The organism is Gilvirhabdus luticola (assembly GCF_040117515.1).
GTDB lineage: Bacteria > Bacteroidota > Bacteroidia > Flavobacteriales > Flavobacteriaceae > Gilvirhabdus > Gilvirhabdus luticola.
Genome location: NZ_JBEEEN010000004.1, coordinates 115,343 through 230,685, shown reverse-complemented (window position 1 = coordinate 230,685; position 115,343 = coordinate 115,343). Strand labels below are relative to the sequence as shown.

Annotated in this window: 99 protein-coding genes, 2 tRNA genes and 1 pseudogene (1 of these 102 cut by a window edge); 76 read left to right on the top strand and 26 right to left on the bottom strand. The window is 32.7% G+C overall.

What is annotated here, in order from left to right:
* Nucleotides 1-506 carry the 3' portion of a bacillithiol biosynthesis deacetylase BshB1 gene (bshB1, locus tag AAFP94_RS09270; protein ID WP_316662346.1) on the top strand. It extends 217 nt beyond the left edge of the window, so only the last 506 of its 723 coding nucleotides appear in the window; the start codon falls outside the window, past its left edge; it ends in the stop codon at nt 504-506.
* Nucleotides 507-577: 71 nt separating this feature from the next.
* Nucleotides 578-653: transfer RNA gene (locus AAFP94_RS09265), tRNA-His, on the top strand.
* A gap of 53 nt (nt 654-706) precedes the next feature.
* Here the strand turns inward: AAFP94_RS09265 and AAFP94_RS09260 are convergent.
* From AAFP94_RS09260 to AAFP94_RS09245, 4 genes are read right to left on the bottom strand one after another with little or no spacing between them, the layout of a single operon-like run.
* Entirely contained in the window at nt 707-1,735 is a 1,029-nt protein-coding gene (locus AAFP94_RS09260) for a M28 family metallopeptidase (RefSeq protein WP_316662345.1), read from the bottom strand.
* Nucleotides 1,736-1,762: 27 nt separating this feature from the next.
* Nucleotides 1,763-2,803 (bottom strand): M20/M25/M40 family metallo-hydrolase, encoded by a 1,041-nt coding sequence (locus tag AAFP94_RS09255; protein WP_316662344.1) that lies wholly within the window; start codon nt 2,801-2,803, stop codon nt 1,763-1,765.
* A gap of 51 nt (nt 2,804-2,854) precedes the next feature.
* Nucleotides 2,855-3,214 (bottom strand): FUSC family protein, encoded by a 360-nt coding sequence (locus tag AAFP94_RS09250; RefSeq protein WP_316662342.1) that lies wholly within the window; start codon nt 3,212-3,214, stop codon nt 2,855-2,857.
* A 7-nt stretch (nt 3,215-3,221) separates the two neighbouring features.
* Complete coding sequence (locus AAFP94_RS09245) at nt 3,222-4,001, bottom strand: DUF3108 domain-containing protein (protein ID WP_316662341.1); 780 nt, start codon at nt 3,999-4,001, stop codon at nt 3,222-3,224.
* 167 nt (nt 4,002-4,168) lie between these two features.
* Between AAFP94_RS09245 and AAFP94_RS09240 the strand changes: the two genes are divergently transcribed.
* From AAFP94_RS09240 to AAFP94_RS09205, 8 genes are all read left to right on the top strand, one after another.
* Entirely contained in the window at nt 4,169-5,020 is an 852-nt protein-coding gene (locus tag AAFP94_RS09240) for a universal stress protein (protein ID WP_316662340.1), read from the top strand.
* 209 nt (nt 5,021-5,229) lie between these two features.
* The gene (locus tag AAFP94_RS09235; protein WP_316662339.1) at nt 5,230-6,156 is read left to right on the top strand and encodes a nuclear transport factor 2 family protein; all 927 of its coding nucleotides are present in this window, start codon (nt 5,230-5,232) and stop codon (nt 6,154-6,156) included.
* Nucleotides 6,157-6,323: 167 nt separating this feature from the next.
* Nucleotides 6,324-7,406, top strand: coding sequence for an aldose epimerase family protein (locus AAFP94_RS09230; RefSeq protein ID WP_409628449.1), 1,083 nt, complete (start codon nt 6,324-6,326; stop codon nt 7,404-7,406).
* Nucleotides 7,407-7,712: 306 nt separating this feature from the next.
* The gene (locus AAFP94_RS09225; protein ID WP_316662337.1) at nt 7,713-8,981 is read left to right on the top strand and encodes a site-specific integrase; all 1,269 of its coding nucleotides are present in this window, start codon (nt 7,713-7,715) and stop codon (nt 8,979-8,981) included.
* Nucleotides 8,982-8,987: 6 nt separating this feature from the next.
* Nucleotides 8,988-9,809 (top strand): hypothetical protein, encoded by an 822-nt coding sequence (locus AAFP94_RS09220; RefSeq protein WP_316662336.1) that lies wholly within the window; start codon nt 8,988-8,990, stop codon nt 9,807-9,809.
* Between the two features lie 85 nt (nt 9,810-9,894).
* Nucleotides 9,895-10,155, top strand: a complete 261-nt coding sequence (locus tag AAFP94_RS09215) for a helix-turn-helix domain-containing protein (protein ID WP_409628447.1) — start codon at nt 9,895-9,897, stop codon at nt 10,153-10,155.
* Between the two features lie 103 nt (nt 10,156-10,258).
* Entirely contained in the window at nt 10,259-10,633 is a 375-nt protein-coding gene (locus AAFP94_RS09210) for a hypothetical protein (protein ID WP_316662335.1), read from the top strand.
* A 29-nt stretch (nt 10,634-10,662) separates the two neighbouring features.
* Nucleotides 10,663-11,064, top strand: a complete 402-nt coding sequence (locus AAFP94_RS09205; protein ID WP_316662333.1) for a hypothetical protein — start codon at nt 10,663-10,665, stop codon at nt 11,062-11,064.
* Nucleotides 11,065-11,356: 292 nt separating this feature from the next.
* On the opposite strand, the gene AAFP94_RS09200 is transcribed toward AAFP94_RS09205, so the two are convergent.
* Nucleotides 11,357-12,772, bottom strand: coding sequence for a T9SS type A sorting domain-containing protein (locus tag AAFP94_RS09200; RefSeq protein ID WP_316662332.1), 1,416 nt, complete (start codon nt 12,770-12,772; stop codon nt 11,357-11,359).
* A 287-nt stretch (nt 12,773-13,059) separates the two neighbouring features.
* Complete coding sequence (locus AAFP94_RS09195) at nt 13,060-13,749, bottom strand: hypothetical protein (RefSeq protein WP_316662330.1); 690 nt, start codon at nt 13,747-13,749, stop codon at nt 13,060-13,062.
* Between the two features lie 357 nt (nt 13,750-14,106).
* Between AAFP94_RS09195 and AAFP94_RS09190 the strand changes: the two genes are divergently transcribed.
* The 22 genes from AAFP94_RS09190 to AAFP94_RS09085 all read left to right on the top strand — a co-directional run bounded on the left by AAFP94_RS09190 (nt 14,107) and on the right by AAFP94_RS09085 (nt 42,796).
* Nucleotides 14,107-14,262 carry a hypothetical protein gene (locus AAFP94_RS09190; protein WP_316662329.1) on the top strand — a complete coding sequence of 52 codons (156 nt, stop codon included), beginning with the start codon at nt 14,107-14,109 and terminating at the stop codon, nt 14,260-14,262.
* A gap of 90 nt (nt 14,263-14,352) precedes the next feature.
* Nucleotides 14,353-15,951, top strand: a complete 1,599-nt coding sequence (locus AAFP94_RS09185) for a tetratricopeptide repeat-containing sensor histidine kinase (protein WP_316662328.1) — start codon at nt 14,353-14,355, stop codon at nt 15,949-15,951.
* Between the two features lie 2 nt (nt 15,952-15,953).
* Complete coding sequence (locus AAFP94_RS09180) at nt 15,954-16,619, top strand: response regulator (protein ID WP_316662327.1); 666 nt, start codon at nt 15,954-15,956, stop codon at nt 16,617-16,619.
* Nucleotides 16,620-16,819: 200 nt separating this feature from the next.
* Nucleotides 16,820-17,506 (top strand): hypothetical protein, encoded by a 687-nt coding sequence (locus AAFP94_RS09175; protein ID WP_316662325.1) that lies wholly within the window; start codon nt 16,820-16,822, stop codon nt 17,504-17,506.
* 795 nt (nt 17,507-18,301) lie between these two features.
* Nucleotides 18,302-19,579 carry a DUF4407 domain-containing protein gene (locus AAFP94_RS09170; protein ID WP_409628443.1) on the top strand — a complete coding sequence of 426 codons (1,278 nt, stop codon included), beginning with the start codon at nt 18,302-18,304 and terminating at the stop codon, nt 19,577-19,579.
* A gap of 1 nt (nt 19,580) precedes the next feature.
* Nucleotides 19,581-20,534 carry a DUF4407 domain-containing protein gene (locus tag AAFP94_RS09165; RefSeq protein WP_316662322.1) on the top strand — a complete coding sequence of 318 codons (954 nt, stop codon included), beginning with the start codon at nt 19,581-19,583 and terminating at the stop codon, nt 20,532-20,534.
* Nucleotides 20,521-22,284: an InlB B-repeat-containing protein gene (locus tag AAFP94_RS09160; protein WP_316662321.1), complete on the top strand. Its 1,764-nt coding sequence runs from the start codon at nt 20,521-20,523 to the stop codon at nt 22,282-22,284. Before AAFP94_RS09165 ends, AAFP94_RS09160 begins: the two co-directional genes overlap by 14 nt.
* A gap of 421 nt (nt 22,285-22,705) precedes the next feature.
* Nucleotides 22,706-23,653 (top strand): single stranded DNA-binding domain-containing protein, encoded by a 948-nt coding sequence (locus AAFP94_RS09155; RefSeq protein ID WP_316662320.1) that lies wholly within the window; start codon nt 22,706-22,708, stop codon nt 23,651-23,653.
* Between the two features lie 33 nt (nt 23,654-23,686).
* Nucleotides 23,687-24,163, top strand: coding sequence for a thermonuclease family protein (locus AAFP94_RS09150; protein ID WP_316662319.1), 477 nt, complete (start codon nt 23,687-23,689; stop codon nt 24,161-24,163).
* 376 nt (nt 24,164-24,539) lie between these two features.
* Entirely contained in the window at nt 24,540-25,349 is an 810-nt protein-coding gene (locus AAFP94_RS09145; protein ID WP_316662316.1) for a hypothetical protein, read from the top strand.
* Between the two features lie 96 nt (nt 25,350-25,445).
* Nucleotides 25,446-26,345 (top strand): phospholipase D family protein, encoded by a 900-nt coding sequence (locus AAFP94_RS09140; protein WP_316662314.1) that lies wholly within the window; start codon nt 25,446-25,448, stop codon nt 26,343-26,345.
* A 22-nt stretch (nt 26,346-26,367) separates the two neighbouring features.
* On the top strand, nt 26,368-27,930 hold the full coding sequence (locus AAFP94_RS09135; RefSeq protein WP_316662313.1) for a type I restriction-modification system subunit M: 1,563 nt from the start codon (nt 26,368-26,370) through the stop codon (nt 27,928-27,930).
* Nucleotides 27,931-28,048: 118 nt separating this feature from the next.
* Nucleotides 28,049-29,311: a restriction endonuclease subunit S gene (locus tag AAFP94_RS09130; RefSeq protein WP_316662312.1), complete on the top strand. Its 1,263-nt coding sequence runs from the start codon at nt 28,049-28,051 to the stop codon at nt 29,309-29,311.
* Nucleotide 29,312: 1 nt separating this feature from the next.
* Complete coding sequence (locus AAFP94_RS09125) at nt 29,313-30,587, top strand: restriction endonuclease subunit S (protein ID WP_316662311.1); 1,275 nt, start codon at nt 29,313-29,315, stop codon at nt 30,585-30,587.
* 10 nt (nt 30,588-30,597) lie between these two features.
* The gene (locus tag AAFP94_RS09120) at nt 30,598-31,785 is read left to right on the top strand and encodes an AAA family ATPase (RefSeq protein WP_316662310.1); all 1,188 of its coding nucleotides are present in this window, start codon (nt 30,598-30,600) and stop codon (nt 31,783-31,785) included.
* Nucleotides 31,778-32,521 (top strand): HNH endonuclease, encoded by a 744-nt coding sequence (locus AAFP94_RS09115; RefSeq protein ID WP_316662308.1) that lies wholly within the window; start codon nt 31,778-31,780, stop codon nt 32,519-32,521. Before AAFP94_RS09120 ends, AAFP94_RS09115 begins: the two co-directional genes overlap by 8 nt.
* 47 nt (nt 32,522-32,568) lie before the next feature.
* Nucleotides 32,569-33,474 (top strand): metallophosphoesterase, encoded by a 906-nt coding sequence (locus AAFP94_RS09110; RefSeq protein WP_316662307.1) that lies wholly within the window; start codon nt 32,569-32,571, stop codon nt 33,472-33,474.
* A 5-nt stretch (nt 33,475-33,479) separates the two neighbouring features.
* Complete coding sequence (locus AAFP94_RS09105; protein ID WP_316662305.1) at nt 33,480-36,353, top strand: type I restriction endonuclease subunit R; 2,874 nt, start codon at nt 33,480-33,482, stop codon at nt 36,351-36,353.
* Nucleotides 36,354-36,533: 180 nt separating this feature from the next.
* Nucleotides 36,534-37,301: a hypothetical protein gene (locus tag AAFP94_RS09100; RefSeq protein WP_316662304.1), complete on the top strand. Its 768-nt coding sequence runs from the start codon at nt 36,534-36,536 to the stop codon at nt 37,299-37,301.
* 38 nt (nt 37,302-37,339) lie between these two features.
* Nucleotides 37,340-40,843, top strand: coding sequence for an AAA family ATPase (locus AAFP94_RS09095; protein ID WP_316662302.1), 3,504 nt, complete (start codon nt 37,340-37,342; stop codon nt 40,841-40,843).
* Nucleotides 40,844-42,112: an McrC family protein gene (locus tag AAFP94_RS09090; protein WP_316662300.1), complete on the top strand. Its 1,269-nt coding sequence runs from the start codon at nt 40,844-40,846 to the stop codon at nt 42,110-42,112. It begins immediately after the preceding gene.
* A 48-nt stretch (nt 42,113-42,160) separates the two neighbouring features.
* On the top strand, nt 42,161-42,796 hold the full coding sequence (locus AAFP94_RS09085) for a hypothetical protein (protein WP_316662298.1): 636 nt from the start codon (nt 42,161-42,163) through the stop codon (nt 42,794-42,796).
* 34 nt (nt 42,797-42,830) lie between these two features.
* On the opposite strand, the gene AAFP94_RS09080 is transcribed toward AAFP94_RS09085, so the two are convergent.
* From AAFP94_RS09080 to AAFP94_RS09070, 3 genes are read right to left on the bottom strand one after another with little or no spacing between them, the layout of a single operon-like run.
* A complete protein-coding gene (locus tag AAFP94_RS09080; protein WP_316662297.1) occupies nt 42,831-44,315 on the bottom strand; it encodes a DUF2779 domain-containing protein in 1,485 nt (494 codons plus the stop codon).
* Between the two features lie 26 nt (nt 44,316-44,341).
* Nucleotides 44,342-45,226 carry a hypothetical protein gene (locus tag AAFP94_RS09075; protein ID WP_316662296.1) on the bottom strand — a complete coding sequence of 295 codons (885 nt, stop codon included), beginning with the start codon at nt 45,224-45,226 and terminating at the stop codon, nt 44,342-44,344.
* Between the two features lie 39 nt (nt 45,227-45,265).
* On the bottom strand, nt 45,266-45,751 hold the full coding sequence (locus tag AAFP94_RS09070) for a helix-turn-helix domain-containing protein (RefSeq protein WP_316662294.1): 486 nt from the start codon (nt 45,749-45,751) through the stop codon (nt 45,266-45,268).
* Between the two features lie 278 nt (nt 45,752-46,029).
* Here AAFP94_RS09070 and AAFP94_RS09065 point away from each other — a divergent pair, with 278 nt between their 5' ends.
* The 3 genes from AAFP94_RS09065 to AAFP94_RS09055 all read left to right on the top strand — a co-directional run bounded on the left by AAFP94_RS09065 (nt 46,030) and on the right by AAFP94_RS09055 (nt 47,681).
* Nucleotides 46,030-46,644: a hypothetical protein gene (locus AAFP94_RS09065; RefSeq protein ID WP_316662292.1), complete on the top strand. Its 615-nt coding sequence runs from the start codon at nt 46,030-46,032 to the stop codon at nt 46,642-46,644.
* Between the two features lie 2 nt (nt 46,645-46,646).
* Nucleotides 46,647-47,063 carry a hypothetical protein gene (locus tag AAFP94_RS09060; protein ID WP_316662290.1) on the top strand — a complete coding sequence of 139 codons (417 nt, stop codon included), beginning with the start codon at nt 46,647-46,649 and terminating at the stop codon, nt 47,061-47,063.
* Nucleotides 47,064-47,399: 336 nt separating this feature from the next.
* The gene (locus AAFP94_RS09055; RefSeq protein WP_316662289.1) at nt 47,400-47,681 is read left to right on the top strand and encodes a hypothetical protein; all 282 of its coding nucleotides are present in this window, start codon (nt 47,400-47,402) and stop codon (nt 47,679-47,681) included.
* Between the two features lie 185 nt (nt 47,682-47,866).
* On the opposite strand, the gene AAFP94_RS09050 is transcribed toward AAFP94_RS09055, so the two are convergent.
* Nucleotides 47,867-47,951: transfer RNA gene (locus AAFP94_RS09050), tRNA-Ser, on the bottom strand.
* 151 nt (nt 47,952-48,102) lie between these two features.
* Between AAFP94_RS09050 and AAFP94_RS09045 the strand changes: the two genes are divergently transcribed.
* The 3 genes from AAFP94_RS09045 to AAFP94_RS09035 all read left to right on the top strand — a co-directional run bounded on the left by AAFP94_RS09045 (nt 48,103) and on the right by AAFP94_RS09035 (nt 50,976).
* A complete protein-coding gene (locus AAFP94_RS09045; protein ID WP_316662288.1) occupies nt 48,103-48,732 on the top strand; it encodes an NAD(P)H-dependent oxidoreductase in 630 nt (209 codons plus the stop codon).
* Between the two features lie 24 nt (nt 48,733-48,756).
* The gene (locus AAFP94_RS09040) at nt 48,757-49,953 is read left to right on the top strand and encodes a DegT/DnrJ/EryC1/StrS family aminotransferase (protein WP_316662287.1); all 1,197 of its coding nucleotides are present in this window, start codon (nt 48,757-48,759) and stop codon (nt 49,951-49,953) included.
* A gap of 66 nt (nt 49,954-50,019) precedes the next feature.
* Nucleotides 50,020-50,976: a hypothetical protein gene (locus tag AAFP94_RS09035; protein ID WP_316662286.1), complete on the top strand. Its 957-nt coding sequence runs from the start codon at nt 50,020-50,022 to the stop codon at nt 50,974-50,976.
* Here the strand turns inward: AAFP94_RS09035 and ribB are convergent.
* The 6 genes from ribB to tpx all read right to left on the bottom strand — a co-directional run bounded on the left by ribB (nt 50,973) and on the right by tpx (nt 58,101).
* Nucleotides 50,973-52,133, bottom strand: coding sequence for a 3,4-dihydroxy-2-butanone-4-phosphate synthase (ribB, locus tag AAFP94_RS09030; protein ID WP_316662285.1), 1,161 nt, complete (start codon nt 52,131-52,133; stop codon nt 50,973-50,975). The genes AAFP94_RS09035 and ribB overlap by 4 nt on opposite strands.
* A gap of 17 nt (nt 52,134-52,150) precedes the next feature.
* Complete coding sequence (locus tag AAFP94_RS09025) at nt 52,151-54,082, bottom strand: LptF/LptG family permease (RefSeq protein WP_409628434.1); 1,932 nt, start codon at nt 54,080-54,082, stop codon at nt 52,151-52,153.
* 77 nt (nt 54,083-54,159) lie between these two features.
* Nucleotides 54,160-54,810, bottom strand: coding sequence for a LolA family protein (locus tag AAFP94_RS09020; protein ID WP_316662283.1), 651 nt, complete (start codon nt 54,808-54,810; stop codon nt 54,160-54,162).
* Between the two features lies 1 nt (nt 54,811).
* On the bottom strand, nt 54,812-57,169 hold the full coding sequence (locus AAFP94_RS09015) for an FtsK/SpoIIIE family DNA translocase (protein WP_316662282.1): 2,358 nt from the start codon (nt 57,167-57,169) through the stop codon (nt 54,812-54,814).
* A 64-nt stretch (nt 57,170-57,233) separates the two neighbouring features.
* Complete coding sequence (locus AAFP94_RS09010) at nt 57,234-57,602, bottom strand: diacylglycerol kinase (RefSeq protein ID WP_316662281.1); 369 nt, start codon at nt 57,600-57,602, stop codon at nt 57,234-57,236.
* Entirely contained in the window at nt 57,595-58,101 is a 507-nt protein-coding gene (gene tpx / locus AAFP94_RS09005; RefSeq protein ID WP_316662280.1) for a thiol peroxidase, read from the bottom strand. Before tpx ends, AAFP94_RS09010 begins: the two co-directional genes overlap by 8 nt.
* Nucleotides 58,102-58,273: 172 nt before the next feature.
* On the opposite strand from tpx, the gene katG reads away from it, so the two are divergent.
* Entirely contained in the window at nt 58,274-60,436 is a 2,163-nt protein-coding gene (katG, locus tag AAFP94_RS09000; RefSeq protein WP_316662279.1) for a catalase/peroxidase HPI, read from the top strand.
* Between the two features lie 70 nt (nt 60,437-60,506).
* Here the strand turns inward: katG and aqpZ are convergent.
* Together aqpZ and nhaC are read right to left on the bottom strand one after the other, a co-directional pair.
* Nucleotides 60,507-61,199 (bottom strand): annotated as a pseudogene (aqpZ, locus tag AAFP94_RS08995) (aquaporin Z); the annotation flags it as partial.
* 101 nt (nt 61,200-61,300) lie between these two features.
* On the bottom strand, nt 61,301-62,770 hold the full coding sequence (gene nhaC, locus AAFP94_RS08990; protein WP_316662278.1) for a Na+/H+ antiporter NhaC: 1,470 nt from the start codon (nt 62,768-62,770) through the stop codon (nt 61,301-61,303).
* An 82-nt stretch (nt 62,771-62,852) separates the two neighbouring features.
* Here nhaC and AAFP94_RS08985 point away from each other — a divergent pair, with 82 nt between their 5' ends.
* The gene (locus AAFP94_RS08985) at nt 62,853-63,878 is read left to right on the top strand and encodes a metal-dependent hydrolase (RefSeq protein ID WP_316662277.1); all 1,026 of its coding nucleotides are present in this window, start codon (nt 62,853-62,855) and stop codon (nt 63,876-63,878) included.
* Nucleotides 63,879-63,892: 14 nt separating this feature from the next.
* Here AAFP94_RS08985 and AAFP94_RS08980 read toward each other — a convergent pair whose 3' ends face one another.
* Nucleotides 63,893-65,113: an aminotransferase class I/II-fold pyridoxal phosphate-dependent enzyme gene (locus AAFP94_RS08980; RefSeq protein ID WP_316662276.1), complete on the bottom strand. Its 1,221-nt coding sequence runs from the start codon at nt 65,111-65,113 to the stop codon at nt 63,893-63,895.
* Between the two features lie 158 nt (nt 65,114-65,271).
* On the opposite strand from AAFP94_RS08980, the gene AAFP94_RS08975 reads away from it, so the two are divergent.
* The 6 genes from AAFP94_RS08975 (at nt 65,272) to AAFP94_RS08950 (ending at nt 70,663) form a co-directional block, all read left to right on the top strand.
* On the top strand, nt 65,272-65,733 hold the full coding sequence (locus AAFP94_RS08975; protein WP_316662274.1) for an Lrp/AsnC family transcriptional regulator: 462 nt from the start codon (nt 65,272-65,274) through the stop codon (nt 65,731-65,733).
* On the top strand, nt 65,730-66,359 hold the full coding sequence (locus AAFP94_RS08970; protein ID WP_316662272.1) for a CPBP family intramembrane glutamic endopeptidase: 630 nt from the start codon (nt 65,730-65,732) through the stop codon (nt 66,357-66,359). Before AAFP94_RS08975 ends, AAFP94_RS08970 begins: the two co-directional genes overlap by 4 nt.
* 76 nt (nt 66,360-66,435) lie before the next feature.
* Complete coding sequence (locus tag AAFP94_RS08965; protein WP_316662271.1) at nt 66,436-66,939, top strand: hypothetical protein; 504 nt, start codon at nt 66,436-66,438, stop codon at nt 66,937-66,939.
* Nucleotides 66,940-67,019: 80 nt separating this feature from the next.
* Complete coding sequence (gene lpdA, locus AAFP94_RS08960; protein ID WP_316662270.1) at nt 67,020-68,420, top strand: dihydrolipoyl dehydrogenase; 1,401 nt, start codon at nt 67,020-67,022, stop codon at nt 68,418-68,420.
* Nucleotides 68,421-68,633: 213 nt separating this feature from the next.
* Nucleotides 68,634-70,205 (top strand): T9SS type A sorting domain-containing protein, encoded by a 1,572-nt coding sequence (locus tag AAFP94_RS08955; protein WP_316662269.1) that lies wholly within the window; start codon nt 68,634-68,636, stop codon nt 70,203-70,205.
* Between the two features lie 80 nt (nt 70,206-70,285).
* Nucleotides 70,286-70,663, top strand: coding sequence for a hypothetical protein (locus AAFP94_RS08950; protein WP_316662267.1), 378 nt, complete (start codon nt 70,286-70,288; stop codon nt 70,661-70,663).
* Here the strand turns inward: AAFP94_RS08950 and AAFP94_RS08945 are convergent.
* Nucleotides 70,660-71,439, bottom strand: coding sequence for a S1/P1 nuclease (locus tag AAFP94_RS08945; RefSeq protein WP_316662265.1), 780 nt, complete (start codon nt 71,437-71,439; stop codon nt 70,660-70,662). The genes AAFP94_RS08950 and AAFP94_RS08945 overlap by 4 nt on opposite strands.
* 132 nt (nt 71,440-71,571) lie before the next feature.
* On the opposite strand from AAFP94_RS08945, the gene pabB reads away from it, so the two are divergent.
* From pabB to AAFP94_RS08845, 20 genes are all read left to right on the top strand, one after another.
* Nucleotides 71,572-72,876 carry an aminodeoxychorismate synthase component I gene (gene pabB, locus AAFP94_RS08940; RefSeq protein WP_316662389.1) on the top strand — a complete coding sequence of 435 codons (1,305 nt, stop codon included), beginning with the start codon at nt 71,572-71,574 and terminating at the stop codon, nt 72,874-72,876.
* 2 nt (nt 72,877-72,878) lie between these two features.
* Nucleotides 72,879-73,697, top strand: coding sequence for an alpha/beta hydrolase (locus AAFP94_RS08935; protein WP_316662263.1), 819 nt, complete (start codon nt 72,879-72,881; stop codon nt 73,695-73,697).
* A gap of 8 nt (nt 73,698-73,705) precedes the next feature.
* Complete coding sequence (tilS, locus tag AAFP94_RS08930) at nt 73,706-75,016, top strand: tRNA lysidine(34) synthetase TilS (protein WP_316662261.1); 1,311 nt, start codon at nt 73,706-73,708, stop codon at nt 75,014-75,016.
* Nucleotides 75,013-77,022, top strand: a complete 2,010-nt coding sequence (locus tag AAFP94_RS08925) for a protein-disulfide reductase DsbD family protein (protein WP_316662258.1) — start codon at nt 75,013-75,015, stop codon at nt 77,020-77,022. The genes tilS and AAFP94_RS08925 overlap by 4 nt, the downstream gene beginning before the upstream one ends.
* Before the next feature lie 69 nt (nt 77,023-77,091).
* Nucleotides 77,092-78,714, top strand: coding sequence for an adenine deaminase (ade, locus tag AAFP94_RS08920; RefSeq protein WP_316662257.1), 1,623 nt, complete (start codon nt 77,092-77,094; stop codon nt 78,712-78,714).
* Between the two features lie 94 nt (nt 78,715-78,808).
* The gene (locus AAFP94_RS08915; protein WP_316662256.1) at nt 78,809-80,275 is read left to right on the top strand and encodes a CoA-acylating methylmalonate-semialdehyde dehydrogenase; all 1,467 of its coding nucleotides are present in this window, start codon (nt 78,809-78,811) and stop codon (nt 80,273-80,275) included.
* Between the two features lie 16 nt (nt 80,276-80,291).
* Nucleotides 80,292-81,623, top strand: coding sequence for an aminotransferase class III-fold pyridoxal phosphate-dependent enzyme (locus tag AAFP94_RS08910; RefSeq protein WP_316662255.1), 1,332 nt, complete (start codon nt 80,292-80,294; stop codon nt 81,621-81,623).
* Nucleotides 81,624-81,626: 3 nt separating this feature from the next.
* Nucleotides 81,627-83,294, top strand: a complete 1,668-nt coding sequence (locus AAFP94_RS08905) for an NCS1 family nucleobase:cation symporter-1 (RefSeq protein WP_316662254.1) — start codon at nt 81,627-81,629, stop codon at nt 83,292-83,294.
* Nucleotides 83,295-83,303: 9 nt separating this feature from the next.
* The gene (locus AAFP94_RS08900) at nt 83,304-84,800 is read left to right on the top strand and encodes a sodium/proline symporter (protein WP_316662252.1); all 1,497 of its coding nucleotides are present in this window, start codon (nt 83,304-83,306) and stop codon (nt 84,798-84,800) included.
* A gap of 66 nt (nt 84,801-84,866) precedes the next feature.
* Nucleotides 84,867-86,252: a dihydropyrimidinase gene (gene hydA / locus AAFP94_RS08895; protein ID WP_316662251.1), complete on the top strand. Its 1,386-nt coding sequence runs from the start codon at nt 84,867-84,869 to the stop codon at nt 86,250-86,252.
* 5 nt (nt 86,253-86,257) lie between these two features.
* Complete coding sequence (locus AAFP94_RS08890) at nt 86,258-87,124, top strand: nitrilase-related carbon-nitrogen hydrolase (RefSeq protein WP_316662248.1); 867 nt, start codon at nt 86,258-86,260, stop codon at nt 87,122-87,124.
* Nucleotides 87,124-88,446 (top strand): FAD-dependent oxidoreductase, encoded by a 1,323-nt coding sequence (locus AAFP94_RS08885; protein WP_316662247.1) that lies wholly within the window; start codon nt 87,124-87,126, stop codon nt 88,444-88,446. The genes AAFP94_RS08890 and AAFP94_RS08885 overlap by 1 nt, the downstream gene beginning before the upstream one ends.
* Nucleotides 88,447-88,460: 14 nt before the next feature.
* Nucleotides 88,461-89,795 carry an NAD-dependent dihydropyrimidine dehydrogenase subunit PreA gene (gene preA, locus AAFP94_RS08880; RefSeq protein ID WP_316662246.1) on the top strand — a complete coding sequence of 445 codons (1,335 nt, stop codon included), beginning with the start codon at nt 88,461-88,463 and terminating at the stop codon, nt 89,793-89,795.
* Nucleotides 89,795-90,757: a YheT family hydrolase gene (locus tag AAFP94_RS08875; protein ID WP_316662244.1), complete on the top strand. Its 963-nt coding sequence runs from the start codon at nt 89,795-89,797 to the stop codon at nt 90,755-90,757. The genes preA and AAFP94_RS08875 overlap by 1 nt, the downstream gene beginning before the upstream one ends.
* A 94-nt stretch (nt 90,758-90,851) precedes the next feature.
* On the top strand, nt 90,852-92,411 hold the full coding sequence (locus tag AAFP94_RS08870) for an aryl-sulfate sulfotransferase (RefSeq protein WP_316662242.1): 1,560 nt from the start codon (nt 90,852-90,854) through the stop codon (nt 92,409-92,411).
* A gap of 134 nt (nt 92,412-92,545) precedes the next feature.
* Complete coding sequence (locus AAFP94_RS08865; RefSeq protein WP_316662241.1) at nt 92,546-94,207, top strand: aryl-sulfate sulfotransferase; 1,662 nt, start codon at nt 92,546-92,548, stop codon at nt 94,205-94,207.
* A 27-nt stretch (nt 94,208-94,234) separates the two neighbouring features.
* Nucleotides 94,235-94,918 carry a sulfotransferase family protein gene (locus AAFP94_RS08860; protein WP_316662239.1) on the top strand — a complete coding sequence of 228 codons (684 nt, stop codon included), beginning with the start codon at nt 94,235-94,237 and terminating at the stop codon, nt 94,916-94,918.
* 16 nt (nt 94,919-94,934) lie between these two features.
* Nucleotides 94,935-96,110, top strand: a complete 1,176-nt coding sequence (locus AAFP94_RS08855) for an MFS transporter (protein WP_316662237.1) — start codon at nt 94,935-94,937, stop codon at nt 96,108-96,110.
* Complete coding sequence (locus AAFP94_RS08850) at nt 96,100-96,618, top strand: hypothetical protein (protein WP_316662235.1); 519 nt, start codon at nt 96,100-96,102, stop codon at nt 96,616-96,618. The genes AAFP94_RS08855 and AAFP94_RS08850 overlap by 11 nt, the downstream gene beginning before the upstream one ends.
* A 7-nt stretch (nt 96,619-96,625) precedes the next feature.
* The gene (locus tag AAFP94_RS08845; protein ID WP_316662233.1) at nt 96,626-98,146 is read left to right on the top strand and encodes a flavin-containing monooxygenase; all 1,521 of its coding nucleotides are present in this window, start codon (nt 96,626-96,628) and stop codon (nt 98,144-98,146) included.
* Here AAFP94_RS08845 and AAFP94_RS08840 read toward each other — a convergent pair.
* Nucleotides 98,143-99,612 (bottom strand): SLC13 family permease, encoded by a 1,470-nt coding sequence (locus AAFP94_RS08840; RefSeq protein WP_316662232.1) that lies wholly within the window; start codon nt 99,610-99,612, stop codon nt 98,143-98,145. The two genes, AAFP94_RS08845 and AAFP94_RS08840, sit on opposite strands and share 4 nt — an antisense overlap.
* A gap of 88 nt (nt 99,613-99,700) precedes the next feature.
* On the opposite strand from AAFP94_RS08840, the gene AAFP94_RS08835 reads away from it, so the two are divergent.
* The 5 genes from AAFP94_RS08835 to AAFP94_RS08815 are packed head-to-tail and all read left to right on the top strand — an operon-like array spanning nt 99,701 to nt 104,726.
* Nucleotides 99,701-101,239 (top strand): YifB family Mg chelatase-like AAA ATPase, encoded by a 1,539-nt coding sequence (locus tag AAFP94_RS08835; protein WP_316662231.1) that lies wholly within the window; start codon nt 99,701-99,703, stop codon nt 101,237-101,239.
* Nucleotides 101,227-102,447 (top strand): Nramp family divalent metal transporter, encoded by a 1,221-nt coding sequence (locus tag AAFP94_RS08830; RefSeq protein WP_316662230.1) that lies wholly within the window; start codon nt 101,227-101,229, stop codon nt 102,445-102,447. The genes AAFP94_RS08835 and AAFP94_RS08830 overlap by 13 nt, the downstream gene beginning before the upstream one ends.
* Nucleotides 102,448-103,161 carry a 5-oxoprolinase subunit PxpA gene (pxpA, locus tag AAFP94_RS08825; RefSeq protein WP_316662228.1) on the top strand — a complete coding sequence of 238 codons (714 nt, stop codon included), beginning with the start codon at nt 102,448-102,450 and terminating at the stop codon, nt 103,159-103,161.
* Nucleotides 103,154-103,888, top strand: coding sequence for a 5-oxoprolinase subunit PxpB (gene pxpB / locus AAFP94_RS08820; RefSeq protein ID WP_316662227.1), 735 nt, complete (start codon nt 103,154-103,156; stop codon nt 103,886-103,888). The genes pxpA and pxpB overlap by 8 nt, the downstream gene beginning before the upstream one ends.
* Nucleotides 103,881-104,726, top strand: coding sequence for a 5-oxoprolinase subunit C family protein (locus tag AAFP94_RS08815; RefSeq protein ID WP_316662226.1), 846 nt, complete (start codon nt 103,881-103,883; stop codon nt 104,724-104,726). Before pxpB ends, AAFP94_RS08815 begins: the two co-directional genes overlap by 8 nt.
* Nucleotides 104,727-104,732: 6 nt before the next feature.
* On the opposite strand, the gene AAFP94_RS08810 is transcribed toward AAFP94_RS08815, so the two are convergent.
* The 3 genes from AAFP94_RS08810 to panB form a co-directional block, all read right to left on the bottom strand.
* Complete coding sequence (locus AAFP94_RS08810) at nt 104,733-105,428, bottom strand: RluA family pseudouridine synthase (protein WP_316662225.1); 696 nt, start codon at nt 105,426-105,428, stop codon at nt 104,733-104,735.
* A 15-nt stretch (nt 105,429-105,443) separates the two neighbouring features.
* Nucleotides 105,444-105,794 (bottom strand): four helix bundle protein, encoded by a 351-nt coding sequence (locus AAFP94_RS08805; protein ID WP_316662224.1) that lies wholly within the window; start codon nt 105,792-105,794, stop codon nt 105,444-105,446.
* A 61-nt stretch (nt 105,795-105,855) separates the two neighbouring features.
* The gene (gene panB / locus AAFP94_RS08800) at nt 105,856-106,674 is read right to left on the bottom strand and encodes a 3-methyl-2-oxobutanoate hydroxymethyltransferase (RefSeq protein ID WP_316662223.1); all 819 of its coding nucleotides are present in this window, start codon (nt 106,672-106,674) and stop codon (nt 105,856-105,858) included.
* A 119-nt stretch (nt 106,675-106,793) separates the two neighbouring features.
* Here panB and AAFP94_RS08795 point away from each other — a divergent pair, with 119 nt between their 5' ends.
* Complete coding sequence (locus AAFP94_RS08795; protein WP_316662222.1) at nt 106,794-107,249, top strand: nuclear transport factor 2 family protein; 456 nt, start codon at nt 106,794-106,796, stop codon at nt 107,247-107,249.
* An 8-nt stretch (nt 107,250-107,257) separates the two neighbouring features.
* Here the strand turns inward: AAFP94_RS08795 and AAFP94_RS08790 are convergent, their stop codons facing one another.
* Nucleotides 107,258-108,682, bottom strand: a complete 1,425-nt coding sequence (locus AAFP94_RS08790; RefSeq protein ID WP_316662220.1) for an L-serine ammonia-lyase — start codon at nt 108,680-108,682, stop codon at nt 107,258-107,260.
* Between the two features lie 231 nt (nt 108,683-108,913).
* Here AAFP94_RS08790 and dnaK point away from each other — a divergent pair, with 231 nt between their 5' ends.
* The 4 genes from dnaK to AAFP94_RS08770 all read left to right on the top strand — a co-directional run bounded on the left by dnaK (nt 108,914) and on the right by AAFP94_RS08770 (nt 114,230).
* Complete coding sequence (dnaK, locus tag AAFP94_RS08785; RefSeq protein WP_316662218.1) at nt 108,914-110,827, top strand: molecular chaperone DnaK; 1,914 nt, start codon at nt 108,914-108,916, stop codon at nt 110,825-110,827.
* Nucleotides 110,828-110,944: 117 nt separating this feature from the next.
* Complete coding sequence (locus AAFP94_RS08780) at nt 110,945-111,892, top strand: NAD(P)H-dependent flavin oxidoreductase (protein WP_316662217.1); 948 nt, start codon at nt 110,945-110,947, stop codon at nt 111,890-111,892.
* A gap of 217 nt (nt 111,893-112,109) precedes the next feature.
* Entirely contained in the window at nt 112,110-113,528 is a 1,419-nt protein-coding gene (locus AAFP94_RS08775; RefSeq protein WP_316662215.1) for a fasciclin domain-containing protein, read from the top strand.
* Nucleotides 113,529-113,699: 171 nt separating this feature from the next.
* The gene (locus tag AAFP94_RS08770; RefSeq protein WP_316662212.1) at nt 113,700-114,230 is read left to right on the top strand and encodes a CIA30 family protein; all 531 of its coding nucleotides are present in this window, start codon (nt 113,700-113,702) and stop codon (nt 114,228-114,230) included.
* Between the two features lie 10 nt (nt 114,231-114,240).
* Here AAFP94_RS08770 and AAFP94_RS08765 read toward each other — a convergent pair whose 3' ends face one another.
* Nucleotides 114,241-115,209, bottom strand: a complete 969-nt coding sequence (locus AAFP94_RS08765; RefSeq protein ID WP_316662211.1) for a kelch repeat-containing protein — start codon at nt 115,207-115,209, stop codon at nt 114,241-114,243.
* Nucleotides 115,210-115,343: the final 134 nt, after the last annotated feature.

Sequence of the window (115,343 nt, the reverse complement as noted above, 5' to 3'; positions counted from 1 at the left end):
TTGCCGATGGATTCTTTGTAAATGATAAGTATCACCAAATTGAACTTATCAAAATGATTCGTAAGTATCGACCGGAAATTGTGTTGTGCAATGCTGTAACCGATAGACACATTGATCATGGTAAGGGAAGTTCTTTGGTTAGTGATGCCTGCTTTTTAAGTGGTTTATTGAAGATTGACACAAAAACTGAAGATGAAGACGGTTGGCAGGAACCTTGGAGACCAAAACATGTTTATCACTACATTCAGTGGAAAAATTTGGAACCGGATGTTGTTGTAGATATTTCCGAATTTATTCAATCAAAAATCCAAGCTGTTCTGGCATACAAAACGCAATTTTATAATCCAGACAGCAATGGACCAGAAACTCCAATATCAAGCAAAAATTTTGAAGAAAGTATTGCGTACAGAGCAAGAGATCTCGGACGATTAATAGGTTCGGAGTACGGTGAAGGTTTTACTGCGGAAAGATACATTGCAGTTGACAGCCTTTTTAATTTAAAATAATAACAAAAAAAGTTTTTGTTGTAAATACTAAATAATTTACATTTGCAGTCGCATTGTAAAATGTGTAAAATGGTGGTTGTAGCTCAGTTGGTTAGAGCGCCTGATTGTGGTTCAGGAGGTCGTCGGTTCGAGACCGATCTTCCACCCAAAAATATAAGCTTCTCTTATCGGGAAGCTTTTTTTGTTTTTAAATGATGAGACTAAAGACCTATTGTAATTCTATTCTCTCTAGTGGCTAACTCCCAAGCCGTGTAAAAAATTAGCTTTGTTCTTTTTTCTAAAAGGTCATATTCAATTTTTTCAGGTGTATCTGTTGGTTTATGATAATCGGCATGATTACCACTAAAATAAAATATGACCGGTATGTTGTGCTTTGCAAAATTATAATGATCAGATCTGTAGAAGTAGCGATTAGGATCGCTAACACTATTATAAGTATAGTCTAATTCAAGACCAACATATTTAGTATTTATGTCTTCCGATAATTGATGCAATTCGGCACTCAATTTATTTGATCCAATCAAATAGATATAGTTCCCATCTTCATTGTGTTTAATGTCTCTTCTACCAATCATGTCTATATTCAGATTTGCAACTATGTTTTTTAAGGGAACCACTGGGTCAACATCTGTAAAATATTGAGAACCTAAAAGTCCTTCTTCTTCTGCTGTAACGTGTAAAAACAATATTGAACGTTTAGGTCTGTAACCATCGTTAACTGCTTTTTTAAAGGCCTCTGCAATTTCAAGAATTGAAACAGTCCCAGAACCATCATCATCAGCACCATTATAGATGTCTCCATTTTTTATACCTTCATGATCTAGATGCGCAGAAATCACAATAAACTCGTTAGGTTTTTCACTGCCTTCAATATACGCCAGAACATTTTCTGAATCTTCTAATCCTTTCCCGAGATAGGTTTTCGGCACTTCTTGAAAATAGTCGTTATCATCTAATAATGCTGAAATACCTTGAGAAACGTAAAAATTTTTAAGATACTCAACAGCCTTTTTTTGCCCAGGTTGTCCAGTTCTCCTGCCTTCAAATTCATCAGAAGCATAAGCGTATAAAGCTTCTTTTAGTTCAAAAGCTGTAATTGTGTTTGCAAATTTTATAACTAATGAATCATTAATTGAATTTAAGTCTGATGCTGATGTGCTTTTAGGCGATACGCCACAATTATATAGAGTTAAAGCCAATAATTGAATTAAAATCAGTACTCTTTTCATTTGTCTTTTTGAGTTAAAAACTAACACTTAACTAGCTTTGTCAGCTCGTATCCGATTGTCTTGATTGGCCAATTGCCATGCGGTTACAAAAATAAATCGTGTTCGTTTTTCTAATAGTTTATAATTAATCTTATTGGGAGTATCTGTAACCTGATGGTAATCTTCATGTTCACCATTAAAATAAAATATAACAGGAATATTATGTTTTGCAAAATTGTAATGGTCTGATCTAAAGTATATTTTTGCTCTATCGGTTTCTTTATTATATCTATAATCAATATCTAAATCAAAGTAAGTATTATTTATTTTTTCTGAAATGTAGTGTAATTCGGTGCTTAACCTATCCGCACCAATTAAATAGATATAATCTGGATTATCTCTGTGCGAAGAGTCTACACGACCTATCATATCAATATTAAGATCTACAACAGTATTCTCTAATTTAAAAACTGGATTTTCTGAATAATATTGAGAACCTTGAAGACCAATTTCTTCGGCTGTGACGTGCAAAAATAAAATGCTTCTTTTGGGACCAAAACCTTCTTCTTTAGCAATTTTAAAGGCTTGTGCCATTTCTAAAACCGCTACTGTACCAGAGCCATTGTCATCTGCTCCAACATAGATTTTATTGTCCTCAATCCCCAAATGATCCAAATGTGCAGATATAATTATGACTTCATTGGGTTTTTCTGTGCCTTCAATATATGCCAGGACGTTTTCAGATCCACTTTTAATATCATCAGGGAAATAAGATTTCGGTATGTCTTGAAAATAGTCGTCACCTCCAAAAGGAGAATTTATATTTTCTTTTTGGTAGAAGGATTTTATAAATTCCGAAGCTTTTTTTTGTCCAAATTCTCCAGTCTTTCTCCCTTGAAACTCAATAGATGAAAATGAGTAAAGGTTGTTGCTTAATTCTTCTGCAGTAATAGTATTGGCGTATTTAGTTACAGTTACACTATCGCTTAAATGAATAGAACTTTTTAAGTTTTCAATTTTTGTACTATACTTGGTTGTTGCACAAGAACCGACTAAAGCAAATGCAGACAATACACAAAATATTTTCATCCCTAAATAATTAAGGTTCAAATATATTTAAAAAATAGTTTAACGAAAATCTTACTCGTCTAAATTTATATCTTCTAAATCTTCGGCTTCAATATTTAATTCTTCGAGTTCGTCAATGGCTTCTTGTTCAGATTCCACTTCTTTTTCCTGTAACTCTTTTGTATTAACAACTTCTGATTCACTAAAAATAGATTTGTAGGTGGCAAAAACCAATGAAATGATGGTGAGTAAAAATATATATTGTATTATCTTTTTTGATGCACCACTCTTGTTGGATACGAACAACGCAACAACACCTAATATTAAGGCGAATATCGCAGGAATAAACGATAAATTAGATAATGGCAATACAGACAATATAACGGCTAGTATTGCAGTAATTAGTCCTAAAGTGATAAAAAGTTTTCTCATACTAATTTTAATTTCTTAAACCTGATGCAGATTTTAATTTTAATTCTCCGTTGCCCACAGCAATCTTAAAAGTTGCAAATACAGGTATTTTGTTTGCATCTGCGGTTAGCCAGATAATATTACTATTAGTACCTTTCAAAACATCTACTTTGTTGGTACTGATACTTAATTTGTAACAAGGTAATTTACCCAAAACGGTAGATATGGTTTCCTTGCCTAAATAGGTTATGTGTGCTTTAACTTCTTCTCTGTCAAAAACAATGATTAGTTCATTGGACTTGCCAACAGACATATTATTATAATCTAAAGTTCTAATGAAATATAATGTAGAAACTATATCTTTTGTTTTAGACTGAACAGTAATGGTTTTATTTTCACCCCAAAGACTACCATCCTTTTTCTTCTTTTGCTGTAAAGTTTTAATGGTATTGGTCTTATGGTCGTATGTGTACTTCATGGCCTTGTAATAGCTACCTTCATTAATGTCTCTTTTATACAAGTATGGTTTTAAACTGATCGGACTTACATAGCTTTCATACAAATCTCTAATCTTAAAAAAATGATCCCATTTACTGTAGGTGCTAGCTGTACATTTCAGCCTTAAAAGTGTTGTTTTTGAAGTTTTGACTTCGCTAGTTTCCATCCTAACTTCAGCCAAATTGTTAAGAATTCCAGACATATTATAGGAAGCAGTAAATACAAGCTTTTCATTTGTTCCAATGGCATTATTTTGTGCATTTACAAAACATGACAAAAAGAAAATAAGGGCAATCGTAATACGATTCATAAAATAAATTTGTTGTTTATAACGCAATAATAATCATTTATTGTGCCGAATTTATAATTGTATGAAACAATTTAATGATGAACTATAATAATTTTTCAACTGATAAATATCATTGATTTATAATGAATCTCAAACTAAATTTATGTTGTAAATAATACCTTCAAGTGATGAAAAGAATATTGCTTCCAACAGATTTCTCTATAAACTCTTTAAAAGCAATAAATTATGCTCAAGAATTGTTTAAAAACGAAGCTGCTGAATTTTATGTGCTTAATGTGGTAAAAACCTCTTCATTTATCACAGACGATTTAATGACCATGACACCTTCAGAAACGCTTTATAAATCTCTTATAGATACTTCTAAAAAATCTATTAATAAAATTATTTCCAAAGTAAAATCAAAACACAAAAATAATAAACACCAATTTCATGCTATTGTTGATTACGACAGTTTTATCGATGCTGTAAACCAACAATGTGCTTCAAAAAAGATTGAACTCATTATCATGGGAACCAAAGGAATAACTGGATTAGAAAGAATTCTTTTTGGTAGTAACACTGTAAGAGTTATAAATCGTTGTTCAACACCAGTTTTGGTAATCCCTAGTAATTACAAATTTCAACCTATAAATGAGATTGTTTTTACGTCAAACTATGCAACGCAATATAGTTTTTTAGAACTTTTGCCATTACTTAATGTATCAAAAATATTCAATTCAAAAATTAAAATTGTACATATATCAGATAATGATGCACTGACTCAAGAACAGGAAAATAACAAATCATTTTTGAATTCGCATTTTAATGATGTGGTACATGAATTCGTAGACCTCAAGGGAATCAATATTCTTGCAAAGGTTACAGATTACTTAGATAAAAACAGCATACAATTATTGGCTATGGTCAATAAAAAACATTCTTTTTTTGAAAGATTATTTGGCACGCACAAAATAGAATCTTTTGTACTGCAAATACATTCTCCAATACTTATTATGCAAAATTCTTCAGGTACCAATTAAACATGAACAAAATACTCCATTTCACTTCGGAAGTAATTTTTTTAATGTTGGTTAACATTTTTTTTGTACTTTTATTCCTACTTAATAATAATTCGTATTTGTTATCTAAAGCAAACCATAAAGACCCCTGTATCTTAAAGATTTTTATTAATTAACAATTAGGCAAACGCCGATCAAATATGTATTAACTAACCAAAAACAATTTAAAAATGAAAAAAAGTGTAATTATTTTCATGATGATGGGCACCATGATCATGTATTCTCAAAAAAAGAAAAATGGAATAGTTTATAATGAACATCCGGGAATTGTAGCAGTTGAAGCTATGCAACAAGCAGATATGTCTGGAGATGCAGATAAAGTTGCCACGTATTTAGCAGACAATTTTAAATCATTCGATGGTACAAATAGAAATAAAGATGTAGAAGGCACCAATAAAGAAGAGTATTTAGATTGGGTTAAAAATAGAAAAGACTGGGTTTCTTATATGAGCATAACACGTCAAAATGGTGCTTATCCAGATGCCATAAAGTATGATGATGATGATGGTTTATGGGTTCAAACATGGGACTATATAAGAGGTATTCACAACACCACTGGTGTAAAAATAGATATGCCAATTCATAGATTGTACTACTTAAATGCTGAAGGGAAAATTGTGACTATGATTGATTATAGTGCCAATGTTGGCAGAGAGATTAGACAAAGTTTTAATCCAAGAACCAATGGAACTATTTATGATCATCATGAAAACATTAATAAAGTAAGACGCATGATGGGAGCCTTGGAGCATGGGGACGTTGATAAAGCATTTAGCTTTTTTACTGACGACGCAACGTTTAGTAATTTAGATATGGCACCAGGAGAGTCTAATACTGTTGCCGAAGAAAAAGAAGGATTTAAAAAAATGATTGAAAACTGGACTATCGAAAGTGTAGATGTGCAGGGATATCCAGATTATTTAGATTATGAATTGGGTAATGCCAAGGTGGTTCAATCATGGTGGAATGTGAGATTAACAAGAAAATCTGATGGAAAAAAAGTTGTTTTACCATTAATGTTAACTCATGACTTTAATGATGAAGGTATGATAACCAACGAAAACGGATACTATACAACAGATTCAATGAGAGATTAAATCATTTGTTAAGATATACAAGAACCTCAACGAAAGTTGAGGTTTTTGTATTATAAAAAGACCATTACGTTTTTAAAGGAAACATTATATTTGTTTACAAGCCTTATTTTTAAAAGGTTAGAAATACAGGTTTAAATATGAAGCGTAAAGACCAATAAGAAAAGTAAATGAAAGACACTCAAGGCCAGGAACAAGAGCCCTCAATCGAAAAATCCTATTTCGGTTCCATGCCAAATGGGCAAACGGTGGAACTCTATAAACTTAAAAATACTCATGGGATGGAGGTGGAGGTCATCACCTATGGTGGTATTATCACATCACTCAAAGTTCCTGATAAAGTAGGCCAAATAGAAGATGTTGTTTTGGGTTATGATACCTTGCAGCAATATATACAGAGCAATCCTTTTTTTGGAGCCCTTATTGGCAGATACGGTAACAGAATAGCCAAAGGCAAGTTCTCTTTAAATAGTACAGAATACACCTTGGCAATCAACAATGGCAACAATCACTTACATGGCGGCAACAAAGGTTTTGACAAAGTGCTATGGTCTGCCCAAGCGCTTGAGGCAGACAATGCTTTAAAACTCACCTACATCAGTAATGATACAGAAGAAGGTTATCCGGGTACACTCTCAACTACAGTTACATACACCTTAACAGATAACAATGAACTGAAAGTACTGTATGAAGCCACAACCGATAAACCCACTATCGTCAACTTGACACAGCATTCCTATTTTAACTTATCGGGAGACATGTCAAAACCCATTACCGACCATGAGTTACTTATAGATGCAGATAGCTATCTACCAGTAGATAAAAGCCTCATACCAACAGGAGAATTTAGAAGTGTAGAAAACACACCTTTCGATTTCCGTATTGCAAAACCCATTGGTCAAGATATTTCAGCCAACATCCAACAACTGAAAATAGGGAAGGGTTACGACCACAATTGGGTTTTAAATTATCAGGACAAGGGCATCAGGTTTGCAGCTTCGGCTTATCATCCAAGCAGTGGAAGGTTATTGGAGGTCTTCACTACCGAACCGGGAATGCAATTCTATTCTGGTAATATTCTGGATGCTGCTTACTTTGGCAAAAACGGAGTGACCTATAAAGACCGTACAGGCTTTTGTCTTGAAACACAACACTATCCAGATTCGCCTAACCAAGAAGAGTTTCCATCAGTGGTGTTAAATCCGGGAGAGCAGTATAGGTCAAATACAGTATTTAAGTTTTCCACCATGTAGCTTGAAGTTTAAAGCAGCCTTAAAATCTATGTTTATAATTTATTATATCTGTAAAAACTATTTAATAACTTAAAAACAAAAAAACCCGCAACATGTGTTGCGGGTTTCTATTTGCGGAGAAAGAGGGACTTTCCTTATGAAATAAAATAAAACTTCAAAACCCTGATAACCCCAGTGTTTATGAGCATTTGCAATGCATATCGTATAATCAAGGTATTGCATAATAATCCATTATAATCCATAATATTTCAATTTGGTTGACTAAATGTTGACTAAATCTTATATTGTATAACTTTTATTAAATGTATGGCAACAATCAAATATATTTTACAAAGTAAAAATAATCCGGCTCCTATTTATTTGAGAATGTCTTTGGGTAGGAGCAAAGTCTTAAAAAGAAAATCTGGTTATGTAATTGATCCTAAGTCCTGGAGTACATCAACTGGATATCCAAAGCCTAATAATGAAAATAATAAAAGCTTAAAAGCTAAATTAATAAGTTTGGAAGGTTCCATCATAGAAGCTTTTAATAATGACAATGCTAAAGGTAAATTAATTGATGGAAATTGGCTATTAATGACGATTAATAAACTTCAAAATCGAATCAATGAAGGTAATAAAGAGTATTTGGTTGAATATTGCAATTACTTCATAGAGAACTTACCCTACAGTGTAAATAACAAAGGAAAAAGAGGAGCAAGTAAAGCAACTTTAACAAAGTATAATACAATACTCAATAAGCTTAAAGGTTTTGAGGCATTTAAAAAGAAGAAATATTTAATCAACCAAGTTGATTTAAACTTTAGAAGTGAATTTATTCAATACCTATCTGAAAAGGAAAAAATAAATGACAATACTATTGGTCGGTATATTTCATTTGTCAAAACTATAGTCTACGATGCTCGTAAAAATGGTTATAGTTTGAATCCTCAAATATTAGACTTCAAAGGCTTTACAGTTAAACCACCGATAGTAACACTTTCCTTTGATGAAATTAACATTATTAAAAATCATGAGTTTGAAACAGAAAAGTTAAATGCTGCAAGAGATTGGTTGGTCATTGGTTGTTATACTGGTCAGCGAGTTAGTGATTTACTGCGAATGAAAATGAATATGATTGAAAACATTGGTGGTTATGAGTTTATAGTATTGGAGCAAGTAAAGACAGGTAACTTAGTTCAGATACCGATACATCCTGAAGTGAAAAAGATATTAAAATCAAGAAACAATCATTTTCCACCCACATTTGGCAATACCCATCAAAGTAAAAGCGCAATATTTAACAAGCTCATTAAGGAACTATGTAGAATTTTGGAAATGAATAAAATTGTTGAAGGCAATTTAAATAATCCATCCACAGGACGAAATGAGTTTGGGCATTATGAGAAATGGAAATTGGTAAGCTCACATATATGTAGGAGAAGTTTTGCTACAAATTTTTACGCTTTGGAGAAATATCCAACACCGCTACTTATGAATATTACTGGACATACTACCGAGTCAATGTTTTTAGATTACATCGGAAAGAAACCGATAGATTACAGTATACAACTTGCTAAACTTTGGAATGATTAAGATATTATGACTACAGCTTCTTATAATGACATTCCCGATGGTGTTGATCCATTTGAAGACCTAATTAAGTTTTTAAGTTTATTTGAATTGTACAAATCTGATTATATTGAATTTGCTTTAAACTTAGATGATTATTATAGAAAAATCATAGCTGATATTGACAAAAACAAGGTGAATTTGACAGAAACACAGTATGATAAATATGTAAGATTGATCACAAATAAAATTAATACACTTGATGTTCCAAAATTCCCTATTGTTGATGATTTACTTTCTGCAGTCAATGATTATGATGATTGGACAAAAATTAAGAGTTACACATTAAAGCTTTTTTTATTTTTTGATCGAGATTCAATATTGTATCATGATCTTAACTTAAATTTCATTAATGCAGGAGAGCTGAGAAATGAACGTGGCAATAAAATAATGAAACTACAGGAGCTGTTTTACCAAGCTGCATTTTCTCTGTCGATTGAGGAAATAAAGTTGCACTTAAACAACAAAATTGAATTTAAAGAAGGAGAGAAGTATTTTCCAGAGATATTTATTGATAGGGTGTATTTCAACATTTTTAAAGACTTCTTAAGTAATTATTTAATTACACCTTATAACGATATTAGTTATATATATCAAAAGATGTTGTCACAAAAATATATTCATTATATAAGTCATCAAAATTTTTTGAAGTGGTTAATTGATGAAAATTTTATTTCGAAAGATGTATATAATGACATTTATGAGAGAGGAAATTTGTTATCATTAAAAAAATCTTCATCCAAAAAAAGAGAGGAAATATTCAATAAATTATCCCTCAAACATTTAGCGTAAAGCACTCTTTTTACTTATCGGAAAAAACCGCCATAAATCGGAAAAAAAGTTTTCATCCCTTTGTATCTATAAAAGGTAAGAAACCATGAACAATCCTTTCCAAGAAATTTTTGACAAGTTATGTAATATCGAAAAACAATTACAGGGATACCCTTCCCATAACAATATCAAAGATGATAACCAGAACGAATTGCTTTCTAAAAAGCAAGCTTGTGCCTTGTTGGGGATTAGTTACTCCACTTTATGGCGTTGGACCCAGCAAAGAAGAATCCAGGCTTATGGATTAAACAATAGGGTATATTACAAGCGGAGTGAAATCATGGCTACCATTAAAAAAATAAATTAGAATTAACTGTGGAGAAATTCTAAAGTTAATGTATAAATAATTGAAAAAAGGGATCATAAAGGTATTAACCCCGTTGTGTCTAATAGTGAACAAATTTAAAATAATGGTAACTAAATGTAAAGATTATGGGAAATGGATAGGTTCTGCAAATTGGACTTATAATGCCACTATAAGACGTCATTACAAACTAACAGAATTTAATACTAAGAAGATGATGGATAACTTAATTAAACAAAAGGGTATGAATAAATTGTTTTTTTCCATAGAAGATGATAAGAATGATAACATGACCCATGTACACCTTTTAATTGACTCTGATTCTAACTATTCAAGGGAAAGATTGGCAAGAGAACTGGGTGTTAATATGAAGGCAGTTAGCTTTTTAGAGGAGGTCAAGAGTATAAGAGACATTGCCTATTATATCACAAAAGGTTTTTGGAAAAGAACTTCCTTTTATGACATAAGATTTAAAAAGTAAGAATTTAATATTAATTAAAACTTTAACATATGAAAAAAAAATTAAACAAAATGAATTATCCAGAATTTATTGAGTATTTGGAGAACAAAGGAATTAAGTATATTCAAAATAAAGAGAAAGTCTTCGAATCTTTACATGTCAAAGTGATTCCACGAAGTAAAAAGCATTTTCCAAGAACATTCGATTTGTATTCCCAAAAACAATTAAGTTTGGATGCTCCCGAAAAGAAATCCACATTAGATCTATTGAATTATCAAGAATATATCGAGTTTCTAAATTTCCAGCATATTGAGTTTAAAGAATCAAGATATGTTGATGACATTTTATCTAATATCATAGATGTTAGTCCTATCAATGGAGTTATAGAAAGAAGAATATTTTTTGCTAACTCTGAAGATCAAGTATTCGACGGAGATTATGTAGAATTTTAATTCAATAAATTTGAATATTGTCTTAAGACCTTAACAATAGATAGAGGTAATTATTTATTGAAATTATTAACCACAGGGTAATACAGAAATGTGTTACCCTTTTTTAATAACACAAAAGAAAATGACCCTATGTACGAGATAACACCAAATCAACAACAACATGGAAAATAATAGCACAATTCTTCACCAATAACTCATTTTTATATTTTATCTAAAATTAATTAAATTCAAAGAGCTATTCACAAGAGAAGAGAATAATCGTATTAATCAAAAATAAAAAGTATTTCATAATTTAATTAGCTACAAGCTTTCTAGTAGATTTCCCCCTGTCAGTTATAATTTCAGCATAGTAAATACCTCTTGAAAATTCTGAAATATTAATAGTATTTTTATTAAATATATATAATAACTGACCCAGGCTATTGTAAATATTCACTCTTTGTAATTCTAATCCTTCTTTTATCTGGATAGTAAATTCATTTTTTGCAGGATTAGGAAATAACCTGAAATCTGAAAGATCTAATTTATCATCTGAAGACAATAAGGAACTCAACTCATATACCTCTACCTTACCATAATCATCACCGCTCGAATCATTATAAGGAGTTCCAACTGCAAGGGCAGTAGCATCGGATGATAAATTTAATGAATAACCAAATCTATCTAATGATGCTTCTCCGTTAAGGCTACTTCCAATTTGAGTCCAGGATCCTGATATATAACTATAAATTTTGACCTGCCCAGAATCATCACCATTAGTATCATCCCCAGTAAAACTTATTGCGACCACATTTCCATCTGAAGAAATACTGACTGAATTTCCAGCAAAATCCCAGTTGCTTATACCAAGAATGTCACCTCCAACTTGAACCCAATTATTTGATATAAATTTATAAATACGAACTTGCCCCCTTTTTGAATAAGAAGGATCCCCAAAAGCTAAAGTTGTCCCATCCGATGAAAGACTAACACTTTTAGAATAATTATCGATCCCGATAATCTCACTACCCTTCATAGTCCAATCCCCAGAGATATTTTCATATACCCTTATGGAAAAATAGTTAGCTATGGCGACAATGTTGCCATCAGCAGATAGACTAAAGCTTTCTGCAGACCTGTCAAAAGCATTTGCAATGATATCATCTCCTATTTGATTCCAAGACCCCGATTCAAATTTAAAAACTTGTACCATCCCATGATAATTGGGTGGAGGTATATTTCCACGACGCATTGAAGGAGGCACATAGGTAGGTGTACTCACGGCAATAATATTGCCATCCTCCGAAAGACAGACACCCTTACCAAAACTTAAATCTGATGTATTATTAAGTATTTCTGATCCTTTTAAAGTCCATATACCTGACTCATATGTATAAACCCAAGCTTTTTCTTCACCACCAATAGCTAAAGTATTACCATTGTTTGAAAAGTTAATGCCTGAAGCATCTAGTCCATCAAAATGGTTGCCTTCAGAATCAGTTCCATATAAAACCCAATTGTCTCCAACATTTTGATACACATGTACATTTCCATTACTGCCTGCACTTATTACACCCAAAATATTTCCATCATTGGAGATCTTTACTTGTTTTCCAAAATAATCATTAACAGTCTCACCAACTAAATCCGACCCAATCTGTACTTGTGCATAAGTCGTAATTGACAAAGAAATAAATAATACCGGTAATAATTTAACAATTAATCTCATGACATAATATATAAACTGCAATATATCAATTAATTAAACACCTTAAGTTCAATTAGCTTTATTACAAGGTTAAATTTATGAAATGATTGTCTATTTGTTTTATGGATTCCCTTATTTCTATAACAATTTTAAGAAATAAAATAAGAAAATGAAATTACCTTGAAAAGTAAACCTTAAAAACCACTATTAAAAAGCCTTTTTTAATTTAAGTAAGTCAAGATTTTTAATTATAATAATAACAAATCAAAATCCATACAACTTTTATATTTCAACATATAATTGAGTTTTCAATATGAACCACAAATATGTGTTTTAATCATATATGTAGTGATTTCTTTCAATGTTTTACCAGTCTCTGGGTGAAGACCAAATGCAGTAAAATATTCCAATTCTCCATTACTATTCTTACCATACCAAATTTTAACTTCACCTGTCGAGTTAAAAAATTCGGTTTCACAATTTACTCTAATTTTTCTAAAATCATTAATGCGGTCTTTATTATATAATTTCATTTGAGACATTGAATATTTTTCTGCATCAAACGAAACCTCAACGTAATGATCTTCTTGCCAAATCATCCATCTCTGTTTATTAATTGAAGTAATAAAATAGATTACAATAATAGTTATAACGGATATAAGAATGGTTAATTTATTTTTTTTGAGAAAACCCCCAGCACCTTTATTTTTTTCTGATTTAATTTTATCAGGATTCTCTATTAAGAAGTCAGAATAGCTTTTATACCCTAAATATTGACATAAAATTTTAGTATGGTCAGAACTGATATTTATGTCTGTTGCTTCATCACAGGTTTTTGAAGCATCAAACAAATTCCGTAAACTTCTTGCACTCAACGGATACTTATAATCATTCAATAAAACATCAGAAATATGATTTGAAATATTCGTTTTACTACTATTGCCTGGAATTTCATTCTTTCCCTTTTCAAATGCCTTAATGACTACATTTTTGTACACCCAGTTATAATTTTCTATTGATATAAAACTACAAATTCTATTGGAAAAACTATGGAAATTATTTTCCTAGTTTTTTCCAATAGCTTTCCAATCATTCTAACAACATCTCATTTTATTTACTTCAGATTTGATAAAATCAATAGCCCTTCAGGCAATTAGATTTGATCAAGGTAATAACAGGGAGTTGCAAAGTAAAGTTGTACAATCTGGGAAGTAGTTATACTTCTTTACTTCTGCACTCCATACTTCCCAAAAAAGAGAGACGTCTCTTCAAATTTTAAAAGTGTTGCAATGCAACCAGACGCTTGGGTAAAAACCCAACAGCAACACTATTGTCCAATTTTTAATAAGAATAAAATGAAAAAAATAGTTTTAATATTATTTGCAATATTTCTCAATATTGGAGTGTATTCATGTGAACCTCAAAATATTGATGATGGAACATCTCCTCCTGTCCTAAACGATGAGGATGCACCTATAATACCACCTCCACCACCGCCGTCAGGAGGTTAGTGATTGTAACTAGAAAATAGTTGTTATTTTAGAGGAATGAAATCAATTTGGATACCATTCCTCTTTTTATGTGTAGTTTTCAATTTTTGTATGAGCAATTTAAATGCTCAACAGAATAAAGACAGTTCAAACTATTACTACAACTTAATTATAAAACCTAATACCAGCAGTGATTTAACAGATGCCTATATTTTCTTTGAAGAACATAAAAAACAAAGTTTATTAAAAAATGACACGCTTCGTGCAATTCTTGATTTAAGGTATATGGCCGTGATTCAAAGTAAGCTTGGTTCACCTTATGATAGTGAAAACTCTGTCATACAAGCATTAAATTATTTGGATGGACTTCATGGAGCGGATACATTGATTGAACCTCGAATTGGTTTATATAATCAATTAGGTATTATTTATAGAGACTTCAAAGACTATGCAAAGGCTTTAAATTATTACAATAAAGTATTAAATGTTGCCATTGACTCTATGCACATTGTTAATGTTTTAAACAATAAGGCCAATGTTTATAGAGAGCAGCAAAAATTTGATCTGGCAATTCAAGAATTACGAAAGGTTAAAAATTATTTCATCAATAAAAAAGACACTTTAAATGCAGGACGTGCTTTAGATAATTTGGGATTTGTTCAGTCAAAAAATAACGATCCTGAAGCATTAATAAATTTAGAGAAGGGATTATTATTCAGAACAAAAGTTGAGCACGTTATAGGTATCCTAACGAGCTATATTCATATAGCAGAGCATTATAAAAAAACGGGCAATAAGGTCGAGGCATTAAATTATTCAAATAAAGCTTTAGAATTAGCGAGATTAAATCATGATTCAAAATCTATTGAGCAAGCGCTGTCCATTATTATAGATTTAGACGGTAATGAAGAATTACAAGAATATAAGAAGATTTTAGATAGTATAGCCCTTGACAAACAACTACAAGAAAATAAATACGCAGCTAGCAAATATGAATATAACGAATATGTCAAAAAAGCACAACAAAGTGAATTAGAAAAGGAACTACAAAAAAGAAAAACAATTATAGCACAAGGAGTACTGCTATTACTATTCATTGTGGCAATCTTTTTATACTTCCTATTGAAGTCAAGACATAAAAAACAAACTTTAGAGCAAGTTTACCATACAGAAACTCGAATTTCTAAAAAAGTTCATGACGAAGTAGCCAACGATGTTTATCAGGTGATGAATAAACTTCAAAGTACTAACAAGAACAATGATGAGGTATTGGATCATTTAGAACATATTTACGAGCGCACGAGGGATATTTCAAGAGAAAACCAATTCATTGATTTAACTCAAAACTTTAAAGAGAATTTAAGTGATATGTTATTGGCATATAATGATCAAAATGTTAATGTTATTACTAAAGGGTTTCAGTCCATTGACTGGGAATCAATTTCAGATTTGAAAAAAACTGCTATTTACAGAGTATTACAAGAACTCATGACCAACATGAAAAAGCACAGTCAGGCTTCTGTAGTGGTACTAACATTTAAAAAGACAGGCTCAAACATTTATATTAATTATTCTGATAACGGAGTAGGGACAACTTTAAAAAAGCAAAATGGTTTACAGAATACGGAAAACCGTATTCAATCCTTAAAAGGAACAATTACTTTTGAAACAAAATTAAATAATGGTTTTAAAGCTATGATTAAAATTTAACAATGTTTAATAAAGTACTAGTTGCAGACGATTTAGGAAGTATTCATTTAGGAGTACTTACTGTAATTGATAGTTTAGGTATAAAAAATGTACAACAAGTACAGTATTGTGATGATGCCTATTTGCGTATAAAGAAAGGACTTTTAGATAAAACGCCATTTGATTTACTCATTACCGACCTCTCCTTTAAAGCAGACCATCGTGAACAAAAATTTCCTACAGGAGAGTTATTAATACAAGAAATCAAAAACATATCACCAGATTTACCAATCATTGTTTACAGTATAGAAGACCGACTTCATAAAGTACGAACTTTGATTAACGTGCATGGCGTTAAAGCATATGTGTGTAAAGGTAGGCGTGGCTTAATAGAGTTGTCCAGTGCCATTCAAAAAGTTTATAATAATGAGCGCTATCTTTCTCCACAGGTTTCACATGTTTTAAGTAATAAATATGCCCTTGAAATTGATGATTTTGATATCCTTTTATTAAAAAATTTGGCAAATGGATATTCACAAGAAGAAATTAGCCAACAATTTAAAAAGCAGAATATCAAGCCTAGTAGCTTGAGTTCAATTGAAAAAAGATTAAATAAACTGCGCATTCAATTTAAAGCTAATAATGCCATTCATTTGGTTGCCATTGTAAAGGATATCGGATTGATTTAATAACTTATGGAAACCCGTAAGGATATCATTTGAAAAAGAACTATTATTGAATGCTATTAATTAATCCATAGGGAGGATTTTTTAAAAAACTAAACTCTGCATTATATGATGCAGAGTTTTTTGTTCTTACGGAAACCCGTAACTAATTTTTGATTTTAAGTATTACGTTTGATTATTAATAATCAAATAAATCTTAAACCATGAGATATTCAATATTTTATCTGGTAATTATTTTATTTTTTTCCAGTTGTTCAACGCAGTATATAAAGTTTACCCCATCTCAAAATGAAATTTTTACTACAAACAGGTTATCAGAGTTTTTGGCTAAAAACAAAAACCCAAAAGTAGTTTTAAGGACCCCCACATCATCTAATGAAGCTACTGAAGAGGAAGATATTAGTTACTTGTATAGTGCTATTGAAAAAGAGCTGTTAAGTCAAGGGTTTATTGTACGAGACCGAAATTTGTTCAACCAAGTTGTTGCCAATAATCAAAATACAGTTGATTACTCAAAGCTCAAAGATAAAACAGATACTGAATTGATTATTGAACTTATAGATATCGATTCTAAAGTCATCTATGAAACAAATAAGTATATCACTGAAAAAGGTAAATCAGGTTTATTGGGCAACCCGTATAAGCAATACGGAGCTGCAGTAGAGTATAAAGTGGTTTTAATAGATAATAATGAATTTGCGGGAACGTATAAGTTTAATTATGCGCCATGTACTGATGGAAATGGTTGTATGATAAATGAATCTCTAAAAAAAAGACTAAAGCGCCTTAAAAAGGGGAAGAACGAAGCTTATGAAAGCATAGAACGAAATGTTTTAGAGGAATTCATGCGAGGGGCAACGAAACAGTTAGTCCAAGATATGCGCAAATAAATTAAATTTTTAATTCAATCAATATTTTCGATTTATGCTAAAAGTTGATAATTACAATTTTGTTAAAGCCAATTAAATAAACACCTTATCGATATTATTATTAACTTAATGCAAGTTTTAAGATATTTAAGTTAACCATTCAGATTATGAAATTTAAGGACATATATATCAATTTATCTGTTATATACCGTTTGACCTTAAATACTTTCCCTATTTCTCAAAATGTATCAGGCTATGCTCATATATGAAATTGATATAAAACCGGGTTCACTAATTCTTAAAGAGTTAAGCTTTTATAATGATAAATACTCTTATTAATATTTTTAAATGTAGGTTATTAAAATCTCATGTAGTTGATTACGGGATAACGGATAAACAGATTTATCATGTATTATTAGCATATAAAAATTGTTTGAAAATTTACATCAATGATTCACGAGTTAACAAAAAAGGAACTCATTTAGTTGCTTCTTACAAGGATACAAATCGCATTAAAGTAAAATTAAAGGGGCTTTTTAATTCACAAACAATTTTCTTACCTATTAAACCTCATGCTTTAAATGTAAATATTTCTAGGTTTACGAAGAAGCAAAAATATTTTTCCTTTCAAACAAGTAAAAGCATTTATTATAAACCAATACGATTGCAATCAGAGGTAAGATTAATGCATAATAAATTTTTAAATACACTTTTTAGAACTGACAGATCAAAATTGATCAAATCAATTGATAGGAAAAATCCATATTTGATTAATCAACACTATAACTTATCTAATATTTCAATAAATAATTTAAAATGAATAATCTAACGTATCAACCGCCCAAACCTTCAAAAATTATGAAACTTTTCTGGAAAGCAGCTGGAGGAGATAAATTTATTTTAACTAAATCAACATACAGTGATCAAATAAAATATTTCTGTTTGGGAGGAATAGTGCTTGCAACCGCTATCATGGCTGGACTATCTGGCGGATATGCATTTTATACCATATTTAAGCCAAAGCTTTCAGATGTTACAGAATTATGGGAAAAAACGGGCGGAGAAAGTGCAATGAATAATTTGCAAGGGTTTACTGAAACAACTGACATTTCTACCAGTATATATGCAATTATCTTTGGACTAATATGGGGATTAATAATTTACAATATTGATAGATTCATAATTACAAGTACTGGAAAAGGGGATGGTACTGAAGCTATAACTTGGGGGGAATTAAAAAATGCCTTTCCAAGAATTATCATGGGATGTATAATCGCAATATCCATTTCAAAACCCCTTGAAATTAGAATATTAAAGGGAGAGATTGATGCTAAACTTCAAGTAAAGCAAGAGCGGCTGAAAGAAGAAGCTATAGTGAATATTGAAGATAAATATGAAAATCGTATAGTCGAAAAGAATGCTAAAATTGCACAATATCAAAGAGAAATTGATAAGGCTGAACAATCTTATACTGATGCTGTAAAAGCATTTAATGATGAACTAGCTGAAAAACCAGGAGGGAGTGCTTCTGGCTATGGCCCTGATGCTAAAAGAAAAGAAGTTATTATGAATGATCGCAAAATCGATAGGGATGAAATGCGCTTAAAATTTGATCCTCTTATAGCAGATCTTAATAATGAAATAAAAGGATATATTAATGAGAAGAATGATGAAATCGATAATATTAGTTTTAGTTTGTCCGGCCTTGATGGATTGGCAGAGCGGATTACTATTGCCGAAGAAGAATATCCTGCTGTTTCATGGTTTCTCACTCTCTTGTTTTTAGCAATTGAACTAACGCCTATATTCTTTAAGCTGATGCTTATTAAATCACCATATGATTATATGTCAGATAACTACAAGCATCTCGAATTGGCCCAAAATGGGGTTTATATTGAAGAGGACTATTATGAAGATAAAAATGGTGTTCAAAGAGAACTGGTAAGGTTTTTATCTGCAGAAAAATTAATGAGTGAACAAAAGGAATTTCATGATGCTCAATTGAGAATAACCAAATATGCTATTGAAAAGTTTGAAGAAAAGGAAAAACAAAAAATTAATGAAAACCCAGATGATTTTATAAAATACAGTTAAAATGAAAATCAAAAGGTTTGAAAATAATAAATTTTTTTGGTGGTTCGCAGGGGAAGATCCTTATCTTTTATCTGGATGTACCAAAGAAACCAAATTTAAATTTAGTATAAATGGCTTGTTGGTCATTTTTATTATGATATCATCAGGCATAAGCATTTCATTCGGTGTCTATGAATTATTAGAGTCATATTTATTTGGACTGTTTATTGGCATCTATTTTTCTATTTCAATATTCTTTCTATACTTATTTATTCTATACACACTAACAAAAGATGTTTTACCTCCTAAAGCAAAAAGTATATATGGTAGATATTCCTCTCGTGCCTTAAGAGTTGTATTCCTTATAATTCTAGGGTTAGTTGTCTCTCAACCAATTGAGTACTGGTTGTTTTCTGAAAAAGTTAATACCATATTGAACCAAGAAATTATTAGGGATATAGAAAACAGAAATTTGAAATTAAATAACGAATATGTATTAAAACTGAAAGATCGCAAATCAAATAATTATGATGAAGAATTGTTACTCCTTGAAGTGGAAAGCTTTAAAAAGGAAAAGGAGGAGAGATTAAATAACTTTATTGATTATCAATTAAGTAGGAATTTTTTTATTCGCAAAATGATTTTAATGGACACGAGTAAATCAACATGGTTTATTTGGATTTTTTCTATAATTTTTATCGTGATATTTATTGGTCCTGTATATCTTAAATTGAATATTAGTTTAGATACTAATTATTATAAGCACATGGAGAAGATTCAAAGAAAACTTGTTTTGGATCATCATAAATCATTTGTGAAATCCTACAACGAAATATTAAGAAACAAATTTGGAGATTTAAACTTGGAATGGAAATCCGATTACATAGACGCTCCATTTAATAGTACCAGGAAAGACCATATTATTTTAAAAGATGACAAAGAGTTTCATAAATGGCTATTAGATGAAAGTATTTAAATCTATAATAGTTTTTGAGGATTATAATTATGTTGAAGGGTATCTCGAATTAAAAATTTCTGGCACCAAACTTTCAGAGAGGAAAAATCAAGAACAATTTTCAGTTGAAAGTATATTATCCTCTGAATTTATAGTTTCTAAAAAATATATAAGTCCCAATAAACCGGAAGGAATCACCAAAAATCATGTCTTTACATTAAAACTTCCATTTAGCATTCCAACATTTCTAGAAATTGATGATAATATATCAGCATTCAATGCCAATTTTGATGAAATTATTATTGATGATGAATATGTTTCAGAAGATGGGTTTCTACAAATAAAAAGATATAATACAGTAAAGGATGGTAATACCATCTATTCTACATTTAAAGTTAAGGCTTATGGCCTTAAAAAGAATATAAGAGAAGAAATTGATAAAATAACCAAGTATGAAATTTTTTCTAAAATTTCAGGAAGAGGCTTATTAGAGATTTTACCATTAAAGGATTATTATGATGTTGGAGAAAAAGTCACCATAAAAGCGATCCCGGATAAAGGATTTAGTTTTAAAGGCTGGAAAGGTGATTTCATCACCAGTAAAGAAGATGAAGTCGAAGTCATAATTGAGAAAGATGTAAATATTGAGGCTTTTTTTACTGATGTTGATCCAAACCCAATACCAAAGGTATTTAAATCAAGTGACTATGGAGCCGCAAAAACACCTCCTCATGTAGAGCCTAAAGGTTGTTTAGCTTCTGGTTTTGAATTAATGACAACTTTTTTCAGCGCTATTTGGTATTTATTTTTATTAATCATTTTCATTGGTATCATAATTACCATAATCAATGCTCTTGGTTGGTATTCTTTAGTACTATTTGGTTTTTTTATGGCTTTATGGCTTTTGCCAAGATTATTCTCATTTATTTTTAGCTTTAGTTTTTTGAGAAACTTATTAAGTGCATTTTTTGTCATATTCATGGTTGTTGGAATTTTTAATTTTTTTAAAAATATCAGAACAACTAGTTTTTCTCCAAGACCTCCTATCGAAATACCAAAAACAACGGAAGAAGTAAAAGAAAATACATCAATAGATTATGTTCATTATGTTGAATGGGAGGATTACGAACAGCATAAATTTAGTACCTATTTAAGGGTTAATAGTGACTTTGTTAATTATGAAAACTTGATCAAAAGGTCTATTCCTTATCTTAAAGACGAAAGAGATTATTCAAGATTATTAAATGCATTATATCTCGAATCTGAAGAATCTTTTTATCATGTTTTTAAATCACTAGACTCAATAAAAGCAAGAAACAATATACCACATAATAAATTTCCTGAAGTTATAGTAACAATGGTACAGAGCATCCCTTATTATGCAATTTTAGACAGCTCTTGTAGCCCATTTGATTATCAAGATGAATCTATAAGGCAGCTATTGTTAAATAGCCCTTGTCAAGGTTATGTTAAGCATGGTATAAAAACGCCAGCAGAATTTTTAAAAGATATCAAGGGAGATTGTGATACTCGAACATTATTTTTGTTTTCAATTCTCAAGCATTATAACTACGATGTTGCGATTTTTGGAAGTGAGCATTATAAACATTCGTTATTAGGGATTAATTATTCGACTCAACGTGATGGTATATACAAAGAATTCAAAGAAAAAAAGTATTATTTATGGGAAACTACTAGCAAAGGTTTTGAACCCGGAAATATATCTCCTGAAATATGGAACACTAATTATTGGCAAATTAATTTAAATTAAAAGATTATGGACACATCACAGTTTTTAAAAATTATAATTTTATTATTCCTTTTTTATTTAATATGCATTGTGTTATTAAATTGGGTAATAATAAATAAAGGCTTCAAAAAAAAGCAGAGGGAAGAAAATGAAATTAATGCATTAGTACCTCTACTTATATCTGGTAACTTAAGTTTAATGTTTTCAGTATTTATACTCCTAAATTCGTTTACCAATTTTGTTACCTATCAAATTAAAAATGGAGATAGTTTATTTTTCATGTTTAGTAATTGTTCATTAGTGATCATTGTTAACATTATTATTTTCAGTGTCGCCTATATTTTAAGTCATTTTATATCTAAATCTATTTTGAATTTAGATAATCTTATCATAAGGTCTATTATCTGGCTTACTATAAATATTATTCTTTTTATTTTATTGAATGAGTATTACATCCAAATATCTAGCACCAATGCGTTTACTATATATTAGCTTAATTTGTTTAGTTTGTTTTTTTACTTCTTGTAAAAATGAAAACAAACTGCCTGATTTTGACATTGAAGAACTTAATAAAAGAGAATATGACTCTGTTAAGAAGCTTTTAAGCCTATCTAAAATTTTCATTGAAAATAAGCAGTATGAAAATTCTCTAGTTAACCTTGATAAAATTATTAATAACTATGGAACCTATGAAGAGGTTATAGAAGCACAGAAATTAAAAGATGAAGTTCTTATAATTCTACTGATTAAAAAAATTGAAGAAGCTAAAAATATTCAAATGATTGTTGTATTGGTTGAAAAAGTTATTGACCCTGAAGTTTTAATGTTAGCAAGCGATAGAGTTAAAGATATGTTATTAAATTCTAAAAGTATTGAGGAAATTGAAGAGTATTTAAACGGTACCAAATTTAAAGAACATGAAGGTCTAGCGAGACGTAGGTTAAATCAATTAAAAGAAGACAACAAAGAAGAAGCTTATAAAAATGCTGTTGCTAGTTCATCATCAAGAATTTGGAAAAAGTTTTTAGAGGACTATCCAGACCATCCAGAAAAAAGTAACATAGAAACCCTTATTATTGAATTGGAAGTCAATGAGATATTTGGAGGTGAATATGGAGATATCCCGTCTTCTCAATTTTTAGGAGAACGCAATAACGTTGAATCATCAATCAGTATTGAAAATGATACAAGATATACTCTTACATTACGTTATAGTGGTCCAGATATTAAAAAAATAAATATTCCACCTGGTGAAACTCAAAAGGTGAATTTAAAGAGTGGAGAATACAGAGTTACAGCGTCTGTTAATGCTTCAAATGTTAGAAATTTTGCTGGCACTGAAAGTTTATATGGTGAATATTCAAGTGCCTATTACATTTCAAGTAATTAAAGTTAATTTGTAATCTGATTAAGACTTGAGCGTATGAGAAAACTGTTGTTATTAATATTATTACTATTCTCTCATAGTATTTTCTCACAAATATTATCCGGGAAAGTTATATCAATAAAAGATGGTGATACCGTTGTGGTTTTAGATTCATTAAAACAAAGTACGACTCTGCGATTAGCTGAAATTGATTGCCCAGAAAAAAAACAACCATTTGGCAATAGAGCCAAACAATTTACTTCAAGTCAAATTTATTTAGCTACAATTAATTATGTTGTTACAGATATGGACAGATATGGAAGAGCTATTGCAATGATTTATTATGGTGATGATAACAAATATTTATCCGCAGAATTAGTTAGAAATGGTATGGCTTGGCATTATAAAAAATATTCTAATTCTAAAGAATTGGCAGAGTTAGAAATATCAGCGAGAGAAAAGAAAATAGGTTTATGGTCAGACCCTAATCCAATAATGCCCTCTGAATGGAGAACTGTTAGAAGAAAAAAATAAAAAATATGTCTAGATATTCTATTTTAAATAAAATGATTAAGTCAAATATAAAGTCATGAATAGCTTGGGTAATAAAATAAGAGTCACGTTTTTACTTATATTTTTTATAGCATTATCCTCTTTTAATACATACGATTCAAATGTTTTTATTTGTAAAGGTCCATACAGCAAAAAATATCATTATAATAAATCCTGCAGAGGATTGTCCAATTGCTCTACCGAAATATATAAAGTATCTTTAGAGGAAGCTAAAAAACTCGGCAGAACTCTTTGTGGCTGGGAGGATTAATTAGGAATTAGAATATTAATCTTTATGGTTATAAACAGATTTTTTTGGATAAAATTTTTAAAATAATATTAGATAAAAATTTATTAAATGGCAGGAGAAACTTTACAACAACATATAGCTCATACAGTTAGCTTTAATATTAAAATAATACTTAACAGAACTTACTTGGCGATAATAGGACTTTTAGTTTTTCTGTCTTCTTACAGTCAGACAAGCGTGTTGAGTAAAATTGACAATGAATTGGCGGCCACTTTTAAGGCTATGAAAGATGCTGACTATCAGTTACGGTCTGAAAGTTTAGCTCCTTTATTTAAAAAAGAACTTCAAGAGCAACTTAAAAATCCCATCACTTTTGATAATTCGTTAGATAATTTATCAAAATATCTGACTATAAAAACATCGCCTGACAAGAAGATTAAATTTTACAGTTGGGATGATTTAACTGGAGGGACTTGGCATATGATTAATTGTCTTGCCCAGTTTCAATCAAATCGAGGTAAAATAATAGTCCAACAACTCAATTCTGGTAATGAAGCAGAAATTGGAGGATATACAGACAGTAAAGTTTATGAAATACATGAAATTATTGTTGACAATAAAACTCACTACTTAACTTTTGCATGGGGAACACATGGATTTGGTAATCAGCATCAAATTATACAAGTTTTTACAATCTCTCCAAATAAACTTGTAAAATGCACCTCTTGTTTACCTAACAATAGTGACTTGGTAATAGAATATCCAAGAAGTGAAGAGTCGAAATTATATTTTAATCCAAAATCGAATGAAATTTCATATTGTGAATTTACCTATGATGATGACCTTGGTTATTACAGATCAACAGGAAATAGTATTACTCTAAAACTAATTAACGGATCATTCAAAAAATATAATTAGAAAGTACCTTTTAGAGATTTAAAAAGTGCATTACTATTAGCTTTAATAAAAACATGTAATTTTATACTTTAAACGTTAAATAACCAATCTACAATTATGGCCAAATTTATCACAGGAGAAGCACTCGCAGAAGAAGTTTATGACATTATATTTAAAGCTAAAAAACAGCTCTTAATTGTTTCTCCATATATTAAACTAGATGATTACTTTAGAAAAGAACTATTTAAAATTCATAAAAAAAATTCAGAAATACATTTAATCATAGCTTTTGGAAAAAACGAAAAAAATCCACAACGAAGCGTAAAGAAAGAAGATCTAGCTTATTTTAAAGATTTTCCAAATGTGTCAGTAATATATATTCCAAATCTTCATGCAAAATATTACGCAAATGAAAAAAAAGGCATAATAACATCCATAAACTTATATGATTTTTCATTTAAGAATAATGTTGAGTTTGGTGTTGTAAGCGAGACTACTTTGTTCGGAGGTTCTGGGATAGACAAAGAAGCTTGGGATGAAACGATGAAGATACTTGCGGAGAATTATACGGTTTTCATAAGGAGACCAAATTACAAAAAGAAATTATTAGGCAAAGATTACTTGGGTTCTGATACAATACTAGACCTTACAGATGAATTATTAAATGGCGGTTTAAAAACTAGACATTGTGTATTTAATTTTATGGATGAAACCTATTCTGATGAAGTTAAAATATCTGAACGCATATCACGAGAAGAATTTGAGCGCATAAACCGTCCAGCTAAAGCAGTAAAACCAAAGTTTAAGGCCAAAGAAAGATTATTATCAGCTACTAATCTTGGTAAAGAAAAAGATAAATCATTCTCTGAAGTTATAGATATTATGGTTGCCAGAAAGTATATAAAAGACAAGAATATAATTACAGAGGTTGGAATACAAATAGGTATCACTTACAAAACAAATGCAAAAGGGAACAAATGGATTGTTTATCCAGAATCTTTAGCTGAAATATTATAACTTTAGACTTCAATAAAATTAAATGACCGAACAAACCCAACAATTACAAAACCAACTTTGGAACATCGCCAATACCCTTCGTGGTAAAATGGATGCGGACGATTTTAGAGACTACATATTAGGCTTCATTTTTTATAAGTATTTAAGTAAAAAGATGGAGCTCTATGCTAACGAAATTCTAAAACCAGATAACTTAAAGTTTAGAGAACTAGATGGACACGCACAAGAAGAAGCCTATCTAGATGCCGTAAGAGATGCTGCATTAGATAAACTAGGTTATTTTCTGCTACCATCTGAACTGTTTTCAGAACTAGCAAGACGAGGCAACGCTGGAGGTGTGCATAAATTTATATTGGGCGATTTAGCCAAAGTGTTAACACATATTGAGCAAAGTACTATGGGTTCCGAAAGCGAAGAAGACTTTGGTAACTTGTTTGAAGATTTAGATTTAACCAGTTCTAAACTTGGTAAATCTGAAAACGATAAAAACGAACTCATTGTAAAAGTACTCTCGCATTTAGATGAAATTGATTTTGATATCGCCAATACCGAAAGTGATATGCTGGGTGATGCCTATGAATACCTCATCGGTCAGTTTGCAAGCGGCGCTGGGAAGAAGGCAGGAGAATTCTATACACCACAGCAAGTCTCAAAAGTACTAGCACAACTGGTAGCACATGGTAAGGACAAAATAAAATCGGTCTACGATCCTACCTGTGGATCGGGTTCGTTGTTGTTACGGGTAGCAAAAGAAGTAAATAATAAGGGCATACAATTCTTTGGACAGGAAATGAACCCTACTACCTATAACTTGTGTCGAATGAACATGATTATGCACGATGTACATTACAAACGCTTCGACATCAAGAACGAAAACACACTAGAAAAACCACAACATGAAGACATGCGTTTTGACGCCGTAGTCGCCAATCCGCCTTTTTCTGCAAAATGGAGTGCGAGTCCATTATTTATGAGTGACGATCGTTTTTCTGCCTACGGCAAGTTGGCACCAAAAAGTAAAGCCGATTTTGCCTTTGTGCAACACATGGTACACCAGTTATCTGATAACGGAACAATGGCTGTAGTACTACCCCACGGAGTATTATTTAGAGGAGCAGCGGAAGGACACATCCGTAAGTACCTCATAGAAGACCGCAACTACCTCGATGCCGTAATAGGTTTGCCAGCCAACATCTTTTACGGAACCAGTATTCCTACCTGTATTTTGGTAATGAAAAAGGAAAGAACCAATAAAGACAACATCCTGTTTATAGACGCTAGCCAACATTTCGAGAAAGTAAAAACACAAAACTACTTGCGAGAAGAAGACATCAATCTTATTATTGATACCTACACCAATCGCACTACAACAGATAAATACAGCTATGTAGCCACACTGCAAGAAGTAGCAGAAAACGACTACAACCTAAACATACCTCGTTATGTAGATACCTTCGAAGAAGAAGAACCAGTAGACCTGGCAGCTGTTGCTCAAGAACTCAAAGCCATAGATACAGACATGGCCACTACCGATGCCACCATAGCCGATTACTGTAACCAACTAGGAATAGATACACCTTTTTAATGAGTAGAGCAGATTGCATATTATTTGGGCACGCCCCAGAGGGTCAGGCTATCACTACTCGCTATTTTGCAAAAAAGCAAAATGAGCTCAAACACACCGTTCTATCCTTCGTGCAACTATGAGTAACACTTTAACACATATCGAAACCGAAAAGCAACTCGTTCCCGCATTACGATTCAAAGAGTTTGATGGAGAATGGAGTATAGTAACACTTGGAGACACTTCTGAAATAGTTGGTGGTGGCACACCAGAAACGGTTAATGAATCATATTGGAATGGTAAACATCAATGGTTTACTCCAACTGAATTAAAATCAAAATATGTTTCAGAAAGTAAAAGAACTATAACTGATTTAGGATTAAAAAAATCTTCAGCAAAACTATTACCAAAAGGAACGTTATTGTTTTCAAGTAGAGCGACTGTTGGAGATATTAGTATAGCTTTGAGAGAAGTTTGTACAAATCAAGGTTTTCAATCATTTATTGTTAATGAAGATAACGACAATGAATTCTTATATAATTGGATAATTAAGCATAAGAATTTATTTTTAAAAAGAGCTTCAGGTTCGACATTTTTGGAGATTAGCAAAAAGGAAATACTAAAGTTAAAAACTTTAATTCCATCCCTCACCGAACAACAAAAAATCGCCTCCTTTTTAAGTGCGGTAGATGAAAAAATACAGCAGCTCACCAAAAAGAAGGAATTGCTGGAGCAATACAAAAAAGGCGTAATGCAACAACTCTTCTCTGGCCAGCTCCGCTTCAAAGACGAAAACGGAAATCCCTACCCAGATTGGGAGGAGAAACGATTGGGGGAGATTGGAAAAACATTTAACGGTTTAACTGGAAAGACTAAAGAGGATTTCGGAGAAGGAAAACCATATATCCAATACATGCAAATTTTCAGGGGTTCAAAAATTAATCCTGATGAATTCGGCTTTGTAAAATTAAATGAGAATGAAAAGCAAAGCAGAGCACAATTTGGAGATGCTTTTTTCACGACATCTTCAGAGACCCCTAAGGAAATTGGAACAGCTTCAGTTTTATTAGATAAAATTGAAGAGCTATACTTGAATAGCTTTTGTTTTGGTTATCGTCCAAATAATATTGAATTACTTGTTCCACAATTTTTACAGTTTCTATTAAGAAGTGAGATTTTTAGAAGAAAAATCATTCCTCTTGCTCAAGGAAGTACTAGATATAACATGTCTAAAGTTGAGTTAATGAAATTAAAAGTTGATATACCTCAAAAAGAAGAACAACAAAAAATCGCTACCTACTTATCGAGTATCGATACCAAAATAGAAGCAGTAAATAATCAAATAACTCAAACGCAAACCTTTAAAAAAGGGCTGTTGCAACAGATGTTTGTAGCCGCATAATATGCAAGAGACAAAAGAATATATCGCCACTAAAAAGTTAGTTCCTCAACTCCGCTTCAAAGAGTTTGAAGAGGAGTGGGAGAAATTAAAATTGGAAGAAGTTTCAGATAAAATTCAGGATGGAACACATTTTTCACCACAACTCTTAGAAACTGGAAATTATAAATACATAACGTCAAGAAACATTCGAAATGGTTATATGGAAATATCGGATGTGCCATATTTAAGTGATGAAGCCCATAGAGATATATACAAAAGATGTAATGTTCAGTTAAATGATATCCTTCTAACTAAAGACGGCTCTGCTACTGGGACAGTTTGTATGAATACATTAGATGAAGAGTTCAGTTTATTGTCAAGTGTAGCTTTTATAAGAGGAAATAAATCATTGGCATTAAATGATTTTATTTATCAATGTATTGCAGGTCCTATGGGACAGAGAGAAATATTAGCATCTATTGCTGGTCAAGCTATAACTAGAATCACTTTAACAAAACTTAGAAACTTTAAGTTTTCATATCCGACCCTCCCCGAACAACAAAAAATAGCTTCCTTTTTAAGTGCAGTAGATGAAAAAATACAGCAGCTTACTAAAAAGAAGGCATTGTTGGAGCAATACAAAAAAGGCGTCATGCAACAACTCTTCTCACAAAAACTCCGCTTCAAAGACGAACACGGAAATCCCTACCCAGATTGGGAGGAGAAACGATTGGGGGAGATTGGAAAAACATTTAACGGTTTAACTGGAAAGACTAAAGAGGATTTCGGAGAAGGAAAACCATATATCCAATACATGCAAATTTTCAGGGGTTCAAAAATTAATCCTGATGAATTCGGCTTTGTAAAATTAAATGAGAATGAAAAGCAAAGCAGAGCACAATTTGGAGATGCTTTTTTCACGACATCTTCAGAGACCCCTAAGGAAATTGGAACAGCTTCAGTTTTATTAGATAAAATTGAAGAGCTATACTTGAATAGCTTTTGTTTTGGTTATCGTCCAAATAATATTGAATTACTTGTTCCACAATTTTTACAGTTTCTATTAAGAAGTGAGATTTTTAGAAGAAAAATCATTCCTCTTGCTCAAGGAAGTACTAGATATAACATGTCTAAAGTTGAGTTAATGAAATTAAAAGTTGATATACCTCAAAAAGAAGAACAACAAAAAATCGCTACCTACTTATCGAGTATCGATACCAAAATAGAAGTAATAAATAATCAAATAATCAAAACCCAAACCTTTAAAAAAGGGCTGTTACAGCAAATGTTTGTATAAATAATAAATTATGGAACTAACGAAGATTAAAATAGAAGGAGTTGCAGGCATTGAAGAATTGGAAATAACACCAAATGACAAAATAAATATATTATGTGGACCTAATGGAATAGGTAAAACAACAGTTTTAGAGGTGATAAGTCACATTTTTGCTAATGGGAGAACTTCAATTCTAAAGACTAATGCTAATGCCGATTCAAGTAAAGTCTCTTTCACTTTTGATGTCGATGGAGAAACCAAAACTCAAGAAGTAACCTTTAACACGTTCAAACCGGATACTAATGCAAGAATTGTAGGTGCTCATGTTGAAAGTAGTGGAATCTTAACATTAAAAACACAAAGACTATTTCCATATACTAATTTGCAGAATATAGAAAGGGATGAACAAAAGGATGATTCTAAATTATGGAATGATGCAATTAATGGTATAAATATAACCAATGTAAAAAATTGGTTTGTAAGGCGTTATATGTTTGAACCTCATTCTGAAGGTCAAGGGTTAACACCGGAACAAAAAAACAACTTTAGCCTTGCAAAAAGATGTTTTTCATTATTAAATCCAGAATTCACATTTAGTCGTGTGGATTCTTCTACTAATGATATATTGATTAACACACCAAATGGAGAAATCTATTATGAATATTTATCAGCCGGATTCAAATCAATTATTGCAGTAGTTTTTGGTATAATAAAGGAAATTGAATTCAGGTTTACTGACCCTCAAATAAATGCACAAGATTTTAACGGAATAATTGTCATAGATGAGATTGAATTGCATTTGCACCCGGAATGGCAGTCGAAGGTGATTAGTATTTTAGAGACTACTTTTCCAAATGCTCAATTTTTTGTATCTACTCACAGCCCACATATTATTCAATCAGCAAAACCTGATCAAATTATAGCTTTAGAAAGAGATAATAATAAAGTGATAGAAAGAGAATTACCTGAAACAGAATTTGGCTTTCAAGGTTGGACAATTGAAGAAGTATTAATTGATGTTATGGGAATGGAGGATTTGAGAACTCAAATTTTTACAGAACTAATGGATTCGTTTTCTAGTGCAATTGATAATGATAATTTAGAAACAGCACAAAACACATATAATGAATTAAACATTATGTTGCACCCTAATAACCCAGTAAGAAAGCTTTTAAAATTTCAACTTGCTGGAGTAAATGATGATAGAGCCCATGATTAAATTAACCAGAACATTTACCCCAATAAAACTAACACCAGATTTTGTTAGAGACGGAACGATACAATTTCAAACAAATGGTACTAATGTTTGGAATGTAGATTGGCTCAAGGAGGCATTATTGGAAATGAGTAGATACAAATGCGCATATTGTGAATGCAAATTGCAGGTTGGACCAATATATGTTGAAGTTGAGCATTTTGAAGACAAAGCTAATAATTCCATTAAAGTTCTAGAATGGGATAACTTATTGCCATCCTGCAAGAGATGTAATGGAGCGAAAGGTACTCACGATGTAATTGCAACACCAATTGTTAATCCGTTCATAGATAACCCTCAAAATGAATTTTTTATAAGGCGATATAGAATAAAGGGTAAAACCCAAAAAGGAAAAGATACTGAAGGAGTTATTAACCTTAATGACCAAACAAAAGCAGTAATTGAACGGTTTGAAATTGGTGAAAAACTTGAAGATTTGATTGATACCTGTAAAGAAAAGCAGGATTTATTTATTGAAAATAATCTTACTCAACGAAGGAATAAATTTTTGAATTCATTTAAAAGAATGCTATTGGAATGTCAACCAGATAGTGACTATTCAGCGACATGTGCAACAATATTACATTCAAATGAAGTTTATCAAGAGATAAAAGATTCGATGGAAGTATTAGGTTTATGGAACGATGAGTTTGAATTAATGCATAATTCCTCTTTAGAAATTATACTTGAAAGAAGATAAATGACTAAACAACCAGAAGCCATATTATTCATGTTTAAAAGAAGACTATGAACGAAATAGATTTTATTGGAGATATTCACGGCCACGCAGATGAGCTTGTTGAATTGTTGGAAGGGGAATTAGGTTATTCGCTGCAACATGGATACTATCAGCACCCTAAACGGAAAGTATTTTTTGTGGGGGATTTTATTGACCGAGGTCCACAAATTAAAAAAGTTTTAGAGATTGTTCGCCCAATGATAAACAATGGAGCCGCTTACACTACAATTGGTAATCATGAATATAATGCTATTTGTTATTGGACTCAACTTCAGGATGGGACCTTTTTAAGACCTCATACAAGTAAAAATACGGGACAACATGAAAGAACAATTTCTGATATGGGTGATGAGCTGTCGGAGTATGTGGAATGGTTTAAAACATTGCCTATTTGGTTTGAAAATGAGAATTTTAGAGTGGTTCATGCACAATGGAAACCTGAACATATTAGCTATTTAAAAAGTCTCGATGTTTTTGACTGCAGTAATCAAAAATTTCTTTTTAAATCAGCTGATAAAACTTCAAAAGAGTATGAAGCAATGGAGTGTTTGCTAAAAGGCGAAGAAGTAGATGTTCCTGATGTGCCATTCTTCGATAAAGATAATAATAAACGCTATTCATATCGTATAAAGTGGTGGCTTAAAGGCAATAATTTGGAGTGCAAGGACTCTTTATTTGAGTTCCCTAAACATGCCAAAAGCGCCCCAATAGCAAATTCGGGTTATAAAGAATCTGAGGTTCCTGTATTCTTTGGTCATTATTGGTTAAAAAACAATAAACCAATTTTAATGTCAAAAAATGTGTGTTGTTTAGACTTTAGTGTAGCCAAATCAGGCAATCTTGTGGCATATAGATGGAATGGTGAGCGAATATTAGACCAAGCAAATTTTTGTTATGTTCCAGCAATTAGTTGATAATTATGAGTAAGCAACCAGAAGCCATATTAGAAAATAACTTGATCAAACAATTGGTTGAACAAGGGTATGCATTTGTTAAAGTGCATGATGGTGCTGCTTTGGTGTCTAATTTAAAAGGGCAACTTGAGGCATTTAATGCCGACATCTTTACTGATAAAGAGTTTGATGGTATTCTCAATCATTTGGCTAAAGGCAATGTGTTTGAAAAAGCCAAAACACTCCGAGACCGCTTCAGTTTTGCTCGAGACAATGGAAATGTTGTCTATGTGCGCTTCTTTGATTCAGATAACTGGAACAACAACCTGTTTCAAGTTACCAATCAGGTTACACAAGAAGGTAGCTATAAAAATCGGTATGATATTACCTTATTAGTCAATGGTTTACCACTTGTGCAAATTGAACTAAAACGAAGAGGTGTCGAGATAAAGGAAGCTTTTAACCAAATAAATCGCTACCAACGGCATTCTTTTTGGTCAAATCATGGCTTATTTCAATACGTTCAACTGTTTGTGATTAGCAACGGAGTAAACACCAAATACCTTGCAAATAATAAGTTGCAATCGGTTAAGCAAACATTCTTCTGGGCAGATGTTCACAATAAAAATATTACAGGGCTTACTCAATTTGCTTCAGCATTTTTAAACCCAGATCATTTAGGTAAAATGATCGCTCAATATGTGGTTATGAATGAGGCATATAAAAACATGATGATTTTGCGCCCGTATCAATACTATGCGTCTGAGGCAATTATTAAGCAAGTATCAACCTCCAACGATAATGGCTATATATGGCATACTACCGGTTCAGGAAAAACCTTGACTTCGTTTAAAGCGAGCCAAGTGGTCATGGATTTACCAGGCGTTCACAAAGTAGTGTTTGTAGTAGATCGCAAAGACTTGGATTACCAAACCATGAAGGAGTTCAATGCATTTAAAAAAGATTCTGTTGATGTAACCGATAATACACATTCGCTTGTTAAACAATTAACTGATGATACCAAATTGGTTTTGACCACCATCCAAAAATTAAACAATGCGGTCTCAAAAGCACATTATGAAAATCGATTAGCACATTTACAAAACAAAAAACTGGTTTTCATTTTTGATGAATGTCACCGTTCTCAATTTGGAGAAACCCACGGCAGAATCACTGAATTCTTTGCTAATAGTCAACTCTTTGGCTTTACGGGAACACCCATATTTGCAGACAATGCCTCTAAAAACGAATTAGGTAAACGCACCACCAAAGATTTGTTTGGGAATTGCCTTCATAAATATGTCATCACGGATGCTATTAGAGACCAAAACGTACTCAAATTTGGGATTGAGTATGTTGGTAAATACAAAAACAAAAGCAACACCTTTATAGACATTGAAGTTGAGGATATTGACAAAAAAGAAGTTTTTGACTCCCCGAAGCGATTAGATAAAATTGTAGATTATATCATAGCCTATCACAATCAAAAAACCTTTAATAAAGACTATTCTGCCATATTTGCGGTGAGTAGTATTGATAATGTGATAAAGTATTACGAGCTCTTTCAGAAGAAGAAAGAAGAAGGGCTTCATAATTTACGTATCGCTACTATATTTACTTATGGTGCTAATGAAGAAGACGAAGATGCCCAAGGCTATTTACCAGGTGATGAGTTAACTATGGCAGCAGAATCTAAAGGGAAGTATATGTCAAGTCATACCAGAGATAAACTTGAAGAATTTATTGGCGATTACAATCGCATGTATAATACTAGTTTCTCAACTAAAGATACACAACAATTTGAGAATTACTTCAAAGACATAAGCAAGCGATTAAAAGAGCGTGAGAAAGCTACTTTTAATGATGAAAAAGATAGATTAGATATTGTTCTTGTAGTTAATATGCTGCTTACAGGTTTTGACGCTAAAAAGGTAAATACCCTATACGTAGACAAGAATTTAAGACAGCATGGATTAATACAGGCGTTCTCTCGTACTAATAGAATATTAGGTGAGCAGAAATCACAAGGAAATATTATGGCATTCAGAAATCTTAAGAAGGCTACTGACGATGCTATTACTTTATTTTCAAATAAGGAGGCTATCGAAACGGTTATTATGCCACCATACGAGGCAATTGCATTAAAGTTTGATGAAGCACTTAAAAACCTACGAGCCATTGCGCCAACCTATCAGAGTGTTGACGATTTGCCAAGCGAAGAGGAAGACGCAAAGTTTGTGCAAGCATTTAGGAGGTTAATGCGAAATATAAATGTTTTACAATCTTATACAGATTTCGATTGGGAAGATCTCACAATTGACGAGCAAGAGTATGAAGATTATAAAAGTAAATATCTTGACTTATACGACCGTATAAAACAGGATACAACCAAACAAAAGACTTCGATACTTGATGATATTGATTTTGAGTTAGAACTCATTCATCGTGATGTAATCAATGTTGCTTATATACTAAAACTTTTAGCGCAACTTAAAGAGGCTAAAACATCGGATGCTAAAGCACAGAAAAAAGCAATTATGGATTTATTAGGAGGGGATATTACACTTAGAAGCAAGCGTGAGCTTATTGAAAAATTTATTGAAGAGAATCTACCACTTATAAGTGATGTGGATGCTATTGAAGATGAATTTGAACAGTATTGGCAGGATGAAAAGGTATTAGCGCTCGGTAAACTATGTGATGAAGAAAATCTAGACAAAGCTCAATTTAAGGCGTTAGTAGACGCTTATATTTTTAGTGGTCAAGAACCAATTAGAGATGAGGTTTTTAAATGTTTAGATAATCGCCCTAGCATTTTAAAAGCACGTGAAATAGGAGAACGCATTCTTGATAAAATGAAGCAATTTGTTGAGATATTTATTCATGGAATGGTTGGTTAAAGATCTTTAAATACGGAAATACGTAATTTCTCAATTATTATTATTTATATATTATCAGACTAATTTAGGATTATGTTATTTGATAAAGTAAATAGAGAACATATACTAAAAGCCATAGAAGAAATTGATTAGCAAGGTATCGAACCAGGTGCTCACTCATCAACTTATGATTTATGAGAGATGAAAAACGAAATTTTTCAACATATTGACAATATCATTGAGAAAATAGACATGTATAAAGTTGAGCCTATTTTTTCAAAAGAAATCAAATTAAGAAATGACCGAAAGGTTTCTAAAGAACTATCAGAAAATGAGATTGTTGAAATTTTTATAACTTTAATTGCATATAGTCAGAATGCTAACTCTAAACTTGTAGAACAAATAATTAATTCTGGGATATTCAAAGAAATATTTGACGATTTTGACATTAATAAAATATGTAAAATGAACCCTTGTGATTTGGCTGATAAGTATTGGAATAAAATTGGAGGGATTAGACAGCAGGCAAAATTATTTCACATTGTAAGTTTAGCAAGGAAAATAAAGAATATTGGATCTTTCAGAATACTTTTAACGAAAACAGAGATACCGAAAAGTATAAAAACAGAAAAAGATATTGATAGATTTTGGATTGGGTTTAATAAGTTGAGGAAAGTAATGGAAGTTAATAAAGTTCCTTTTTTTCGTTCAACAACTTCATTATTACACTTATTACTTGATATGGGATATGATTGCGTAAAGCCTGATTTAGTTGTAATGAAAGTAGCCAAGAAAATTGGAATTGTTGAAAAAGAAACCGGAGAAAAAAATCTTATCCAAACAGTTCGGACAATTCAAGAATATTCAGTTTATAAAAATATAAGACCTTCAGTTATTGATTTGTATTTTTTAATTGATGAAGGACAACTCGGAGCTAAAAAATTTGTAAAACAAGAGTTTTATAAATGAAATAATTTATGCTTATAAGTTTATAAAATTTAATAACAATGCTTTTCGATCAAGTAAATAGAGAACATATTATTCAAGCCATTAAAGAAATTGATCAACATGGTATTGTAAAAGGTGCTCACTCATCAACTTATGACGTGGTTTATAACAATAAGCGATACCCGCCTAAATTAGTGGTTAGCTTGGCCAATAAGTATGCTAATGGTAAGATTCTCCCAAGAGATTCATTTAAAGGTGGTGAAAATACTCCAGCTTTTCAGTTATTGGAAAGTTTAGGCTTTAAAATTGATAGAAAACTAACATCTCAATCAATCAGTATGAAAAACATAAAAAATGAGTTTGTAAATTGGTTAATAGACAATCCAAGAGTTAACTATTATAACAATGATGCAAAAAAGTTAGAACAGGAATTAAACAGATATAATAAATTCTTCGATATTGACATATTTGATGCGAATAATCTTAAAGGGATTAAATCCTTTTTAAATAACGAATTATATGTAAAAAATTCAAGTCCCTTTTTAGAATTTAGTGAAAGAACAATGAGGCATTTACCAAGAGCTGTTCTCGGTAAAAAAAATTATTTTGAATTTTTAGATGAGAAATTGAGAAATGGAAATTCTAAAATAAGCAAAGACATTCAGAAGCTATATGATTTAAAAAATGCATTCCTAAAGGAGTGGCCAATTGATAGGTTAAAATCAATGACATTAGAAGAATATACCAATTTAGATAAAGAAACCTCTTTTTGTTATTGGCTTGAAGCTATTACAAGTGATTTAGGGAGTATTTGGGGTGGTTCTGCATATAAGTTTGGCATTTATAAGAGAAGAGAATTAGAATCTGATAATTACAATAAAAGAAGAAAATCTGATGGTGAATATGCTTGGTATGGGAAATATGGAGATACAAAGGATGAGGTCTTTGAAAATATTAGAAAAAACATAATAAATATTGCTGCTTATAGCCAACAAAATAAGCTCAAAGAGATTGACGAAATAGATTTAGGAGATGCTGTAAAATGGAAGATTGCTTTTTTGTATGGTGATTTCAATATTATTAACATGTTTAATAAGTATGGTTTAAAACGTGTAGTCTTGGGCTTGGGCTTGGAGTTACCAGAATCGGAATCAATTTCAGATTTAAATCAATTAATTCTAAATCAAAAACCAAAGGATGAAGATTTTTTCGAGTATTCAATAAGAGTTTGGAATGCCTATGGCATTGAAAATGATAAAACTAAAGAATTTGAGAAATGGTTAAGAGCCCAAAAGACTACGAATAGTGGGATGATAAGTTCTTATTTAAGAGCTATTAATATTTTAATAAACCATTTTGAAATAGCAGTATATGAGGAGGAGGATATAGAAGTATTAAACGATCTATACGAAGATTTAAAGCTTAACCAAAAGGATACAAATGGAAAATACTATTACGCCAAAGCGAAATCCTATGGTGAAGGTGGGTTTTATTCCGCTGCTGTAAAATTATACATCGATTTTTTGAATCAAGATCAAGAATCAGATTATAATCAAAATGGTGATAATGATTTTATTGCTTCAATTAATGCTTTCAGTAATGATGAGCTTTTATTTTATTTCAATTTTTTAGATGAAATAGTAAATCATTTAAGTTTAAAACAGGGAGATGAAAGGGTTGTTTATACATGTGGTTATAGGTATTTAAATTTAACTATCGGTCAACGATTTGTTTGGCGTTTAAAACATTCAAAAGGTAAAAAGTTTTGGATAATGACAGCAGAGAAATTGGGTGATGATTATGAATCTTTTGACGGACCATTACAACATTATCATACAAAATTTAGCGATAAGAAGGAATTAAATATAAATAGAGCCTCTTGTTTTGAGGCTATAACGCAAGAATTAAGTCGTTCAACACTATCGGGTTATAAAAAGTTTAACAATCCGGAGTTTGAACGAGCAGTATTTGATAAATCATTTAGATCGCAATTCATTAAAACTGAAAAAATGAAAGAAAACAATGCAGTTTTAAATAAAATTTTATTTGGTCCTCCAGGTACAGGAAAAACATTTAACACGGTTAACGAAGCCTTAAAAATTGTAGCCCCCGATTTTTATGCAGAAAATAAAAAAAATCGAAATGCTTTAAATAAAAGATTTAAAGAACTCTTAATCAAAAATTGGGATAATACTAATGGTCAAATTGCATTTTGCACTTTTCATCAATCTTTTAGTTATGAAGATTTTGTTGAGGGAATTAAACCTAAAACAAACGAAAACAAAGAAGTTTTTTATGAGATTGAGGATGGTGTATTTAAAAAAATATGTCAATTGGCAGATAGTAGTATTAGTGCAGTAAAAATGAAAAAGGAAGGTAAATTGTCTTGGAGTGAAGAGCAATTCAACAAAGCTATTTTTTACAAACTATCACTGGGAGATTCAAATAAATCAGAAGACAAAGAAATTTATGAGTATTGTAGAGACAATAATTATATAGCTATTGGTTTTGGTGGAGGTCTTGATTTTACTGGAATGAGCGAAAGTGAAATCAAAGACTTTTGTTTAGATACAGAAGAGTTGGGAGAAAGTCATGCACAACCTTTAAACTATTTTATATACTACCTCAAAGTTGGGAGCTATGTAATAATAAGTAATGGTAATAAGTTTGTTAGAGCACTGGGTAAAGTCACTGGAGAATATGAATTTGATGCGAATGCCCCGATTAGATATAGTCACTTTAGAAAAGTCGAATGGCTTTTTAAAGACGAAAATATTCCTGTTGAAGAGTTGTACAATAGAGGGTTTAGTCAACAAACATTATACAAATTAGACGAACAAGGGTTAAAGAAAGACTTTTTTGTTAATCATGGTCAACTAATTGAACCTGAATCTAAAAAAGTAAAGGATTATGTGTTAATAATAGATGAAATTAATCGTGGTAATGTGTCTTCTATTTTTGGAGAACTCATCACATTAATTGAGAAGGATAAACGTGCTGGAGGCACAGAAGAATTAGAAGTAACGTTACCATACTCTAAAGATCCATTTAAAGTGCCTCACAACGTTTATATAGTCGGTACAATGAATACCGCAGATAGAAGCATAGAAGCATTAGACACAGCTTTAAGAAGACGTTTTTCTTTTGATGAAAAACCTCCTAAACCAGAGCTAATTTTAACTGAAGGTAGTTCAGGAAAAGTAAATGGCCTTGTTGATGGAATTAATTTGAAAGATTTATTAATAACTATCAATAATAGAATTGAGAAACTTATTGATAAGGATCATAAAATAGGGCATTCCTATTTCTTAAAAGTTAATGATTTACCTTCTTTGAAAAAGTGTTTTGAAAACGAAGTAATACCATTATTAGAAGAATATTTCTTTGGCGATTATGGGAAGATAGGATTGGTTCTTGGTGATAGTTTTGTGACTAAAGATGATTCAGAAGCGTTTGAATTTGCAAAATTTGAAGGCTACGATTCTGATGTGTCTTCAGACTTAAAGGAAAGATCTGTTTATAAAATTAGTCCTTCAAAAAATTGGGATTTTAACATGATTTAAATGAGTCGCTTAATCAGAGTTTTTGAATATGAAAAGTTAACCATACGTTCCAAATGTTCGGAAGGTAAAGAACTTGGTGAAAAGGTTATAAATAAACTCTGGCAGTATAACGATGTAAACAATAATATCTATTTTGATGGCATTCGCAATGGTGTTAAATTCAAACATTTTGTAGGTGTTATTCAGATCGGAAATATTACGATAGAAATTCTTCCAAAAGCTGATAAGCAAAAGAGCACAGAAGATGAAAAAAAGAATTGGCATGATGCATTGCTTAAAATGCTTGCAAAATGTAAGAAGATTCGAGTAGATTCAGTGAGTAAAGCCTCTTTAAGGAAGCGAAATCATTCATTACTTGATTTGTATTTTGAATTATTTCTACAAGAAGTTAATTACCTATTGGAACATGGTCTTATAAAGAAGTACCGAAAGAACAACGGTAATTTAAATGCACTTAAAGGTCGTCTCGATTTTGGGAAAAACATACAGAGTAATCTCATTCATAAAGAGCGCTTTTTTACTACGCATCAAGTTTACGATTATGATCATTTGATTAATCAAATTTTATACAAAGCACTTTTAGTGTTACAGACAATTACCAATAATACATCCTTGTCAGATAATATAATTAGAACATTAGGGAACTTTCCGGAGATCAAAGAGAAAGAAATAAATAAGGGTCATTTTGATAGTTTGGTAGCCAATCGTAAATCAACTAAATACGATGAAGCTCTGAAAATTTCTAAAATGATTCTGCTCAATTATTCTCCAGATATCAAAGGTGGTGACGAAAATATGTTGGCTTTGCTATTTGATATGAATAAGCTTTGGGAGGAATACGTTTATAGAGTATTAGCAAAAAATCAAGATGATAGATTAAAAGTAAGGTTTCAAAACAGTGATAAATTCTGGGAAAACAAACGTATCAAACCAGATATTGTTTTAACCAAAACAAATGATGAAGGCGATAAAGAAACGTTTGTTATTGACACTAAATGGAAAGTGATTGATCCTAAAAAACCGGGTGATGACGACTTAAAACAAATGTTCGCCTACAACATGTATTGGAACTCTTCCAAAAGTATGTTATTATATCCATCCTCAAATCCAGAAGTAACATCCTATGGGTCATTTCATAAAGGTAGAGATGGTGAGAATAAGTGTAAACTGGGATTTATAAAGGTGATGAAAGAAAAGGTTCTCAATCCAAATTTAGGAAATGAAATTTTAAGTTTGTTAGAGTTAAATATCAAAGAAGAAATTCTATAATTAAGTAAAATGTTAAATGATTAAAATGTTAGAACAAAGAATTAGTAAATGACACCAAAAGAACAGGCAGAAGAATTATTAAGGGAATGGGATTTTCGAGGAACTCCTTTCAATGATGCTGGCATTTTCGTCAGTGAGATGATTTATGAAAACAAAAAATATAACTCTGATAATATAAATGAGAAAGGTTATTGGGAATTAGTTAAAGAAGAGTTGGAGAAAATGAGAGCAAATCAAATAACCAATATGGAAAGGGAGATATTAAAAAGGGAATATGGTTATGAAGAGTCAGAGGAAAAACCAATTAATTATAAAACCATTAATGAAAGCAAGTCAGGACATAATGAAAATGAAAAAGTGTTAGAGGAAATGTCTAACAATCAGAAATTTCATTTAAGAATTTATGACAACTATCATTACATGGACGAATCCGAAGCATATAATCATGGACAATATGATTCTTATGAAGATGCAATGATTGGAGCCCAAAAAATTGTTGATGAATTTTTTGAACATAATTGGAAACCCGGCGTTACACCAAATGATTTAATGGTACAATATTGTCTTTATGGAGAAGACCCAATTATTCTGCCTAACGAACATGGTAAGCATAAAAGTTTTTCTGCACGGACTTATGCTGAAATTAGTGCCGTAAAGATTTGTCGCAAATTAGAAAACAAATAAAGCTGAATATTAAAAAGAAAAGTTTTATGCCAGTTCATGACTTATATAGAACTTCTAATATTTTAACCATAGCATAGGTATCCATCTTACAGTATTCTAACAATTCCTTTTTTGTTTTATCAATATCACCATTAAATTCACCCTTTACAATTTGGAGAAATAAATTACTTGCTGTACCACCCTCTTTTATTTCTAAATCCTGATAGGAAAGTTCCGGCACAAGAGCAGGCAACACCGATTTAATAGAGTAACTCCCTTTCATTGCCGGAGTATAATACCATTTATTCTTAAAGGGAATCATTAGATCTTTTAATCTGTCTATAATATTACTTATCTCACTAGAAAATTGTGGATACAAAGCCATTAAATCATTTAATTTCCCCTTCTCAAAACCAATATTATAAACAATAATGTCTCCTGAATCACCACAATCGTTTACTAATTTTTTTACAAAATCAATTCGAGGATCTTCATTTGTTGTTGGCTTTGCCAAATACTCGTAATGAGTTAGATCTCCATCCTTGATGTGTTGTATATGCAACGAATATTGAAACGGCAATTGCTGATATGGCCTGCTACCATCATAAATAGGAATTGCTGTTCCTATTGTTTCAAAATCAAGAAAATATAAAGGGTACTTCAAATCTCGTAAAAAATGTGAAATATTTTCGTAATCAATATAACTTGATTGGTTGAGCTCACTAACAACCTGCAAAAACTGATTTTGATTAAGAGGATTGTTTTCCAAATCTATTTGGTTAAAAGTCACAATCCCATTATTATATAAATCAAACTTTTTATTCGTTCCTAAATTAGAAATATCAAATACCGAGTATTCTGGAACATGCTTCCAACAATGTCCTCTAAAATCACAGCCATAAGGTTTAGAACAATGTTCTCCTATATCAATTTTGGGGACAGAATTATTGCCAATAACGTTTTTAAATTGTTCAATTTTATTTGGAATATTTGGCAATAGTTGTTGAACCTCATCATAAACGGAGGTTATGGTAAAAAGTTCATGTACATCTATTCCTCCATTTTTTACATATTGATTGTTGATATATACTATCGAAATATCCATTAGCTCTACACCCGAATTAATGATAGTGTAATACTGAATTGCGGCATCGTTTAAATAGGTTTCAGAAACACTTGTAGAACTTTTTACCTCATAGGCCTTCCAGCCTTCATTATCCTTAACAAGTATATCCAGAGCTGCTATAACACCATCAAATTCAAAAGTTGCCTCATAAATTACAGATTCACCGTTATCAATAAAAGATTTCGTTTTAATAACAGATTCTCTCATGTTATAATAACTTTCAGGGGATGCATCAACACCATTTGGGAAAAGCTTCTGGGCTAATATGCCAACTTCATGACCTTGATCAAAAATAGCTTGTAGTTGAGGGTCTATAGGGTCTTTTAGATGATAAAAATGCTTGTAGAGGTACAATGATTTCTCACATTGTAAACCTCTAATATATGTTGATTTAGAAAGAGGTATATTATTCATTTATAAATTACATTTTCTGATGTTATTTAGTCAATTCCAAGCCTTTTATGTATTTCTCGCATCTCCTTTGCAAACCCAATGCTTTCTATTGCGGCTTTGCGCTTTTCATCCGGCAGACATTGAATACAGGTTGGATACTGAAGCCCTTTGTAATATTGTTTACATTCGGGACATAATTCCATTCTGTTTATATCATAGTTAAACGCACATTTTTTACAAGCAGTTATTGTATCTTCAAAGGAAAGGTATTTAATAGTATCATTTAGGTAGAGTAAAAATGCCTCTTTCCCAATCTTTTCAGCATCTTTATTTATTGCTTGTTGCCTTTGATACCAATATCTAACATTTGATAGATTGTGAATATTTTCCCATTTGTCCTTTGAGACAAAACACTTATCTCTAACTTCATATGCATCCTCATCTTCATAAAAAATAGAAATCATTTCGATTGCTGATCTATAAACCGCCTCATCAAATTCGTGTTTACAATCCCCACAACGATATCTTGGAATTTTACTTACCCTAATGTTTGGATTTTTACCCATACAACTTGGGCATAAAGGAGTCGGCATATAATCATAATTTTCTAATATGTGATCTCTAAATTTAGATTTATCAATTTCTGAATTGTTTTCTATATATTCATTAGTGTACGACCTTTTTATCTCTCGTAAATATTCAGAATAGCTCTTTGGATGAGAACGATGCTGTAACGTTAATGTCTCTTTGCTACCGCATATTTCACATTTGTCCTTAATAATTTTTGCCTTTCTTTCTTTCCAGTCTTTTGTATGCCAAGACCTTTGTTCTTCTTTAAAATCCTTCCAATATTGTGCTTGCGCGGATTCTAAATCAATTTCTCCATTCGCAAGTTTATCTCTCAACGTTATGATGTCATTATATGTCAACATTTCCTTTCCTTTATAAAGCGATTCATATTGACCATTATTTTAAGATTTTTTTGGTTCAACAAAATCAATCAATTCGAGTTTAACTCCAAGCGCAAGTGCAATTTTAGAGAGTATATCTAATCCAACAGAATAACGTCCTTGTTCAATGCGGCTAAGGTTTGCTGCATCAATATTTGCAGCTTCAGCAAGCTTTTTAGCATCAATATATTTTTCTTTCCTCAATTCTCGTATTCTTGCTCCAATTCTTACCCTTTCATGATTAAGAAAAATCCTTTCCTCTTCCTTATCACCCTTTCCTCCAAAAATTCCAAGACCTTCGTCATAATTCATTTTTATCCAGATCCAATAAGACAAACTCATATTAATATTGTCTTCAAAATATTTTTGATAATAATATGGAAATCTTCCTGCGTAGTATTGTTGATTTTGTTTAGGAACCGGAAAATAGGTATTCCAAGTAAATTTTTCTCCGTCTTGTGCAGTGACCTCAATAGTAGAGTCATCTACAAATCTTGCTTGTATCATAATTTTTGTTGCCGTATTTAATGTGTTGTCGCCACTTTTGAGTTATTGATCAAATATAAAAATAAATATTATAATTGTCAAATAAACCAATTATAAATTGTAATATATACCAATTATATAGTTAAGTATTCTGTTTGGCATTCAAATTCATTCACTTAACAGTATGCATTTACCCCCTTCTTATAATTCATTTTTTGGTACGGGGGCTTCCTTTTTTTAGACCAAAAAGAGAGTCTTTTTTTATTAATCAATAAAGTCCTGGAAACAGGCATTTTATTATGCAAACAACAGATGGGCATATAGTTATTCTATTGTCCAACAAAGGCTATGTAGCTTTAGAAAACAATGAAATCTTCCAATTATGGAAGAACACCAGATTAGGCGATATCTATACGGAGCTCCATCAAAGATATCCGAGCTTCGAGATTTCTTTGGGAAGTCTTGAAGAGGTTCAATTCAATGACACCCATGAAGTTTATAATAAGTTCTTATATGAGCACAAATCGGAGGAGTCAGATTTTATAGTCAATACTAATTTTAACAAAGACTTGGAAACAGGCAACAAAACAATGAACACAAGAAATAAAGCAAAAGTAAAAGCTGTAGCTGTTATCGGAATCAACGTAACGGCAGGTATCATGCATTTAGGGTTTCAAACAATGGCAGACACCGTTTGCTATGCAGAGGCAAAGATAATTGACAAGCTTAATATCTTCGACAAAACAGTAGAGGATATAATGAACGCAAGGAAACTTAAAACAAAGAAGTCACAACAATCTTTGTTGAGGTCGCCAAAGCGAGTTAAACATTCTACAAGCCAGTTCTATTGTAAGATAAGGGATATCAAAGAACGGGTCAAGACTAATAATAACATTAGAACCCAAACAGTCTAACAATGATTTTGTTCAAAGACGAATTGAAGGAGATATTTCAAGGAAAGCCTCCTTCTATAGAAAAACCTGATAAGCATATTAATCCGAGATTTATCAGAGTTCAAAAGGTAAATCCAATATCCTTCACAAAAGGTGCTCTGATATATCTTGTTTTATCTTGCATTGGTGTGCTTGTAAGTTCTACAATAGCCACCTATGTATTCTTTGGCTCCATAACTTTAGCGGGTCTAATAGCTATAGCCGAGAGCAACAGATATGTCAGATATGCCATTGTGAAAAGCAATAGGCTAATAGATCTATCCATTTTTGGACTGTCAATATTTGCCACATTGTTTTTAGGGGTCACGTTAACCGCTTCACTAACCTTTGCTGGTTTGGGCTATACATTAATCTATGCTCCATACTTAAGGTCAAAATAGTATAATCCTTTTTGAAAAAGATTGTAGGAACGAACTGACTTAACTGTCTAAAGGCACACCTTAAGGGCCTTTCCCTGTAAAAAAAGGTGTTTTTTCTACCAAAGATGTAACTAAACAACACTACAACAGTAGGAGTTTCTTGTTTTTCGGAACTATTTTCAATTTTAAAAGACTGTTTAATTCCCGAATTAGTAGTTAAACTATACATATATATGTTATGTAATTCATACATATATGTTAGGACTTTCACCTTGAATATTCTCTTGATTCATATAATTTCCTTATCAAAAAGAATTGCAGCTTTTTCAGCTTTTACATTAATAAAATCATCAAATTATGTTAATTTCCAATTTTAAGGTATTCATTACAAAAAATGGTGATGGAGCCATAACGTACACGAAAAATGATCTTAATTATAGAGTGTTAATCTCAAAAAAAGACAAAGTCCTGATGGAAGTCTTTCAAAAGTATTTTGAACGCCTTAAACCTTTTAAAAATAGGCACTATGCCATTGCACAGTGGATAGCAAGGGATATAAGGAAGAACGGCTATGTGTTTAAATCATATTGTAACAATAAGATGAACTTAAGGCCAGTTAAAAAACCATCTGTAAAATGATGATCTAATTCTTAAAAACTATAATAGAACTTTAAAAATAATAATTATGATAACGAAAACAATCCAAATCGATGAAATTTCTTTTGACGAATTAGCTTTATTTAAAGAAATGACTAAATGTTGACTAAAATATAAACAAAAAAACCATAACCTTTTGATAATTAAAAGAATATGGTTTCATATTGCGGAGAAAGAGGGATTCGAACCCCCGGAGGTGTGACCCTCAACAGTTTTCAAGACTGCCGCATTCGACCACTCTGCCATTTCTCCGTAGCGGGTGCAAATATAGAACCCTTTTTTATTTCTTTCAAATTTATGTTTAATTTTTTAAAACTATTTTTTATACACATATTGACTTAATTTATCAAACCGCCTGCAAAATATGTAGTGCTTATGTTATCTTTGTCTAAAAGTAATACTTATGAATGTTATAGAACATTTAAAATGGAGATATGCTACCAAAAAGTTTGATGCTAACAAGCACTTGAGTCCACAAAAAGTACAGATTATAAAAGAAGCATTCAATCTTACAGCAACCTCTTTTGGCCTACAAACCATTAGTATGCTGGTGGTAGCGGACAAAGACATAAGAAAAAACCTTATAGAACATTCCTACGGACAAAGACAGGTGCTAGAAGCTTCACATTTACTGGTCCTTTGTATTCAGGATAATATTACCGATACGGATGTAGATGATTTGTTTGATAATATTCAAGACAAAAGACATACTTCCAATACTATTTTAGACCCTTACAGAGATGACCTAAAGCGTATGATGCAACAAATGTCTGTACAAGAAAGGCAGGAGTGGTCTACAAAACAAGCCTACATTGCACTGGGCAACCTGATGACCGTTTGCGCCATAGAGCAAATAGATGCCTGCCCCATGGAGGGATTTTTTGCAACAAAATATGATGATATATTTCAATTAAAAGACAAAGGACTGAAATCTGTGTTAGTCATGCCTATTGGTTACAGGGCTGAAGACGATATGTTTGCCGATTTTAAAAAAGTAAGAAAAACCATTGCAGAAAGTACTATAGAATTGTAGTTTTAAGCTTTAATCTAATAATATATGCCAGGATTTGAATTGTTTGGTGATGCCGAACGTAAAGAATTAAACGATGTATTGGAAAACGGCGTTTTAATGCGTTACGGTTTTGATGGCATGCGTAATGGTCATTGGAAAGCCAGACAATTAGAACAGGAATTAGAAAACAAATTTCAGGTAAAACATGCTCAACTAGTCTCCAGTGGTACAGCCGCAGTAAGTATTGCATTGGCATCGGCTGGTATTGGAGCAGGAGACGAGGTCATTATGCCTGTCTTTACTTTTGTAGCCAGTTTTGAAGCTATTATGATATTAGGAGCTATTCCTATTTTGGTAGATATTGATGACACTTTGACTCTAGATCCAAAAGCGGTTGAAGAAGCCATTACGAGAAAGACCAAAGCCATTATGCCAGTACACATGTGTGGAAGCATGGCAAATCTTGACACTTTGTTGAACATCTGTAAAAAACATAATCTAGTCTTAATAGAAGATTCTTCACAGGCGACAGGTGCAACTTATAGAGGCAAGCCTCTGGGCAGTATTGGTGATTTAGGTTGTCTATCTCTGGATTATGTAAAGATTATCACCTGTGGAGAAGGCGGAGCCGTGTTAACCAACTATGAAACCTATTACAAGCATTCTGATCACTTTTCAGATCATGGGCACGACCATATTGGAAACGATAGAGGTGCAGAAACGCATCCGTTTTTAGGATATAATTTTAGAATATCAGAATTAAATGCAGCTGTTGGGTTGGCACAGTTACGACGTTTAGATGAATTTGTGGCAATACAAAAGAAAAATTATACAATTTTAAGAAATGCCCTATCAAAAATTCCTCAAATTACATTTAGAACAGTTCCTGAAGGCGGAGTAGAAAGTTATTCGTTTTTAAGCTTCTTTTTACCAGATTTAGAAACCGCCAGAAAAGCCACTACAGCATTAAAAGAAGCTGGAGTTGATGGCTGCTTTCATTATTACGACAATAACTGGCATTACATCAGAAAGTGGGAGCATTTAAAGACCTTGAAAACGCTATATCCTCTATCAGCTGAAGTTAAGGAAGGATTGAAGTATCTCAAAACAAAATCATTCTCACAATCAGACCACTTTATTGGGCGTAATATTTCTTGTTTAATAAAATTATCTTGGACAGAAAAGGAAGTAGTTAATAGATCACAAAAAATGGTTGAGATAATATCTAAATATTTAGTTTGATAAATTTTAATTTTTTCAATTGAATCATAATTATTAATTTAGAGAATATTAACTAATTCTCAACCAATGAAATCAACTTTATTTTTTATCAAACTATGTCTTTTGTTCCTATTCTTATTTAATTGTAAAAACGACAAAAAGGAACAAATAAAACTACACGACACAGAAACAGAAGACGTTAAACAAACTGAACATTATATAGAGATTGTTACCAATGTTATGGATTTCCAATCTGTAGACACGATTCCATCAGGTTGGAATACCTTTAAGTATATTAATAAATCTACTCAAGCCCATTTCTTTCTTTTAGATAAATATCCTGAAGGAAAAACAATCCAGAATACCATAGCAGAGGTTGGACCTCCATTTGAAAATGGCATGGAATTTATTATGCAAGGAGATATGGATAAGGCTATGGCTGAATTTGGGAAGTTACCTGAGTGGTTTGGTCAAATCGTATTTACCGGAGGCTCTGGATTACTATCTCCAAAACAAACTAGTATTACCACTGTAAAATTAGATCCAGGTCTTTATATAATGGAATGTTATGTGAAAATGGCAGATGGTAAGTTTCATACCTCTATGGGAATGGCCAAAGAAATACATGTTTTAGATGAAGATAGTGGTAATACACCTCCAGAAGCAGATTTAGATATAAGGATTTCAAGCACACAAGGTATTAATTACGAAGGAACAATCACTAAAGGAAAGCACACTTTTGCTGTTCATTATGAAGATCAGATAGTGCATGAAAATTTTGTTGGACATGATGTAAATCTTGTTAAGCTAGAAGAAAATGCTGATTTAAAAGAACTTGAAGCCTGGATGAATTGGGCAACACCAACAGGTTTAATGGATCCTGTTCCGGACGGTGTTACGTTTTTGGGTGGCACCAATGATGCTCCAGCTGGAAGTACACAATATTTTGAAGTGGATTTATCACCAGGCAAGTATGCTTTAATCTCTGAAGTTCCAAATACGTCTAGCAAAAATATGCTTAAAACGTTTGAAGTTACAGATTAATACCCAACGTATTCAATAATTTCTAATCCGTAACCAATAATGCCAACACGTTTTGTTTGCTCGCTATTAGAAATTAGACGTAGTTTATGGATATTTAAATCATGAAGTATCTGGGCTCCAATACCGAAATCTTTGGTGTCCATTTCTATTCTCGGTGCTTTTACAACATTACCTTCAATTTGTGATTCTTTTAAAACATTAAGGCGTTTTAACAAATTCATAGACTGAGGTTCTTGGTTAATAAAAATTATAGCACCACTTCCAGCTTGATTGATTAGATTGAACATGTCGTCTAATTTTTTGTCTGGATTATTGGTAAGCGTACCCAAAATATCATTATTAACCAATGTAGAATTCACACGAGTCAGAACAGATTCGTTTGTTTTCCATTCACCTTTGGTTAATGCAATATGTATTTGGTTATTTGTGGTTTGTTGGTAGGCTCTTAATCTAAAACTTCCAAATCTGGTTTCTAAATTAAAGTCTTCTCTTTTTTCAATCAGAGAGTCGTGCTGCATCCTGTAAGCGACCAAATCTTCAATTGAAATTATTTTAAGGCCGAACTTTTCTGCAACTTTTACAAGTTGGGGTAATCTTGCCATAGTACCATCCTCATTCAGTATTTCGACCAAAATACCAGCAGGTTTAAAACCAGCTAGTCGTGCCAAATCTACAGCGGCTTCTGTGTGACCTGTACGTCTTAAAACACCACCATTTTTTGCACGTAACGGAAAGATATGACCAGGTCGACCAAGATCGTGAGGTCTCGTATTGTCATCAACCAAAGCTTTAATAGTTTTTGCACGATCATGTACTGATATTCCAGTGGTGCAACCATGACCAATTAAATCTACAGAAACTGTAAATTGTGTATGATGTAACACCGTGTTGTTCTGAACCATCATGGTTAAATCCAATTCATTGCATCTATCTTCGGTTAACGGAGCACATATTAATCCTCGTCCATTGGCAGCCATAAAATTGATCATTTCTGGTGTAACCTTTTCGGCTGCAGCTATAAAATCTCCTTCGTTTTCTCTGTTTTTGTCATCTACAACAATAACAATCTTCCCTTTCTTTATATCGCTTATAGCCTCTTTTATGGTATGAAACATAAATATTTTTGTGCTTAATGGTTTTGTTTTAGTCGTAATCATAATGGCAAAGATATTGCTTATTTTAAACTATCTAAAGAATTTTGTCTTAAGTCTTGCTTCAATTTATACTTTAGTAGCATGAAAGGAATAAAATAAAATGGAAGCCCTAATATTAAAAGCATAACATTTGGTTTATTCTTCAGCCTATTGATGCAACGATAAAATTGCCTCAAGTTTTTGAAAGAAATAAAGTAATACACCATAAAAATAACCAAGGCCATCAGACTTAACTGAATAGAGGCTTCTGCAAGTGAAGGCAGCTTATTGTTTCTAAACACAAAGAACAAAATAAAAAGAGCTACAGATATGATATAATGCGATAGAGCATACTTTGAATGTGATTTAAAATCATCCAAAATCTTTTCAGATTCATCTATACTTTCTGGAATGATAATACCTTCATTTCTTAAGGCTTTATAAGATATATTTCTTGAATTTAGGACATTAATGGTATCTAAAAAATCTGTATTTGAATAGTTATATTTCTTATAGTTTTTGGCTATATCGATTAACTTTTCATCATTAAATTCATGAAGTTTATGTTTGGATGAAACGTTTTCAGATTCAAAATTTTTAGATTTAAAGTTGAACATGGCTTTTAACGGTTCTATGAAATTGTCAAACTCAAACAAGCCTTTGTCTGCTGTTGCTCTTTTAGTGAGAAAAATACTTAAAGGCAACATGATTAGAGTAGAAAACCAAGTTGCAAATACAGGACTAAAACTACCGTCTTTAGCGCTATTTTTGGCAAATATACCAATGAAATGATAGGTTAAAAATAGTAGAATTGCTATAACCATAGGCAATCCAATACCTCCTTTTCTAATTAAAGCTCCTAATGGTGCTCCAACAAAAAATAATATGATACAAGCAAAGCCTAATGCAAGCTTTTCATGAAGGGCGATGATGTGCTTATTTAACCAGATATTTCTTGTTTTTAGATTGATTTCTTTTACACTCATAATTTGTTTAGTACTTTTTACCGAGTTTAATGCCATAGATATTAATTGCACTTTTCTACTATGATTATAATAATTAAGAAAGTGCTCTTTGCTTATAGTATCTTGTCCTTTTTTGTTTCTTTCAATATCATTAATATTTAAGCCTTTGTTTAAATTTGACAAGCCAGCACGATTATATAAACTCGATGAAAAATCTTGGTAATCTTCCTTTCTTTTAATTTTTAATGAATCTATAGTGTAACTTAAATCACTCATGTTGAGCATATCGTATTTATCTGAATATCCTTTTTCATCTAAATCCACATCATTCAAATTAGACAAATCGATATTGAATGTATATTTCTCAAATTCACTTTTTACAAAGGGCTTCTTGTTTCTGTCTTTATAATTTTTAGGTGGTGTGTCGTCATAGTAATTTCCGTCAAAAAGTATCAGTTGAATAATATCTGATTTCTCTTCGCCTATAAGCTCTCCCGTTTTTGAAATAATGGTCGTATAATTTCCTACACCTTTTGGTGATTTTTTATGAATAACAACATCCTTGAGGTATTGCCCTCTATCACCACTTTTTTCAGCAACTTTAATGTTTATATTACCCACTTCATTAAACTGTCCTTCTGCAATAGCCATGGCCGGTTTTAGTTTGGCAATATTCTTTCTTAAGTTAAATGAATTGAATTCTGCCCAAGGGATGACATTATTAGAAAAGAAAAATGTGACAACACCCAAAATAACTATAAAGACACTTAAGCTTGCCATAGCACGTTGAAGTGATATACCTGTAGATTTCATGGCAGCAAATTCGTAGTTCTCGGCAAAATTTCCGAAAACCATAATTGAAGCTAATAAGATGGTTAAAGGTAAAACTAAAGGAATAAGTTTTGGAGTAAAGTAGATTAAGAATTTGGCGATCACAAAAATATCTAAATCTTTGCCAGCCAGTTCTTTGATGTATAGCCAAATGGTTTGCAAAACAAAAATTAGCATGAGTATGACAAACACACTAATAAAGGTCTTAAGGTAAGTGGTTAATATGTATCTGTCTAATATTTTCAAATAAAGACTTAATCTAATTTATTGATATAGTAGTCTCCGTATTTCTTTTCATCAAAAGAAAATATTGCCTTTGATAAGGGTTCGTTAGTTTTAAAAGAATTGACCGTTAGTGTTGTCTTTGTTTCATTTTTACCAACTTCAATTAAATTATATATATGTTTGGTCTGTGCATCTATACCTAACAAAACATATTTTATTTCAGAATGAGAATCGATTGGAGTTAGTTTAACATACTGAATTTTTCTGCCTTTTATATTTTGAACAATATCCATGGCATAAGTAAAACCTTCTTCATAAAAAGTCAGCATTCTACTTGGGGTTATACTATTTTCACTTTCGACGTTGTGACTTGAGATAGTCACTTCTTCATCATCAGGACTAATAGTGTAAAGTGTTTTTCCATCAAAGATACGTGTAGCTCCAAGAATGTTGAGTCTATACTTGTTGCCTTGTAAAATAACATCACCTCGAGTTTCCTGATTGATATTTTCTTCAGTGTTGTTTAGTGCATACTTAAAATCTATAGAAATATTGTCATAACTCTTTACCTTTTGAGAGACTTCATTCAATAAGGCTTTGGCCTGCTCTTTATTTTGAGCATTTAAAGAAATACTTATAAAAAATAAGATTAAGAAGAATAATCTTTTAACTGTTTTCATTTTAACTGTTTTTTTCATTTTCCAATAACTGATCTAAAGCTACTAAATCTGGCACTAAAACTTGTCTTGCTTTACTACCTTCAAAATGGCCTACGATTCCCGCTGCTTCTAACTGATCTATTAATCTACCAGCTCTATTATAACCTAATTTAAGCTTACGCTGTAAAAGTGATGCAGATCCTTGTTGGGCTGTAACAATAATCTCTGCAGCTTCTCTAAATAGAATATCTCTATCGTCTATATCTACATCAAGACTTGTGCCACTTTCTTCACCAACATATTCGGGTAATTGATAAGCTTCAGGATATGCTTTTTGTGAACCGATAAACTCTGTTATCTTATCGATTTCTGGAGTATCTACAAAAGCACATTGTACTCTAATTAAATCATTACCTTGAGTATAAAGCATATCTCCACGGCCAATAAGCTGATCTGCTCCAGAACCGTCTAAAATTGTTCTGGAATCTATCTTTGAAGTCACTCTAAAAGCAATTCTGGCAGGGAAATTGGCTTTTATAATTCCTGTTATTACGTTTACCGAAGGTCGTTGCGTTGCAATAATCAAATGAATACCAATGGCACGAGCCAATTGGGCCAAACGTGCAATGGGCGTTTCTACTTCTTTTCCTGCAGTCATGATTAAATCTGCAAACTCATCAATAACTAGAACAATGTATGGTAAAAACTGGTGTCCTTCGTTTGGGTTAAGCTTTCTGGCTTTAAATTTAGCATTGTATTCTGCTATGTTTCTACAAAATGCATTCTTAAGCAATTCGTAACGATTATCCATTTCAATACACAAAGAATTTAATGTATTGATAACTAGATTATTATCAGTAATAATAGCTTCCTCTGTATCCGGAAGTTTTGCGAGATAATGCCTTTCGATTTTATTGAAAAGTGTAAGTTCAACTTTTTTAGGATCGACCAAAATAAACTTGACTTCAGCAGGATGTTTTTTGTAAAGCAGAGAAGTTAAAACTGCGTTAAGCCCAACAGATTTTCCTTGCCCTGTAGCTCCAGCCATCAGTAAATGAGGCATTTTGGCCAAATCTACAACAAGGGTCTCGTTGCTTATGGTTTTGCCAAGAGCTATGGGTAATTGCATTTCGGCATTCTGGAATTTTTTTGAAGCAATTACCGAACGCATCGACACTACCGTAGAATTTTTATTTGGTACTTCGATACCAATAGTTCCTTTGCCTGGAATAGGAGCAATGATCCTAATGCCAAGCGCAGATAAGGACAAAGCGATATCATCCTCCAGATTTTTAATTTTAGAAATTCGTATTCCAGCTTCAGGAACAATTTCATATAATGTTACTGTTGGTCCAATGGTTGCCTTTATACTTGCAATGCCAATCTTATAGTTATTGAGGGTTTCTACAATTCTGTTTTTATTTTCTTCAAGTTCTTCCTGATTTATTGTTATGCCTTCAGTATCATATTTTTTCAATAAATCTAAATGCGGAAATTGGTAATTCCCGAGTTCTAAAGTTGGATCAAATTGTCCAAAATCTTCTACTAGTTTATTGGCCAGATTATCTGTTTCCGATTGTTCTTCTTCAATTTTTTCAACTTCCATTTCAACCCGATCTTCAACAACTTCAGGCTTTTCGGATTTTGTTTTTGTTTCTAAATTATCAAGAGGAATGTCAAATGCGGTTTTTATATCTTCAGCTTCAGCGGTTAAATCATTATCGATATGAACAAAAGTGTCTTTATCATTGTTTTGAGTCTTTTGATGACTTGAAAATTCGTCTGTAATATCTTTCTTGGCCGATTTAAATATTGAAATAAAGCTTTGGGCTGTTACCTTAAAACGAATTGCCAAATACACTATAAGTGCAAAAAGGAGAAGTAAAATGATTCCTATTTTCCCAATGTAGTCTTGTAGGAACGTATTGATTTCAAAACCAATAGTTCCAGAAAGAGAATCTATTTTAGGTATAAAAAAACCAAAGAATATCGAAAACCAAATGACAACAAGTGTTCCCCAAAACCAATGTCTTAATAATTTGGTTTTGTTTATATCCATAATAACATAAATGCCTGAAAGAAAAATGAGTCCAGAAAACACAAAGGATGCTATGCCAAATCCTTTATATATAAAGAAATCACTTAACCATGCACCTGATTTGCTCAACCAATTTTGGGCCTCACTTTCTCTTGATCCAAATTCAGAAAGAATACTTTGGTCTGCTTTTCCGGTAAAAAAGAAAGATAGAAAAGCTGTGAATAAAAGAATACCAAAAATAATTAAAAAGCTACCAAAAATTAGTTTTTGCTGACTTGATAACTTGAAACTAGGTTTTTTAATTTTTGAAGAGGTGGTTTTCTTTTTTTTGCTTTTAGCCATTAATGCCTGATTGATTTGAACAAAAATACAAATTACTAACGTTTATCCTACAGGTAATCGTATATTAAAAAATCTTCGGAATGTATATAATTAATCCTATTATAATTGCAGAAATAGCCGAAATAAAAACTGCACCAGCAGAGATGTCTTTAATAAAACCAATTTTTGCATGGTGTTCTGGATGAACAAAGTCTGCAATCTTTTCGATTGCGGTATTTAATCCTTCTACACTCATTATAATGCATATAGCCAAGATTTGAACAATCCATTCAGTAATATTAAGATTGAAATAAAACCCAGCAATAGTAACCAAAATGGCAATGACTAATTGAATCTGTATGCTAGCTTCTGTTTTTATTAGTAGAACAGCTCCTCTAAAAGCATAATTTATACTTTTAATTCTGTTTACCAAAAATTTTTCCTTTTTAGGCATTTTTCAAGGCGTCTAAAGCAGCTTGATAATTAGGTTCTTCAACAACTTCTTGAACTTGTTCGGTATATAAAACCTTACCATTTTGATCCAACACGATAATTGATCGGGCTAAAAGACCACGAATGGGTCCATCAATATATGTGAGGTTATAGTTGTCACCAAAATTCCCATTTCTAAAATCAGAAAGCGTTTCAACATTTTCAATACCTTCAGCACCACAAAATCTAGCCATTGCAAAAGGTAAGTCTTTAGAGATACAAAGTATTTTTACATTTGCAAGTTCACTTGCTTTTTTGTTAAATTCTCTAACCGATGCGGCACATGTACCTGTATCTATACTATGAAAAATATTCATAATTACTCTCGATCCTTTATAATCGTCAAGAGTAACATCTGATAAATTATCTTTTGATAGTTCAAAATTTGGAGCTTTACTTCCTACTGAAGGAAGATTACCTTTAGTGTTTATTGGGTTTCCTTTTAATGTAACAGTTGCCATATTTAAGTTTTTTATGTAAATGTAAAATTAACAATTAATTAGTCGTTAGTCCTCATAAATTTTATCAATTTTGATATAAAATATTAAAATATTTTTATAATGCATTTTGAGTAAGTAATTATTATTTTTATACAATTCGTAATTTAAAAAATAAAACTAAATATTTAACAGTATGAACAGTTCAACAAATGGAAAATGTCCTTTTATGCATGGTGCAAATACAGCTACTGAAAAGTCAGTTATGGATTGGTGGCCAAATGCATTAAATCTGGACATTTTACACCAACATGACACTAAAACAAATCCTTTAGGAGAAAAATTCAACTATCGAGAAGAATTAAAAAAATTAGATGTTGAAGCCTTGAAAAAAGATCTTCATGATTTAATGACAGATAGCCAAGATTGGTGGCCAGCAGATTGGGGTCACTATGGTGGTTTAATGATTCGTATGGCTTGGCACGTAGCTGGGACTTATAGAATTTCAGACGGTCGCGGAGGCGGCAGTACAGGGAATCAACGGTTTGCTCCATTAAACTCATGGCCAGACAATGGAAATTTGGATAAAGCTAGGAGATTGCTTTGGCCTATCAAAAAAAAATATGGTAATAAAGTAAGTTGGGCTGATCTTATGGTACTTGCTGGAAATATGGCTTATGAAAGTATGGGATTCAAAACCTTTGGCTTTGCATTTGGTAGAGAAGATATATGGCATCCAGAAAAAGATATTTATTGGGGAGCTGAAAAAGAATGGTTAGCTCCAAGTGATGAACGCTATGAAAATGTTGATAATCCAGCAACTATGGAAAATCCATTAGCAGCTGTACAAATGGGGTTAATTTATGTTAATCCAGAAGGTGTTAATGGAAATCCTGATCCTATCAAAACAGGCGCTCAAGTACGAGAAACTTTTAAGCGAATGGCTATGAATGATGAAGAGACCGTTGCTTTAACGGCAGGAGGTCATACAGTAGGAAAAGCTCATGGAAATGGAGATGCTGGTGCTTTGGGTCCTGAACCAGAAGGCGCTTCAGTTGAACATCAAGGATTTGGTTGGATAAACCCCAATGGTTCTGGAAAAGGCAGAGACTCTGTTACTAGTGGTTTGGAGGGAGCATGGACTACCTACCCAACACAATGGGATAATGGTTATTTTGAGATGCTATTTAATCATGAATGGGAATCCAGAAAAAGTCCAGCAGGAGCTTGGCAATGGGAACCAGTAAACATTAAAGAAGAAGATATGCCAGTAGATGTTGAAGATATGGTCACGCGAAAAAAGCCTATCATGACAGATGCTGATATGGCTATGAAAATGGATCCGATTTATAAAGAAATATCTCTAAAGTTTAAAGATGATTTTGAAGCCTTTTCAGATGCATTTGCACGTGCTTGGTTTAAGTTAACACATCGTGATATGGGCCCAAAAGATCGCTACTTTGGTCCTGATGTACCTCAAGAAGACTTGATTTGGCAAGACAGTGTCCCAAAAGGGAAGAAGGATTATGATGTTGAAGCGGTTAAAGAAAAGATTAAAGCTTCAGGTCTTTCCATTGCAGATATGGTTTCAACAGCTTGGGATAGTGCTCGTACCTTTAGAGGTTCAGACTATAGAGGAGGAGCTAATGGCGCGAGAATAAGACTTGTGCCACAAAAAAATTGGGAAGGTAATGAACCAGAAAGATTGTCAAAACTACTATCTGTACTTGAGCCTATTGCTGCTGAATTTGGAATTAGTGTTGCAGATACTATCGTATTAGCAGGAAATGTGGGTGTTGAAAAAGCTATTAAAAATGCAGGAATGAATGTTACTGTACCTTTTGCACCTGGACGTGGAGATGCTATTGATGAAATGACAGATGCAGAATCTTTTGAACCATTAGAACCACTTGCTGATGGTTATAGAAACTGGTTAAAGAAAGATTATGTGGTTAGTCCAGAAGAGTTGATGCTAGATCGTACACAATTAATGGGATTGACCGCACCAGAAATGACAGTTTTGGTTGGAGGTATGCGTGTCATGGGAGCTAATTATGGAGGAACAAAGCATGGCGTATTTACGGATAGGGAAGGTGCTCTTACCAATGATTTCTTTGTAAACCTAACAGATATGTCTAACTATTGGAAGCCAATAAATGGCATTTATGAAATTTGTGATCGCAAAACAGGTCAAACTAAATGGACTGCTACTAGAATTGATTTGGTATTTGGTTCGAATTCTATTTTAAGAGCTTACGCCGAAGTTTATGCTCAAGATGATAGTAAGGAAAAGTTTGTTAAAGACTTTGTAAGTGCTTGGGTAAAAGTGATGAATGCAGATCGGTTTGATTTGGATTAATTTTTATTTAAATATGGAATAAAAAAAAGCGCATTTAATATGCGCTTTTTTTATTGAAGTATATAATTTTCTAATCACTTTCAGGTGACATCATTTTATAAATAATACCAGCTAAAATGGCACCAACAATTGGAGCTAACCAGAAAAGCCATAATTGTTCGACTGCCCAACCACCAGCAAAAATAGCTTGACTCGTACTACGAGCAGGGTTTACCGATGTATTTGTAACAGGAATACTGATTAAATGAATTAAAGTTAAGCCTAATCCAATGCCTATACCAGCAAACCCTTTCGGTGCTTTTGAATGTGTAGCGCCTAATATGATAATTAAAAACATAAAAGTCATAACCACTTCTGTAACCAATGCAGACAACATACTATATCCGTCCGGTGAGTGCTCACCATAACCATTGGCTGCAAAACCACCAACTTGAAATCCAGATTTTCCAGTGGCAATAAGGTATAAAATACTAGCTCCAGCAATACCACCAAGTACTTGAGCTATAATATATGGTATAAGTTCTTTTTTGTCAAACCGACCTCCAATCCAAAGTCCGATGGATACAGCTGGATTAAGGTGACATCCAGAAATATGCCCAATGGCATAAGCCATAGTTAATACGGTAAGACCAAAAGCGATGGCAACACCTACAAATCCGATTCCTAATTCTGGGTAAGCCGCTGCTAAAACAGCACTTCCGCATCCTCCAAGAACTAACCATAAAGTTCCGATAAATTCCGCTACAAGTTTTTTCATAATTTTTTGTTTAGTTAGATTTTTTAAATTGTTAAGCTATATTATTCTTAATGAGAACTTTAACTAAGATAATCTTTTTTTGAAAAAACTAAATAGATCTGTAAAAACTATTTTTTTGCTAATAACCTAATCTTTATTCTGAATGCGGCAAATAATAGTGTGGTAAAAGGACTTAAGAAATTAAAAAAAGCGTACCCAGCGTAATGCAGAGTATCAACGCCCAGAACACCAGCTTGATAAGCTCCACATGTATTCCATGGAATTAACACAGATGTTACAGTACCAGAATCTTCAAGTGTTCTACTTAAGTTTTCTGGAGCAAGTCCTTTGTCTTCAAATGCTTTTTTAAACATCTTTCCTGGTATAACAATAGCTAAATATTGATCTGATGCAATAGTATTTAAACCTAAACAACTTATTACTGTACTAGCAAACAATCCAAAGATGCTTGACGCTACAGAAAGCAACTCTTTTGTAATTCTTGCTAAAGCGCCAATGGCATCCATAACACCACCAAAGACCATAGCACAGATGATTAAGAAAATGGTCCAAAGCATGCCTTGCATTCCACCAGATGAAAAAAGATCATTCAATTTTTCATTATCAGTAGAAATTTGAGTGTCAGTGAAAACAGATTGAACAACAGAACTTAATTTTGATGGTCCTAAATGCATCAGAACATCTGACTGTAAAATAAATGCGAAAACTGCAGCAAGTATGACACCAGTTCCTAAAGCTATAAGAGGTTTTGTCTTTAAAAGTATCAGAGCAATTACTGCTAAAGGCACAATAAATAACCAAGGTGAAATATGAAAAGTATGTTTGATAGAATACATTAAATTTGAAACATCGGCATCACCAGAAGTATTAATAGTAAAACTTATAATTGAGAATATAATAAGTGTTACAATATATGTTGGTACAGTTGTCATTGACATATATCTAATATGTGTAAACAAATCTGTTCCGGCCATAGCAGGTGCAAGGTTTGTGGTATCGCTTAAAGGCGACATTTTATCACCAAAATAAGCACCAGAAATTACGGCACCTGCAATCATTCCTGCATTAATACCAAGTGCACTACCAATACCTATTAAGGCTATACCAACGGTTGCAGAAGTTGTCCAAGAACTACCAGTAGCAATAGAAATTAATGAACAAATAATCACAGAAGCAGGTAGGAATATTTCTGGACTTAAAACTTTTAAACCATAATATACCATGGCTGGAATAACACCACTTACCAGCCATGTTCCAGCTAAAGCTCCAACTAAAAAAAGTATCATAATAGGAATAAAAACACTTTTTAAATTTTCTAGTATTTCGGTAAACATTCTGTAAAGCCTTACTTTATTTAAGATACCAACCATTGCGGCAATAACTCCACCAAGTAATAAGATAATTTGGTTTGTGTAAGCACCAAACCATTCTTGTCCTTCAACAAAAAAGATATTATAGGCCAACATAGCCATTAGAATGACAACTGGAATTAATGCTTCAAAAATATTAAGTTCCTTATTTTCAATAATGTGTTGTTCTCCAGCTTTAAATTCAGAAATGTTATTTTCGTCTTGCATATTGTGTTAATTGAGTTGTAATGTTACAATTTTGTATAGACCTTTGCAAATCGAAAGAACTATGTAGTCTAACAAACCTTTTATGGATTCTATTACTCAAATCGTGTTGGGAGCCGCATGTGGCGAAGCCGCTTTAGGAAAAAAAATTGGTAATAAAGCTATGCTTTTTGGTGCAATAGGTGGCACCATTCCAGATTTAGATGTCTTCGTTGGAAGTTGGTTGTACAATAATGAAATAGATATTATGCTATTCCACAGAGGCTTTATGCACTCTATTCTCTTTTCAGTATTGGGAGCCTTTTTGTTTGGTTGGATTGTGTTCAGATTGTATAATTCAGGAAAAAGGAAAAATACAACAACCTTAAAAGATTGGATTTGGCTTTTCTTTTTATCATTGTTTACACACCCTATTCTCGATTGTTTTACACCTTATGGTACACAACTATTTTCGCCTTTTACCAATTATAGAGTCGCCTTGAATAACATTGCAGTAGTTGATCCAGTCTACACAATTCCTTTTTTGTTGTGCTTAATCGTCATGATGTTTTTTAAACGAAATTCAAAAAATAGAAAACTATGCTTAAATTTAGGGTTGGGCATAAGTTCAGCATATATGATGTTTACATTAGGAAATAAGTTGTATATAGATTCGGTTTTTAAAAGATCTTTAAAAACTAAACATATTGAATATCAAAGATTTTATGCACAACCAACAATTTTTAATAATGTGTTGTGGTATGGTATTGCTGAAGGTGCAGACAATTATCATATAGCATATTATTCTTTATTAGATAATAGCGCTTATTTTTCAGATTGGTTTGAAATTCCTAAAGTGAGTGATTTGAATGAAAATGAGTTTGAGGATATTCAAAGATTGTCTTGGTTTAGCAATAATTATTTTAGTGTTTATAAAATTGGAGATAATTTGTATAGATATAACGATTTACGTTATCCATTAGCTGACTCCAATAATCCAAACTCTTCGGTCTTTAGCTTTATGCTTTATGAAGAAGGAGATAGGTTGAATATGAAACCTTTTGAACGCAATGAAGAAGATCCTTCAAAAGTACTTTCTTCATTATGGGAAAGATTAAAAGGAAAAGATTAAATATTTCTTCAAACTTAAATTGACGGAACTTCTTTTTCAAAAACATTAAGTTTTTCCATGCATCTGCACATCATTTGGTAGGTACGCTCTATATCGGCATCCAAACCAACAGAAAAACGAATTAACCCATCACTCAATCCCATTTGCTCTTGTTCTTCTTCAGGAATTTCGGAAGACGTTGATGTGCCTGGTGCTGAAAATAAGGTTTTATAAAAACCTAAACTTACAGCTAAATAGCCTAGGTTTTCATTTTGCATGAGTTCCATCAATTGGTTTGCTTTTTCAATTGAGCCAACGTCAATAGTTAGCATGCCTCCAAAGCCATATTGGTGGTTCATCATACTTTTAAAAAGTTGGTGTGAAGGATGAGATTTTAAACCAGGATAAACTGTTTTCAATCCATCAGCTTCAAATTTTACTGCCAGATATAAGGCATTTTTGCTATGTTGCTGCATTCTTACATGCAATGTTCTTAAGTTTTTCAATACTGAAGCAGAACGAAAACTATCCATTGTGGAGCCTAATAACATACAAGCACCATCGTTTACATTTCGTAGATCATTTATAAATTCTTGTGTACCACATATTACACCAGCAACGGTATCTGAAGCTCCATTAATAAATTTTGTAAGGCTATGTACTACAATGTCTGCTCCCAATTTTGCAGGAGATATACTCAAAGGAGAAAAGGTATTATCTACCACAAGTTTGAGATTATGTTCTTTTGCTATTCTGGTCAGGCCTTTAATATCTGCAACTTCTAAAAGCGGATTGCTAACAGATTCACAAAAAATTACTTTTGTGTTTTTGGTAATTGAAGTTTCAACGAGATCTAAATTTGTAATATCTACAAATGAGGTTTCGATATTAAACCTTGGCGTGAAATTTTTCAAGAAGGCGTATGTGCCTCCGTAAATTGTTCGACTAGAAATCACATGATCTCCAGCACCGCAAAGCTGTAGTAAAACGGCTGTGATTGCTCCCATACCAGAAGCAGTTACATTTGCTGTTTCTGTGCCTTCCATTGCGGCTAAAGCTTCACCTAAATATAGGTTTGAAGGTGACGAGTGACGTGAATACAAATAACAACCATCTGCATTGCCTTCAAAAGTGTCAAACATAGTTTTTGCCGAAAGAAAGGTATAGGTTGATGAATCTGAAATGGAAGGATTTACGCCGCCAAATTCTCCAAAATATTGTAAGTCTTGAATGTTGTTTGCTGGTTTAAAAGCCATAGTTTGAGATTTATTTGATATTACAAAATACGATATATTTAGACAATAAATCAATAGATAATTAATTATTTAGAAAATAAATCTATTATTTTATAATATTATAGTTATATTTATTTTATATATTAAAATATATTTAATGTTTCAGAATATTTTTCATTATGGCTTTTGATACAACCGATAAAAAATTACTAGAATTACTTCAACAGGACTGTAAGCAAACCAATAAAGAGCTTTCAAATAAATTGAATCTGTCTGTAACGGCAGTTTATGAACGCATAAGGAAATTAGAACGTGAAGCGGTGATTGATCGCTATGTGGCATTGGTTAAAAAAGAAAAGATTAATAAATCATTTGTGGTCTTTTGCCATATTAAGCTGGTGCAACATTCACAAGACTACGTCATGAAATTTGAAAGGGAAGTTGCCAAACTAGATGAAGTTTTAGAATGTTATCATATTAGTGGAGATTATGATTATTTGCTGAAAGTTTTGGTTACAGATATGGAAGCCTTTAGAGAATTCATGGTAAAAAAATTAACGAATATTGACCATATTGGAAGTACACATAGTATGTTTGTAATAAATGAAGTAAAACATACAACAGGAATTACTATTGAATGATGAAATCTGTCTCCTATAAATTGATCGAGTTTTTTATTGCTTTTGTCATAGTGCCTGCAAGCTTTGCCCTTAATTTTGATTGGAAAATAAAAGTTGGTATTGGATTGGTAGGTTTTATATATATCGTTTTTGTTCTATTAAGGATAGAGAAAAAAGCATTCAAAATTAATCCAAATTTAAATTGGAAGCAATTTTGGAAAACGACATTGTTCAAGTTTATTGGTATAGCCGTATTAACCTTTTTATATGTGTTGTTTTTTGATAGGTCAAATCTTTTTTCAGTTGTTGTCAATAAGCCCAAATTATGGATAATCATTCTTTTTATTTATACTTTTCTTTCTGTTTACCCTCAAGAACTTATTTATAGAACCTTCTTTTTTGAACGTTATCAAAAATTATTTTCTAGCTCAAACCTGTTCATATTTATTAATGCCATTGTTTTTTCATTAGGTCATATATTCTTTAAAAACACATTGGTCATTATTCTTACTTTTATTGGAGGATTGCTTTTTGCTTTAACCTATAATCAATCAAAATCAACTTTATTGGTGTCTATAGAGCATGTCATATACGGCTGTTGGTTGTTTACTGTTGGTATGGGCGACATGCTTGGTTTTCCATCATAAAGTTTAACATAAAGCAATGTTAAACCATAAGGTTATTTCAAATTTGCGCTTTACCTTTTTTCAAAATTAATCCATTATGAAACGTAATCAGTTTATCAAAACAATTGGTATCGGTTCTTTATTAATACCAACAGTTCCGCTATATTCTTTTAACAAAATTCAAGAAGATCCTCAATTGGATAAAGCACTGGTTCAAGAGTTTGTTGGTAAATCCCATAGTAATCCAGATCGCGTCAAGGAATTATTAGCAGAACATCCAACACTGTTAAATGCAGCACATGACTGGAAACATGGAGATTTTGAAACTGGACTGGGTGCAGCAAGTCATGTTGGAAACAAAGAACTTGTGCAGTACTTTTTAGACCAAGGCGCACAGGCTAATATTTTTACTGCCGCTTTATTTGGAAGAATGGACATTATTAAACCTATGTTAGATTTTTCGCCGAGTATTCTTCACTCAAAAGGACCACATGGTTTTACATTATTACATCATGCCGAAAGAGGAGGAAACGAGTCACTAGAAGTCAAGGAATATTTATTAACTCTTGGCTTAAAGGAATCAAAAATTGCGTTATATTAAGTCGTCATTTTTTTATTGCCTTCCCATAAAACATTTGTATTTTTGTGTTCGATTTTAAAAGAACTACAAAAAAATCTTATATGAATTCATACGATGTAGCCATTATTGGCTCTGGACCTGGAGGTTATGTGGCAGCTATTCGATGCGCCCAACTAGGAATGAAAACCGCAATTATTGAAAAATATGCAACACTAGGAGGTACTTGTTTAAATGTTGGCTGTATTCCAAGTAAAGCACTTTTAGATTCTTCACATCATTACGAAGATGCTGTAAAGCATTTCGAAGAACATGGTATTGAAATTCCAGGTGACATTAAAGTGAATTTGGAAAAAATGATCGCTAGAAAACAGGCAGTTGTAGATCAAACTACAGGAGGTATTGATTTCTTGATGAAAAAAAATAAGATTGATGTTTATCATGGATTAGGCTCTTTTAAAGATGCTACTCACATTGTAATTAAAGGTGAAAAGGAAGAAGAAATAGAAGCAAAAAACACCATTATAGCAACAGGAAGTAAACCATCGAATTTACCGTTTATTAAGTTGGATAAAGAGCGAGTCATCACGTCTACAGAAGCTCTAAAACTTAAAGAAATACCAAAACATTTAATAGTTATTGGTGGTGGTGTTATAGGTTTAGAATTAGGACAAGTCTACAAGCGTTTAGGAGCCGATGTTACCGTGGTAGAGTTTATGGATAGGATTATACCAACTATGGATTCAGGCTTATCTAAAGAGCTGAACAAAGTTTTAAAGAAGCAAAAATTCTCAATAAACGCGTCTCATAAAGTAAAATCTGTAGAGCGAAAAGGTGATGAGGTTATTGTTAAAGCAGATAACAAAAAAGGCGAAGAAGTAGAGTTTAAAGGTGATTATTGCTTGGTTTCAGTTGGTCGTCGTCCATATACATATGGTTTAAATGCTGAAGCCGCAGGAGTTAAATTAAATGACAAAGAACAAGTAGAAGTAAACGAACATTTGCAAACAAGTGCTTCAAATATTTATGCAATAGGTGATGTTGTAAAAGGTGCAATGTTAGCACATAAAGCCGAAGAAGAAGGTGTTTTTGTTGCCGAAACTTTAGCTGGACAAAAACCGCATATAGATTATAATTTAATTCCAGGCGTAGTTTACACATGGCCTGAAGTTGCTGCTGTTGGTAAAACAGAAGAAGAATTAAAAGAAGCAGGAGTAGAGTATAAAACTGGACAATTCCCGATGCGTGCATTAGGAAGAAGCAGAGCCAGTATGGATTTGGATGGTTTTGTAAAAATCCTAGCCGATAAAACAACAGATGAAATACTTGGCGTACATATGATAGGAGCTCGTGCAGCCGATATGATTGCTGAAGCTGTAGTAGCAATGGAATACAGGGCATCTGCAGAAGATGTATCACGTATGTCTCATGCTCATCCAACCTTTACAGAAGCTATTAAAGAAGCTGCATTGGCAGCAACAGAAGATAGAGCATTGCATGTATAATTAAGAAGTTTAAAGAAAATTAAAAAAAAAGCGAACCAATCGTTTCGCTTTTTTTTGCATAAAACCTTAATATTTATTACTTTAGGTTTTCTCTTACAAGAACTGACAGTTTTGTAGCACATATTTGCAGTCCCAAAAGTTTCCATGTTCACACAATTTTATGTGATGATCGTCTTGTGTTGTGTTGTTTTTTAAATCTTAAATAATCAATCAATGAAAACAAAATTACTTTTTATTTTACTATTAGCTTTTAGCTTAAATATTTTGTATTCACAAACTACGCCTATTTCAGATCCGATTTTTGAACAAGCTTTAATTGATCTAACAATTGACACAAATGGTTTGAATGGAAATATCTTAAATTCAGATGCTAGTATAGTTACTTCTTTAGATGTAGGCGGATTAGGAATTACTAATTTATCTGGAATAGAAGCTTTTACTTCTTTACAAACTTTAAGTTGTGATAATAATAATATTGTTATGTTGGATTTAAGAAGTAATACTAATCTTACTCATGTTTACTGTTATTATAATTCACTTACAAGTTTATTATTGCCTAATTCAAACACTTTAGAACAGCTAGAATTTTACAACAATTTTCTAACTAGCATAGATTTAACTCCTTATAGCAATCTAACGTTTTTAAGATCCTATAATAATCCAACTCTTGGGAGTTTAGATGTTTCAGATAGTCCAAACTTACAGTATTTGTATTGCCAAAATAACGGTTTAAATTCATTAGATGTAAGCCAAAACCCTAATTTAGAAATTTTAGATTGTTACAATAATAATTTAATGACTTTAGATGTGAGCAATAACTTGGCTCTTTGGCGTTTGTGGTGCCAAGATAATAATATTGATGTGCTAGATGTTGAGCAAAACGTTTTATTACAAACGCTTTATTGCTACTTAAATGATATGACATCACTTTCTTTGCCAACAACGGTTACTCTTACTAATTTAAGATGTCAAGCTAATGATTTACCTTCATTAGACGCAAGTGGATTAACAGGTTTACAAAATTTGCGATGTTTTAATAATCCTAATATGACTACCCTTCTTTTACCACCTACCAATTCACTTACTTATGTAGATTGTGATACTACAGATATAAGTACTTTAGATGCCAGTAGTTTAATGAACCTTAATTATCTTGATGTTTATTATTGTTATTCGCTAACTAATTTAATGCTTCCACCAACAACAGCTCTAGAAACACTTTGGGCGTATTCGACTGGTTTGTCTGATTTAGATTTTACAAGCAATACTGGGCTTTTAACACTGGACATTGCAAATGGAAATTTTACAAGCATAGATGTAAGTATGTTGGACAACTTATTATATTTCTGGTGTAATCAAAGTGATAATTTAACAAGCCTAAACTTAAAGAATGGTAACAATCACAATATGCCTACTATGAATTCCCAACAAAGCCCTTTACTTGCATGTATTGAAGTAGATAATCCAGCATTAGCGGAGACTTATGGAGGTTGGACGATAGATAACTGGACCGATTATATGGTTACGTGTCCGCCATTAAGTACAGATAAATTTAACTTGTCTAGTATATCAATTTATCCAAACCCAACAAAAGATGTTTTTGAAATTAACATGATGATTGATGCAGATTACAAGCTTATTAGTCTTCAAGGGCAACAGATATTAGAAGGTACATTTAAACAAGGTTTGAATACATTGGATGTTTCAACTGTCTCGAATGGTATATATTTATTGAATTTTAAAAATGATTTAGGTAGCTTCTCTAAAAAGTTGGTTAAGAACTAGTTGAAAAAATAAACTTCATAATTTAACGTTCTATTAACATATTTTGTATATTAAGGGTGTCTAACTAACACTCAACAATTATGAAATATGTATTATTACTGATATTTGTCTTTATTGGCAATATATGCCTTTCTCAAAATGTGAGAATCCCTGATGAGAATTTTGAAAAAGCACTTATCGATTTGGGTATTGATAGTGATGAAGAAGTAAATGGTTTGGTTTTAAAATCTGATGTGCAATCTGTTATTTCACTTGATGTATCAAATCAGGGTATTAGGGACTTAACAGGAATAGAAGAATTTTCATCACTCATTTATTTAAATTGCAGAGGAAATGATCTTAAAAGGTTGGATTTAAGACATAATATCTCTGTAATGAAAGTATCAAGTAGCACGAATGATATTATGAAACATACAAGCTATAATAACGCTATAGTTATGTATGATAAGTTTTATTAAAACAAATCATTCAATACTTTAGCCAGTCTTATACCAGCTATTTGTAATTGTGACCTAACAGTATCAAAATGCAGATAGGAGTAGCGATACCTTAAATTTTCATCTGGTTCTACAGAAGCGTATACTTTTTTTGTGATTTTATGTGTTTCGTTTACCCAATCTATTACAGAGCCTTGCTGTATTGCCTTTATCTGTACTTTACTTAACACATCAGCATTTTCGGCTAACTCATTATAACTCATACCAAAGCTATCTATCATTTTTCTATCCCAAACCGAATGTAAATTGGTGTCTTCATAAAACCATTGTAGTTTAAAGTCGTTACCTCCTTTATCTTCGACCAATCCTATGTGCATCGGTTGGTGTAAATCGCCAATTAAATGAATCAATAGTTTTAAATAAAAGGCCTTATCGTCGTCACTCGAATTTTTATCTTTAATTATTTTTTTACAATATTTAATACCAGTTACTAAATCGCCATTTGGATTTTTTTCAGAATCTTCATAATTAGACTCTAAAGGCATATTTATATAATGCCAAGTGTAAAATTCGTTATAGCGTCTGTCAGATTTTATTTCGTCTGCAAAGGTTGATACAAAAGCTAAAGATTTATTTTTTAGCAAGCGTTTAATTTGTCGTTTAGTTTTTCCTTTTAAATATTGATCTGCAATTTCACCTACAACCCGATGTCCGGTTGAACTCCAATCATCTTCTGCATGTATGTTATGAAGATTAAAAAGGAATATCGTTACAAGAAGAATTATTTTTTTATTCATATTAGTCCATAATTTGTATGCTAAGGTATAAATTATACTTGTTAAATATAAAAATACTGCGTTAATAAAGACATAAATTAATTCACTTGCTTATGCTATGTTTAATTCGGTTATTTGTGTTTTATTTTCCCATTGCGAACTAGTAATAAACATAATATTAAAAACGTTGAACTATTCAAAAAACAATTGTTGTTTTGGAGTCAACAATTTGATGATGTGGTTTGGTTAGATTCCAACAACTTCAACCAAAAATTTTCAAATTACGATGCCGTACTAGCAGTTGATGCGTTTACGAGCATTCAAAGTGACTTTTATAAGGCTTTTGATGATTTAAAAGAGTATCAGAATACTACAAAAGATTGGATTTTTGGTTACTTATCCTATGATTTAAAGAACGATGTTGAAGATTTGCAATCCAATAACTTTGATGGACTTCAATTTCCTGATTTGTATTTTTTTCAACCGAAAAAACTGTTTTTATTAAAGGAAAATGTTATTGAAACTTTATATGTAAATACAGTTGAAGATGAATTAGAAGAAGATTTAAAAAATGTTCATAAAATAAAGAATTGTCTCTTTGAGCGCAGTCGAAAGGTTATAAACAATCCAATAAAAATTAAACTACGAATTCATAAAGATGAATACTTTGAGAAAATAGAAAAAATGCAATCTCATATACATCGAGGAGATATCTATGAAGCGAATTTTTGCCAGGAATTCTATGCAGAAGATACCAGTATTAATCCTTTTGAAACCTATCAAAAGCTAAATTCAATTTCTAATCCTCCATTTGCAACGTTTTTAAAATGTCATGACAAATATGTTTTATCGGCTTCATTGGAACGGTACCTTAAAAAAGAAGAAAATAAAGTTATTTCCCAACCTATTAAAGGTACTGCAAAGCGTTCAGAAAGTGTCACTGAAGATGAACATTTAAAACAATCCTTACAAGCCGATGAAAAGGAGAAAAGTGAGAATATCATGATAGTGGACCTGGTTCGTAACGATTTGTCTAAATTGGCCAATAAAGGTACTGTTAGAGTTGAGGAGCTTTGTAAAGTGTATTCCTTTAAGCAGGTCCATCAAATGATATCTACTATTGTTGCAGAGATTAAATATGAAGTAAACCCAATAGATATATTGAAGGCAACTTTCCCAATGGGAAGTATGACAGGAGCTCCAAAAATTTCTGCAATGAAAATCATTGAAAACCTCGAGGAAACCAAAAGAGGCGTATATTCTGGAGCAATTGGTTATTTTTCGCCAAAAGGTGATTTTGATTTTAATGTGGTGATAAGGAGCATTTTATATAACAAAACAAATCAGTATGTTTCCTATACTGTTGGTGGAGCAATTACTGCAAAAAGCGACCCATTAAAAGAGTATGAAGAATGCTTGGTAAAAGCGAAAGCAATGCGAACTGTTTTAGAAAATTAATTATGCAAGATACATTTATATTTAAGCTTTATGATACCGATCTTTTTGGTCAATATTGGCAACCAGAAATTACTAAAAAAGTTATTGTTCTGGTTCATGGTATGGTAGAATACGCTTCCAGATTTGAAGAATCGGTGATTAAGCATTTAATAAAAAATAAAATTGCAGTTATAGCGTTCGATCAGTTTGGTCATGGTAGAACAAGAGGAAAACGTGGTCATTGTCCAAGTTATAAAGCACTTCTAGAGTCAGTTGAATTTGTAATAGAAAAGGCAAAGAAACTATTTCCTAACAAACCTATAGTTCTTTATGGACATAGTATGGGCGGAAATCTGGTAATTAATTATGTATTGAGACAAAACCATAATGTAATTGGTGTTATAGCAACAAGTCCGTTTTTAAGATTAGCCTTCGAACCTCCAAAATGGAAAGTAACTTTAGGCGAGCTTTTGCTTAAAATTTGGCCTTCTCTTACATTGCCAAGTGAGTTGGAAGTTGAAGCAATTTCTAGGGATATAAATGAAATTGAAAAATATAAAAATGATGCTTTAGTGCATGATAAAATAAGTGCAATGTTTGCTTTTCCAGTCATTGAAGCTGGAGAATGGGCTATTGAAAACGCCAATAAACTTGATGTGCCAATGTTAATTCTACATGGTACTGGAGATAGAATTACAAGTCATAAAGGTTCTGAAATTTTTAGTGCAAAAACAGGTAATGCTAGTTTAAAGCTATTTAAAGATGGTTATCACGAGTTGCACCATGATTTATGCCGAGATGAGTTTATAGAAACGGTTTTAAATTGGTTAAACAAAGTGTAAATTGCACTATGCTTAAAAACTTTCAAGAACATATAAATCTTAAACTTGACTTTTTAAAAGAAAGCAAATTGCTAATTGCTATTTCTGGAGGTATCGATAGTGTTGTCCTAACGCATCTTTGTGCAAAGACTAATTTTAATATTTCGCTGGCACATTGCAATTTTAATTTGCGTGGAAAAGAAAGTGATGCAGATGAAGATTTTATATTAAAACTGGCCGAAAATCTAAATCTAGAAGTTTTTATCCAAAATTTCAGTACAGAAGATTATGCTAATGAAAAAAAGCTTTCAATCCAAATGGCAGCGCGAGAGTTGCGTTATCATTGGTTTGTTGAGTTAGCTGAACAATTAAACTTTGATTATATTTTGACCGCTCATCATGCAGATGATAACTTGGAGACGTTCTTAATCAATTTAACTAGAGGAACTGGATTAGATGGATTAACGGGAATCCCAGAAATCAATGACAAAATAGTAAGACCATTACTAAAGTTTTCACGAGAACATATTGAAGCTTATGCAAAAGACAATAATTTAAATTGGCGTGAGGATAGTAGTAATGCATCAACCAAATACGTTCGTAACAAACTCCGACATGAAGTAATTCCGAATTTAAAAGAAATTAATTCACAATTACTCCAGAGTTTTAACAATACGTTACAGCATTTAAAAGATGTTAATGAGATTGTAGAGGATAGAATAGAAGCTGTTTCAGATGATGTAGTAAAACATATTTCAAAATCTGAAATTCATTATAATATTGCAGAAATTCAAAAATTAAACAACCCTAAAGCATATCTCTATGAACTTTTAAAAGACTACAATTTCAACGAATGGGATGATGTTTTAAATTTATTAAAAGCTCAATCTGGAAAATTTATTACATCAGATTCGCATCGATTATTAAAAGATAGAGAAAAGTTGATTCTTTCTAAAAAACATTCAGATAATTACAACGTGATAAGTATTTCTGAAGTATCCCAACACATAGAAATACCCATTGGAAGATTAAATCTTGAATTAGTTAAGCAAATTGAAGAAACAGGCATATCGTCGATTTATGTTGATAAAGATTTGTTAAAATTTCCGCTTTACGTAAGACAATGGGAAAAAGGCGACTATTTTTACCCTTTCGGAATGCATGGGAAAAAGAAGTTGAGTAAATATTTTAAAGACGAAAAATTATCATTACTTGAAAAAGAAAACACATGGTTATTGTGTTCTGAAAATGACATTGTTTGGATAATTAATAAGCGTTTGGATAATCGATTTAAAATAACTGAAGCCACAGAAAAAATTGTTAAGATTACATTGCAATGAATAGATATTTAGCTCCAATTTTTACGATATTTCTCCTTTTAACTGCAAGTTTAAATGCACAGATTTTTGATCCTGTAGAATGGTCATCTTCCGTTGAAAAAGTTTCTGATACAGAATACACACTCATATTTATAGCGGAAATAGAGCCAAATTGGCATGTGTACTCGCAAGTTATAGAAGGAGATGATGGTCCTTTGCCTACAGAATTCACCTATCACAATCAAGAAGGAAATTACAAACTTGTTGGCAAAACCAAAGAGCCAGACGTCAAGCCTTACTTTGATGAAGTGTTTGCAATGGAAATTAAATATTTTGAGAATAAGGCAGTTTTTAAGCAAAAAATAAAATTACTCAATCCAGATTTTACAGAAATTTCATCCGAGGTTTTTTTTATGGTCTGTGATGATGAGCGTTGTTTGGCACCTACCACACACGAATTTGTAACTTCTTTAACAGGTGAAGATGTTAAGAATACGACTGTAGCCTCCGTTGATGATAGGAGTAAAGAACTTTCAGAACAACTAAATTTAAATATAATAGGTGCGGAGAACTATGAAACACAAGAAGTATCAGAAAAGAGTAATTTAACCATTTTTATTCTTGGGTTTTTGGGTGGTTTGATTGCTTTGCTAACTCCATGTGTTTTTCCAATGATTCCTTTAACGGTTTCCTTTTTCACCAAAAGTGCAGATAATACACAAAAAGGAATGGCCAATTCAATTTTATATGGCTTATTCATTTTATTAATCTATGTTGTTTTAAGTATCCCTTTTCATGTTTTGGATTCATTAGATCCTGAAATTCTCAATAACATCTCAACTAATGTCACCTTAAATATTTTGTTCTTTTTCATCTTTTTAGTGTTTGCATTTTCGTTTTTCGGTTATTTCGAATTAACACTTCCAGCTTCTTGGAGTAATGCATTAGATAGTAAGGCAAACAGAATAGGAGGTATTATTGGAATATTTTTCATGGCATTGACTTTGGCAATAGTTTCTTTTTCTTGTACTGGTCCAATATTAGGCACATTGTTGGGTAGTTCGTTGTCTTCAGATGGAGGTGCAACTCAACTAACATTGGGTATGAGTGGTTTTGGTCTGGCATTGGCATTACCTTTTAGCTTATTTGCCATGTTCCCTAAATGGTTAAATTCTTTACCAAAATCGGGTGGCTGGTTAAATACAGTAAAAGTAGTTTTAGGGTTTATTGAGTTGGCTTTGGCACTTAAATTTTTATCCAATGCAGATTTGGTTGAACATTGGGGACTTTTAAAGCGCGAAGTTTTTATAGGCCTTTGGATTTTCATAGGATTGGGATTGGTACTGTATTTATTGGGCAAAATAAAATTTCCACATGACGGCCCTATAAAAAAGTTAAGCTTTGGCAGAATTTCATTTGCCGTTTTAATACTGGCTTTTGTTGTGTATTTAATTCCTGGTTTAACCAATACTAAGGCAGCAAATTTGAAGCTGTTGAGTGGTTTTCCACCACCTTTACCATATAGTTTATATGATAAGAATTCAGAATGTCCTTTAGATTTAAACTGTTATAAAGATTTAAATGAAGGTCTTGCGGCAGCAAAATTGGAAGATAAGCCCATTATGCTTGATTTTACAGGTTGGGCATGTGTAAATTGTCGAAAAATGGAAGAACATGTTTGGAGTAAAGCCAATGTCTTTAATTTGCTGAACGAAGAATTTATTATTATTTCGCTTTATGTTGATGACAGAAGAGAACTTTCAGAAGCTGATCAATTTCTATATCTCAAACCAAACGGAACTATAAAAGATATTGAAACTATTGGTGATAAATGGGCAACTTTACAAACTATAAATTTCAAGAACAATTCACAACCATTCTATGTGCTTTTAGACCATAAAATGAATATGCTCAACCATACAACTGCATATACACCAAATGCATCAGAATATTTTGACTGGTTAAAGGCTGGTTTAGAAAATTTTCAAAACCGAAGCAAAAATATTTTCAATATCACTTCTGAATAGCAATTTATATATTCTATCATTCTAAATTTGATCTGTAATCTATTATATTTGATTACTTAATATTTATTAGTGACACTACAAGGCCAAATAGTTGATATACTTAATAAACGCATTTTTAAAGGCGAATTGACTATTGAAAAAGGCAGAATTACATCTATTTCAGAAAAACAGCATGGTGTAAATAATTACATTCTTCCTGGTTTTGTTGATGCTCATATTCATATTGAAAGTTCCATGTTGGTACCCAGTGAGTTTGCTCGTCTTGCAGTCAAACATGGCACAGTAGGAACAGTTTCAGATCCTCACGAAATTGCCAATGTACTTGGTATTGAAGGCATAGAGTTTATGATTAAAAACGGAAAGAAAGTTCCTTTTAAATTCAATTTTGGAGCTCCATCATGCGTACCTGCTACCAATTTTGAATCTGCTGGAGCAGTCATAGATTCAAACGATATTAAACAACTTCTTAAAAATCCAGATATTAAGTATCTCGCAGAAATGATGAATTATCCTGGTGTCTTATTTGATGACGATGAGGTCCTAAAAAAAATAGCTTGGGCAAAACATTTTAACAAACCTGTTGATGGTCATGCTCCGGGATTACGTGGTGATGATGTTACCAAATACATCAATGCTGGAATTTCAACAGATCACGAATGCTTCACTTATGATGAAGCTTTGGAGAAACTTCAAAAAGGTATGAAGATTATCATTAGAGAAGGTTCCGCAGCCAAGAATTTTGAAGCATTAATCGATTTACTTCCAGAACATTTTGAAAACATGATGTTTTGCAGCGACGATAAACACCCAGACGATTTAATGATAGATCATATAAACCGTTTGTGTGCTAGAGCAGTTACTAAAGATGTTGATGTATTCAAAGTACTCCAAGCAGCTTGTATCAATCCTGTTAAGCATTATAATCTAGATGTTGGTTTATTGCAGGTTGGTGATTTTGCAGATTGTATTATAGTAGAAGATTTAAAAGATTTTAAAACACTTCAAACCTATATTAATGGCAAATTGGTTTACAATAATGGAGTCTCAAAAATTGATTCTGTAGATTTTGAAGTTTTAAATAATTTCAATTGCAATAAAAAAGAAGTTTCAGATTTTAGATTTGAATCTTCAGCAACAAGAATTCGTGTTATTGAAGCCTTAGAAGGTCAACTTGTGACTAATGAAATTATTAAAGATGCATTAGTTAAGTATGGAAACCTAGTATCTAATATTGACGACGATATACTAAAAATGACGGTAGTCAATCGTTATCAAGATCAAAAGCCAGCGATTGCATTTATCAATAATTTCGGATTAAAAGAAGGTGCTATTGCATCATCAGTCGGACACGATTCGCATAACATCATTGCTGTTGGTGTATCCGATGAAGCTATCTGTAAAGCCGTTAATCTACTTATTAAAAATAAAGGCGGCATCTGTGCAGTTTCCGATACTTCAGAAAAAGTCGTTTCCCTTCCAGTTGCAGGTATTATGAGTGATAAAGATGGCGAAACCATTGGCACACAATATGCAGAATTGGATAAAACGGCAAAAGCTTTAGGAAGTGAGCTTCATGCGCCATATATGACACTTTCTTTTATGGCTTTGCTTGTTATTCCTTCTTTAAAGTTAAGCGACAAAGGTTTATTCAACGGAAGTTCGTTTAAGTTTACTTCATTAGAAGCTAATTAATTTATATATTTGAGTAGAATGCGATTAGAATTTATCAGTATTTCTGATAAATATAAGAGTGTTCTTTTTTGTCTAAAATAAATTGATTATTCCTATGGATCAGATGATAAAACTTTCCAATGTAAAAAATTATATAGACGGCAAATTTGAAATTAATAGTCAAAATTTAATGGATGTTATCAGTCCGTTAGATGGCAGTGTAATATCCAATTTACCCTTATCTACAGCTAAAGATGTTGACAGTGCAGTAAAAGCAGCTAAAAAAGCTTTTCCAGAATGGTCTACTATGACGTTTAAAGAACGTGTTCAGATATTTTTCAGATATCGTTCATTACTTGAAAAAAATATAGAAGAACTTACAGAGTTAGTACATCTTGAAAATGGAAAAACTCATAGTGAAGCCAGAGCAGAGGTTGAAAAAAGTATGGAGCTTTGTGAGTTTGCAGTATCCATTCCACAAATAATTGTAAACGAAGTTCAGGAAGTTAGTAAAGGGGTTGAATGTAGAATAGAGAGAAAACCACTTGGTGTTGTTGCTTCAATATCACCTTTTAATTTTCCGAATATGGTACCGCATTGGACAGTTCCCAATGCATTGGTTTTAGGAAATACAATGATATTAAAACCTTCAGAATTAGTGCCATTAAGTACAGTTAGAATGGCAGAATTGCTCAAAGAAGCTGGGCTTCCAGATGGAGTTTTCAATATTGTAAATGGCGGTAAAGATGTTGTTGAAGCTATTTGCGATCATCCTAGTATTGAAGCTGTTTCTTTTGTTGGTTCTACCAAAGTGGCAAAAATTGTTTACAAAAGGGCAACTTCAACCTTGAAGCGTTGTGTTGCGCTTGGTGGAGCAAAAAATCATTTGTTGGTATTACCAGATGCTAATCCAGAAATGACAGCCTCTAATGTGGTGGCATCAATGTCTGGTTGTGCTGGTCAGCGTTGTATGGCGGCATCAGTTATGGTTGGAGTAGATAAGGTTCAGCATATCATTGATAGAATGATTGATGAGGCTAAAAAAATAGTGCCAGGACAAAATCTAGGTTCTGTAATTTCGGCCGAAGCTAAAACAAGAATAGAAGGTTACATTGATGAGGCCGAAAGAAACGGAGCAAAAATATTATTAGATGGAAGAAATACAACTGTAAAAGGAAAAGAAGGAGGTTACTATGTTGGTCCTACCATAATTGATTATGTAACAACAGATATGTCTGTAGCCAGAGAAGAAATTTTTGGTCCTGTGATCTCAATTATTCGTGCTAAAGATTTAGATGAAGCCATAGAAATAGAGAATGGTTCTAATTATGGTAATGCTGCAGCTGTCTTTACACAAAGTGGTGGTTTGGCAAAACAAGTCATAGAAAGAGCCAGTGCAGGAATGATTGGGGTAAATATTGGAGTTCCTGTACCTCGTGAACCGTTTTCATTTGGAGGATGGAACGAATCCAAATTTGGAGTTGGCGATATTACAGGTAGAAGTTCAATTGAATTTTGGACTCAAAATAAAAAAACAACTATCAAATGGAATCCAGAAGCCAAAACCAACTGGATGAGCTAATATAATTCTACACCCAATGAATGACGAAATAATTCAAAACAATCTCGATTACACTTTATTTTCTTGGTCAAAACAAGGAGGATTAAACCCAATCAATGCTTCTTATTCAGAAGGCTCATATATTTACGATAGAGATGGCAAACGCTATCTTGATTTTTCTTCTCAATTAATGAACGTGAATATTGGCCATGGCAATCAGAGAATAACTGAAGCTGTTGCCAAACAGATGAAAGAGGTGAGTTATGTCTATCCAGGAATGGCAACAGATGTTCGTGGCAGACTTGGTAAGAAGCTCGCTGAAATCACGCCTGGGAATCTCACCAAAACCTTCTTTACATTAGGTGGAGCTGAAGCTATAGAAAATGCCATTAAGCTAGCACGAATGTACACTGGACGACATAAGATCATTACGCATTACAGAGCTTATCATGGTGCTACTTATGGAGCAATTACAGCTAGTGGAGACCCAAGACGGTTTCCTGTAGATAGTCAGGCTATGCCTAATGTTGTGCATGTAGAAAACCCTTATGCTTACCGTTGTCCTTGGAATTCAACTTCTATTGAAGAATGTGGTAAGCTTGCATTGGATCATCTAGATCGTGTAATTCAATTTGAAAATCCAGATAGTGTTGCTGCTATTTTGTTTGAAGGTGAATCGGGTTCTTCAGGTTGTATTAAGTATCCACCAATGTATTTAAAGCATGTTCGTGAGCTTTGTGATAAATACGGAATTCTTTTGATAGATGACGAAGTTATGAGTGGTTTTGGGCGTACAGGAAAAATGTTTGGAATAGATCATCACGATACTACTCCAGATATTATGTGTTTAGCAAAAGGATTGACTTCAGGTTATTTACCACTTGGTGGTGTTGTGGTCACAGATAAAATTGCTGAACATTTCAATAGCAATCCAATGACAATTGGATTAACGTATTCTGCACATCCAACTCTATGTGCTGCAGCATTAGAGAATTTAAAAATTATTGAAGAGGAGAATTTAGTAGATCGTGCTGCAGAAATGGGATTGTACATTGAAGAAGAAGTTGAAAAACTGAAAAAGAAACACAAGTCTATTGGCGATTTTAGAAATACAGGTTTATTAGGTTGTATTGAGTTGGTGAAGGACAGAAAAACCAAAGAGCCTATCACGCCTTGGAATGCAAAGACTGAAGATATGACAGTAACCAACCTTATGGCCTCAAAAATCAGGGAACTTGGTATGTTCACTTTTGTACGATGGAACTGGATTTTTGTTGCGCCTCCTTTAAATATCAGTAAAATTGAAGTAGATGAAGGTTTAAAAATTATTTCTGAAGCGATTTCAATTGCTGATAAATATTGTAATTAATATATGAGTAAAGACATTGTAGAATTACACGAAGACCTTTCAAATTCACCATTATACAGTGAAGATTTAGCACCTGTTCCAGCTAATCAACGTACATGGAACAAGTGGCATTTGGCAGCAATTTGGGTTGGTATGGCTGTATGTATTCCTACGTATTTGTTGGCTTCTTATATGATAAAAACTGGCTTGAATTGGTATGAAGCTTTAATTATTATTGGTTTGGCTAATTTAATCATTACGATACCAATGGTACTTAATGGTCATGCTGGAGTTAAGTATGGTGTGCCATTTCCAGTAATAGGTAGAGCAGCATTTGGTACAAAAGGGGTTCATTTAGCTTCTGTGGCTAGAGGTGTTATAGCATGTGGTTGGTTTGGTGTTCAAACTTGGATTGGTGGTTTGGCCATTTATGCCATTTTTAATGCCATTACTGGTTCAACAGGTGAGTTGGGTTTATCTGTCGGAAAATTTGTTGGTTTTGGCGTGTTTTGGATTATCAATATGTACTTTATCTGGAAAGGCACCGAAAGCATTAAATGGCTTGAAACCTATTCAGCTCCTATTTTAATAGGTATCGGATTGGTACTTATTTATTGGAGTTATGCAAAAGCTGAAGGATTTTCCATTGTATTAGACCAAAGTGTACAGCTTGAAAAAACAGCAGCAACAATATCCTCTGAAAATGATTTATATTATCTCAATCTGAATTCACTAAAAGACAAAGAAGGCCATCTAAAAGTTACAGAATATAATATTGTATCAGATGAAAATTCAACTTGGCAAGCATTCACTGAAAACCCAGTTCTTATTAATACTTCAGATAATGTTCAAGTCCAATTCAGAAACACAGAAGGAGATTCAGAAGTATTGTCAAGTGTTGTAACAGCAAAACTAATTGATATAAATGCCTCTGGAAGTAAATTATGGAGTTACTTACTTTGGCTAACTGCAATGGTTGGTTTTTGGGCAACGATGTCTATAAGCATAGCAGATATAACTCGCTATGCGTCCACTCAAAAAGATCAGGTTTCAGGGCAGTTTATTGGCCTTCCAGTAACCATGATGCTCTATTCTTTTGTTGGCATATTTGTAACATGTGCTGCAATTATAAATTTTAAAGACATTCTCATTGCAGACGATGCCCCTTGGGATCCAGTATCTCTAATTGCTAAATTCAAGAATCCAGTAGTTGTTATTGTAGCACAGATTTTTATGATTATTGCAACGTTAAGTACGAATATTGCAGCGAATGTTATTGCGCCATCTAACGCCTTTTCTAATCTTTGGCCAAAAAAAATAAGTTTTAAAAAAGGAGGAACAATTACAGGGATCATAGGTATTTTAATTATGCCTTGGTGGTTACTAAATGAAATTTCAGGGTTTCTAATTTTTGTAAGCGGATTGCTCGGGCCAGTTTTGGGAATTTTGATCTGTGACTATTTTTTAATTAGACACAAAACAGTTGAATTAGCAGAACTATATAAAGAAGAAGGCGTTTATTCCTACGGAAAAACTGGTTTTAATACTTCAGCTATGATCGCTTTAGCAGTTGGCGTTTTCTTGGCATTAGTAGGCTATTGGATGCCAGCATTAAGTTTCTTGTATTCATTATCTTGGTTTACTGGATTCATCATTTCGTTTTCACTATATTACTTTTTAATGAAAAAATAAGAAACGCGTTTGATTCTAAAATACACAATACTATTTCTCTATTTTTCCATCCTTTTTCTAATTGGATATTTTGCTACAAAACGAATAAGAAACACTAAAGATTATTATGTAGGCGGTAAAAACCTTGGCTATTGGGTCGTTGCTTTTTCTGCTAGAGCAACAGGAGAATCCGCATGGTTACTGTTGGGTTTAACTGGTCTTGGTGCCATGGTAGGTGTTTCAGCATTTTGGGTAGTTTTAGGAGAAGTTCTTGGTGTTACTGTTTCATGGTTTTTTATGGCAGAACGCTTTAAAAAATTAAGTGATAAATACAATTCGATCACGATACCAGATTACCTTGTAAGTCATTTTAAATCAACTTCGCATACCTTAAGAATTGTTGCTGCAACAGCGTTGTCTCTGTTTGTAGTTATCTATGTCAGTGCACAAATAGACGCAACAGGTTCAGCTTTTGAGACTTTTTTAGGATGGAATTATTTTACAGGAGCTATAGTTGGTTTTATAATTGTATTAACATACATTTTTTCTGGAGGATTTGTAGCTGTAGCTTGGTCTGATTTGTTTCAAGGGTTAATCATGCTTTTAGGTTTGGTTGCTTTACCTATTGTTGCTTATTTTTCTATTAGTTCGAGTGTTTCAGTTTCTGACGAATTGCTAAAATTAGATCCATCATTTTTGAATATTTGGGGTGAAGGCGGCTTTAATATGGTGAATCTTTTCACCATTTTAGGTTTTACATTCATCGGACTTGGATTTATGGGCTCACCACAACTTTTTATCAGATTCATGTCTATAAAAAGTACAGCTGAAATAAAAAAAGGTCGTTGGGTTGCTATAATTTTTACTTTACTAACGGATTCTTGTGCAGTTTTAATAGGTATTTTTGGAAGATACCTTTTAACTTCGGTCGATGCAGATGTTGAAGCTATTTTAGGAAATGGAGCACAAAATGTGCTGCCACTTTTGGTTGAACGAGTTATGCCATTAACTTTAATAGGGATTTATATTGCTGCGGTACTTTCGGCAATTATGTCAACTATAGATTCACTTTTGGTTGTAGCTTCGAGCGCAATTTCTAGAGACTATTATCAACAAATCTTTAAGCCAAATAAAACTGAAAGAGAACTGGCAAAAACATCCAGATTAATTACATTAGTTCTTGCAATACTTGCACTTCTAATAGCTATTATTGTTGCTGTAAGTGTACCTGGAAGAACAATTTTTTGGTTTGTTATTTTTGGTTGGTCAGGTATAGCAGCTACATTTTGTCCAACAATTATTTTATCACTATTTTGGAAAGGGTTTAATGAAAAAGGAGCATTAGCTTCAATGATAGCTGGTTTTATATCAGTACCAATTTTTAAGTTTGGTATGACGTCTATTGAAGGTATAGGTATTTTTTTTGAAAAAGTTGGAGAGTTAGGTCCATCCTTTATCTTGGCAATGTCTGTTGGTGTTATTGTGAGTTTAATATCTAGAACCAAAACTCAAAAAATAGATTATTAAAAAGTAAAACTGATTAAAAACTTGTAAATTTAAACAGAATAAGAAATAATTAAGTCAATTATAAAAATGTCAATTCTAATTAAAAATGGTCGTGTAGTTACAGCATCAGAAAGTTATATTGCTGATGTTTATGTTGAAGGAGAAAAGATTGTTGCTATTGGAAAAGATTTGAATTACAACGCAGATAAAGTCGTGGATGCTGCAAATAAACTGGTTTTCCCAGGAGGTATAGATCCTCATGTACATCTCGATATGCCTTTTATGGGAACCTACTCCAGTGATGACTACGAAACAGGAACCAGAGCGGCACTCCATGGAGGTACTACAATGGTCATCGATTTTATTCTACAAACACAAGGAGATTCACTCCATAATGCATTAAAAACTTGGCAACAAAAATCTAAGGGGAAAGCTATAGGAGATTATTCATATCATATGGCTGTTACAGATTTTAATGACAATGTAGCTAAAGAAGTTGTACAGATGATTGAAGAGGAAGGAATTTCATCTTTTAAAACTTTTATGGCCTATAAAGGCGCTTTGATGATTGACGATGGACAAATGGTGCAGCTTATGAAAGTGGTTAAAAAGCATGGTGGTTTGGTAACAGTTCATGCAACCAATGGAGATATGATAGATTCATTAATTGCAAAGAACAGAGCAGAAGGCAACTTGTCTCCATTATACCATTATCTCTCACAACCTGAAGTTACAGAAGCCGAAGCATCAGGTCGTTTTGTAGATATGTTACATTATACAGACTGTCCTGGCTATATTGTACACATGACTTGCGAAGGAGCCTTAAATGCTGTTAGAAAAGCAACACAACGCAATCAAAAAGTATTTGTAGAAACATGTACACAGTATTTAATGCTAGATGCTTCTTTATATGAAAAAGATTTTGAAGGTGCTAAATGGGTGATGAGTCCACCATTGAGAGAAAAGAAAGATCAATTTGCATTGTGGTCTGGTATTAATCAAGGCTTGGTACAAGTGGTTGGTACAGATCATTGTCCGTTCGAGTGGGAACAAAAGAAAATGGGAAAAGACGACTTTTCAAAAATACCAAACGGCCATCCTGCGATAGAGCATCGTATGGAGTTGTTATTTTCAGAAGGTGTTCATAAAGGAAAAATATCATTAACAAAATATGTAGAAGTAGCTTCAACCAATGCGGCTAAAATCTTCGGAATGTATCCTAGAAAGGGAACCATTGCTATTGGTAGCGATGCAGATATTGTGATTTTCGACCCGAATAAAGAACATACAATTTCTGTAAAGACACATCACATGAATTGTGATTATTCGGCTTATGAAGGTCAAAAAGTAATTGGAAAAACCGAAACTGTAATTTTAAGAGGTCAAGTTGCCATAGAGAATGAAGAATGTAAACTTCAAGCAGGTTTCGGACAATTTATACCAAGAGGAAAAACATCAAAAACTGTAATTTAGATAATATGCCAAGAATTATAAAATCAGGACTCATACAGATGAGCCTTCCAATGACAGAAGGAGAAGGAAATATTCAAGAAATCATGGATGCGATGTATGACAAGCATATTCCATACATACAAGAAGCTGGAAAAAAGGGCGTTCAAATATTGTGCTTGCAAGAAATCTTCAACACTCCATATTTTTGTCCTGGACAAGATAGAAAATGGTATGCCTCGGCGGAATCAGTTCCAGGACCAACTACAGAAAAAATGCAGGTATTGGCCAAAAAATACAATATGGTCATTATTGTACCCATTTATGAAAAGGAACAAGCAGGAGTTTTGTATAATACAGCAGCTGTTATTGACGCAGATGGAACTTATCTAGGAAAGTACAGAAAAAATCATATTCCGCATACCACTGGATTTTGGGAGAAATTCTTTTTTAAACCTGGTAATTTAGGCTATCCAGTATTTCAGACCAAATATGCCAAAGTTGGCGTTTATATTTGTTATGATAGGCATTTTCCAGATGGCGCCAGAGTATTAGGCTTGAATGGTGCAGAAATTGTTTATAATCCATCAGCAACGGTAGCTGGTTTGAGTGAATATCTCTGGAAACTTGAACAGCCGGCCCACGCAGCAGCCAATGGTTATTTTATGGGTTGCATCAATCGTGTTGGAGAAGAAAAACCATGGAATCTAGGTAAATTTTACGGTCAATCTTATTTTGTTGATCCTCGAGGTCAAATTTTTGCACAAGCTTCTAGAGATAATGACGAATTATTAGTAGCAGAATTTGATTTAGATTTAATAGATGAAGTTCGTTCAACATGGCAATTCTTTAGAGATAGGAGACCAGAAACTTATGGACGCTTAACAGACTTATAATGGCAGAATACAAAAGACCAAAATCTGAAGCAGAATTCAACAAGAATTTTAAGCAAAAGAAACCTTTAATGAATGATACCGAAGCGTATTATGAAAGTTCAAGGTGTTTATTCTGCTATGATGCTCCATGTATTCAAGCTTGTCCAACCCATATCGACATCCCTCTGTTTATCAAGCAGATACATACAAACAATATAATTGGTGCTTCGAAGACAATTTTCGATTCTAATTGGCTCGGTAATGCTTGTGGTATTGTATGCCCAACTGGTGTTTTGTGCGAAGGAGCTTGTGTTTACAATCATCAGGATGTGCCTCCAATTCAAATAGGTAGACTTCAAAATTATGCTACAAATCAATCCATTAATACTAATAAAAAGTTATTTTCTATTGGAAAGTCTAACGGAAAAAATATTGCAGTAATTGGTGCAGGTCCAGCAGGTATCGCCTGTGCTTGTGAAGCCAAAACTTTGGGTTATGATGTTGATGTTTTTGAAGCTAAAGATAAACCTTCGGGTTTAACAGTTCATGGTGTAGCTCCTTATAAAATAACAAACGAGGAAGTTTTAAAAGAAGTAGAATATTTACAGAACCAATTAGGTTTCAATATTAAATACAATACTAACATTAATTCAAAACAAGAATTATCTGCTCTTGAATCTAAATATGACGCTATTTTTCTTGGTGTTGGTCTAGGAACAACAAGAGATTTAGAATTGGATGGTGAAAATTTAAATGGTGTTATTGGAGCAGTTGAGTTTATTGAAGAATTGAAAAACAAACAACATAAGTTAGAAGTACCAGATAAAGTTGTTGTCATTGGTGGTGGAAATACTGCTATGGATGCAGCATCAGAATCTGCCAGAATGGGAGCGAGAAAAACGGTTTTGGCTTATCGCAATACCAAAGAAAAAATGGGAGCTTATGGTTTTGAATATGATTTGGCAATTAGCGCAGGAGTTGACAGTTTATTTAATTTAACACCCATTGCTATTGTTGGAAAAGAAAAAGTGGAAGGTGTAAAGTTTGCTAAAACTGAATTAGTAAATGGTAACCTACATACAAACATGAACAACACTTTTATTGTAAGATGTGATTTGGTAATCAAAGCTACTGGACAGGCTAAACAAGGCAGTCTTTATGAATTGATTGATAATTTAGAAACAGATAACAAAACGAGAATTATAGTTGATGATAATACGTTTCAAACTTCAAATCCAAAATATTTTGCTGGAGGAGATGCCATTAATGGAGGAGCAGAAGTAGTTAATGCTGCTTACGACGGTAAAATGGCAGCACAAGGAATTCATAACTGGTTAAATTAACAAAAAGACAAATTATGGTCGATTTATCAATAAATTTTGCAGGAATCAAAGCACCAAATCCTTTTTGGCTAGCATCTGCGCCACCAACAAATTCAGGTTATCAAATTATGAAAGCTTTTGATGCAGGTTGGGGTGGAGCCGTGTGGAAAACGCTTGGAGTTCCTGTGGTAAATGTATCTAGTCGATATGGTTCTGTAAATTATAGAAATACCAGAATGATGGGTTTCAATAATATTGAATTGATTACCGATAGACCTTTAGCTGATAATCTTCGAGAAATAGAAGAAGTAAAAAAATATTTTCCAGATCATGCAGTTATAGCTTCCTTAATGGTAGAAAGTAAGGCTGAATGGGAACAAATAATCAAAGATGTTGAAAATGCTGGAGCAGATGGCATTGAACTTAATTTTGGTTGCCCTCATGGTATGTGTGAACGTGGAATGGGTTCTGCTGTTGGTCAAGAACCAGAAGTTTTAGAAACTATTGTTGGTTGGGTAAAGAATGCAGCCACTATTCCAGTAATTACAAAATTAACACCCAACATTTCAGAAATTACTGATCCAGGTTTAGCTGCAGTAAAAGGTGGAACCGACGCCATTTCATTAATAAATACAATAAAAAGTATAGTTGGAATTGATTTAGATACGTATGCGCCTTTACCCATTGTTGATGGCAAAGGTACTAATGGAGGTTATTGTGGACCAGCAGTAAAACCTATCGCCATGCACATGATTAGAGAGTTGGCACAACATCCAGAAATTTCAAAAACACCAATTTCTGGTATTGGAGGAGTCGAAACATGGCGTGATGTAGTAGAGTTTATTTTGTTAGGCGCAACTTCAGTGCAGGTTTGTACTGCAGTGATGCATTATGGTTTTGGTATCGTGAGAGAAATGGAGGCTGGTTTGAGACAGTTTATGGAAGAGAAAAACTATAAAACCATATACGATTTTGCGGGCAAAGCTTTACCTAATGTCACCGAATGGAAGCATCTAAATTTAAAACACAAAGTAATTGCTGAAATTAATGCTGATAAATGTATAGGTTGTGAATTATGTTATATTGCATGTGATGATGGTGCACATCAAGCCATTGCCTTATCTGAAGATAGAACTATAAGAATTCCAAGTATCATAGAGGAGAATTGTGTAGGTTGTAATTTATGTTCATTGGTTTGTCCAGTAGAAGATTGTATCACCATGGTTAAAAAAGATGATGGTAAAGAACATCTCACTTGGAATGAACGAACACTTAATGATGATATTCCTGTAACTTTTGATGATGATAGAGCAGGAGGAAAACATCATTTTGTTCCCAAACCGACTGATGCTTTAAAGCATAAAAACTAATGCCTATTGTTCCCTCATCTTACAAACCTCCTTTTATTTTTAGAAACGGTACTCTTTCAACAGTATATTCCGGACTGTTTAGACAGCCAATAAAGATTAATCAAAAACGTGAACGTCTTACTTTATCTGATGACGATTTTCTTGATTTAGATTGGAGTTTTTCAAAAGAAAAAACAAACAAACTTATTATTTTACTTCATGGGCTTGGAGGCAATGCGCAGCGCCATTATATGACGGGAAACGCCAAACTTTTCAATGAAAATAATATAGATGCCGTTTGTGTAAATTTTCGTGGTTGTAGTGGAGAAGATAATCTCAAATATCGCACTTATCATTCAGGAGAAACGGAAGATTTAAATGAAATTATTAACCATATCATTTCTACTAATAAGTACAGAGAAATATTTATTAAAGGATTTAGTCTTGGTGGTAATGTGGTTTTAAAATATTTAGGCGAAAGAATTACTATTCCAAATCAAATAAAGGCTTGTATTGCTATATCGGTACCATGCGATCTAAATGGAGCTTCTTTAGAGCTGCATAAATTTAAAAATTTACCTTACCATGAAATGTTTAGGTTTCAGCTCAAATCTAGTCTTAAGCAAAAACAAAAAAAATATCCGGAATTGATTTCTTATTCAGACATTAAAGCAATTAAAACATTAAAAGATTTTGATGATATTTATACTTCAAAAGCACATGGATTTAAAGATGCATTAGATTATTATGAAAAGTGCAGCAGTCTCCAGTTTCTTTACAATATTAAGATACCAACTTTAATTATAAACGCAAAGAACGATTCGTTTTTATCACCTGAATGTTTCCCAATTAAAGAAGCCAAGGGAAATGCAAATCTATTTTTAGAAATACCAGAATATGGAGGTCATGTTGGTTTCTTTTCTCAAGATAATATCTTTTATAATGAAAAAAGAGCTTTAGATTTTATTTTAGAATATAAGTAAACAATTATTTAATGGACTTTTTATGTAAGAAAAATCTTTTGTTGTACATTTGGTAACTAAATAATTATTTCAACTAACCAAAACCAATCCAAAAATGAAAAAAAGTCAACACTATGTTGCCTACTTTATTGCCCTCTTCATTCTTTTCAATTTAAACTTTCAAAACGCCTATTCTCAAGAAAAAAAAGACCGAAATATGTTTGGTCATTATATTGAGAGAGGTTTAACCAAAACTTCTGAAGGGCTTTTGCCGGGCTATATTTTATTTACACCACCAAATTCTGTATATGCATATTTAATTAACCGTAAGGGAGAAGTCGTGCACCAATGGAAAGGCACTAATCAAATGGGAAGTGTTTATTTAAACGACGACGGTTCACTTACAACAAATGCTGAAGATCTTGATTTTCCTGTTTTTGCAGGAGGTGGAGAATCAGGTCGATTACAAAGAATAAGTTGGGACAGTAAAATGCTTTGGGATTTAGAATTTTCAAATAGAGAATACCACAACCATCATGATATAGCATTAATACCAAATGGTAATATTTTGACCATAGCTTGGGAATCAAGGTCGTATGATGAAGTCGTTCAAGCTGGAAGAGATCCAGAAAATACGCCAAAAGCTGGTTTGTGGCCAGATAAGATTGTTGAGTTAACACCAAAGGGAACTTATGAAGCCGATATTGTTTGGGAATGGAAAGTTTGGGATCATTTAATTCAAGATTTCGATGAAACTAAAGATAATTATGGTGATGTGTCTGAACATCCAGAATTGTTAGATTTAAGTAGAGGTAGAAAATTACCGGAACCCATATCGCAAGACAGTTTGGATGTTTTACATAAAATGAAAAGACTTTGGAGAAACCAAACCGTAGAAAATAGAGGCTCTGATGTGTATCATTTTAATGCCATAAATTATAATGAAGAATTGGATCAAATTGCCTTTAGTTCTCCAAACTTAAATGAGGTTTTTATTATAGACCATAGTACGACCACAGAAGAAGCCGCTGGACATACTGGAGGAAAAATGGGCAAAGGAGGTGACTTTCTATATCGTTGGGGAAATCCACAAAATTATAAACAAGGCGACTCTACAGACCAAAAGTCATTTGGTCAGCATGATATAAGATGGATAGATAAAGGTTTTCCAGGTGAAGGAAACCTCACATTCTTTAATAATGATATTCCTATGGGTCCAGATAGTTTGGACTATTCTGCTGTTTATGAGATTAAACCTTTGGTAGATAAAGACGGAAATTACATTTTAAACGAAAACAAAAGATTTGGTTTAGAAGAACCTGTTTGGAGGTATATTGCAAAAGACACCATTTCATTTTTCGGAAGCTTTGTTTCAGGTGCACAACGCCTTAAAAACGGTAATACTTTTATTAATGAAGGACCAAAAGGAAGATATTTTGAGGTCACACCAGATGGTGAGATTGTCTGGGAATATTTAAATCCTTATCGGGGTAATATTCACCATTTAGATGGAACACCTGTAGCACCTTGGTTTTTTACTTATTCGAATTTTAGGTCAAACTTTATTCCAGCAGATCATCCTGCTTTTAAGGATAAAGAATTAAAACCATTAGATCCTCAACCGGAAGTGTTTAAACTTCCCCCTAAAAAAGAGGAAGAAGAAACTGAAGAATAATTATAGTTTAGAAATTTTAAATTTCTTATTTTTAGGGTCTTTAATAATCAATCATATTTCCCCGAATATTTAATTATACCTACAAGAAAATTGCTTTTAGAGCATTAACTAAAACACTAAAACACCTAACCAATATGAAAAAAATATTTTTTCTTTCCTTTTCAGCTGTATTGTTTATAGCTGTTTCATGTAAAAAAGAACAACCACAAGAAGTAGTAGAAAAACCTGTAGTTAGAGTCTGGAAATCTGAAGAGACAAGAGCACTTGCCGGTGTTACTGAAAAAAGAGGCTTGATATCAAAAACCGATATGGCGACACCTGGGTATGTTCTATTTTCACCATCTTTCGGTACAGATACCTACTTAATGGATTTGGATGGAAATATAGTTCATAAATGGCCAGGCGAAGTGAATACAATGCTGAACGGTTACCTTTTTGAAAATGGGCATCTTTTTAGGCTCGAAAGAGACGAAAATTTTCCTGTTTTTGCTTTTGGCGGGCAGGCAGGAATCATACGCGAATATGATTGGGATGGTAACCTGATTTGGGATTATAAATTGGCAACCGAAAAAGAACTGCTTCACCATGATATAGAAGTCATGCCAAATGGGAATGTACTTGCTATTTGCTATGAGGCTAGAACACCTGAAGAATCCATCGCGGCAGGACGTGATCCTGAACGCGTTTTAAAAGGAGGACTCTGGATTGATAAGATTATTGAAATTAAACCTATTAGACCACGTGGTGGAGAAATTGTATGGGAATGGGATATGTGGGATCATCTTGTTCAAGATTTTGATTCCACCAAGGCAAACTACGGCATAATAAAAAACCATCCGCGTAAAATAAATATCAATACTCATAGTGCGGAATCGGAATCTGGACCACTTATGGATGAGGCACAAATTGAACAAATGAAAGCTATGGGTATAATGACTTCTAATGCTAATGTGGATAATCAGCGTTCAGATATCACACATGTGAATGCTGTTTCATATAATGCAGAATTGGATCAAATTGTTTTCAGTTGTCCAGGCTTCAATGAAATTTATATTATAGATCATAGTATTTCAACAGAGGAGGCTAAAGGTAGTTCTGGGGATTTGCTTTATAGATGGGGCAACCCTCAAAATTATGCTGGAGGAACGAAAGAAGATCAAAAACTTTTTGTACAGCACGATGTCAAATGGATTCCAAAAGGTTATCCAGGGGAAGGTCATCTAATGGCTTTTAATAATAACATTCACAATCCTGACAACAAATTACCTTCATTGGGTGCCGCATTAGCTAAAGCACAATCACCTGACCCACATGTTGCAGTAGGTGATTTTGGAAATTTTAGTTCTGTAATTGAGTGGGTTTTACCGGAAATCGAAGGTGAGACTTATACAATTTCAGATAAAGGAAGCTTTGGTCCGGATGAATCTTATTGGGAATATATTGCTCCTGATAAATATTCGTTTTACTCTCCGTTTGTCTCTGGAGCTCATCGCTTAAAAAATGGAAATACGCTTATAACAGAAGGAGTAAGAGGTCGCTTTTTTGAAGTTACTCCAGACAAAGAAATTACTTGGGAGTATTGGAACCCTTATAATAATGGATATACTTTGCCTGATGGTTCAATTCCACAGCCAGTAGGACCTTTTATATATGCCCAATTTAGAAGTACACATTTTACACCAGATTTCCCTGCATTTAAGGGTAAGGAGTTAAAACCCATTTCACCGCAACCGGAACCATTTATATTCAAAATGCCACCACCTCCACCAGCAATGGAAAAGGATAGTATTCATTAATAATAACTAAATTTAAAACTAATTAAGATGTCTATAAAAATTATTGGAGCAGGTTTGCCAAGAACAGGAACAAATACATTAAAAGTGTCTCTTGTAACTTTGGGATATTGTAAACATGTTTATCACATGAAGGAGCTTTTGGTTAACCCTGAAAGGCTTCATTATTGGAAAACTCTAGATGATACTGGAGATACAGATTGGGATGGCTTATATGATGGGTATGATGGTACAGTTGATTTTCCAGGTTATCCTTGGTACAAAGAGCATATGAAGCAATATCCAGATGCCAAAGTAATTCTTACTGTTAGAGATTTTGAAAGTTGGTACAAAAGTGTGGACAGTACTGTATTTAGAGCAGGACCTCAAACACCAGGAGAAAAAATTAAAATGTTGAGTAAACTACTGTTTAACGCAAGAGCTCGCAATGTAGTTAAATGTATTAAGTGGTTTAAAAAAGTGTTTTTTGCTGAAAGACTACAAGGTAATTTTGGTGATAAAGCCTTTGCCGAAAAATTCTGGAACGACCATATAGCAGAAGTTAAGGCACACGTTCCTGCTGATAAATTATTGGTTTATGATGTAAGAGATGGTTGGGCACCATTATGTAAATTTTTAGGTGTTGAAGAACCAAAAGATCCACTGCCACATTTAAATAAAAAGGAGAACTTTAAAGAGATGCTTCCAAAATTGATGAAAGGACAGATGGTTTAACCACTGGTATTTGCGAATGAATTCTGAAAGCTGGAAAGTTAAATTAGCCTTATTATTAGTTAGTAGTTTAACCATCATGTCTATGATAACCATATCCGCGTCCTTGCCAGATATGACAAAGACATTTTCTGATGTTCCCAATGGTGGAAAATTGGTAAAAATGGTGTTATCGTTTCCTGGTTTATTTATTGCTTTAAGTGCTATTGCTGCAGGTTTAGTCATTGATAAGATAGGTAGACTTAAACTATTAGGAGTAGCATTGGTTTTATATGCAATATCAGGTACTTCTGGATATTGGCTTGATAATCTTTATGCAATTTTAGCAGGAAGAGCCTTATTAGGTATAAGTGTTGGTATTACCATGACCATTGTAACAACTTTGGTCGCTGATTATTATCATGGAAAAGCACGACAAAAATTTGCAGGTATTCAAATAGCTGTGATGTCTTTAGCCGGAATAATTTTTATCTCACTTGGTGGTATTTTGGCAGATATTAACTGGCGAGTTCCATTCTTACTTTATTTATTTTCAATCCTTATCATTCCTTTTGCATATCTGTATCTGAAGGAGCCTTTAAAAGCTGAAGATACTCATCAGGAAGTTAAAACAGTTAAATCGCCTAAAATTATATGGTTTGTATTTGCAAATGTAATGCTCATGTGGATCATGTTTTTTATCATTCCTATTCAAATACCTTTCTATTTAAAATCTATTGGAGTTGAGAAGAATTCATTAATTGGTCTAGCAATAGCTTCTAGCACATTTTTCTCTGCCATTGGAGCTATTTCGTTTTCAAAGATTAAAGACAAATTTGCATTCAAGCAAATTTTCGGACTAGGTTATTTACTCATGGCGATTGCTTATGTATGCATTGCATATGGTAATTCGTACGCAATGGTCATGGTGGCTATGTTACTTGGTGGATTGGGAATGGGAGTCATGATTCCAAATGCCAATGTCTGGGTGATGCAATTAGCGCCTTTAGAAATTAGAGGAAGAGAAATAGGAAGACTGACCACTTTTTGGTTTATGGGACAGTTTTTATCGCCAATCATTCTACTGCCAATTTTAGATATTGTAACACAATCACAATTATATCTTATAATAGCGGCTGTTTTATTAATTTTAAGCCTAATAATGTTAGTCTTTTATTTTATGACCAGGAAAACCGAAAGTGTTAATGAATTATGAAAATCTTCATACCAGCGCATTAGAAAAGTTATTCGGTACTATTAAAATGCGTATTGTAAAGCAAAATCATGATATTAGAATTATTGAGTTGAATGATGACCAGAATATTTCTCGAACTTTAGGGATAGTTAAATTTTTTAATATAAAAGGTGAGTCTTTAATAAAAGCACACAATCAAATTTTAGAAGGACAAGTGTTAGGCAAAACACTTTACAATTCCAATATTGATTTTGATAAAGAATTTTTAGGCTCGGTTTTGGTAAATTTACCCAATTGGCTGAAAGATGATTTTAAATCTGAATATGATCAAGGCATTGGGTTTTATTCAAAGATCAAAGTCGCTGAAGACCACCAAATAGATAATAAAATTTTATATTCAGAGTTGATCGAAATTATTCCAAGGGAATTAAAGAATGCCTTTAAAGATAAAATAATACCATTAGAAAATAATGAAGAAAACGTCATATCATTATTAGATGGAGCAAATATAAAAGTAAGTAAACCATAAACACATTATGATTAGTTGTGTAGTCATAGGAGCCGGACCAGGAGGCATAGTTGCCACCAAAGAATTACTTGAAAAAGGTTTTGAAGATGTAGTTTGTTTAGAGCAATCAAACACGTTAGGTGGTGTTTTTGCTAAAGGGTATGATAACTTATTATTGACCTCTTCGGTTACCTTCAGTATGTTTTCAGATTTTTGGGTAGGCGAAGGTAAAAGCCATTCGTTTTGGACTAAAGATGAAGCTGTAAAATACTGGAAAGATTACGCTAAACATTATAAAGTTACAGACCATATTCAATTTAACTCTAAAGTTGAAACAGTTATAGAAAATAAAGACGGTTCTTGGGTTATTAATTTAAATTCTGTCGAAGAACTACAATGTAAACATCTTGTTTTAGCTATAGGAAATAATAACATTCCTAGATTTCCTGATTGGCATAAACAATTAAACAACATATCATATTCACACTCTAAAGACTACAAGAATGCCGATAGTTTCAAAGGAAAACGAGTACTTATTGTTGGAGGTGGAGAATCAGGTTCAGATGTTGCTTACGAAATTGCTCAAGTAGCTAAAAAATCCTGGGTAAGCCTCCGAGAGTCAACAGGATGGATAGTTCCAAGAAAAAGAGGTGAGCACGCAGCCGATGTTTCTACACATCGCGGCATCTGGGATTTACCTCGAGAATATGGCAGACATTTAAGTCCGTTTGTTCTTAAATTAGAGCGCGGAAGAAAAGACCCTGTTTTTGATGTGCTGGCCGACTTGAATGAAAGAGTTCCAGCCAAAAATGGAATCTGGGGAATTTATGGCACTAAAACTTTGGCTTTACCTAAAGCAGTTGCACATCATGGTTGCGAAATAGTTGGTGACATTGTTCAAGCTGATGATAGCCAAAAATATCTTATTGATAATCAAGGTAAAGTATTAGAAAATGTTGATGCAATTGTATTTTGTACAGGATATAGAAATGTAGTCCATTTTATGCCAGACCAATTAAAAGCTTGTGACCCGAGAAGTATGTTCAAACACATGTTTCATCTAGATTATGGGGATAGAATAGCTTGGATTGGTTGGGCAAGACCAGGATTTGGAAGCCAGTTTCCCATTATGGAAATGCAATCAAGATATGCAGCTTTAATTTTTTCAGGTGACATGAAATTGCCATCTAAAGAAGCTATGAAAGATTATATTCAAAAAGATCTTAAGATATATCAAGATCAATTTGAAGGTAATGCAGAACGTATTAGAAGTTTGGTGGATTATCACCGTTTTATGAATGATCTATCTAAAATTATAGGTTGTTATCCACCACTTGGTAAATATTTGATTACCAATCCAAAACTTTGGTTTCATTTGATGTATGGACCAACACAAGCAACTCAATTCAGGCTAAAAGGGCCAGGTAAAAAAGAGAAACTAGCTAAAGAAATTATCTTCAAACTACCAATTAGTACTTATAACCATATTGTAAAAGCAGGTTTAAGAGGAAGAATTCGTTATGCTCACAAATGGTTATTGTCGAATTAATGTTTAAATACTTCAGGGAAGCCTTCAACAGTGATATTCCACAATTCAGGCAGTATAAAATACACAAAAAGTGTTAGAATAATTATGGATATGATATTCATCAAAAACCCTTTACTTACCATATCTGGAATTCGTAAATAACCCGAACCAAATACTACAGCATTTGGTGGTGTTGCTACTGGCAACATAAAAGCGCAAGAGGCTGCTACAGCTGCACCTACCATCAAAATAAACGGATGCAAATCAATCGTTAAAGCCAAAGGAGCTAAAACAGGTAATAACATTGCTGTGGTTGCTAGATTTGAAGTAATTTCAGTTAAAAAGTTTACAGAAGCTATCAAAAGCAAGACAAGGAGAATGGTTGTGACTCCAACAAGTGAGGTCATTTGGTTTCCAATCCATAAGGCTAGACCACTGGTTTCAAACCCTTTTGCTAAAGCCATTCCACCGCCAAATAGGATAATAATTCCCCAAGGCAAATTTTTGGCGTCTTTCCAGGTCATCAGTTTTTTCTTTTTCTTTTTTGAAGGGATTATAAACAGAATCAATGCAAACACAATAGCAATAATGGTATCATCTAATTGTGGTAACATTTTTTGTAGTAAAAACGAGCGTGTTATCCAACAAAACGCTGTTGTAGCAAATATAATGGAAACGAGTTTTTCTTCGTATGAAATTTTACCAAGAGATTTCAGCAATCTATTGATTTCTTGTTTACCACCAGGAAATTCTTTTTGTTCAAATTTAAATGCAAAAGATGTTAAGTATTTCCAACAAATTATTATTAAAAGAACGGAGATAGGAAACCCAAACATAAACCATTGTAGAAAAGTAATTTCATAACCATAGGTATCCATAACCACACCAGCTAAAACCAAATTTGGTGGTGTACCAATAAGTGTTGCGATACCTCCAATTGACGCACTATAGGCAATAGCCAGCATCAATGCTTTGCCAAAGATTAAGTTTTCGTCTTCAACGGTTTTAGGATTGTCTTTAAGCTGTTTTATAATGGCAATACCAATAGGCAACATCATCACAGACGTAGCTGTGTTGGAAATCCACATCGATAGAAATGCAGTGGCTACCATAAAACCCAAAATGATTTTTTTAACGTTAGAACCAATCAAGTTTATGATATTTAAGGCAATCCGTTTATGAAGGTGCCATTTCTCGATAGAAATGGCAATAATAAATCCACCCATATACAGAAACACATATTTGTGACCAAAGGACCCAGTTGTAGAAGCAATATCCAAACTTCCAGTAAGTGGGAACAACACAATAGGTAGTAATGCTGTTGCAGCAATTGGGATGGCTTCTGTGATCCACCAAACAGCTATCCATAATGTAGAAGCCAGAATTCCATTAGCTTCATCACTTAAACCTTCTGGCTTAAAAAATAATCTGATAAGTATAAATAGAATTGGACCAAGTACTAATCCAATACGTTTTGAGTTAGTCATATTTAGAATTGAAACTTCAAGTAATAATACTAATTTTTATTGGAATTATAATTTGTCAAATTTTCTTACTTTTAATCAAATTCAATTTATGCTCAAAAAAGTCTTTGGTAGTGCAGTATTTGGTGTTGAAGCCACAACAGTAACTGTTGAGGTCAATGTAGATACAGGCATAGGTTATCATTTGGTTGGTTTACCAGACAATGCTATCAAAGAGAGTAATTATCGTATTGCCGCAGCACTTCAAAACAATGGTTATAAAATTCCTGGAAAGAAAATCATCATCAATATGTCTCCAGCCGATTTACGCAAAGAAGGTTCGGCTTACGATTTAACTTTAGCCATAGGAATTCTGGCTGCTTCAAATCAAATTAAAGCTGAAAACCTTGACCAATTTTTGATCATGGGTGAGCTTTCCCTTGATGGAAGTTTGCAACCTATTAAAGGCGCATTACCTATTGCAATAAAGGCTAGAGAAGAAGGTTTCAAAGGATTTATTCTTCCAAGTCAGAATGCTAGAGAGGCTGCTATTGTGAACGACCTTGAAGTTTTTGGTGTAGATAATATTAAGCAAGTCATAGATTATTTTGATAAAGGCGAAAAGCTTGAGCAAACTATCATCAATACCAGAGAAGAATTCTATAAAAATCTGGACTTCCCAGAATTTGATTTTTCAGATGTTAAAGGACAGGAAAGTATCAAGCGTTGCATGGAAATTGCAGCAGCTGGCGGACATAACATTATTTTAATTGGTCCACCAGGAGCTGGAAAGACCATGTTAGCAAAGCGCTTACCAAGTATTTTACCACCAATGACCTTACAAGAAGCTTTAGAAACCACAAAGATACATTCTGTAGTTGGTGGTGTTAAAGCACATTCTGGGTTGATGTCGCAACGTCCATTTAGAAGTCCGCATCACACCATTAGCGATGTTGCCTTGGTTGGAGGAGGTGCGTATCCACAACCTGGCGAAATATCCTTATCTCATAATGGTGTTTTATTTTTAGATGAATTACCAGAATTTAAACGTGGTGTTTTGGAAGTGATGCGGCAGCCTTTGGAAGATAGAGAAGTGACTATTTCAAGAGCGAAATTTACAGTGACGTATCCGAGCAGTTTTATGTTGGTTGCCAGCATGAATCCGAGTCCTGGAGGTTACTTTAATGATCCTGATGCGCCCGTCACATCAAGTCCTGCCGAAATGCAACGCTATTTAAGTAAAATTTCTGGTCCTTTATTGGATAGAATTGATATTCATATAGAAGTGACTCCTGTACCATTTGAAAAACTTTCTGAAGATAGAAAAGGAGAATCTTCAATTGACATTAGAAAGCGTGTCACGGCTGCACGTGAACTACAAACAAATCGCTTTAAAGACTCTGATAAGGTACATTATAATGCTCAAATGAACTCAAAACAAATCAGAAAATATTGCGAGTTAGATGAGGCTTCAAAACAATTGTTGAAAACAGCAATGGAACGCTTAAGTTTGTCTGCTAGAGCATATGACAGAATCTTAAAAGTAGCCAGAACCATTGCAGATATTGAAGGTGTTGAAGCAATAAACGGTTCGCACATTAGTGAAGCGATTCAATATAGAAGTTTAGATAGAGAAGGATGGCTTGGTTAAAAAATATTGGACCAGGACCATTGGTTGCTGCCGCTTTTATTGGACCAGGAACGGTTACCGTGTGTACGTTGGCCGGTGTCAATTTTGGTTTTGTTTTACTTTGGACAATAGTGCTTTCTATAATAGCCACAATAGTTTTGCAAGAAATGGCAGCGCGTTTGGGCATTGTAACTCAAAAAGGATTGTCTGAAGTCATCAGAGAAGAGATTAAGAATAAGTACATCAAAGCCGTTGCTATTTTACTTATACTGTTCGCAATTGTTATTGGTAATGCAGCTTATGAGGCTGGCAATATAACAGGAAGTGTTCTGGGTTTTGAATCGCTAATCGGTAAATTAAATATCAATATTGGTAGCCGTTCAATAAATGGTGTAAGCATCATCATTGGCATTATTGCATTTGCTTTGTTATATCTTGGTAATTATAAGGTTTTAGAAAGAGTTTTAATCTTTTTGGTTGTCATTATGAGTATTGCCTTTGTTATTACTGCTGTTTTAACTGAACCTGATTTTTCCGAAATATTAAAACATACATTAACACCAACATTTCCTAAAGGAAGTTTATTGACTATCGTTGGGCTGATTGGTACAACGGTTGTACCTTACAATCTCTTTCTACATGCTTCTTTAGTTAAAGAAAAATGGAAAAGTAAGAATGATCTAAAATATGCAAGAAAAGACTTAATAATAGCCGTTGTTTTAGGTGGAGTCGTTTCTATGTGCATCATTATTTCGGCAGCTGCCATCCAAACACAAGATATTAAGAATGCAACAGATTTAGCTAAAGGATTAGCGCCATTCTTTGGCAGTTATGCAAAAGTTTTTCTTGCTATTGGACTCTTTGCAGCTGGAATCACCAGTGCTATCACAGCACCCTTGGCAGCAGCTTATGTTGCAAATGGCTGTTTAGGTTGGAATGCTAATTTACGTGCAAAAAAGTTCAGAATGGTTTGGATGTTCATTTTACTTTTAGGTATAATATTGTCATCAATAAGTATAAAACCAATAGAAATTATAAAATTTGCTCAAGTTGCCAATGGCATCTTATTGCCTGTTATTGCAGGATTTTTGCTTTGGATAATGAATCGTTCTTTAGTTTTAGAAACGTATAAAAATTCTTTAACTCAAAATATATTAGGGTTTATTATTTTAACAATTACTATCTTTTTAGGAGCAAAGAGTTTATTAACGGTTTTCAATGTTATTTAGATGCATACTTTTTTAGATATAAATGTTGATGTTGGTGAAGGACTAAATAATGAAGCTCAATTTATGCCATTTATTTCTTCATGTAATATAGCTTGTGGTGGGCATGCCGGTGATTTTGAGATCATGACAAAGAATGTAAAGCTGGCCAAACAACATCACGTTAAAATTGGAGCACATCCATCGTTTCCAGATAAAACGCATTTTGGCAGAGAGATCATTGAAATATCCAGTGCCAATCTTTACACTACCTTAAAGAAACAAATACGTAGTTTATTGAATGTTTTAATAAAGGAACATTTGCAACTTCATCATATAAAACCTCATGGTGCTTTATATAATCTGGCAGCTAAAGACAAGAGGACTGCCAATATAATTATAGAAGTAGTTAAAAGTATTGCTTATCCAATTAAATTGTATGCTCCGTATGGTTCTGTAATTGCTAAATTGGCTTCCGAACAAAATATACCAGTAACCTTTGAAGCTTTTGCTGATAGACATTACAATCATGATTTATCACTTGTTTCGAGAACGAACAAAAATGCAGTAATTATAGATACAGATAAGGCTATTAAACATGTGGAACAAATTATTTTAGGTAAAGTAAAAACAATAAATGGAATTGAAGTTAAAATTAAAGCTGATACATTTTGTGTACATGGAGATAATCCAAATGCAATTCAAATAATAAAAGGTTTAAAAGAACATTTTGGCTAATTTCCAATTAACATATAAACCTTTTGGTGATAAAGCTATTTTAATAGAATGGCCGAATAGAATAGATGAAAATATTCTGAAAGATATTTTGCAATTTAAACAAGTTATTGAAAATGATGCATCTAAATATATAGTTGAAGTAAATCACGCATATAATTCAATATTAATTATTTACAAAAATTTTATAAATGATTTTACAATTAAAATTTCAAATTTAAGTAGACTCTACAAAATTAAGAAAACAGACTTGGTTTTATCCTCTAAACTATGGAAAATTCCAGTCTGTTATGACCTGTCTTTTGGCATTGATAGTGAAGAAATATTAAAGTCAAAAAACATTGATTTAAGACTACTAATTAGGCTTCACACCAATCCAGTTTATACCATTTATTTTATTGGGTTTTTACCTGGATTTCTGTATTTAGGTGGTTTAGCTGAAGAGTTGCATTTTCCAAGAAAAAATAATCCAAGACTGCACATAAAAAAAGGCTCGGTTGCAATTGGTGAAAACCAAACAGGCATTTATCCAAATGAAAGTCCAGGAGGCTGGAATATCATAGGTAATTCTCCAATTCATCTTTTTAATTCTAGTGAGGATGTTCCTTGCCTAATCAAAGGAGGCGACAAAATTAAGTTTTATCCAGTTTCATTAGAAGAGCATCTCCAAATAACCGAATTGGTTAAAACCAATACATATCAAATGGAAAGTGAGGTTTTAAGTGGTTAAAGTCATCAGTCCAGGATTTTATTCAACCATTCAAGATTTAGGAAGGTTTGGATATCGGCAATTTGGAGTACCGATTTCGGGAGTCATGGATAGTTATTCAGCAAAGCTTGCAAATGCCATACTTGGTAATGACGAAAATGACGCCGGATTAGAAATAACCATTAAAGGCCCAGTTCTAGAGTTTCAAACAGACACCGTAATCTGCATTACAGGTGCTGATTTAAGCCCAATATTGAATTCTATTCTAATAGAAAATAATAAACCTATTTCAGTTAAAAAAGGTGATGTTTTAAGTTTTGGAAGATTAAATCATGGCGTTCGTTCGTATTTATCTGTTCTAGGTGGTTTTCAAACACATTTAGCCATGAATAGTAGAAGTATGTATAAGAATATTACGGAATCGCAGATAATTAAAAAGGATGATTTATTGATAATAAATGAGAATATACAAGACTGTAATTTCAATAGTATTTCTGTGGATACACGTTCTTTAAAGTCCAATATTGTAGAAGCGTATCAAGGACCAGAATTTGATAAACTTTCTAAAGAAGAAAAAAAGACATTATTTTCTCAAAAATTCACAATTTCAAAAGAGAATAACAGGATGGCATACCAACTCAATGAATTGGTAATAAATAAAATACAGCCCATAATAACATCGTTGGTTTTGCCTGGAACCGTTCAATTAACTCCTTCTGGTAAATTGATAATATTAATGAGAGACTGTCAAACTACTGGTGGCTATCCAAGAGTTTTTCAATTGAGTGAGAAAGGAATTAATACTCTGGCTCAAAAATTCACAAATGATTTGATTGAATTTAAGCTCTTAACACAATAAGAATTTTTAATTGCAGACATTCCAAATAGGATCATTTGGTAAAGGTGCTGTTACATTTATTTCTTCCTTTGAGACAGGATGAATAAAATCAATTTGTCTTGCATGTAAACTTATACTTCCATCTTTATTACTTCTATCAAAACCATATTTTAAATCACCTTTAATTGGACAACCTATGCTTGCCAATTGTGAGCGTATTTGATGATGTCTACCAGTTTCTAAATTTACCTCAAGCAAATAATAGTTGTCTAGTTTTTTGGTTAACTCATAATGAAGAATAGCTTTTTTACCGTCTGATTTTTCTTTTATAAATGCTGAAGACTTGTTGTTTTTAGGATTCTTTTTAAGCCAATGAATTAAGGTGTTTTTTTCTTTTTCAGGTTTATTCTTGACTATTGCCCAGTAAGTTTTATTAATATTTTTATCAACCAGCATTTTGTTCAAACGTGTTAAAGCTTTAGAGGTTTTAGCAAAAAGGACAATGCCAGTTGTAGGTCTATCTAATCTATGAACCACACCAAGATAGACATTACCTGGTTTGTTGTATTTATCTTTAATGTACGCTTTAACAATATCACTTAAAGGCGCATCACCAGTTTTATCTCCTTGCACAATATCACCACTACGTTTGTTTATTATAATGATATGATTATCCTCATATAGAATTTGTAAGTTAGATTTGTTAGAGAGAATTTTAGACATGTTAGATTTTTAGATTTATTTTAAGGTAGATTTAAATCTAGATGTCATTTTTATAATTTCAGCTAATTCATTAGATAGTTGATTTATTTCATGTTCTGAAATAAATTTTAAATCATGAGCAATTAATAGCTGTGTTTCTATCTCGTATGCAGAGCCCAAAGTAATTTCTAGAAACCTAGAAAAATCCTTATCTGATTTTCTAGAAGAACCTTCGGCAATATTTGAAGGAATAGAAACAGAAGCCCTACGCAATTGATTAGTTAAACCAAATTTTTCTGATTCGGGAAACTTTGAAGTAATCTTATAAATATCAGAACAAAATAATCTACTTCTTTTCCAAATCTCTAAATCTTTAAAGCGATGCATAATGTTCTAATAATCTAAAAAATCTATCAAATCTAATAATCTACTTGTCTAATAATCTAACTTAATATTGCTCACTATCATTCGGAAAATTACGATTTTTCACGTCACTTACATATTGAGATATGGCATTATTCATTTCTTCATATAAGTTCATGTATCTTCTTAAAAAACGAGGGTTGAATTCATGAGACATGCCCAGCATATCATGCAATACCAATACTTGACCATCGACACCATTTCCTGCCCCAATACCTATAATAGGAATACTTACACTTTCAGCAACCTCTTGAGCTAATTTGGCTGGAATTTTTTCTAATACTATAGCGAAACAGCCTGCACGTTCAAGCATTAAAGCATCTTCTTTAAGTTGTTCTGCTTCCTCTTTTTCTTTTGCTCTAACTGTATAGGTACCAAACTTATATATGGATTGAGGTGTTAAGCCTAAATGTCCCATGACAGGAATCCCTGCATTTAAAATACGTTTAATGGATTCTTTAATTTCTTTTCCACCTTCCATTTTTACCGCATGTGCTCCACTTTCTTTCATGATTCTAATGGCTGAACGAAGTGCTTCTTTTGGGTCGCTTTGATAACTTCCAAATGGAATATCAACTACAACTAAAGCACGATCAATAGCCCGTATTACAGAAGATGCATGATATATCATCTGGTCCAATGTAATTGGTAAAGTAGTTTCATGACCAGCCATCACATTACTGGCTGAATCACCTACAAGGATAACATCAATACCAGCTCCATCTACTATTCTAGCCATCGTGTAATCATAAGCAGTAAGCATTGAGATTTTTTCGCCGTTGGCTTTCATATCAACCAAGGTTTTAACCGTAATTCTTTTATATTCTTTTTTAGCTACAGACATGTCTTAATAAAAGTTTGATACTTTGTAAAAGTAGTAAATTAAGTAGTTATTGTTAAAATTTTATTTATAAGGACATGTAAAGTGTTTATATCATATATTTTAGCTAAAACTTTTTAAGTATGACACGTATTATAGCTTTTCTGATTGTATTTATTTCTGTAACATCCTATTCACAGGAAAGTGAAGAAGCAAAAGTTAAATTAGTTGTAGATACTTTTTTTCAAGGGTTTCACAAAGGAGACACCATTCTTTTGAAATCAGTTTTAATCGACAAAATACTTATGCAAACTGCTTACAAAAACAAAGAAGGCGAAGACATTCTTATCACAGACGAACCGAATAAATTGATTAATGCAATTGCTAATAGGCCAGGAAACGAAAAATGGGAAGAGAAGTTATTAAGTTATAACATTCAAATTGATGGTAATCTTGCAAGTGTCTGGACACCTTATGAATTCTGGTTTAATGGAGAATTTCATCATTGTGGTGTAAATTCTTTTCAACTATTTAAAGAAGGAAAAACGTGGAAAATAATCTACCTAATTGATACTAGAAGACGTTCAGATTGTAATTAAAAAGTAAATTAACAATCAGTAAGATAAACACCAATCGCCAATCCACCTTCTGATGTCTCTTTATATTTTGTATGCATATCTTTTGCAGTTTCCCACATAGTAGAAACAACTTTATCTAATGGTACTTTTACATTTTTAGGATCTGTATCTAAAGCTAATTCGGCAGCATTAATAGCTTTAATAGCACCCATAGCATTTCGTTCAATACAAGGAATTTGTACCAATCCACCGATTGGATCGCATGTTAAACCCAAATGATGTTCCATTGCGATTTCTGCCGCAACTACTACTTGTTCTGGAGTTCCACCGAGAAGCTCGCAAAGTGCTGCTGCTGCCATCGCCGAAGAAACACCAATTTCAGCTTGACAGCCACCCATCGCTGCACTAATGGTTGCTCCCTTTTTAAAGATACTACCAATTTCTCCTGCAACTAATAAAAACTTCTTGACGTGTTCAAAGTCTGCCTCATGATTTTCAATAACTAAATAATACATCAATACAGCTGGAATAACGCCAGCACTTCCATTTGTTGGTGCCGTAACCACACGACCTAGAGAAGCATTGACCTCATTAACAGACAAGGCAAAACAACTTACCCATTTTAATATCTGTCTAAATTTTACTTCAGTTTGACGAATAGTTACCAACCATTCTTGTGGCGAATTATAAGGTAAGTTTCCTATTAAATTTTGATACATATCAAAAGCTCGCCGTCTTACATTTAAGCCACCAGGCAAATTACCTTCTGAATGGCAACCAATATACATGCATTCTAACATGGTATCCCAAATACGTTGTAATTCATAATTGATACTTTCAAGTGATCTTATGGACTTTTCATTTTCTAAAACTACTTCAGATATTGATTTATCTAATTGGTTGCAATATTTTAAAAGATCTGCACCAGTTTCAACAGGATATGGAAATGTGCAATAAAAAATTATTTTATTGGCTTTAGAAATTTTCCGTTCTTCTTGAACCACAAAACCACCACCTATAGAGTAGAATATTGAATTTGATTTTCTGCCATTTATAGTTGCTGAAAATTTCATTGCATTGGCATGGAAGGGCAAGAATTTTTTGTTAAAAACAATGTCTGTACTTGGATTAAAAATGATAGGTTTTTCGTTATTAAACTTTAAGACATTATTTTGCTTAATATCAGAAATGATTTGAGGAATAGTTTCGGTAAGAATAGTTTCAGGATCTGCACCACTTAAGCCAAGCATGATGGCATAATCTGTTGCATGTCCTTTTCCAGTTAGCGATAAAGACCCGTAAAGATCAACAGTAATTTGTTCAACTTTATCAAATTTATTGTTGTCTTTTAATTCTTTTATCCAACGTTCTGAAGCTCTCCAAGGACCAAGAGTATGAGAGCTTGAAGGACCAACGCCAATCTTTAGCATATCAAAAACAGAAATACACTCCATAATTATTTAGATATTATTGTAAAAATAGACAATTCACCACGATTAATTCATATTAAAAAATTAGAGTGTTAATTTTAAATAAACATCTTAAAATACAATTAAAATATAAGGAATTAGATTAGAATGTTCAGTTATTAATGACAGCTTGTCAGTTTATTTGTGTTGGCATAATCATTGACATAACAGTCTATGAATTTAAAAAAGAACATTCAACACAGTAAAGAATATATTATGAGTAAAATTATTGGAATCGATTTAGGAACAACAAACTCTTGCGTTTCTGTTATGGAAGGTAATGAGCCTGTTGTAATACCTAACGCAGAAGGTAAGCGTACAACACCATCTGTAATTGCTTTTGTAGAAGGTGGCGAAATTAAGGTTGGTGATCCAGCAAAGCGTCAGGCAGTTACAAACCCAACAAAAACGGTTTATTCTATCAAACGTTTTATGGGCAACAAATATTCTGAATCTAAAAAAGAAGCAGAACGCGTACCATATAAAGTAGTAAAAGGAGATAACGATACACCCAGAGTAGATATTGATGGGCGTTTGTACACACCTCAAGAATTATCGGCAATGGTACTTCAGAAAATGAAGAAAACTGCCGAAGACTATTTAGGGACATCAGTTAGCGAAGCAGTAATTACTGTTCCAGCTTATTTTAACGACTCTCAACGTCAAGCTACAAAGGAAGCTGGAGAGATAGCAGGCTTAAAAGTTCGTAGAATTATTAACGAACCAACCGCTGCAGCGTTAGCTTATGGATTGGACAAAAAAGGTAAAGATCAAAAAATAGTAGTATTCGATTTTGGTGGTGGTACGCATGATGTGTCTATCCTAGAATTAGGAGATGGCGTTTTTGAAGTATTATCAACTGATGGTGACACACATTTAGGTGGAGACGATGTTGATGAAAAAATCATCAATTGGCTAGCAGACGAATTTAATACTGAAGAAGGTATGGATTTACGTAAAGACCCAATGTCTTTACAACGATTAAAAGAAGCTGCTGAAAAAGCTAAAATAGAATTATCTTCATCAGCACAAACAGAAATCAATTTACCATATATTACCGCAACGGCTAGTGGACCAAAACACTTGGTTAGAACACTAACCAAAGCAAAGTTTGAGCAATTGATAGATGATCTAGTAAAACGTACAATTGCACCTTGTGAAACTGCATTGAAAGCTGCTGGTCTTGCAAAAAAAGATATAGACGAAATTATTTTGGTTGGTGGTTCTACACGTATTCCAGCGGTTCAGGAAGCGGTTGAAAAATTCTTCGGAAAGAAACCAAGCAAAGGGGTAAATCCTGATGAAGTTGTAGCCGTTGGAGCTGGTATACAAGGTGGTGTTTTAACAGGAGATGTTAAAGATGTATTGCTTTTAGATGTAACACCTTTATCATTAGGTATTGAAACTATGGGCAACGTAATGACAAAACTCATTGAAGCCAATACAACAATTCCAACAAAAAAATCACAAATTTTCTCAACTGCAGCAGACAATCAGCCTTCAGTAGAGATTCATGTATTGCAAGGTGAACGTCCGATGGCCGCTGATAACAAAACAATTGGCCGTTTTCATTTAGATGGTATTCCACCAGCAAGACGTGGTACACCACAGATTGAAGTGACTTTTGATATTGATGCTAATGGAATTATTCATGTAACTGCAACTGATAAAGCTACAAACAAAACACAAGATATCAGAATTGAAGCATCGTCTGGATTAACAGAAGAAGAAATTCAAACGATGAAAGCTGATGCTGAAGCGAATGCTGAAGCTGATAGATTGGCAAAAGAAAAAGCTGAAAAATTAAATGCAGCAGATGCCATGATTTTCCAAACGGAGAGTCAGCTTAAAGAATTTGGTGATAAATTATCTGATGATAAAAAGAAACCCATTGAGGAAGCACTTGAAGAATTGAAAAAAGCTTACGAAACTAAAAATGTGGCAGTTATAGACCCAGCATTGGAGAAAATAAACGAAGCTTGGAAAGTAGCTAGTGAGGAAATGTACAAAGCACAAGCCGAAGCTCAACAAGCAGGAGCAGAGCCTAATGATTATACTGCAAGTCAAAATGGACAAGGCACTGGTGAAAGCAGTGATGTAGAAGATGTAGACTTTGAAGAAGTGAAGTAATCAATTTAATTAATAATGTAGTGGAAAAGCGCAACCGTGTCGGTTGCGCTTTTTTTATGCCTTTCAATTTGTTATGCACGCATATTAATTTATTATATTTACCAAAACTTCTTTGATATGCAAACTAAGCTTACACAATTATTAAACATCAAACATCCTATTATACAAGCACCTATGTTTTTAGTTTCCAATGTAGCTATGGTAAAGGAAGCTATGAAAAGTGGTATTGCAGGTTGTATTCCAGCACTAAATTATAGGACTCTTGAAGAATTAAGGGCAGCAATTAGAGAATTAAAAGTTGCTAAAACTGAAGGAGGTTCATTTGGATTTAATTTAATCGTTAATAAATCTAATTTTAAGTATAAAGGTCAACTAGAGGTTTTATGTGAAGAAGGTTGCGATTTTATTATTACATCTCTAGGTAGTCCTGAAGAAACTATTAATCAAGCACATAAAGTTGGGATTAAAGTGTTTTGCGATGTTGTTGATTTAAAATTTGCTAATAAGGTTGAAGATTTAGGAGCTGATGCTGTTATTGCTGTTAATAATGAAGCTGGTGGACATAGAGGTAGTATGACTCCAGAGGAGTTAATTAAATTGTTAAAAACGAATTGTAGTATTCCAGTAATTTCTGCTGGAGGCGTTGGAACTAAAGCAGATGTTGACAAGATGTTAAAATATGGAGCTGATGGTGTTTCTGTCGGTAGTCCTTTTATTGCATCTACTGAAGCCAATGTTACTGAAGAATATAAACAAGCCTGTGTTGATTATGGAGCTAAAGATATCGTTGTAACAGAACGCATATCTGGTACACCATGCACAGTGATTAATACGCCTTATGTACAAAAAATAGGAACAAAGGCGACATGGATTGAAAATTTGCTTAATAAAAACCGAAAACTCAAAAAATGGGTGAAGATGATTCGGTTTTCAATAGGCATGAAGGCTACAGAAAAGGCTGCATTAAAAGCAACCTATAAAACGGTATGGGTAGCTGGTCCTAGTATTCAACATACTACAAAAATACTTCCAACCAAAGAGATTGTTAAACGTTTGGTAAATTAATCCATATAAATTCTTTAACTCCAGGTTACTTAAACTCTTCTTTTAGGATATATTTTAGCAATGTCGACATGAGCGTTAAAAATCATTTTGTCTAATTAAAAAATATAAAAATTAGACATTATATCGATTAAATCGTACATTTTATCTAAATGTCTAATAAATAATATTAAAAGTTAGACAAATTGATTATGTTTGTTGTGAATTTAAAACAATAATCATGAAAGCAAAAAAAAGTACTGTAAGTTTCCCATCTCTACTGAATAATTTATCCATTCTTATTGTTTTGTTTACGACCCTAATTTTAACTTCTTGTAGCACAGAAGAAGTTGAACAAGTTACTATAGATAAAGAAGCATTATCTATTGTTGAAGTATTGGAATCATACGGTGAAGATGATAACACTGCTGCCAGAACTGCAAATAGCAAGTCCAATAATGCAAGTTCAAAACCAAAGTTTAAAACCTTAAGTGTAGCTTTGGCAAAAACTGGATTAGCTGGAACGGTTTCATCTAATAGATTGACAGTTTTCGCTCCAAGTGATGAAGCTTTTGCAGCCATAGGATTAAATCACAGAAATATTGTTTCTGAACTTGGCATAGAAACCCTCAAAACTATATTACTTTATCATGTTGTTGGAGATGTAGTTTATAGTGGAGATCTTTCTAATGGTTTTGTACCTACTCTTAATGGAGCTTCTGTTGAGGTAAATTTAGATGCTGGTGTTATGATTAATGATTCTAATGTTATAGTGGCCGACATTATGGCGAGAAACGGAGTCATACATGCCATTGATACAGTTTTATTACCTCCTATGATGAATATTACTGAATTAGCTATTGCTAGTTTTGGAATTGATTCATCTTTAGTTCAGGCGGTTTTAAGAGCAGAGTTACAAGACGTATTAGCAAATGGTGGTCCATTTACTGTATTTGCTCCAGATCAAAATGCCTTCGATATATTTTTAGCAGATAATGGATTTGCAAGTGTTAATGAGGTCCCAGTAGATCTTCTTACCCAAGTACTCTTGTATCACGTAGTTGACGGTAAAGTGTTTAGTCCTGATCTTATGAATGGATATGTCCCTACATTAAATGGTGCTGCGGTAAATGTTAGTCTAGATTCTGGTGTAATGATTGATGATGCTAATGTTATAGCAGCAAACATTCAAGCAACTAATGGTGTAGTACATGTGATTGACACAGTATTGTTTCCACCTACAATGAATTTAGTTGGCGTTGCAAGTAGTTTTGCTCCTGAATTTTCAATTTTACTTGAAGCTGCTACCAAAGCTGGTTTGGCTGACACTTTAATGAATGGAGGTCCTTTCACAGTTTTTGCACCTACAAACGATGCTTTCATTACATTGTTAGCTGCGCTTGAAGGGTTCGATTCTTTAGATGATTTTGATACACCAGAGGAAATTGATTTCCTAACAAGTGTATTATTGTATCATGTAGTAAACGGACGTGTTTACTCGTCAGATCTATCTAACGGACCAGTACCAACTTTAAATGGTTCTGACATAAACGTTAATTTAGATTCAGGTGTATTTATTAATGACTCTGAAGTCATTATTCCAAATGTACAAGCAACGAATGGTGTAATTCATGCTATTAATCAGGTATTAGTACCTTAATACAAAGTCAATATAACAAGCGTTAAAGGTATTATATAATTTACCATACCTACTCAATGCTCGGAAAGCATAATTAAAAATAACTAGAAATAGAAATTACATTTAATTATGCTTTATTTTTTAATCATTTTTATGATCTATTTATTAAAGAAATCAAAATAATATAAAAAAATGACATATTTTACTACAATAATCAATCTCATATTTATAATGAATAGTATGCTAATTTTCGACTTTCAAAAGGATTCTAATATAAGTCATTGGAGAACTGTTAATGATGATGTCATGGGTGGAATTTCCAACAGTAAATTTTATGTCAATGATTCAGGAGATGGTATCTTTGAAGGTCATGTTTCTTTAGAAAACAATGGAGGTTTTGCCATGGTGATGTACAGTTTTAAATCTAAAGATGTAAGAAATTATAATAAGGCAATAATACGTGTTAAAGGTGACGGTAAAAAATATCAATTCAGAATAAAATCTAATACTAGTGATTACTTTTCCTATATTTCTCATTTTGATACCACAGGAGAATGGCAAACTGTTGAGATTAATTTAAAAGAAATGTATCCTTCATTTCGTGGCAGAAAACTTGATAAACCAAACTATCCATCAATTCAAGTAGAGCAAATTGCTTTTTTAATAGGGAATAAAAAGGAAGAAAATTTTATACTAGAAATTGATAAAATTGAGTTCAAATAAAAAACATTAGTTATTGTATTAAATTCCAAGTTTTTCCATCCCATTTCCAGAAATCACCAAGTGCAATTTGATCGTCTCCTAGGTATTTCTTTCCACCATATAAATAGGCCATCTGTTGTTTACTAGCAAAAGTAAACCCAAAACTATGCCTATTTATTGGCCCTTCTTCTGAAAGTGTTTCGATTTGCCGATTGTCTATTTTAAATGTTTTACCCTGCATTTGACGACGATAATTTTTTCCTCCAAACCCAATTATATTATCTCGATTTTCATCATAAATCAACATATGATGATCAAGTGAGGAATTACTATATGGTTCAGCAATTGGCTGCCATTTTCCTTTTGTTCTTTTCCAAATATCAGCATACTGTCCATTTACCCATAAGCCTCCATACAAATAGACTGCATTATTGGATGTATTAAAAGCCATACCAAAAGAAGCCCGTTTTGGAGGTGATGACTCGTTAGATTTTTCCCATTTCCCATTCCAAAACCATGTATCTCCAATAACATCTTTTCCGTTCCAACCACCATAAGCTAAAATTTGTTTTTCATCATTAAGATAAACCATTTGATGATGATCTGCGATATAACCACTTTTTACATCAAGCTGTTTCCATTCTTTTCCATCCCATTCCCATGTATCACCATATGTAGTACGATCATTTCCTCTTCCACCATGTATAATAATAGTATTTCTATCTTTATGGAATGTTGCTGCACAAAAGCCTCTTTCAGATGGTCCTATAGTATTTATTTTAGTCCATTTTTTATTATCCCAAATCCAAGTATCATTAAGATAAATTCCTCTTTCCCTAGTACCACCAAAGAGTACTAATTGGTCTCTAAATTGGTCATAAATTAACACATGTCCCCAACGTTTACCAGGATTATTTTCTTTTATCTTTTCTTGAAATGCTGATACTATTAACGGTATTTGTAAGCAAATTATGAGTATAATTTTTTTGTGTTGTAACATCTTTAGGAATTTAAGGTGACTTAATCTAAAATTAGATAATTAATCAAAGACTAGAGTACTCATAAAGAATAATTTAACAGAACTTAAGTTGATTTCAAGGTATTAAAATTCTAAATTAGCTTACTAACTTAAAT

What these genes read in the sequence shown, in the direction of transcription:
- AAFP94_RS09260 (WP_316662345.1), bottom strand. Translation starts at nt 1,735, where the DNA reads ATGAAAAGAGTACTGATTTTAATTCAATTATTGGCTTTAACTCTATAT.
- AAFP94_RS09255 (WP_316662344.1), bottom strand. Translation starts at nt 2,803, where the DNA reads ATGAAAATATTTTGTGTATTGTCTGCATTTGCTTTAGTCGGTTCTTGT.
- AAFP94_RS09250 (WP_316662342.1), bottom strand. Translation starts at nt 3,214, where the DNA reads ATGAGAAAACTTTTTATCACTTTAGGACTAATTACTGCAATACTAGCC.
- AAFP94_RS09245 (WP_316662341.1), bottom strand. Translation starts at nt 4,001, where the DNA reads ATGAATCGTATTACGATTGCCCTTATTTTCTTTTTGTCATGTTTTGTA.
- AAFP94_RS09240 (WP_316662340.1), top strand. Translation starts at nt 4,169, where the DNA reads ATGAAAAGAATATTGCTTCCAACAGATTTCTCTATAAACTCTTTAAAA.
- AAFP94_RS09235 (WP_316662339.1), top strand. Translation starts at nt 5,230, where the DNA reads ATGAAAAAAAGTGTAATTATTTTCATGATGATGGGCACCATGATCATG.
- AAFP94_RS09230 (WP_409628449.1), top strand. Translation starts at nt 6,324, where the DNA reads ATGAAAGACACTCAAGGCCAGGAACAAGAGCCCTCAATCGAAAAATCC.
- AAFP94_RS09225 (WP_316662337.1), top strand. Translation starts at nt 7,713, where the DNA reads ATGGCAACAATCAAATATATTTTACAAAGTAAAAATAATCCGGCTCCT.
- AAFP94_RS09220 (WP_316662336.1), top strand. Translation starts at nt 8,988, where the DNA reads ATGACTACAGCTTCTTATAATGACATTCCCGATGGTGTTGATCCATTT.
- AAFP94_RS09215 (WP_409628447.1), top strand. Translation starts at nt 9,895, where the DNA reads ATGAACAATCCTTTCCAAGAAATTTTTGACAAGTTATGTAATATCGAA.
- AAFP94_RS09210 (WP_316662335.1), top strand. Translation starts at nt 10,259, where the DNA reads ATGGTAACTAAATGTAAAGATTATGGGAAATGGATAGGTTCTGCAAAT.
- AAFP94_RS09205 (WP_316662333.1), top strand. Translation starts at nt 10,663, where the DNA reads ATGAAAAAAAAATTAAACAAAATGAATTATCCAGAATTTATTGAGTAT.
- AAFP94_RS09200 (WP_316662332.1), bottom strand. Translation starts at nt 12,772, where the DNA reads ATGAGATTAATTGTTAAATTATTACCGGTATTATTTATTTCTTTGTCA.
- AAFP94_RS09190 (WP_316662329.1), top strand. Translation starts at nt 14,107, where the DNA reads ATGAAAAAAATAGTTTTAATATTATTTGCAATATTTCTCAATATTGGA.
- AAFP94_RS09185 (WP_316662328.1), top strand. Translation starts at nt 14,353, where the DNA reads ATGAGCAATTTAAATGCTCAACAGAATAAAGACAGTTCAAACTATTAC.
- AAFP94_RS09180 (WP_316662327.1), top strand. Translation starts at nt 15,954, where the DNA reads ATGTTTAATAAAGTACTAGTTGCAGACGATTTAGGAAGTATTCATTTA.
- AAFP94_RS09175 (WP_316662325.1), top strand. Translation starts at nt 16,820, where the DNA reads ATGAGATATTCAATATTTTATCTGGTAATTATTTTATTTTTTTCCAGT.
- AAFP94_RS09170 (WP_409628443.1), top strand. Translation starts at nt 18,302, where the DNA reads ATGAATAATCTAACGTATCAACCGCCCAAACCTTCAAAAATTATGAAA.
- AAFP94_RS09165 (WP_316662322.1), top strand. Translation starts at nt 19,581, where the DNA reads ATGAAAATCAAAAGGTTTGAAAATAATAAATTTTTTTGGTGGTTCGCA.
- AAFP94_RS09160 (WP_316662321.1), top strand. Translation starts at nt 20,521, where the DNA reads ATGAAAGTATTTAAATCTATAATAGTTTTTGAGGATTATAATTATGTT.
- AAFP94_RS09155 (WP_316662320.1), top strand. Translation starts at nt 22,706, where the DNA reads ATGAGTATTACATCCAAATATCTAGCACCAATGCGTTTACTATATATT.
- AAFP94_RS09150 (WP_316662319.1), top strand. Translation starts at nt 23,687, where the DNA reads ATGAGAAAACTGTTGTTATTAATATTATTACTATTCTCTCATAGTATT.
- AAFP94_RS09145 (WP_316662316.1), top strand. Translation starts at nt 24,540, where the DNA reads ATGGCAGGAGAAACTTTACAACAACATATAGCTCATACAGTTAGCTTT.
- AAFP94_RS09140 (WP_316662314.1), top strand. Translation starts at nt 25,446, where the DNA reads ATGGCCAAATTTATCACAGGAGAAGCACTCGCAGAAGAAGTTTATGAC.
- AAFP94_RS09135 (WP_316662313.1), top strand. Translation starts at nt 26,368, where the DNA reads ATGACCGAACAAACCCAACAATTACAAAACCAACTTTGGAACATCGCC.
- AAFP94_RS09130 (WP_316662312.1), top strand. Translation starts at nt 28,049, where the DNA reads ATGAGTAACACTTTAACACATATCGAAACCGAAAAGCAACTCGTTCCC.
- AAFP94_RS09125 (WP_316662311.1), top strand. Translation starts at nt 29,313, where the DNA reads ATGCAAGAGACAAAAGAATATATCGCCACTAAAAAGTTAGTTCCTCAA.
- AAFP94_RS09120 (WP_316662310.1), top strand. Translation starts at nt 30,598, where the DNA reads ATGGAACTAACGAAGATTAAAATAGAAGGAGTTGCAGGCATTGAAGAA.
- AAFP94_RS09115 (WP_316662308.1), top strand. Translation starts at nt 31,778, where the DNA reads ATGATTAAATTAACCAGAACATTTACCCCAATAAAACTAACACCAGAT.
- AAFP94_RS09110 (WP_316662307.1), top strand. Translation starts at nt 32,569, where the DNA reads ATGAACGAAATAGATTTTATTGGAGATATTCACGGCCACGCAGATGAG.
- AAFP94_RS09105 (WP_316662305.1), top strand. Translation starts at nt 33,480, where the DNA reads ATGAGTAAGCAACCAGAAGCCATATTAGAAAATAACTTGATCAAACAA.
- AAFP94_RS09100 (WP_316662304.1), top strand. Translation starts at nt 36,534, where the DNA reads ATGAAAAACGAAATTTTTCAACATATTGACAATATCATTGAGAAAATA.
- AAFP94_RS09095 (WP_316662302.1), top strand. Translation starts at nt 37,340, where the DNA reads ATGCTTTTCGATCAAGTAAATAGAGAACATATTATTCAAGCCATTAAA.
- AAFP94_RS09090 (WP_316662300.1), top strand. Translation starts at nt 40,844, where the DNA reads ATGAGTCGCTTAATCAGAGTTTTTGAATATGAAAAGTTAACCATACGT.
- AAFP94_RS09085 (WP_316662298.1), top strand. Translation starts at nt 42,161, where the DNA reads ATGACACCAAAAGAACAGGCAGAAGAATTATTAAGGGAATGGGATTTT.
- AAFP94_RS09080 (WP_316662297.1), bottom strand. Translation starts at nt 44,315, where the DNA reads ATGAATAATATACCTCTTTCTAAATCAACATATATTAGAGGTTTACAA.
- AAFP94_RS09075 (WP_316662296.1), bottom strand. Translation starts at nt 45,226, where the DNA reads ATGTTGACATATAATGACATCATAACGTTGAGAGATAAACTTGCGAAT.
- AAFP94_RS09070 (WP_316662294.1), bottom strand. Translation starts at nt 45,751, where the DNA reads ATGATACAAGCAAGATTTGTAGATGACTCTACTATTGAGGTCACTGCA.
- AAFP94_RS09065 (WP_316662292.1), top strand. Translation starts at nt 46,030, where the DNA reads ATGCAAACAACAGATGGGCATATAGTTATTCTATTGTCCAACAAAGGC.
- AAFP94_RS09060 (WP_316662290.1), top strand. Translation starts at nt 46,647, where the DNA reads ATGATTTTGTTCAAAGACGAATTGAAGGAGATATTTCAAGGAAAGCCT.
- AAFP94_RS09055 (WP_316662289.1), top strand. Translation starts at nt 47,400, where the DNA reads ATGTTAATTTCCAATTTTAAGGTATTCATTACAAAAAATGGTGATGGA.
- AAFP94_RS09045 (WP_316662288.1), top strand. Translation starts at nt 48,103, where the DNA reads ATGAATGTTATAGAACATTTAAAATGGAGATATGCTACCAAAAAGTTT.
- AAFP94_RS09040 (WP_316662287.1), top strand. Translation starts at nt 48,757, where the DNA reads ATGCCAGGATTTGAATTGTTTGGTGATGCCGAACGTAAAGAATTAAAC.
- AAFP94_RS09035 (WP_316662286.1), top strand. Translation starts at nt 50,020, where the DNA reads ATGAAATCAACTTTATTTTTTATCAAACTATGTCTTTTGTTCCTATTC.
- ribB (WP_316662285.1), bottom strand. Translation starts at nt 52,133, where the DNA reads ATGATTACGACTAAAACAAAACCATTAAGCACAAAAATATTTATGTTT.
- AAFP94_RS09025 (WP_409628434.1), bottom strand. Translation starts at nt 54,082, where the DNA reads ATGCTAATTTTTGTTTTGCAAACCATTTGGCTATACATCAAAGAACTG.
- AAFP94_RS09020 (WP_316662283.1), bottom strand. Translation starts at nt 54,810, where the DNA reads ATGAAAACAGTTAAAAGATTATTCTTCTTAATCTTATTTTTTATAAGT.
- AAFP94_RS09015 (WP_316662282.1), bottom strand. Translation starts at nt 57,169, where the DNA reads ATGGCTAAAAGCAAAAAAAAGAAAACCACCTCTTCAAAAATTAAAAAA.
- AAFP94_RS09010 (WP_316662281.1), bottom strand. Translation starts at nt 57,602, where the DNA reads ATGCCTAAAAAGGAAAAATTTTTGGTAAACAGAATTAAAAGTATAAAT.
- tpx (WP_316662280.1), bottom strand. Translation starts at nt 58,101, where the DNA reads ATGGCAACTGTTACATTAAAAGGAAACCCAATAAACACTAAAGGTAAT.
- katG (WP_316662279.1), top strand. Translation starts at nt 58,274, where the DNA reads ATGAACAGTTCAACAAATGGAAAATGTCCTTTTATGCATGGTGCAAAT.
- nhaC (WP_316662278.1), bottom strand. Translation starts at nt 62,770, where the DNA reads ATGCAAGACGAAAATAACATTTCTGAATTTAAAGCTGGAGAACAACAC.
- AAFP94_RS08985 (WP_316662277.1), top strand. Translation starts at nt 62,853, where the DNA reads ATGGATTCTATTACTCAAATCGTGTTGGGAGCCGCATGTGGCGAAGCC.
- AAFP94_RS08980 (WP_316662276.1), bottom strand. Translation starts at nt 65,113, where the DNA reads ATGGCTTTTAAACCAGCAAACAACATTCAAGACTTACAATATTTTGGA.
- AAFP94_RS08975 (WP_316662274.1), top strand. Translation starts at nt 65,272, where the DNA reads ATGGCTTTTGATACAACCGATAAAAAATTACTAGAATTACTTCAACAG.
- AAFP94_RS08970 (WP_316662272.1), top strand. Translation starts at nt 65,730, where the DNA reads ATGATGAAATCTGTCTCCTATAAATTGATCGAGTTTTTTATTGCTTTT.
- AAFP94_RS08965 (WP_316662271.1), top strand. Translation starts at nt 66,436, where the DNA reads ATGAAACGTAATCAGTTTATCAAAACAATTGGTATCGGTTCTTTATTA.
- lpdA (WP_316662270.1), top strand. Translation starts at nt 67,020, where the DNA reads ATGAATTCATACGATGTAGCCATTATTGGCTCTGGACCTGGAGGTTAT.
- AAFP94_RS08955 (WP_316662269.1), top strand. Translation starts at nt 68,634, where the DNA reads ATGAAAACAAAATTACTTTTTATTTTACTATTAGCTTTTAGCTTAAAT.
- AAFP94_RS08950 (WP_316662267.1), top strand. Translation starts at nt 70,286, where the DNA reads ATGAAATATGTATTATTACTGATATTTGTCTTTATTGGCAATATATGC.
- AAFP94_RS08945 (WP_316662265.1), bottom strand. Translation starts at nt 71,439, where the DNA reads ATGAATAAAAAAATAATTCTTCTTGTAACGATATTCCTTTTTAATCTT.
- AAFP94_RS08935 (WP_316662263.1), top strand. Translation starts at nt 72,879, where the DNA reads ATGCAAGATACATTTATATTTAAGCTTTATGATACCGATCTTTTTGGT.
- tilS (WP_316662261.1), top strand. Translation starts at nt 73,706, where the DNA reads ATGCTTAAAAACTTTCAAGAACATATAAATCTTAAACTTGACTTTTTA.
- AAFP94_RS08925 (WP_316662258.1), top strand. Translation starts at nt 75,013, where the DNA reads ATGAATAGATATTTAGCTCCAATTTTTACGATATTTCTCCTTTTAACT.
- AAFP94_RS08915 (WP_316662256.1), top strand. Translation starts at nt 78,809, where the DNA reads ATGGATCAGATGATAAAACTTTCCAATGTAAAAAATTATATAGACGGC.
- AAFP94_RS08910 (WP_316662255.1), top strand. Translation starts at nt 80,292, where the DNA reads ATGAATGACGAAATAATTCAAAACAATCTCGATTACACTTTATTTTCT.
- AAFP94_RS08905 (WP_316662254.1), top strand. Translation starts at nt 81,627, where the DNA reads ATGAGTAAAGACATTGTAGAATTACACGAAGACCTTTCAAATTCACCA.
- hydA (WP_316662251.1), top strand. Translation starts at nt 84,867, where the DNA reads ATGTCAATTCTAATTAAAAATGGTCGTGTAGTTACAGCATCAGAAAGT.
- AAFP94_RS08890 (WP_316662248.1), top strand. Translation starts at nt 86,258, where the DNA reads ATGCCAAGAATTATAAAATCAGGACTCATACAGATGAGCCTTCCAATG.
- AAFP94_RS08885 (WP_316662247.1), top strand. Translation starts at nt 87,124, where the DNA reads ATGGCAGAATACAAAAGACCAAAATCTGAAGCAGAATTCAACAAGAAT.
- preA (WP_316662246.1), top strand. Translation starts at nt 88,461, where the DNA reads ATGGTCGATTTATCAATAAATTTTGCAGGAATCAAAGCACCAAATCCT.
- AAFP94_RS08875 (WP_316662244.1), top strand. Translation starts at nt 89,795, where the DNA reads ATGCCTATTGTTCCCTCATCTTACAAACCTCCTTTTATTTTTAGAAAC.
- AAFP94_RS08870 (WP_316662242.1), top strand. Translation starts at nt 90,852, where the DNA reads ATGAAAAAAAGTCAACACTATGTTGCCTACTTTATTGCCCTCTTCATT.
- AAFP94_RS08865 (WP_316662241.1), top strand. Translation starts at nt 92,546, where the DNA reads ATGAAAAAAATATTTTTTCTTTCCTTTTCAGCTGTATTGTTTATAGCT.
- AAFP94_RS08860 (WP_316662239.1), top strand. Translation starts at nt 94,235, where the DNA reads ATGTCTATAAAAATTATTGGAGCAGGTTTGCCAAGAACAGGAACAAAT.
- AAFP94_RS08855 (WP_316662237.1), top strand. Translation starts at nt 94,935, where the DNA reads ATGAATTCTGAAAGCTGGAAAGTTAAATTAGCCTTATTATTAGTTAGT.
- AAFP94_RS08850 (WP_316662235.1), top strand. Translation starts at nt 96,100, where the DNA reads ATGAATTATGAAAATCTTCATACCAGCGCATTAGAAAAGTTATTCGGT.
- AAFP94_RS08845 (WP_316662233.1), top strand. Translation starts at nt 96,626, where the DNA reads ATGATTAGTTGTGTAGTCATAGGAGCCGGACCAGGAGGCATAGTTGCC.
- AAFP94_RS08840 (WP_316662232.1), bottom strand. Translation starts at nt 99,612, where the DNA reads ATGACTAACTCAAAACGTATTGGATTAGTACTTGGTCCAATTCTATTT.
- AAFP94_RS08835 (WP_316662231.1), top strand. Translation starts at nt 99,701, where the DNA reads ATGCTCAAAAAAGTCTTTGGTAGTGCAGTATTTGGTGTTGAAGCCACA.
- AAFP94_RS08830 (WP_316662230.1), top strand. Translation starts at nt 101,227, where the DNA reads ATGGCTTGGTTAAAAAATATTGGACCAGGACCATTGGTTGCTGCCGCT.
- pxpA (WP_316662228.1), top strand. Translation starts at nt 102,448, where the DNA reads ATGCATACTTTTTTAGATATAAATGTTGATGTTGGTGAAGGACTAAAT.
- AAFP94_RS08810 (WP_316662225.1), bottom strand. Translation starts at nt 105,428, where the DNA reads ATGTCTAAAATTCTCTCTAACAAATCTAACTTACAAATTCTATATGAG.
- AAFP94_RS08805 (WP_316662224.1), bottom strand. Translation starts at nt 105,794, where the DNA reads ATGCATCGCTTTAAAGATTTAGAGATTTGGAAAAGAAGTAGATTATTT.
- panB (WP_316662223.1), bottom strand. Translation starts at nt 106,674, where the DNA reads ATGTCTGTAGCTAAAAAAGAATATAAAAGAATTACGGTTAAAACCTTG.
- AAFP94_RS08795 (WP_316662222.1), top strand. Translation starts at nt 106,794, where the DNA reads ATGACACGTATTATAGCTTTTCTGATTGTATTTATTTCTGTAACATCC.
- AAFP94_RS08790 (WP_316662220.1), bottom strand. Translation starts at nt 108,682, where the DNA reads ATGGAGTGTATTTCTGTTTTTGATATGCTAAAGATTGGCGTTGGTCCT.
- dnaK (WP_316662218.1), top strand. Translation starts at nt 108,914, where the DNA reads ATGAGTAAAATTATTGGAATCGATTTAGGAACAACAAACTCTTGCGTT.
- AAFP94_RS08780 (WP_316662217.1), top strand. Translation starts at nt 110,945, where the DNA reads ATGCAAACTAAGCTTACACAATTATTAAACATCAAACATCCTATTATA.
- AAFP94_RS08775 (WP_316662215.1), top strand. Translation starts at nt 112,110, where the DNA reads ATGAAAGCAAAAAAAAGTACTGTAAGTTTCCCATCTCTACTGAATAAT.
- AAFP94_RS08770 (WP_316662212.1), top strand. Translation starts at nt 113,700, where the DNA reads ATGACATATTTTACTACAATAATCAATCTCATATTTATAATGAATAGT.
- AAFP94_RS08765 (WP_316662211.1), bottom strand. Translation starts at nt 115,209, where the DNA reads ATGTTACAACACAAAAAAATTATACTCATAATTTGCTTACAAATACCG.